The organism is Candidatus Formimonas warabiya (genome assembly GCF_002777255.1).
In the GTDB taxonomy this organism is placed as follows: domain Bacteria; phylum Bacillota; class Dehalobacteriia; order Dehalobacteriales; family Dehalobacteriaceae; genus Formimonas; species Formimonas warabiya.
The window spans coordinates 5,536,038-5,651,380 of record NZ_CP017634.1; the positions used below are offsets into that span (position 1 = coordinate 5,536,038).

General features: G+C 46.9%; 94 protein-coding genes, 2 tRNA genes, 1 other RNA gene and 2 pseudogenes (2 of these 99 cut by a window edge). 86 read left to right on the forward strand and 13 right to left on the reverse strand.

Annotated elements, in window-relative coordinates:
* Both DCMF_RS25030 and DCMF_RS25035 read left to right on the forward strand, forming a co-directional pair.
* Positions 1 to 257, forward strand: the final stretch of a protein-coding gene (locus DCMF_RS25030) for a TIM barrel protein (protein WP_214658890.1). Its footprint begins 730 nt before the window's first position; 257 of the gene's 987 nt are visible here — the last part of the coding sequence; its start codon lies beyond the left edge, outside the window; its stop codon occupies positions 255 to 257.
* Positions 258 to 450: 193 nt separating this feature from the next.
* Positions 451 to 690 (forward strand): FeoA family protein, encoded by a 240-nt coding sequence (locus DCMF_RS25035; protein WP_148136957.1) that lies wholly within the window; start codon positions 451 to 453, stop codon positions 688 to 690.
* A 334-nt stretch (positions 691 to 1,024) separates the two neighbouring features.
* Here the strand turns inward: DCMF_RS25035 and DCMF_RS25040 are convergent, their stop codons facing one another.
* Both DCMF_RS25040 and DCMF_RS25045 read right to left on the reverse strand, forming a co-directional pair.
* Positions 1,025 to 5,827 (reverse strand): S-layer homology domain-containing protein, encoded by a 4,803-nt coding sequence (locus tag DCMF_RS25040; RefSeq protein ID WP_148136958.1) that lies wholly within the window; start codon positions 5,825 to 5,827, stop codon positions 1,025 to 1,027.
* Between the two features lie 53 nt (positions 5,828 to 5,880).
* On the reverse strand, positions 5,881 to 10,404 hold the full coding sequence (locus DCMF_RS25045) for a S8 family serine peptidase (protein WP_214658891.1): 4,524 nt from the start codon (positions 10,402 to 10,404) through the stop codon (positions 5,881 to 5,883).
* A 1,030-nt stretch (positions 10,405 to 11,434) separates the two neighbouring features.
* Between DCMF_RS25045 and feoB the strand changes: the two genes are divergently transcribed.
* Positions 11,435 to 13,714, forward strand: a complete 2,280-nt coding sequence (feoB, locus tag DCMF_RS25050; RefSeq protein ID WP_148136960.1) for a ferrous iron transport protein B — start codon at positions 11,435 to 11,437, stop codon at positions 13,712 to 13,714.
* A gap of 46 nt (positions 13,715 to 13,760) precedes the next feature.
* Here feoB and DCMF_RS25055 read toward each other — a convergent pair whose 3' ends face one another.
* The gene (locus tag DCMF_RS25055; protein WP_148136961.1) at positions 13,761 to 15,878 is read right to left on the reverse strand and encodes a heavy metal translocating P-type ATPase; all 2,118 of its coding nucleotides are present in this window, start codon (positions 15,876 to 15,878) and stop codon (positions 13,761 to 13,763) included.
* Between the two features lie 35 nt (positions 15,879 to 15,913).
* Entirely contained in the window at positions 15,914 to 16,279 is a 366-nt protein-coding gene (locus tag DCMF_RS25060) for an ArsR/SmtB family transcription factor (RefSeq protein ID WP_148136962.1), read from the reverse strand.
* A 330-nt stretch (positions 16,280 to 16,609) separates the two neighbouring features.
* Between DCMF_RS25060 and cbiQ the strand changes: the two genes are divergently transcribed.
* From cbiQ to DCMF_RS25150, 18 genes are all read left to right on the forward strand, one after another.
* A complete protein-coding gene (cbiQ, locus tag DCMF_RS25065; RefSeq protein WP_236860369.1) occupies positions 16,610 to 17,554 on the forward strand; it encodes a cobalt ECF transporter T component CbiQ in 945 nt (314 codons plus the stop codon).
* Positions 17,547 to 18,350, forward strand: coding sequence for an energy-coupling factor ABC transporter ATP-binding protein (locus tag DCMF_RS25070; protein ID WP_148136964.1), 804 nt, complete (start codon positions 17,547 to 17,549; stop codon positions 18,348 to 18,350). The genes cbiQ and DCMF_RS25070 overlap by 8 nt, the downstream gene beginning before the upstream one ends.
* A gap of 283 nt (positions 18,351 to 18,633) precedes the next feature.
* A complete protein-coding gene (gene cbiM / locus DCMF_RS25075) occupies positions 18,634 to 19,680 on the forward strand; it encodes a cobalt transporter CbiM (RefSeq protein WP_148136965.1) in 1,047 nt (348 codons plus the stop codon).
* Between the two features lie 307 nt (positions 19,681 to 19,987).
* Positions 19,988 to 20,515, forward strand: a complete 528-nt coding sequence (locus DCMF_RS25080; RefSeq protein ID WP_148136966.1) for a cupin domain-containing protein — start codon at positions 19,988 to 19,990, stop codon at positions 20,513 to 20,515.
* 18 nt (positions 20,516 to 20,533) lie between these two features.
* The gene (locus DCMF_RS25085; RefSeq protein ID WP_214658892.1) at positions 20,534 to 21,097 is read left to right on the forward strand and encodes a cupin domain-containing protein; all 564 of its coding nucleotides are present in this window, start codon (positions 20,534 to 20,536) and stop codon (positions 21,095 to 21,097) included.
* A gap of 459 nt (positions 21,098 to 21,556) precedes the next feature.
* Positions 21,557 to 23,167 (forward strand): ABC transporter substrate-binding protein, encoded by a 1,611-nt coding sequence (locus DCMF_RS25090; protein WP_335582368.1) that lies wholly within the window; start codon positions 21,557 to 21,559, stop codon positions 23,165 to 23,167.
* A 16-nt stretch (positions 23,168 to 23,183) separates the two neighbouring features.
* Positions 23,184 to 24,188: an ABC transporter permease gene (locus DCMF_RS25095; RefSeq protein ID WP_214658893.1), complete on the forward strand. Its 1,005-nt coding sequence runs from the start codon at positions 23,184 to 23,186 to the stop codon at positions 24,186 to 24,188.
* Complete coding sequence (locus DCMF_RS25100; protein ID WP_148136968.1) at positions 24,185 to 25,057, forward strand: ABC transporter permease; 873 nt, start codon at positions 24,185 to 24,187, stop codon at positions 25,055 to 25,057. The genes DCMF_RS25095 and DCMF_RS25100 overlap by 4 nt, the downstream gene beginning before the upstream one ends.
* A 13-nt stretch (positions 25,058 to 25,070) precedes the next feature.
* Positions 25,071 to 26,003 carry an ABC transporter ATP-binding protein gene (locus DCMF_RS25105; RefSeq protein ID WP_214658894.1) on the forward strand — a complete coding sequence of 311 codons (933 nt, stop codon included), beginning with the start codon at positions 25,071 to 25,073 and terminating at the stop codon, positions 26,001 to 26,003.
* Positions 25,993 to 26,616 (forward strand): ABC transporter ATP-binding protein, encoded by a 624-nt coding sequence (locus DCMF_RS25110; protein ID WP_148136969.1) that lies wholly within the window; start codon positions 25,993 to 25,995, stop codon positions 26,614 to 26,616. Before DCMF_RS25105 ends, DCMF_RS25110 begins: the two co-directional genes overlap by 11 nt.
* Before the next feature lie 284 nt (positions 26,617 to 26,900).
* Entirely contained in the window at positions 26,901 to 27,845 is a 945-nt protein-coding gene (gene nikB / locus DCMF_RS25115; RefSeq protein ID WP_148136970.1) for a nickel ABC transporter permease, read from the forward strand.
* 28 nt (positions 27,846 to 27,873) lie between these two features.
* A complete protein-coding gene (gene nikC / locus DCMF_RS25120; RefSeq protein WP_335582369.1) occupies positions 27,874 to 28,692 on the forward strand; it encodes a nickel transporter permease in 819 nt (272 codons plus the stop codon).
* Positions 28,693 to 29,439, forward strand: a complete 747-nt coding sequence (locus DCMF_RS25125) for a class I SAM-dependent methyltransferase (protein WP_148136972.1) — start codon at positions 28,693 to 28,695, stop codon at positions 29,437 to 29,439.
* 50 nt (positions 29,440 to 29,489) lie between these two features.
* Positions 29,490 to 31,067, forward strand: a complete 1,578-nt coding sequence (locus DCMF_RS25130; protein WP_214658895.1) for an ABC transporter substrate-binding protein — start codon at positions 29,490 to 29,492, stop codon at positions 31,065 to 31,067.
* Positions 31,068 to 31,084: 17 nt separating this feature from the next.
* Positions 31,085 to 32,119, forward strand: coding sequence for an ABC transporter ATP-binding protein (locus DCMF_RS25135; RefSeq protein ID WP_214658896.1), 1,035 nt, complete (start codon positions 31,085 to 31,087; stop codon positions 32,117 to 32,119).
* Complete coding sequence (locus DCMF_RS25140; RefSeq protein ID WP_148136974.1) at positions 32,119 to 33,105, forward strand: oligopeptide/dipeptide ABC transporter ATP-binding protein; 987 nt, start codon at positions 32,119 to 32,121, stop codon at positions 33,103 to 33,105. The genes DCMF_RS25135 and DCMF_RS25140 overlap by 1 nt, the downstream gene beginning before the upstream one ends.
* Positions 33,106 to 33,142: 37 nt before the next feature.
* Positions 33,143 to 33,883 carry a class I SAM-dependent methyltransferase gene (locus tag DCMF_RS25145; protein WP_148136975.1) on the forward strand — a complete coding sequence of 247 codons (741 nt, stop codon included), beginning with the start codon at positions 33,143 to 33,145 and terminating at the stop codon, positions 33,881 to 33,883.
* 234 nt (positions 33,884 to 34,117) lie between these two features.
* Positions 34,118 to 34,732 carry a class I SAM-dependent methyltransferase gene (locus DCMF_RS25150; protein ID WP_148136976.1) on the forward strand — a complete coding sequence of 205 codons (615 nt, stop codon included), beginning with the start codon at positions 34,118 to 34,120 and terminating at the stop codon, positions 34,730 to 34,732.
* Here DCMF_RS25150 and ymfI read toward each other — a convergent pair.
* Positions 34,729 to 35,463 carry an elongation factor P 5-aminopentanone reductase gene (ymfI, locus tag DCMF_RS25155; RefSeq protein WP_148136977.1) on the reverse strand — a complete coding sequence of 245 codons (735 nt, stop codon included), beginning with the start codon at positions 35,461 to 35,463 and terminating at the stop codon, positions 34,729 to 34,731. The two genes, DCMF_RS25150 and ymfI, sit on opposite strands and share 4 nt — an antisense overlap.
* Positions 35,464 to 35,609: 146 nt before the next feature.
* On the opposite strand from ymfI, the gene DCMF_RS25160 reads away from it, so the two are divergent.
* A complete protein-coding gene (locus DCMF_RS25160; RefSeq protein ID WP_148138078.1) occupies positions 35,610 to 35,876 on the forward strand; it encodes a type II toxin-antitoxin system Phd/YefM family antitoxin in 267 nt (88 codons plus the stop codon).
* Positions 35,863 to 36,180: a type II toxin-antitoxin system RelE/ParE family toxin gene (locus DCMF_RS25165; RefSeq protein ID WP_148136978.1), complete on the forward strand. Its 318-nt coding sequence runs from the start codon at positions 35,863 to 35,865 to the stop codon at positions 36,178 to 36,180. Before DCMF_RS25160 ends, DCMF_RS25165 begins: the two co-directional genes overlap by 14 nt.
* Positions 36,181 to 36,297: 117 nt before the next feature.
* On the opposite strand, the gene DCMF_RS25170 is transcribed toward DCMF_RS25165, so the two are convergent.
* The gene (locus DCMF_RS25170; protein WP_148136979.1) at positions 36,298 to 39,165 is read right to left on the reverse strand and encodes a winged helix-turn-helix domain-containing protein; all 2,868 of its coding nucleotides are present in this window, start codon (positions 39,163 to 39,165) and stop codon (positions 36,298 to 36,300) included.
* An 872-nt stretch (positions 39,166 to 40,037) separates the two neighbouring features.
* Between DCMF_RS25170 and DCMF_RS25175 the strand changes: the two genes are divergently transcribed.
* From DCMF_RS25175 to DCMF_RS25205, 7 genes are all read left to right on the forward strand, one after another.
* On the forward strand, positions 40,038 to 40,493 hold the full coding sequence (locus tag DCMF_RS25175) for a tripartite tricarboxylate transporter TctB family protein (RefSeq protein ID WP_148136980.1): 456 nt from the start codon (positions 40,038 to 40,040) through the stop codon (positions 40,491 to 40,493).
* 13 nt (positions 40,494 to 40,506) lie between these two features.
* Entirely contained in the window at positions 40,507 to 42,024 is a 1,518-nt protein-coding gene (locus DCMF_RS25180; protein ID WP_148136981.1) for a tripartite tricarboxylate transporter permease, read from the forward strand.
* Positions 42,025 to 42,109: 85 nt separating this feature from the next.
* The gene (locus tag DCMF_RS25185) at positions 42,110 to 43,006 is read left to right on the forward strand and encodes a dihydrodipicolinate synthase family protein (protein WP_148136982.1); all 897 of its coding nucleotides are present in this window, start codon (positions 42,110 to 42,112) and stop codon (positions 43,004 to 43,006) included.
* A gap of 88 nt (positions 43,007 to 43,094) precedes the next feature.
* On the forward strand, positions 43,095 to 43,883 hold the full coding sequence (locus tag DCMF_RS25190) for an SDR family oxidoreductase (RefSeq protein ID WP_148136983.1): 789 nt from the start codon (positions 43,095 to 43,097) through the stop codon (positions 43,881 to 43,883).
* A gap of 76 nt (positions 43,884 to 43,959) precedes the next feature.
* Positions 43,960 to 45,228, forward strand: a complete 1,269-nt coding sequence (locus tag DCMF_RS25195; protein WP_214658897.1) for a nickel-dependent lactate racemase family protein — start codon at positions 43,960 to 43,962, stop codon at positions 45,226 to 45,228.
* A 33-nt stretch (positions 45,229 to 45,261) separates the two neighbouring features.
* On the forward strand, positions 45,262 to 46,248 hold the full coding sequence (locus DCMF_RS25200) for a tripartite tricarboxylate transporter substrate binding protein (RefSeq protein ID WP_148136985.1): 987 nt from the start codon (positions 45,262 to 45,264) through the stop codon (positions 46,246 to 46,248).
* A 61-nt stretch (positions 46,249 to 46,309) separates the two neighbouring features.
* Entirely contained in the window at positions 46,310 to 47,731 is a 1,422-nt protein-coding gene (locus DCMF_RS25205) for an MmgE/PrpD family protein (RefSeq protein ID WP_148136986.1), read from the forward strand.
* A 300-nt stretch (positions 47,732 to 48,031) separates the two neighbouring features.
* Here the strand turns inward: DCMF_RS25205 and DCMF_RS25210 are convergent, their stop codons facing one another.
* Positions 48,032 to 49,063 (reverse strand): IS30 family transposase, encoded by a 1,032-nt coding sequence (locus DCMF_RS25210; RefSeq protein ID WP_148136987.1) that lies wholly within the window; start codon positions 49,061 to 49,063, stop codon positions 48,032 to 48,034.
* Between the two features lie 199 nt (positions 49,064 to 49,262).
* On the opposite strand from DCMF_RS25210, the gene DCMF_RS25215 reads away from it, so the two are divergent.
* The 4 genes from DCMF_RS25215 (at position 49,263) to DCMF_RS25230 (ending at position 53,974) form a co-directional block, all read left to right on the forward strand.
* Entirely contained in the window at positions 49,263 to 49,982 is a 720-nt protein-coding gene (locus DCMF_RS25215) for a GntR family transcriptional regulator (RefSeq protein WP_148136988.1), read from the forward strand.
* A gap of 91 nt (positions 49,983 to 50,073) precedes the next feature.
* Complete coding sequence (locus DCMF_RS25220) at positions 50,074 to 51,306, forward strand: MFS transporter (RefSeq protein ID WP_148136989.1); 1,233 nt, start codon at positions 50,074 to 50,076, stop codon at positions 51,304 to 51,306.
* Positions 51,307 to 51,356: 50 nt separating this feature from the next.
* On the forward strand, positions 51,357 to 52,727 hold the full coding sequence (locus DCMF_RS25225) for an FAD-binding oxidoreductase (RefSeq protein ID WP_148136990.1): 1,371 nt from the start codon (positions 51,357 to 51,359) through the stop codon (positions 52,725 to 52,727).
* Positions 52,728 to 52,735: 8 nt separating this feature from the next.
* Positions 52,736 to 53,974 carry a (Fe-S)-binding protein gene (locus DCMF_RS25230; protein ID WP_148136991.1) on the forward strand — a complete coding sequence of 413 codons (1,239 nt, stop codon included), beginning with the start codon at positions 52,736 to 52,738 and terminating at the stop codon, positions 53,972 to 53,974.
* A gap of 76 nt (positions 53,975 to 54,050) precedes the next feature.
* Here DCMF_RS25230 and DCMF_RS25235 read toward each other — a convergent pair whose 3' ends face one another.
* A complete protein-coding gene (locus tag DCMF_RS25235; protein WP_148136992.1) occupies positions 54,051 to 54,437 on the reverse strand; it encodes a 4Fe-4S binding protein in 387 nt (128 codons plus the stop codon).
* Between the two features lie 319 nt (positions 54,438 to 54,756).
* On the opposite strand from DCMF_RS25235, the gene DCMF_RS25240 reads away from it, so the two are divergent.
* The 15 genes from DCMF_RS25240 (at position 54,757) to DCMF_RS25305 (ending at position 67,551) form a co-directional block, all read left to right on the forward strand.
* On the forward strand, positions 54,757 to 55,311 hold the full coding sequence (locus DCMF_RS25240; RefSeq protein ID WP_257790985.1) for an S-layer homology domain-containing protein: 555 nt from the start codon (positions 54,757 to 54,759) through the stop codon (positions 55,309 to 55,311).
* A 507-nt stretch (positions 55,312 to 55,818) separates the two neighbouring features.
* Positions 55,819 to 56,754 (forward strand): nickel ABC transporter permease, encoded by a 936-nt coding sequence (gene nikB, locus DCMF_RS25245; protein ID WP_148136994.1) that lies wholly within the window; start codon positions 55,819 to 55,821, stop codon positions 56,752 to 56,754.
* Positions 56,755 to 56,843: 89 nt separating this feature from the next.
* The gene (locus DCMF_RS25250) at positions 56,844 to 57,713 is read left to right on the forward strand and encodes an ABC transporter permease (RefSeq protein WP_236860123.1); all 870 of its coding nucleotides are present in this window, start codon (positions 56,844 to 56,846) and stop codon (positions 57,711 to 57,713) included.
* Positions 57,706 to 58,491, forward strand: coding sequence for an ABC transporter ATP-binding protein (locus DCMF_RS25255; protein WP_148136996.1), 786 nt, complete (start codon positions 57,706 to 57,708; stop codon positions 58,489 to 58,491). Before DCMF_RS25250 ends, DCMF_RS25255 begins: the two co-directional genes overlap by 8 nt.
* Positions 58,492 to 58,510: 19 nt before the next feature.
* The gene (locus DCMF_RS25260) at positions 58,511 to 59,455 is read left to right on the forward strand and encodes an oligopeptide/dipeptide ABC transporter ATP-binding protein (protein WP_148136997.1); all 945 of its coding nucleotides are present in this window, start codon (positions 58,511 to 58,513) and stop codon (positions 59,453 to 59,455) included.
* 25 nt (positions 59,456 to 59,480) lie between these two features.
* Entirely contained in the window at positions 59,481 to 61,106 is a 1,626-nt protein-coding gene (locus DCMF_RS25265) for a nickel ABC transporter substrate-binding protein (RefSeq protein ID WP_148136998.1), read from the forward strand.
* A gap of 70 nt (positions 61,107 to 61,176) precedes the next feature.
* A complete protein-coding gene (locus DCMF_RS25270; RefSeq protein WP_148136999.1) occupies positions 61,177 to 61,920 on the forward strand; it encodes a class I SAM-dependent methyltransferase in 744 nt (247 codons plus the stop codon).
* 80 nt (positions 61,921 to 62,000) lie between these two features.
* Positions 62,001 to 62,780, forward strand: coding sequence for an epoxyqueuosine reductase (locus tag DCMF_RS25275; protein WP_148137000.1), 780 nt, complete (start codon positions 62,001 to 62,003; stop codon positions 62,778 to 62,780).
* 413 nt (positions 62,781 to 63,193) lie between these two features.
* Entirely contained in the window at positions 63,194 to 63,529 is a 336-nt protein-coding gene (locus DCMF_RS25280; RefSeq protein WP_148137001.1) for a hypothetical protein, read from the forward strand.
* 216 nt (positions 63,530 to 63,745) lie between these two features.
* Positions 63,746 to 63,976 carry an ATP-binding cassette domain-containing protein gene (locus DCMF_RS30575; RefSeq protein ID WP_418219664.1) on the forward strand — a complete coding sequence of 77 codons (231 nt, stop codon included), beginning with the start codon at positions 63,746 to 63,748 and terminating at the stop codon, positions 63,974 to 63,976.
* Positions 63,910 to 64,296, forward strand: coding sequence for an oligopeptide/dipeptide ABC transporter ATP-binding protein (locus tag DCMF_RS25285; RefSeq protein ID WP_214658899.1), 387 nt, complete (start codon positions 63,910 to 63,912; stop codon positions 64,294 to 64,296). Before DCMF_RS30575 ends, DCMF_RS25285 begins: the two co-directional genes overlap by 67 nt.
* Before the next feature lie 46 nt (positions 64,297 to 64,342).
* On the forward strand, positions 64,343 to 65,095 hold the full coding sequence (locus tag DCMF_RS25290; protein WP_148137002.1) for a class I SAM-dependent methyltransferase: 753 nt from the start codon (positions 64,343 to 64,345) through the stop codon (positions 65,093 to 65,095).
* A 252-nt stretch (positions 65,096 to 65,347) separates the two neighbouring features.
* Positions 65,348 to 65,899 (forward strand): formylmethanofuran dehydrogenase subunit E family protein, encoded by a 552-nt coding sequence (locus DCMF_RS25295; protein ID WP_148137003.1) that lies wholly within the window; start codon positions 65,348 to 65,350, stop codon positions 65,897 to 65,899.
* A gap of 24 nt (positions 65,900 to 65,923) precedes the next feature.
* Positions 65,924 to 66,664, forward strand: coding sequence for a class I SAM-dependent methyltransferase (locus DCMF_RS25300; RefSeq protein WP_148137004.1), 741 nt, complete (start codon positions 65,924 to 65,926; stop codon positions 66,662 to 66,664).
* Between the two features lie 275 nt (positions 66,665 to 66,939).
* A complete protein-coding gene (locus DCMF_RS25305) occupies positions 66,940 to 67,551 on the forward strand; it encodes an FmdE family protein (RefSeq protein ID WP_148137005.1) in 612 nt (203 codons plus the stop codon).
* A 44-nt stretch (positions 67,552 to 67,595) separates the two neighbouring features.
* On the opposite strand, the gene DCMF_RS25310 is transcribed toward DCMF_RS25305, so the two are convergent.
* Positions 67,596 to 67,829 (reverse strand): hypothetical protein, encoded by a 234-nt coding sequence (locus tag DCMF_RS25310; protein WP_148137006.1) that lies wholly within the window; start codon positions 67,827 to 67,829, stop codon positions 67,596 to 67,598.
* A 462-nt stretch (positions 67,830 to 68,291) separates the two neighbouring features.
* On the opposite strand from DCMF_RS25310, the gene DCMF_RS25315 reads away from it, so the two are divergent.
* From DCMF_RS25315 to DCMF_RS25365, 9 genes and pseudogenes are all read left to right on the forward strand, one after another.
* Entirely contained in the window at positions 68,292 to 68,717 is a 426-nt protein-coding gene (locus DCMF_RS25315; protein ID WP_148137007.1) for a DUF3842 family protein, read from the forward strand.
* Positions 68,710 to 68,898: a CooT family nickel-binding protein gene (locus tag DCMF_RS25320; protein ID WP_148137008.1), complete on the forward strand. Its 189-nt coding sequence runs from the start codon at positions 68,710 to 68,712 to the stop codon at positions 68,896 to 68,898. The genes DCMF_RS25315 and DCMF_RS25320 overlap by 8 nt, the downstream gene beginning before the upstream one ends.
* A 217-nt stretch (positions 68,899 to 69,115) precedes the next feature.
* Complete coding sequence (locus tag DCMF_RS25325; RefSeq protein WP_214658900.1) at positions 69,116 to 69,466, forward strand: AbrB/MazE/SpoVT family DNA-binding domain-containing protein; 351 nt, start codon at positions 69,116 to 69,118, stop codon at positions 69,464 to 69,466.
* A 3-nt stretch (positions 69,467 to 69,469) separates the two neighbouring features.
* Positions 69,470 to 69,763: a type II toxin-antitoxin system RelE/ParE family toxin gene (locus DCMF_RS25330; RefSeq protein ID WP_148137010.1), complete on the forward strand. Its 294-nt coding sequence runs from the start codon at positions 69,470 to 69,472 to the stop codon at positions 69,761 to 69,763.
* 350 nt (positions 69,764 to 70,113) lie between these two features.
* Positions 70,114 to 71,556, forward strand: a pseudogene (gene mttB / locus DCMF_RS25335) ([trimethylamine--corrinoid protein] Co-methyltransferase).
* 40 nt (positions 71,557 to 71,596) lie between these two features.
* Positions 71,597 to 73,042 (forward strand): trimethylamine methyltransferase family protein, encoded by a 1,446-nt coding sequence (locus DCMF_RS25345; protein WP_214658901.1) that lies wholly within the window; start codon positions 71,597 to 71,599, stop codon positions 73,040 to 73,042.
* Positions 73,043 to 73,100: 58 nt separating this feature from the next.
* Positions 73,101 to 74,477 (forward strand): annotated as a pseudogene (gene mtbB / locus DCMF_RS25350) ([dimethylamine--corrinoid protein] Co-methyltransferase).
* Positions 74,478 to 74,516: 39 nt separating this feature from the next.
* The gene (locus DCMF_RS25360; RefSeq protein WP_148137016.1) at positions 74,517 to 75,164 is read left to right on the forward strand and encodes a cobalamin B12-binding domain-containing protein; all 648 of its coding nucleotides are present in this window, start codon (positions 74,517 to 74,519) and stop codon (positions 75,162 to 75,164) included.
* 206 nt (positions 75,165 to 75,370) lie between these two features.
* Entirely contained in the window at positions 75,371 to 76,816 is a 1,446-nt protein-coding gene (locus DCMF_RS25365; protein WP_148137017.1) for a sigma-54 interaction domain-containing protein, read from the forward strand.
* Here the strand turns inward: DCMF_RS25365 and DCMF_RS25370 are convergent.
* A complete protein-coding gene (locus tag DCMF_RS25370) occupies positions 76,813 to 78,063 on the reverse strand; it encodes a M20 family metallopeptidase (protein WP_214658902.1) in 1,251 nt (416 codons plus the stop codon). The genes DCMF_RS25365 and DCMF_RS25370 overlap by 4 nt on opposite strands.
* A gap of 459 nt (positions 78,064 to 78,522) precedes the next feature.
* Here DCMF_RS25370 and DCMF_RS25375 point away from each other — a divergent pair, with 459 nt between their 5' ends.
* The 18 genes from DCMF_RS25375 (at position 78,523) to rnpB (ending at position 95,701) form a co-directional block, all read left to right on the forward strand.
* Positions 78,523 to 80,118, forward strand: coding sequence for an ABC transporter substrate-binding protein (locus tag DCMF_RS25375; RefSeq protein WP_148137019.1), 1,596 nt, complete (start codon positions 78,523 to 78,525; stop codon positions 80,116 to 80,118).
* Positions 80,119 to 80,231: 113 nt separating this feature from the next.
* A complete protein-coding gene (locus DCMF_RS25380; protein ID WP_148137020.1) occupies positions 80,232 to 81,242 on the forward strand; it encodes an ABC transporter permease in 1,011 nt (336 codons plus the stop codon).
* Positions 81,243 to 81,261: 19 nt separating this feature from the next.
* Entirely contained in the window at positions 81,262 to 82,146 is an 885-nt protein-coding gene (locus tag DCMF_RS25385; RefSeq protein WP_214658903.1) for an ABC transporter permease, read from the forward strand.
* 10 nt (positions 82,147 to 82,156) lie between these two features.
* A complete protein-coding gene (locus DCMF_RS29895; protein WP_148137021.1) occupies positions 82,157 to 84,010 on the forward strand; it encodes a dipeptide ABC transporter ATP-binding protein in 1,854 nt (617 codons plus the stop codon).
* Between the two features lie 206 nt (positions 84,011 to 84,216).
* A complete protein-coding gene (locus tag DCMF_RS25395) occupies positions 84,217 to 85,128 on the forward strand; it encodes a metal ABC transporter substrate-binding protein (RefSeq protein ID WP_148137022.1) in 912 nt (303 codons plus the stop codon).
* A complete protein-coding gene (locus DCMF_RS25400) occupies positions 85,128 to 85,937 on the forward strand; it encodes a metal ABC transporter ATP-binding protein (protein WP_148137023.1) in 810 nt (269 codons plus the stop codon). Before DCMF_RS25395 ends, DCMF_RS25400 begins: the two co-directional genes overlap by 1 nt.
* Positions 85,934 to 86,776: a metal ABC transporter permease gene (locus DCMF_RS25405; protein WP_148137024.1), complete on the forward strand. Its 843-nt coding sequence runs from the start codon at positions 85,934 to 85,936 to the stop codon at positions 86,774 to 86,776. The genes DCMF_RS25400 and DCMF_RS25405 overlap by 4 nt, the downstream gene beginning before the upstream one ends.
* A 98-nt stretch (positions 86,777 to 86,874) precedes the next feature.
* Positions 86,875 to 87,312 (forward strand): Fur family transcriptional regulator, encoded by a 438-nt coding sequence (locus DCMF_RS25410; protein ID WP_148137025.1) that lies wholly within the window; start codon positions 86,875 to 86,877, stop codon positions 87,310 to 87,312.
* 121 nt (positions 87,313 to 87,433) lie between these two features.
* Positions 87,434 to 88,426, forward strand: coding sequence for a deoxyguanosinetriphosphate triphosphohydrolase (locus DCMF_RS25415; protein ID WP_148137026.1), 993 nt, complete (start codon positions 87,434 to 87,436; stop codon positions 88,424 to 88,426).
* A 302-nt stretch (positions 88,427 to 88,728) separates the two neighbouring features.
* Positions 88,729 to 89,160 (forward strand): YaiI/YqxD family protein, encoded by a 432-nt coding sequence (locus tag DCMF_RS25420; protein ID WP_214658904.1) that lies wholly within the window; start codon positions 88,729 to 88,731, stop codon positions 89,158 to 89,160.
* 112 nt (positions 89,161 to 89,272) lie between these two features.
* Positions 89,273 to 91,093, forward strand: coding sequence for a DNA primase (gene dnaG, locus DCMF_RS25425; protein ID WP_148137028.1), 1,821 nt, complete (start codon positions 89,273 to 89,275; stop codon positions 91,091 to 91,093).
* Between the two features lie 34 nt (positions 91,094 to 91,127).
* Positions 91,128 to 92,225 (forward strand): RNA polymerase sigma factor RpoD, encoded by a 1,098-nt coding sequence (gene rpoD, locus DCMF_RS25430; RefSeq protein WP_148137029.1) that lies wholly within the window; start codon positions 91,128 to 91,130, stop codon positions 92,223 to 92,225.
* A 92-nt stretch (positions 92,226 to 92,317) separates the two neighbouring features.
* Positions 92,318 to 92,392 (forward strand) — tRNA-Asn (locus DCMF_RS25435).
* Positions 92,393 to 92,400: 8 nt separating this feature from the next.
* A tRNA-Ile gene (locus DCMF_RS25440) sits at positions 92,401 to 92,475 on the forward strand.
* A 224-nt stretch (positions 92,476 to 92,699) separates the two neighbouring features.
* A complete protein-coding gene (locus DCMF_RS25445; RefSeq protein WP_148137030.1) occupies positions 92,700 to 93,392 on the forward strand; it encodes a tRNA (adenine(22)-N(1))-methyltransferase in 693 nt (230 codons plus the stop codon).
* Positions 93,383 to 94,501 (forward strand): Nif3-like dinuclear metal center hexameric protein, encoded by a 1,119-nt coding sequence (locus DCMF_RS25450; RefSeq protein ID WP_148137031.1) that lies wholly within the window; start codon positions 93,383 to 93,385, stop codon positions 94,499 to 94,501. Before DCMF_RS25445 ends, DCMF_RS25450 begins: the two co-directional genes overlap by 10 nt.
* 53 nt (positions 94,502 to 94,554) lie before the next feature.
* Positions 94,555 to 95,271 carry a zinc ribbon domain-containing protein gene (locus DCMF_RS25455; RefSeq protein ID WP_148137032.1) on the forward strand — a complete coding sequence of 239 codons (717 nt, stop codon included), beginning with the start codon at positions 94,555 to 94,557 and terminating at the stop codon, positions 95,269 to 95,271.
* A gap of 69 nt (positions 95,272 to 95,340) precedes the next feature.
* An RNA gene (gene rnpB / locus DCMF_RS25460) (RNase P RNA component class A) lies at positions 95,341 to 95,701 on the forward strand.
* Between the two features lie 94 nt (positions 95,702 to 95,795).
* On the opposite strand, the gene DCMF_RS25465 is transcribed toward rnpB, so the two are convergent.
* Together DCMF_RS25465 and DCMF_RS25470 are read right to left on the reverse strand one after the other, a co-directional pair.
* On the reverse strand, positions 95,796 to 96,878 hold the full coding sequence (locus DCMF_RS25465; protein ID WP_148137033.1) for a sensor histidine kinase: 1,083 nt from the start codon (positions 96,876 to 96,878) through the stop codon (positions 95,796 to 95,798).
* Positions 96,875 to 97,549 (reverse strand): response regulator transcription factor, encoded by a 675-nt coding sequence (locus tag DCMF_RS25470; protein WP_148137034.1) that lies wholly within the window; start codon positions 97,547 to 97,549, stop codon positions 96,875 to 96,877. The genes DCMF_RS25465 and DCMF_RS25470 overlap by 4 nt, the downstream gene beginning before the upstream one ends.
* 147 nt (positions 97,550 to 97,696) lie before the next feature.
* Here DCMF_RS25470 and DCMF_RS25475 point away from each other — a divergent pair, with 147 nt between their 5' ends.
* From DCMF_RS25475 to DCMF_RS25515, 9 genes are all read left to right on the forward strand, one after another.
* On the forward strand, positions 97,697 to 99,454 hold the full coding sequence (locus tag DCMF_RS25475; RefSeq protein WP_148137035.1) for an efflux RND transporter periplasmic adaptor subunit: 1,758 nt from the start codon (positions 97,697 to 97,699) through the stop codon (positions 99,452 to 99,454).
* On the forward strand, positions 99,451 to 100,188 hold the full coding sequence (locus DCMF_RS25480) for an ABC transporter ATP-binding protein (protein WP_148137036.1): 738 nt from the start codon (positions 99,451 to 99,453) through the stop codon (positions 100,186 to 100,188). Before DCMF_RS25475 ends, DCMF_RS25480 begins: the two co-directional genes overlap by 4 nt.
* Positions 100,185 to 101,378 carry an ABC transporter permease gene (locus tag DCMF_RS25485; protein WP_148137037.1) on the forward strand — a complete coding sequence of 398 codons (1,194 nt, stop codon included), beginning with the start codon at positions 100,185 to 100,187 and terminating at the stop codon, positions 101,376 to 101,378. The genes DCMF_RS25480 and DCMF_RS25485 overlap by 4 nt, the downstream gene beginning before the upstream one ends.
* A 112-nt stretch (positions 101,379 to 101,490) precedes the next feature.
* Positions 101,491 to 102,105: a TetR/AcrR family transcriptional regulator gene (locus tag DCMF_RS25490; RefSeq protein ID WP_148137038.1), complete on the forward strand. Its 615-nt coding sequence runs from the start codon at positions 101,491 to 101,493 to the stop codon at positions 102,103 to 102,105.
* 119 nt (positions 102,106 to 102,224) lie between these two features.
* On the forward strand, positions 102,225 to 103,325 hold the full coding sequence (locus tag DCMF_RS25495) for an efflux RND transporter periplasmic adaptor subunit (protein ID WP_148137039.1): 1,101 nt from the start codon (positions 102,225 to 102,227) through the stop codon (positions 103,323 to 103,325).
* Positions 103,325 to 106,414: an efflux RND transporter permease subunit gene (locus DCMF_RS25500; RefSeq protein WP_148137040.1), complete on the forward strand. Its 3,090-nt coding sequence runs from the start codon at positions 103,325 to 103,327 to the stop codon at positions 106,412 to 106,414. Before DCMF_RS25495 ends, DCMF_RS25500 begins: the two co-directional genes overlap by 1 nt.
* A gap of 428 nt (positions 106,415 to 106,842) precedes the next feature.
* Entirely contained in the window at positions 106,843 to 107,616 is a 774-nt protein-coding gene (locus DCMF_RS25505) for a hypothetical protein (protein ID WP_148137041.1), read from the forward strand.
* Between the two features lie 128 nt (positions 107,617 to 107,744).
* Positions 107,745 to 111,068 carry an S-layer homology domain-containing protein gene (locus tag DCMF_RS25510; protein WP_148137042.1) on the forward strand — a complete coding sequence of 1,108 codons (3,324 nt, stop codon included), beginning with the start codon at positions 107,745 to 107,747 and terminating at the stop codon, positions 111,066 to 111,068.
* A gap of 546 nt (positions 111,069 to 111,614) precedes the next feature.
* Positions 111,615 to 113,363: a TIGR03768 family metallophosphoesterase gene (locus DCMF_RS25515; RefSeq protein WP_148137043.1), complete on the forward strand. Its 1,749-nt coding sequence runs from the start codon at positions 111,615 to 111,617 to the stop codon at positions 113,361 to 113,363.
* Positions 113,364 to 113,584: 221 nt separating this feature from the next.
* Here the strand turns inward: DCMF_RS25515 and DCMF_RS25520 are convergent, their stop codons facing one another.
* Positions 113,585 to 114,847, reverse strand: coding sequence for an ArgE/DapE family deacylase (locus DCMF_RS25520; protein WP_148137044.1), 1,263 nt, complete (start codon positions 114,845 to 114,847; stop codon positions 113,585 to 113,587).
* Between the two features lie 411 nt (positions 114,848 to 115,258).
* Between DCMF_RS25520 and DCMF_RS25525 the strand changes: the two genes are divergently transcribed.
* A protein-coding gene (locus DCMF_RS25525) for a PucR family transcriptional regulator (protein ID WP_148137045.1) crosses the window boundary here: on the forward strand, positions 115,259 to 115,343 show its 5' end (the start). Its footprint extends 1,577 nt past the window's final position; 85 of the gene's 1,662 nt are visible here — the first part of the coding sequence; the start codon lies at positions 115,259 to 115,261; its stop codon lies beyond the right edge, outside the window.

Genomic DNA, 115,343 nt, shown 5'->3' on the forward strand with positions numbered 1-115,343 from the left:
GGGATTATTTACAGCAAGATCATTCGGGAAAGGCGGAAAAATTAGATCAAATAGAAAATATTTGGGACCGGTTTCTGGAAGCCCGGGACCATATTTTAAATATTGACGTCCATGTCCCTTTTGATGATCCGGCGATTCGGAAGGTGATCGACTTTATTCAGCCCCAATATGTGGTCTTTGAAGTAGAGCCAAAGGATGTTCAGCAATTTGCCCATTTTATCACGGCGCAAAATCAAGCCCTGGGCAGGATGCCATAACGAAAAATCAGGTGCTAGTATCGTCACTGTCATTCTGAACCGATCTGTTTAAAGAGGTGCCACACCCAGAAGGTGAGAAGGAAAGAATCTTCTCACTTTTTTATTTTTTTCATGCGCATTATAGCATGCAGCCACATATATTGGGTTTAGGAAAACAACTTAGCCGCCGCTAATAAGATGAGGGGGAGAATTTATGAGAGAGGCATTAATACGGTTAAATCAGTTACCCATAGGTAACCTGGCTAGAGTAAAGCAAATTACCATTAACGGTGATTTGAGGAGACGCATGCTTGATCTAGGGTTGATTATCAATACTCCGGTAGAGGCCATCCAAAAAAGCCCTTCCGGCGACCCAACCGCCTATTACATTCGCGGTGCCGTGATTGCCCTGCGGTCTGAATTGGCTTCAAATATATTGGTGGAAGCAATTTAAGGGGGGGAGAGCATTAAAATGGGTTCAACTTGATCTTTATGTTTGACCAGATACCCGGTTTCCCAGGAAGGCGGGGCTTTTATTTGTAAATTCGGGGACGGTTCTTGAATTGAATGGGGTCCGTTTTCCCGTTGATACCTCTTCTTTGTAATAGTACATATAGTTCATTCAATTCAAGAACCGTCCCCGAATTTACCTGAATTTACTTTACTTGCTTATAAAAAAATGAAACCGCATAAGCAGTTTCATTCTAGATTTTTCCAAAAGAGCCTATCAATGATTACTTGCTCTTGAAATCAATTCAAAACCGTTTCTGAATTGAATTGATAGGCGCTCAGCTTGCCAGCCTCTCCTTATGTACCGGATCACCAAAGTGCCCTATTACACCCTTTAAGCCAATGATTTCATTTGCTGCGTCCAGCTCGGCGATCCTGAACTCGGCGATGGCAACCCGAAAATAATCGTCCAAAGCTTCTATTTGGGTCATGTCATATCCTGAATTTTCCAGGCCCCTTATTTTTTCTTGCACCTCAGCATAATTACTTCTCAGCTCAGTAATTTCTTCCGCACCGATGATGGCATACGCCTTCTCTTTGGTATCCGGCAGTTTTTGTAGCGCTTCCCGTAATTGGCTTAATTGAAGGGAGATATTTTCTGTATCATCCATCACATTTTCTTGGTTGTCCGGTTCAGAGTCAGCGTCGCCTGGCAGATCTTCCAGCGCATCCAGTTCGGCGATCCTGGACTCGGCGATGGCAACCCGAAAATAATCGTCCAAAGCTTCTATTTGGGTCATATCATACCCTAGATTTTCTAGATCCCTTATTTTTTCTTGCACCTCAGCATAATTGCTTCTCAGCCCGGTAATTTCTTCCACACCGGTAATAGCATCCGCCTCCTCTTTGGTATCCGGCAGTTTCTGCAGCGCTTCCCTTAACCTGTCCAATTGAAGGGAGATATTTTCCGTATCATCCACCATATTTTCTTGATTGTCCGGCTGAACGGCACTTTCGCCTGACAAATTTTCCAACGCATCCAGATCGGCGATCCTAGCCTCGGCAATAGCAAGACGGAAATAATCCGCCAGTGCCTCTATTTCGCTATAAGGAACTCCCAACTCTACCAGTGTAGCTATTTGCGCTTTTACATCGGCATAAACCGCACGAAAGGCCGCAATTTGTTCAGGGGTGGTGATGGCATCGGCCAGCTCTTTTGTTTTGGGAAGCTTCATCAATCCTTGACTGTTTAAAATATTTAATTTATCAAATTCCGCCACCCGTTCTTTTGCCATATTTAGATTGGCATAATTCGGTAAAGATTCAATCTGTTCTTGACTTACCCCATAGCCCTTGAGCAACGTAATGATGCTTTCCGTGTTTTTTATATCGGCATCAAGACTGCTTCTTTTGCTTTTAGGAATGGCATTTTTTTCTTCTCTGTTTGCGGGATATCCATCAAGGACATATAATAATTCATTGAATTTGGCATTCCAAGTCGTGCAATCTTTGGAGGCGGCACTAAAGGCTTTATATGCCGTTTCTATTTCTTCTTTTGTGAGGGTATCATACCGTGCAATGATATCTTCCATCACCGCCACTTGTTCATTTAATTCGGGAAGCAGATTTGCCACATATACATCATTGAAATAAATAGATGTTTGCATGGAATTCTTGGCATAGGCAACTTTTTCTTCTAAGAAGTCCTTATTAATGTCAAACAATACGAAATTCACTTTATATTTGGGCAAAATGCTATCATAGAATTCTATATAGAAATTAATATTTTTAATATCCATTAAAGATATTGATTTATATTGTATCTTGGTTTGTGCCAGCAAAGCATTGCGAAAAAGCAGAATACCTGTAGGGGATACAATCGCCGTTGGACTAGTGGCTATTCTTGTTGATCCAACAGTGATATAGTTGGGATAAGAAGCGGGAATCTGAGCGTCATATTGATATTGCAGCAAACGGGCTCCTTTTAAGATGTCGGCCAGAAGGGCTTCAGGATCAATAATATGTACATTGATCTCGTTTGTCACAAAATTAATATCATTTATGTCCATAGAAACCGCAGCGCCGAGGGGAATATCGCCACCCAATTTATATTCGGGGATCAAGGCATATTTCATTTCCTCCAGTACTTGTAAACTTTTATTCATCGTGGCTAGCTTCTCGTAGGCAATATTCAGCCTGCCGCCGCTGACGAAATCTGCATCCGCGATGTCCTTGTTGCTAACACCGTATGTGACGGCAGCATTTTGCGCTGCCACGCATTGATTATATAAATTTTGCAGGAAAGTGACACTCGTTACTCTATTGACAGCTTCTACACTCTCCGGTAATGCCATGATTTTTTCGATATATAAATCAAGCTTTTCTTTTCCCAGGACACACTCCCTCATGGCATCATTTAAGCGGTTATATGCCAGCTGCAGTTCTTGTGCCGTGGGCCTCGATTGCGCTAAAACACCTTCGGCCTCTCTTTTTTTCTCTTCCATAAAACTATAAAAAGAGAGCGGGTAATCTTCTTGCTGCATTTGATCCGCCTGGGCGACGGCATTGCTAAGGGACCTTTGATCCACAGCAATATTGCATCTTAATGCCTTTTGAGCATTTTTGATTTTTTCATAGGCCTGGTCCAGCTGTTCCGGCGTAAGATTGGCGCTATCTACAATATTCTGGGCGTCATTTACGGCCGCGGCCAAATTCTCCATAGAACCTGAAGTATAATAGTCTTCCGGCAGCCGGCTAAAAGCTTTGATTTCTCTTGCCAGCATCCCTTTGTTGGCATGCTCCGCAGTAATATTGACACAATAGTTTTTTCCGTTATGGGTGGCAGAGAAGCTTGTGCCCACAACATCGTTCAGCCAGGTATCCGCAAGGGAATCTTTGCCGGCGAGTTTTACAAAAGCGTAGTTGATATTTCTTTTTCCCGCCACACTCATGATACCCATGCCAATATCCGACCCAACAGGTTCCGGGATGATATTGATATTGGCAATTTGCAAGGTGCTGGGGGTGAAAAGCACAGGCTGTCCATAAATAGGCAAAAATTCTCCCATATGATGGCCGTCAAAAATATCGCCGATTCGCGCATTTTTCACAACCTTCATGGTGATCACAGTGCCATCAATACTTAAATCCGCAAAGCGGCCTCCCCCTTCATCCTCATCCCGCAAAACGCCAAAGATATACTCCATTTCCCAAAGGAAACGATCAATCCGTTCGGTGGCAAAACCAAGACCCAGATAATTATAAAAACCGCCTACAGGTCCGGCATCGTTGATATCCCCTTTAATGTCCTCACGGGGATAGCCTTCTTTGACCAATTCGTCAATCAGCCCGTTTGCCTCTGCGACCATGCCCTTCAAGGCGGGAAGGTCGCTATCGGCGATTTTGTCTGCCTCTTCTTTGTCTGTGGGAAACTCAAGCAGGAGTTCCTGCAGCATTTCAACCTTTTTCCCCATGGTATAGTATTCTTTTGTTGCGGAGACACTTCCAATGGTTATTTTAGCCAGATAACTGTCTTCTGTAATATCGCTGAAAGTATGGCTGATCAAGCCGTTTTCCGCGGTCTCGGTATAGGTATATTTTGCTGTTTCACTGCCCATTGGATACAATTCAAATACTGCCTGGGCATTTTCTGCCGCATTTGCCACGGTGGCCCTGACGATCAGCTCTGTAGCCGAGCTTCCTTTGGAAACCGTCATTTCTTTGATCGTTACGGATACAACACCGCCGCCCGAATGTCCGCCGCCCGAGCTTCCCGTTGTCTTATCGGCAGTAATTGTTGTCCCACCTTTTTCACCGACTACTTCTTTCCCGTTAATAGTAGCTTTTACGCCTTCACTTAGTTCAAGCTTGGCCGGTTCCTTGCTGAAAGTTGTTCCGGAAGCGGCCGAGGATAATGTGGCAGAATTGATCGAGCCGCTTCCCGTTATGACAGCCGGGGCATTGATAACCGCGCTTTGGATCTTGTTATTATTCTCTATCGTTGTTCCCGGAATATTATCTGCAATTGTAAAATCTGAAATGCTCCCATCATTGATAACCCTGGTTTGCTCGCCTGCCACAATTAGGGTATCTACCGTACCTTTGATCGTAACCTGAATATCATTTCCACTAATATTAACCTTCTGATAGGCGCCGTCCAAAATGACATTCTCATCGGCAGACAATTGTTTTATCACGGTACCGTTTGAAGAGACAACGCGCACAGTATCTCCAACCTTTTCCACCAGCACCGTATTTTCTAAAATACAATTTTCAAAATGGATGGAATTAGCCCCGCCGCCCTGAATCCGGGTTTTCCCCGTGACGGTTACCTGATTAAACCAGACATCTCCTTCCCCAACCCCTTTGGCAATGACCAGATCTCCCTTAATGGTAATCCCTTTCAATGTAACGCCCGGTACATGAATGGAGACGTTGCCTTCCACAGTTTTTTTGCCATCAATTAACTCATAAATTCCTTCTTTTTCAATATTCGTCACACGGGCCCGGGTAAAGTCATTTAATTTTGCCAAAGTAACAACCGCTTCTGCCCGGGTAATTGGTTTGGCAGGGGCAAAAGTACCGTCAGGATAACCGTTCATCAAATTGTTTTTTACTACCGCCGCTACCGCATCTTTACACCAAACAGGGATCTTTTCCTGATCACGAAAAGAATTCAAAGCATCAGTACCGCCGGAAGACAACACTGCTAATTTGCCGATGATGGCGGCAACCTCCGCCCTGGTAATATTCTTTTCCGGGCGGATGGTTTGATCCTCATAGCCGCTTAGATAGCCGGCAGCAGCGGCTTTGGCGACATCATCATAATACCAGGCATCTTTTTTGACATCCTTAAAATGAATCTCTGTTTTTTGGCTAAGTTGCTGTGCTTTACTGACTAAAGCCATAAACTCCGCTCTGGTGATGTAATTATTGGGTTTGAAAGAGCCGTCCTGATACCCTGTAATCCATCCTTTTTCCATCCAGCTGTTAATTTGCGCCGCCGCCCAGTGGTTGGCCACATCCGATGCTCCTTTTTCCGCACTTGCCGTGCCCGTCATGGCAATAAAACCAAAAAGCATGATCAAGCAAAGCAGGTAGGGCATCCATTTTCTGGTTTTACTCGGTCTATTTTTTTTCATCTCTCAACTCTCCCTTATCATCAATTCTGAAAATCACCCCAAAATAAGGCGGTTTAATATGCTAGTTCCTCCAAAAACGCCTTAATTGCCACGGCGGCCTCTGCTCTCGTGGTATTCGCTTTTGGGGCGAATCTTTGATCAGAGTAGCCGTGCAAAATACCAATATTTTGCGCAGCATTAACGTCCTTTTTTGCCCAGTCGCTGATGCTGGCATCATCGGTAAACCTGGTTGCAGCCTCCTCATGAATAGCCTTTCCGCCATTTTTTTCATACACGCGCATCATGATAGAAGCCATTTCCTCTCTGGTTATCGGCGCATTGGGTACAAATGTGTCTTTTGTTTTACCATGCACTATAGCACTTGCATATGCTTTGGCAATATCCTCGGCATACCAGGCGTCAGAAGGTACATCCTGGAACACCGTACCTGCCCCATCATTTTCCAGATCAAAGGCTTTTACCAGCATGGATACAAATTCCGCCCGGGTCACTTTATTCTGAGGATAAAAATTGCCCTTGAAACCTGTTACAAAGCCCCGGTCTGCCATCCATTCAATGTCCATTTTAGCCCAACTGTTTTCGATATCTCCAAATACCGTTTTCTTTTCCATGATGATATATTGGGAAAAATGGGAAACTGAGAAAGTGAATTGTCCTAAACCAGTACTCTTGCCGCCCACATAGTCCCAACTCTTACTATCGCTACGATAGCAATAAGCGCCCAGTCTGGCCGGATTGGCTACTCTGTCGGCATCATAAGCAAGAGTTATCTCAATAGGACTGCTAAATTCTTTCATCAATGCGTTTCCATGATAAAAGTTAATTTCGTATGCTTTGCTGACAGAATTCTCCAAACCCAGGATCTCTTTTTTCTCCGGGTGTACCGTTATTCTTAGATTGTTGCCCTGTGTATCCAGAGCCTCTGCCGGAATGGAAAATACAAAATCATTGCCTTTAATGGTCCAAGCTATCTTCTTTGTGCTGGTTTCCTTTAAAATTTCCCCCGGTATTTCTATTACCCAATCCCTTGTATTTACTGAGGGAATAGAGGCATCGATCAATAGAGAATTATTTTTCACCGTATTTAATATTTTAGGTTGAACTTTTACGGTGGCACTGCAGGAGCCATCCGGATTATTTTCCAACTGGACAATTCTGTCCCCTGAATCCGCACTGTCTGCCCCGGAACCACCGCCAGAGCCCCCGCCGGAACCACCACCCGGATTTTCTCCCGGATCGTCACCAGGATCTTCTCCCGGATTTTCGCCTGGATTCTCACCCGGATCTTCAGGGGGACCATTATCTCCATTAATCACCAGGGTATAATTACCACCTGCCAGTGTTCCCGGCAAATACTCGCCAAAGTTAGATATCTTTAAAACATAGTCTCCTTCTTCCAAAGGTGTCGTCAAACTGTTGCCATTATAAAGGTTGTCATTAATCAAGACCTTCAACAATTGATTTTCCTGACCACTCTTCCGGTACAAATCCACGTGGCAATAGATATCGCATTTTACCCGAAAAACAAATGGTCCTTCTTTTTTGACCGTAAATTTAAAGGTATCCTCATCTTCAAAATAGTCTAGCGTACCCACCTTTTTTACATTTACCGCTATGGGATTATCTATGCCTGGATAGTCATCCTGAACATCTTCCTTTTTGATCATGGCCATCTGGATCAGCGCCGGCAAATTTTTCAAATCTAAAGAAGAAGCCCCGGCTGATGTCGCTTTCATACCTGCTACGTTATATACCCCATAACCGGAATAGATCGACGCCGGATCATGAATCTCATTGATGTATTCAATCTTTACGGAAGCGCCTGACGGGGCGGGAATGATATAGACCCAGTCCTTTATTTCACTAGTTGAGCCATCCTCTTGATAATTCTCTCTCATATTCATATAGCATCCGCCGTTGTTATTGGTAATCGCTATACCGACTCTGGACTGGGCGGGAAGATCCATTTTGACCTTTACCACAGGAGTTTCCACAATCCTCAGGGTACTTAAAATATCAGGTATATCCTGTCCTTTAATTCGAATATAGTACTCTCCTTCCGGCACACTTTCCGTTCCCCAGGCAAATGATTGATACATATTTCTATTGACATATTGTTTACTGCTTAATATCTTCCCACCGCTGTCCTCAAGGGGAGTCAGGTTTCCCACCCCGTCTTTTGTAAATATTTCCAGGCTTAGCAGCTCACTGGAGGTATTGACCGGGTCATCGCTGACGCTTAAAAACTGGAGGCTATAGCCCTTTTTGTTCTGACCGGCGGTATCAATCTTAAACCATCTGCTTTGTCCATAATGTTTAAAGGTGACATCACTGGCCTCTCCCCCCAGGACAAGGGGAGAAGCATGGGCGCCAATATCCTGCAGAAAATCCTCATCCCGGATCAAAGCAGCCACAATCTCGCCAGGTTCCGGAGAATTCACCGTGACCACAGGATTATGCTCATTACCCCCGATGGGCTCATTCATTAAGTAATAATCCAAGGTATAGTCCTCTAGCCAATCCGGCAGGATATAATTAAATTTATAGTCGCCATAGGGCAATTCAACGGTTGCGGTAAAAGTTTTCCCATCATCCGGTCTCACTTGTGCGTCGGCCGTACCCAGATAGTCGTACTTATTCCCCCCGGCAGTGTCCCTGCAATAGATATCGATGCCGATCTTTTCAGGAATCACCCCATGATCCGGAATGGTAATCACAAATTTTTGCCTAGCCAGACCCCCTACTTTTACAATCACCTTCTGTGACTGAAAATGGCTTTGCGTGCTTTCTACTTGCAACCCAATCTGGTCTCCCACAGAGTATTGGCTTAAATCAACGGGTACTTCTGCCCTTCCTCCGGAAAGTGTAAATGATTTTTTAATTTCATTCCCGTCTGCCGCCACATATCCTTGGCTTTCGGAATATCTTACCCGGCGGTATGTCAATGTCCCCTGGTCCTCGGCAGTGGTATCCGTGCTGCCAACCTCATTTTGGGCACGGATTTCTATCGTACTTTCCCCTTTGATCAAGGTCTTTCCGGGATCAAGGACAAACTGTTTAAATCTTACAGGCTGGGAATTTTTGATCCCATCATTATTTAAAATCTTCATTTGTACGGTGGAATCTTTTTGGATCCTTCCTTTTTCATCAAAATATTGATAATCCTGTGCACAAGTATTGTCGATTATTTCTTGGAACAACGTCCTCCCTTTCAGGCCCATGTCCTGTGCTTTCAGCAATGCCGCCATTCCGGTGACAAAAGGAGCGGCCATGGACGTCCCCATGAGATATTCATACCTGTCCGCTCTATTGTCATCCCGATAGGTACTGACAATATTCATCCCGGGGGCATGGACAATTCTTGCCGATAAATCCGGATTAAAGGAGGCAAAATCTGTTTCCACAAATTCTCCCTCCACACACTGAAAAGCCGATACGGCCAAAACACCTTCGCAGCCCCCGGGATAGAGAATATTTCTTTTATCATATTCATTGCCGGTGGAAGCAACGACCAATACATTCTTTGATACGGCATAATCAATAACCTCTTGCATAGCCCTGCTGTCTCCATCCGTGCCCATGCTGAGATTGATGATATCCGCCCCGTTATTTACCGCATAAAGTATGCCGTTTAATACATCAATCAGATTACCTTGTCCCTCGCTGTTTAAAACACGGATCGGCATAATCTTCGCGCCGCCTGCCACACCGGCAATCCCTTTGCCGTTATTGGCAATTCCGGCGGCAATCCCGGCCACATGAGTGCCATGTCCCTCACCATCCTCGGGATCCTGATCGTTGTTCACAAAATCATAGCCTGGGACGATCCTATCTTCCAGATCTTCATGATTTAACTGGACTCCGCTGTCTACAACAGCAATGGTCACATGGGAAAGGTTTTGCTGCACGATGTCTTTATCCCATTGTTCTAAGGCATCGACGGCATCTAGTCCCCACTGCAAATTCCCGCAATAATAGGGATCATTATACTCCAATGCACTTCCGCTCCCCAGAGCAAAGAAGCGCAGCATTGGTTCCGCGTACTCTACCGCCTCGGAGCTTTCAAGGGCAGAAATAACCGCATCTATTTTTTTCTTAGAAGAGATTTCTACGCCCAGATATGGAGAAGCCGTCGGTACATCCATCTTGACAACTTCAGCATCACAATTTTCCACTTGATAAACGATTTCGGAAACTGCTGATTCCCGGATTGCAGATAAACTTTTCAATCCCTTATTTTCTAATGGAACATTTTTGTACTTCACCAGTATCTGATCGGAAATGATGCTTTTTTCTCCTTGAATGCTTGGAACATCTTGAATAACAGGGGGTAAGGGATCCTCATTCTCCTCTATTTGGCTTTCATAGGGAAATCTTTCTTGTCCCAAATCAAAAGAATCCAAATTATACGGTTCCCACAGGCAAATGTTTTTTTGGGCAATCGCATCTTTTTTAATATTTACTGCTGTATCTGCATTAGCACCGGCTGGTAGCACAGAAGTCCATAGAAATACAAGTGCAATTAAAAAAGACATGCGTTTATTTAATCTTTTTAAATTTTTTTTTCTCTCCAACATAATCCTCCCCATTAAATTCCTTTCCTTGTTTAGACAAAAAATAAAATCCCTCACCTCTTTCTTTATTTAAGTTTTCCTCCTTTCTTTATTTTTGTTTATTCTTTTTGCACAGAACAAAAGTATTATGATACTTTTGTTCCCATAACAACGTTGTTTTTATGTTTTTCGCTTTAAAAACAAAAAACCATGAAAATAACGGGTATACAAAAATACCCTTACCTTCATGGTAATACGTTCTGCTATTCTTCAATTTTAGCAATGTAAACCTTCTTGATTTACATTTTAAACATTTCAACTTTACAACATAATATAATGTTAAGGATGATGGGCAGTTCTTCTGCTTCTATAGGCATTTTCAAATGCATTTTAGCCAATTTTTCAAAGCCTAAGCATATATCTCCTGGTTACACGCAGTTTTAAATTTTTCCAAAGAAAAGTTGGCAAAGTTCATCTGCCAACAAGCTTGCATTGCCATAAGTTCAGGCTAAGATTTATAAAAAATCATCCTTTATAGAAATAAAAATGGGATATCATTCCATTCATATTTCAATTCATTATAATTTAATTTGCTAGTTAGTGTCAAGTTATTGTAAATGTAAAAAGTTGATCCTCTCTAGGTGGTGTTGTCACAATCATTGAGATCAGTCTTTCTCTTCTTCATTTGACACAAAATGTTCAAATGACTGTGACAAAACTGACATAATTGCCAGATAGAATATAAACATGGAAATAAAATGAAACCACTGAGGAAAGGGAAAATTGTCATTGGCTTGAAGCATAAGACATTTCCAAAATCACAACTGCAGCAGCAGTTTTTACATAAATTTTTACTCTCTATTCTCCTCTCCCCTAGAACCGGAACTTGATCCGGTTTTTTCTTTTTTCCTGCCGGAACCCCCCGGGTGCTTGCGGGTAGAGAAGCCTAAAATTTATTCCTATATGATTAGCACTTAAAGCTTTAGCCACATATATTGGTTTTGGGAAATAATCTTAACCGCAACTAAAACAAATGGGAGAGGAGAGTTTTCAAATGGGTTTAACCAGTCAATCAACAGGAGTAAGTGTTTTAAACAACTCCTTTGATGTCAGGACCACCGGTAACGAACTGGTTATAGCACTGGGCGGAAATCCCAACGTGGGAAAGAGTACGGTTTTTAACAGTTTAACGGGACTTAACCAGCACACGGGAAACTGGCCGGGTAAAACCGTCATCAATGCCCAAGGCAGGTGCAGATTTAAGGAGCAGCAATTTACCCTCGTCGATATTCCAGGCACATATTCCCTGATGTCAAATTCTGTGGAGGAGGAGATTGCCAGAGATTTCGTCTGCTTCGGTAAACCGGATACGACCGTAGTGGTAACTGATGCTACCTGCCTGGAAAGAAATCTGAACCTGGTCCTGCAAATACTGGAAATTACCGATCGGGTTGTGGTATGTGTCAATCTCATGGATGAAGCGCACCGGAAAAAAATTAAAATTGATCTCACGGAGCTTTCAAGGCAACTGGGCGTACCGGTAATCGGCACCAGTGCCAGAAGCAAAAAGGGCCTCAATGGCCTCATGGATGCGGTCTATAGCGTAGCGCAAAAACAGCTTAAGACCACTCCCTTAGAAATCACTTATGACCCATTGATAGAACAGGCGGTTCAAATGATTGAGCCTGACGTAGCAAAGCTGGTCGGTAATGAAATAAACAGCCGCTGGGTGTCTCTGAAACTTCTGGATGGGGAAAAGTCCATTTTACGCTCTTTAGAGAATTATCTGGGGTTTCACCTGGCTACTTGGCGTAAGTCTCCCACTTCTTTAAGCGGGAGTTCAACGCCAAGTACGCCATGCATGTGCAGTTCTATAAATTCAGAGGGAGTAGAGTCTTCCTCTGAATTAAGAACTTGCTTCAATCCGGCAGTTGAAGAAACCCTTGCTGCTTCGCTGACAAGGGCAAAAGAGTTCTTACAGAAAAATAACATTGACTCAGACCGGTTTAGGGATCTGGTGGTATCCACGATTGTGCATAAAGCGGAAGAAATCTGCCGTGATAAGGTGGTTGTTTTTGAAGACCGGGGCTTTAACAAATGGGACCGCAAAATCGACAGCATCCTTACCTCCAGAGTTTTTGGCATCCCGATCATGGTATGCCTGCTGGGGATCGTGTTTTGGCTTACGATTGCCGGGGCCAATGTACCCTCGGAGATGATCGCTACCTTCCTGTTTTGGGTGGAAGGACATCTCACCGCGTTTTTTTTCAGTATCCATGCGCCGGCATGGCTGCACGGCCTTCTTGTCACGGGTGTGTACCGGACTTTAGCCTGGGTCGTTTCTGTCATGCTCCCGCCCATGGCGATTTTCTTCCCTATGTTTACCCTGTTGGAAGACTTAGGGTACCTGCCTCGTGTGGCATTTAACCTGGATGGTTTTTTCAAACGGGCATGTGCCCACGGAAAACAGGCGTTAACCATGTGCATGGGTTTCGGATGCAATGCGGCCGGTGTTATTGGCTGCCGGATTATTGATTCCCCCAGGGAACGACTTATCGCCACCATCACCAACAACTTTGTTCCTTGCAACGGCCGTTTCCCCACTCTGATTGCCGTATCATCAATCTTTTTAGGAGGGATAGTCTCTCAGCCTTATCGCTCTTTCGTATCTACATTCGCTATGGTGGCCGTCGTCTTGCTGGGCGTATTTATGACGCTGGTGATCTCTAAGATTCTCTCGAAAACGATCTTAAAAGGAATGCCCTCTTCTTTTACCCTGGAACTTCCTCCCTACAGAAAACCTCAGTTGGGACGGATTTTAGTCCGGTCCATTCTTGACAGGACCCTGTTTGTTTTAGCCCGGGCAGTTTGTGTGGCGGCGCCTGCCGGACTGGTGATCTGGGGTATGGCAAACATACAGGTAGGAGGAGTCACCCTTCTGGTCCACTGTGCCAATTTCCTTCAGCCCTTTGCCCAGCTCATTGGGCTGGACGGATATATCCTGATGGCATTTATCCTGGGCCTGCCGGCCAATGAAATTGTCGTGCCCATCATCATCATGAGTTACTTAGCTGCCGGTAGCATGCTGGAATTAGACAGTCTGGAGGAACTGAGAACCCTTCTGGTTTCACACGGCTGGACCTGGTTAACAGGGGTTTGCGTGATGCTGTTCTCTTTGATGCATTATCCCTGCGGCACGACGCTATGGACGATCAAAAAAGAAACCCAGAGTATGAAATGGGCCTTTGTTTCTTTCCTGGTGCCGACCATTACCGGGATCATCGTATGCTTTGTTGTGGCTCAACTAGTAAGGGGGTTAGGATTGGCTTTTTGATTTGTTTCAACCTGAAATTGGGTATTTTACGGGGTCAGGCTGGTATTTAAGCCTGACCCCGTATGGCCCGCATAGCGTTTAAAACGGCCAGCAGGGCTACGCCTACATCGGCAAAGACCGCTTCCCACATGGTGGCCAATCCGCCGGCGCCCAGAATCAGCACGATCCCTTTGATGCTTAAGGCGAGAATAATATTCTGCCAGACAATATTCCGGGTCTTCTTGGCTATTTTAATGGCTTCGGCCAGTTTGGACGGTTCATCGGTCATCAGGACGATGTCGGCAGCTTCGATGGCGGCGTCGGAACCCAGGCCGCCCATCGCGACGCCAATATCGGCTCGTGCCAGTACCGGTGCGTCGTTGATACCATCTCCCACAAATACCAGGTTGCCTCCTGACCGGCTTTTTCCCGTGAGATGCTCCAGTTGATGTACCTTTTGATCGGGAAGCAGTTCGGCATAGATTTCATCCAATGCTAATTCCTTTCCGATCTGCTCTCCTACTCTTTTACTGTCTCCCGTAAGCATGACAAGTTTTTTTACCCCCAGGTCTCTTAGGGCTTTCACCGCTTTTAGACTATCTGATTTGATCTCATCGGCGATGACAATATACCCGGCATATGCTCCGTCTACGGCCAGATGAACGATGGTGCCCGGAATTTCAGGGTCTTCATAGAGAATATTCTCCTGTTCCATGAGCCGGTCATTCCCGGCCAGAACAGCTCTGCCTTCCATGGTTACTTTGGTCCCATGGCCGGAAATTTCCTCATAGCCTGAAATCCTTCGGGCGTCGATTTCCCGGCCAAAAGCTCTTTGAATGGAAAGAGCGATGGGATGGTTGGAATAGCTTTCCGCATAGGCGGCGTATTCCAGAAGATCGGCGTTGGTGAGCTCACCTTTGTTCACCACCTGAGTGACCTGAAAGACTCCTTTGGTGAGCGTGCCGGTTTTATCAAATACGACCGTATCTACTTTGTTTAGGGCTTCCAGATAGTTTCCCCCTTTGATGAGGATGCCCCGCCTGGATGCGCCGCCGATGCCGCCGAAAAAGCCCAGAGGAATGGATACGACGAGAGCGCAGGGGCAGGATACCACCAGAAATACCAGCGCCCTGTTGATCCACTGGGTGAAGGACGCCCCTGGAATAAAGAGGGGAGGCAGGAAGGCCAGCAAGACGGCGGTACCCACCACGAAAGGGGTATAGTAACGGGCAAATTTGGTAATGAAATTTTCCGTAGGCGCTTTTTTGCTGCCTGCGTTTTGCACCATTTCCAGGATTTTGGCAACGGTGGAGTCACTGTATCTTTTTGTGACTTCCACAGTGAGGAGGCCGTTTTTGTTCACGGCACCGGATAGCACCAGGCTCCCTCTTTCCACATCCTGGGGGATTGATTCCCCGGTGAGGGAAGAGGTGTCCAGGGAGGAGGTACCTTCCCGGACCTGGCCGTCTAAAGGGACCTTTTCTCCCGGTTTGACCAGAATCAGGTCGCCAATACTTACCTCTTCGGGGGATACCTTGCGGATTTCGCTGCCTATTTTCAGGTTGGCATAGTCGGGGCGGATATCCATCAAAGCGGCGATGGACTGCCGGGACCGGTTAACAGCCAGATCCTGAAAGAATTCCCCGACTTGATAGAACAGCATCACGGCAGCCCCTTCCGGGTATTCGCCGATGGCAAAAGCACCCAGGGAAGCAAGGGACATGAGAAAATTTTCATCAAGAATCCGGCCCTGGGTGATATTTTTCCCGGCCTTCAGCAATATGTCGCCGCCAACAAGGAGAAAACTGACCAGATAAAGGGCAAATTCCCCCTGGCTTGGTAAAGAAAAAAGAATGGCCATGAGGAAGAAAAAAGCCCCAGTGCCGATGCGTATGATTTTTTTGACATTTGAAGGCTGGGCGGGCAGAAGATCTTCTTTCTGAGCCTCTCTCTTTTCCATTACTTTCACATGGGGCTCCAATTCTTTGACGATTTTATTGGTACCGGATAGGATGGCCTGGAGATCTGATCCTTCTCCTCCCTGGATGGTCAGGGTCTGAGTGGCAAAATTCAGGGAAGCGGAAGCAACTCCTGCCATATTGTTAACCTGTTGCTCAATTTTTAAGGCGCAGTGGGCGCAGTCCAAACCTTCCAAAATAAGTTCTTTTTTTAATCCGTTGATCATCTTTCATCCTCTCCCTGCTCTTTCTTGGTGCGATGTTATTTTTCGTTGATATGGGTTAAGCCCTGATCAAATATTTGTTTTACGTGTTCGTCATCCAGGGAATAATAGACGACTTTGCCCTCCTTCCGGTATTTGACCAGCCGGGCCTGTTTCAGGACCCGCAGCTGGTGGGAAATTGCTGAGTGGGTCATGCTTAAGAGAGCGGCAATATCGCACACACACATATCTGATTCGGCTAAAGCCCAGAGAATGCGAATCCTTGTGGTGTCGCCAAAGACTTTAAAAAGTTCGGCCAGGTCATAGAGGCTTTCTTCCGGAGGCATTTTTTTCTGTACGGAGGCAATAATGTCCTCGTGGATAACGGTGCAGTCGCACTTTTCGATACCGTATTTGTCAACCATTCTCATCTGGCTCCTTTCCTTTAAATATAAAACATACATATGAACAAATGATCATATATGATGATAATATTATACGCCCGGGCCAAAGAACCTGTCAATAAATATATGAAAAAATGTTCATATGTTTATTTTATTTTAAGTGTGAAACGGAAGAAGGAATATGGAAATCATCATGGAATATAATAAAAATAACGGTGTCAGGAAGGCACTTTTTGGGGCGAGATTGAAAAAGACAGTTTCATCGATTAAAATAAGGCCACGGAGGTCTAGCTTAATCAGCGAAGCGACTTCGTGGTTTTTTGTTGAGAGGGGATAAGGCCGGTGAAATCGATGGACCAGATTCCGGAGTGGTTGTTAAGTCAGAAAGAAATGGGCATGTGCCCTTGTGGCTGCATGGGAAAAAGAAAAAAAGTCAACTTCTTGGAAAAAACCATGGATGATATGGCCAATTTTGTGAAAGAGGTCATTTTTTCTGAAGAAGTAGCCTTGAGAAAAGGTTTTCTGCAAAGAATTGACCCCAGAATGAAAGTGATTACCATGCTTTTATTGATTTTAACGGCTGCATTTATGCACAACATATTTGTTTTGAGCATGCTATATTTGTTGAGCTGCGTTTTGGCCCTGTGTTCTGCGATCCCTCTTAAATTGTATTTAAAAAGGGTCTGGTTGGTCATCCCTTTGTTTACTGGAATTATGGTGCTCCCTTCTTTGTTTAACTATGTTCGTCCGGGAGACAGTTTGGTCACCTTGATTGATTTTGGTCATCAAGTGCATGTGGGGCCCTTTCTTTTTCCGGCAGAGCTGTCTATTACGAAACAAGGACTGGGGGGAGCGGCCTTGCTCATCATGCGTGTAGGCTTATCCGTTTCTTTGGCTGTCTTGCTGACCTTAACCACCAGGTGGACAAATCTCCTGAAAGCTTTAAGGGTGCTGGCTGTGCCGAAAATTTTTATCATGACGCTGGAAATGACCTATCGCTATATTTTTGTGTTGATCAATATTACTTCCGATCTGTTTATCGCCAGAAAGAGCCGAACCATCGGGAAAATCAGCACCCAGGAAGGGCGCAAGTTTGTCTCCCATACCATGGGCAGCCTATTTGGCAAAAGCTATGCGTTGAGCGAGGAAGTGTATAACGCCATGCTTTCTCGAGGCTTCACCGGCGAACCCAAAATTCTCTCTCGTTTTCGTTTGACCCTGTTGGATTTTCAATGGCTGGTCCTGGTTTTGATCTGTATCTTAGCAGCTTTTGGAGGTGAAATTGCCCTTGGATAGGAACATCATCATAGAGTTAAGGAATGTGTCTTTTCAATATTCTGAGGGAAACCCTGTGCTCAAAGATATCAACTTAGATATTTATCAGGGTGAGAAATTAGTGATTTTAGGCGCCAACGGATCGGGTAAATCTACGCTGCAAAAGATCCTCAATGGGTTGATCTTCCCGCAGAAAGGCAGTTACAAGGCCTTTGGGCAGCTTGTCACCCAAGAAACTTTAAATGATGCCCAGTTTTCCCAGGCCTTTCGGCAGCGCATGGGCTTTGTTTTTCAGAACTCGGATGCCCAGCTATTTTCGGCTAACGTGTGGGAGGAAGTGGCCTTTGGTCCTTTACAAATGAACTTGACCATCGATGAGGTGAAAAAGCGTACCCAGGAAGTGCTGAGTATGCTGGGGCTGGATCCTTTGCAGGACAGGCCGCCCTATAAGCTGAGCGGGGGAGAAAAGAAAAAGGTGGCCATTGCCTCAATTTTATCCATGAATCCGGAAATATTAATCCTTGATGAACCGACCAGCGGACTTGATCCCCGTACCCAGCGCTGGCTGATCAACCTGCTTGGGCAACTGAACCAAGGGGGAAAAACCATCATTACCTGCACCCACAACCTGGATATCGTGGAGGAAATTGCGGACAGGGTGATCGTCTTCAACGAGGAGCACCAAATTGTGGCGCACGGGGATCCCCAAGAGATTCTAGGGGATAAAAAATTGCTGCTTTCCGTGAACCTGATTGATGAATATTATCACCGTCATGCCCATGAATCGGAACACCGGCATTACCATAGCCATGAATGAAAAACCAGATGACAAAATATTAAACATAAGAATGACAAAAAATTCCTTGTCGATACCCAAAATATCAAGTATAATAAATTACGTTGATACCACGAAGGTATCAGGAGTCAATCGTTTTTTTAAAAACAAATAAATAAGAGTGGATAACGTACCAAGAAGGTTCGTTTCTTGAAGAACAAGAAGCCCTGAGGTACGTTTTTATTTTTTTTTTTGAGAGGAGGCCGGATGTTTTCTTGTAATCATTTTATCATTTATTAGTATGTAAAATTTGGGAGGGATCGATATGCATATTCCGGACGGATATTTAAGTCCGCAGACTTGTTTAACACTGGGCGCGGCAATGATTCCCGTATGGGCGACTGCTGCTACCAAACTAAAAAAGACCTTAAAGGAAAAACAGGTGCCCCTTTTGGCTATCGGAGCGGCATTTTCTTTTACCATTATGATGTATAACGTGCCGATCCCGGACGGCACAACGGCCCACGCCGTAGGCGCCACCTTAATGGCGATCACGTTGGGACCTTGGGCGGCAACAGTGGGTGTGACCATCGCACTTATTATTCAAGCTTTTTTCTTTGGGGATGGCGGGATTCTGGCCATCGGCGCAAACACTTTCAATATGGCATTTGTCATGCCCCTGGTGGGCTATTATATTTACCGTCTCATATCCGGCAATTCAGAGGTGACTTCAAGCCGGAGAGTTGTCGCGGCTGTGATTGCCGGATATGTGTCCATCAATATCGCCGCATTAGTGGCCGGTTTTGAATTTGGCATTCAACCGACCCTGTTTCATGCCGCCGACGGCACTCCCCTATACGCCCCTTATACCCTAGGTCAGGCTTTGCCCGCGATGGCTTTTGCCCATATGCTGATTGCCGGCCCCATCGAAGGGGTTGTGACCGGACTTGTCGTCAAATATTTGCAAAGTGCCAATCCCGGCTTATTGCAAATGTATCCTGTCCGGACCTCAACAGATGCTGCTCCAGGGACTGCTCCGAGTTATAAAAAATTGTGGTATGGCCTGATTGGATTGATGATCTTTGCTCCTCTGGGTTTGCTGGCTTCCGGAACAGCCTGGGGTGAATGGTCGGGGGAAGAAATGCAAGGTTTATTAGGGTTTATTCCTCAAGGGATGGCCAAATATGCGGATATCTGGACGGCGGCGTTGCCCGATTACTCCATCCCCGGTTTTGAGGGAACCTTTATGCAATCTGCGTTAGCCTATATTGTCTCAGCCATTGTGGGACTCCTCTTAATTCTGCTTATTACTTCGCTGATCGGCTGGTGGCAAAAAAGAAATGTGAAGAGTACGCAACCCGCCAGTAAGTAGTCGGCAGGTTGAAGGCCATTCTTAAATAAGTTCAAAAGCACGAATCGTAAATAAGGAAAAATAATTGAACCACGAAGGTTCTTTGTTCTGTGCAGGAATAATGGAGCCTTTGTGGTTTTTTATTGATGCTCTTGAAATCATCAAAAGGGAGCACATGTAACATGCTCGTAAAAAGGATGAAAGTGGCAAAAATTATGTATACATGGATACATGGATAAACAGAATAGTTTTATCAAGGCGGACCGGGTACATGTTATCACCCTCGGCACATGCCGAGAGGATATAAAACAATAAGGAGGAGATCGTTTTGTCGGAAAAAGTGTTGGAGGCTTGGGAAACAAAGGGAAGGGTTTATGTCAGAGGTCTTGACGGTGACTATGACCTAAAAGAAGAAAGGAGAAGAATCAGGGCGTTGCCAAGGGTACTTAAGACCAGTCAGATACCTTTTAAGGGTGGCCCGCGTATGTTCAATAAGGTGATTCTCGATCCTAAATACGGGGGAACACAGACCATCTATCTCCATATGAAGGTAATACTGCCGGGGACAGAATCACAGCTGCACGGTCACCAAAATGATGCTTTATTGTATATTCTCGATGGAAGCGGTTTCAGCACAGAGGATGGGGTCAGATACGATTGGAAGGCCGGGGATATGGTGATTGTTCAGGCGGGAGTGGTGCATCAGCATTTTTGTACCAGCGAGGTCCCGGCCCGGATCTTAATCATCAAGAGCAAATCATTAGCAATGTTCGCCAACCTGACTTTTCAGGGGTTGGTTACACCGGCAAATAAAGAATCCCTGCCGGGTTGGGAAGGCTATAAACCGGAAGATTAAAGGAAGGGAGAGATGACGATGAAAAAATATCAAGAGTTTGAAGCTTGGAAAAAAGGGGACGCAACCGCCACATACTATGAGGATAATCTTAAGTCCGCCCGTGGTGTGTCCAAAACGCGCGAAAAATTAATGGCAGTGATTCATCCCGAGGATATGCCTTGGGAAGAATGCTGTCAGGGTAAAATCAAGCATATGACCAATGACCAAATGGATGTGATCGCTAAAACAGTGAACACTTATATCCAAGAGATCCCTGCAGGCAGTAAATCCGGGAAACACCGCCATATGGCTGAGGAAGTAGTTATTGTTCTGGAAGGACGGGGTTATGACCTGCATTGGGATGTAGATATGGAACTGACACATCGCTATGAATGGGTTGCGGATAAAGAACCGAAAAGATTTGACTGGGAAGCCGGAGATATAGTTGTCATTCCTGTCAATACGGTGCATCAGCATTTTAATGCCGATCCGGATCATCCGGCAAGGATTATATCTGCGGTTAATACTGTTTACAAATTGCTGGATTATGATGATCTTGAGCAAATCGAGCCGGCACCGGAATATTCTCCGAATAAAGGTTGAGGAACGAATCATGCCGGACTTCATATGGTGGTTGGTTCCATTGTGCCGGACCCATTGCCGTAAGGCATTAAAACAAGATCAAGATATAAGGATAGAGCCTTCGGGCTCTTTTCTTTTTTGTTCTATGCCCGGCCCAAACATGTGCCAATGAATATACAAAAAATGTTCATATAGTAGTTTGAAGAATAAGGATAGACAGGCCTGATCCATAACCTGTATAATATAAAGTAATTGAGTTATGAAAACTCCCTGATTTTCTGATCATTTTGTTGAGTGCATTATTTTGCCGATCCCGTAAGAGAATCAATTGAACCACGAAGGTTCTTTATTCCGTGAAGGAATAGAAGAATTTTTGTGGTTTTTTTATTGCCATCTTTTACAGAAGGGGGTGAGAGATTTTTCCCTTAATTTTTCATCAAAGGAAAACAAAAAACGATAAAGGACGAGGAGGAATGATTGGTGTTAAAAAAACTTTTAATTTTGGTTTCGGTTTTGCTGGTTACTCTCGCGATGGCTTTTTCGGCCGGATGCGGCAGTGCCGATAAGGAAAACGACAATGCTGTCAGCGCACCAAAGGATGAATTGGTGGTGGCCATTGGCGGTGAATCGGAGGATGGTTTTGATCCCACCACCGGATGGGGAAGATATGGTTCCACGCTATTTCAAAGCAAATTGTTTACCAGAGACAAAGACCTCAATATTATCAACGACTTGGCCACTGCTTATACCGTCAGCGACGACGGCTTAACCTATCAGGTTGACCTGCGCCAGGATGTGAAATTTAGCGACGGGGTCCCCCTCACGGCGGCAGATGTGGTCTATACTTATGAAACGACGGCGAAAAACAGTTCCGCTTTTGACCTGACCAATATCCAAAGTGTTAAGGCCTTAAATGACTATGCCGTCCAGTTTGTTTTAAAGAACCCCCAGTCGACTTTTATCAGTATCATGGCGGAATTGGGCATTGTGCCCAAACATGCCCACAACAGTGAGTATGCCCAAAAGCCCATTGGTTCCGGACCCTTTAAATTTGTGCAATGGGATAAGGGGCAGCAACTGATTGCCGAAGTCAATCCGGACTATTACGGAGAAAAGCCCTTCTTTAAAAAGATTACCTTTTTATTCCTGACGGAAGAAGCCGCCTTTGCGGCTGCAAAAGCCGGCCAGGTGGACATTGCCGGGATTGTACCTTCCGTGGCGGACCAAGAGGTGGCGGGAATGAGGCTGGTCCCCCTGCCCAGTGTGGATAACCGGGGCATTCTGTTTCCCTATGTGAAATCAGGGGAGAAGACAGAAGACGGCGACCCCATTGGCAATGACGTTACTGCCGATCTGGCGATTAGAAAGGCAATCAACGTGGCCCTTGACCGCAAAGCTTTGGTCGACGGAGTTTTAAACGGATACGGCGCACCGGCTTACTCGGTTTGCGACCATCTCCCCTGGTGGAATCCGGATACGGTGCTCCAAGACGCCGATCTGGCCCAAGGGAAAGAAATTCTCGCCCAGGGAGGCTGGCAGGATAGCGACGGTGATGGCATTCTGGAGAAGAACGGCCTGAAAGCCACTTTTATCCTGGTCTATCCTTCCGGAGACCAGGTCCGGCAGTCGTTGGCCATCGCCGCGTCGGACCAAATCAAACCACTGGGCATCAATGTTGCCGTGGAAGGGAAGAGCTGGGATGAAATTGAGACCCTAATGTACAGCGATGCCATTCTTTTCGGCTGGGGCAGCCACGATCCCCTGGAGATGTACAACCTATTCAGCAGCAAATATCGGGGTGTGGACTACTATAACAGCGGGTATTATTCCAATGCCAAAGTCGACGAGTATTTAGACGCCGCCATGAATGCGAAAAGCGAGGCGGAAGCCAATGAATACTGGAAGAAAGCCCAATGGGACGGCACCACCGGTTTCAGTACCCAAGGGGATGCGCCCTGGGCCTGGCTGGTGAATCTGGACCATTTATATTTAGTCAGTGAAAAACTGGACATCGGTGCCCAAAAAGTGCATCCCCACGGGCATGGCTGGCCGATTACCGACACCATTACCAGCTGGCATTGGACCGAGTAAGTGGAAAGGACATATTATGGGCGCATTGGTGCAGATGAAACTGGTTAAATTTATCCTGGCTAAATTCGTGCGCATGGCAGCTTTGCTGATCGTCCTGTGCACCATTTCCTTTTTACTGGTGAGCCATTCCCCCATTGATCCGGTCCGGGCCTATATCGGGGCGGATATGCTGCGCGTGAGCCACGAGCAGCAGGAGAAAATTGCGGAATATTGGGGATTGAACAAACCTCCCCTGGAAAGGTTTATGCGCTGGGGACAGGCTGTCCTGCAGGGAAATTTAGGCACATCCATGATTTTCCGGCGCCCTGTGACAGAAGTAATCGGCGAACGTTTTTGGGCTTCCATCGCCCTGATGGGTTTTGCCTGGATTCTCTCCGGGGTGCTGGGGTTTCTCATGGGGGTTGTTGCCGGCATGTGCCGGGGCGGGTGGCTGGACCGGGCGATCAAATGGTATTGCCTCACCCTGGCCTCCATGCCCGCATTCTGGCTGGCCCTGTTATTGATGATGATCTTTTCCGTTTGGCTGGGCTGGTTTCCCGTCGGCCTTGGCGTGCCGGCCGGGGTGCTGGCTGAGAATGTGACCCTGGCGGAACGGATCCGGCACCTGGTGCTGCCGGCCTTGACCCTGAGTATTGTGGGGGTGGCCAATATTGCCCTCCATACCAGACAGAAGATGATTGATGTGCTGGAAAGCGAGTATGTTTTGTTTGCCCGGGCCAGAGGAGAACAGGGCTTTCCTTTGTTTGCCCGGCATGGCTTAAGAAATGTGGCCCTGCCGGCCATTACGCTGCAGTTTGCCTCTTTTAACGAATTATTCGGTGGCTCGGTCCTGGCCGAGCAGGTTTTTTCCTATCCCGGCCTGGGCCAGGCCACGGTTCAGGCAGGTCTCCGGGGCGACCTGCCTCTCCTTTTAGGATTGGTGATCTTTAGCGCCCTCTTTGTGTTTTTCGGCAACCTGGCGGCCGATATTATCTACCGGGTCGTGGATCCGAGAATTAGGGAAGGGGGGGATGGGGTATGAACCAGTCCGATCCGGCCCTGGTTATCCCCGGGCGCCAGCGCCTGATACCAAAGCTGAACCGGCGTCAACGCACTTTGGGCGCCATCCTGTTCAGTTTCCTAATCCTGGCCGGCATTATCCTGGCCAGCATCCTCTTAAGCAATGAAAGAATTGCCACCCATTTCGAGGCCAGGAACCTTGCCCCCTCCTGGACGCACCTTTTCGGCACGGATTGGCTGGGCCGGGATATGTTTACCCGCACCATGAAAGGGCTGTCCCTCAGTATCGGTATCGGCATGCTGGCCTCTACGGTGAGCGTCTGCGTAGCCCTGATCCTGGGCATGGCCTCCGCCACCATGGGGAAAACGGTCGATACGGCCATTACCTGGCTGGTGGATGTTTTTCTCGGCATCCCCCACCTGGTGGCTTTAATTCTCATTGCTTTTACCCTGGGTGGCGGGGCCAAAGGGGTGATTGTGGGCGTGGCGTGCACCCACTGGCCCAGCCTGACCCGGATCATCCGGGCGGAAGTGATGCAGCTCCGGGCGGCCCAATTTGTTCAGGTATCCCGGCACATGGGGAGAAGCCGGATCTGGATCGCGGCCAAACATATGCTGCCCCATATCCTGCCTCAGCTGCTGGTGGGCCTGGTGCTCTTATTTCCCCATGCCATCCTTCATGAGGCATCGATTACCTTTTTAGGCTTTGGGTTGTCGCCCCATAAACCGGCCATCGGCATTATCCTGTCGGAATCCATGAAATATCTCTCCACCGGAATGTGGTGGCTGGCCTTCTTTCCGGGACTTTCCCTCCTCGTGGTGGTCAGGATTTTCGATATCATCGGCGATAACCTGCGTTTAATGATAGACCCCCACCGGGGCCATGAATAAGGGATGAGGTGAAATGATGACTGTACCGGTCCTTGACGTAAATGATCTTTCTATTTCTTTTATCCAATATCAGGCCGGCATGCGGCAAAGAATGCTGCAGGTGATTTCCGACCTTAATGCTTCCATCCAGGGCGGAGAAATCCTGGCCGTGGTGGGCTCCAGCGGTTCCGGGAAGAGCCTTCTCGCCCATGCCATCCTGGGCATTCTTCCCAAGAATGCCTTTGTTTCCGGGTCGATCCTGTATCAGGGTCAATTGTTGTCTCCGGAGCGGCAGAAAAAGCTGCGGGGCCGGGAAATCGCCCTGGTGCCCCAGTCGGTGAATTACCTGGACCCGCTGATGCGGGTAGGCGCCCAGGTGCGCACGGCGGTGCGCAGGGGAAATCCCCCGGAAGAACAAAGAAAGGCCTTCCAAAGATATGGTTTGGCAGCACAGGTGGAAGGCCTGTTTCCCTTCCAGCTTTCCGGGGGCATGGCCAGGCGGGTGCTGGTGTCCACGGCGGTGGTGAGCGGGGCCAGGCTGATTATCGCGGATGAACCCACCCCCGGCCTGCACCCGGAAGTTGTGGCGGAGGCCCTGAATCATCTGCGCCAGCTGGCCGATGAGGGGTGCGCCGTGATGTTGATTACCCATGATATCGGCACTGCTTTGGCGGTGGCGGATCAGATTGCCGTTTTCTATGCGGGGACAACCGTAGAAGTAGCTCCGGCCGCAGATTTTCAGGGACAGGGGGAGACCCTGCGCCATCCTTATACCAAGGCCTTGTGGCGGTCTTTGCCCCAGAATGACTTTATCGCCATTCCCGGTTTTCAACCGTCGCCCTACTGCTTGCCCGCCGGATGTCTCTTTGCGCCGCGCTGCGTGATGAAAACCGACCGGTGCCTGACGGCAAAACCGGGCATGCGTGATTTGCGCGGGGGAAGGGTCAGGTGCGATCATGCTTCTTGAAGCAAAGAATCTGGGTTTTCATTATCCGAAAGGGCCATGGATCCTGCGCGGCCTGGATATTTCTCTGGCCTCGGGAGAAGTTGTGGGCATCAAGGGGCAAAGCGGGTGCGGAAAAACTACGCTGGCCCGGATGCTGGCGGGATATGAACAGCCCCAGGAAGGTTTCGTCAAATTAAACGGCGCTCCCTTGCCCAAGCAGGGATACAGTCCTGTCCAATTAATCTTTCAACATCCGGAAAAAGCGGTGAACTCCCGCTGGTATATGGAAAATACTCTCCGTGAGGGCTGGGCGCCGGATGAAAAAATCCTAAGGGAACTGGGCATTGAAGAGGAGTGGCTCTCCCGCTGGCCCAATGAGCTCTCCGGCGGTGAACTGCAAAGGTTCTGCGTCGCCAGAGCCCTCAGCACAGAAACTCAATTTCTCATTGCCGACGAAATGACCTCCATGCTGGATGGCATTACCCAGGCCCAAATCTGGCATGTGGTGCTGCAGATGGTGAAAGAAAGAAACATGGGGGTGATGGTGATCAGCCATGAAGAGCCTTTGATGGGGCGCGTCTGCAGCAGGGTGATCGATCTGGAAGGGGCGGCCCGGCAGGAAAATATGGGCTGAAAAAGAGTAAAAATTTAAACATTTGACAGAAATTCCACCTTGACCCGGGCAAAGCCCTTCGCTTATGATGAATAGAGAAATCAACTTCCTGCAGAAGCAGGGAAGCCCCGTTGACAGCGAGTAGTTTCATGATTTTATAGGGTTTCAAAGGACATTTTTACAGCGTGTAGTAACCATGAAGGTTAATGACAGGATGGATCCTGGCCATACTTCATGGTTTTTTTTATGCAAGCTCCCGGTGTGTTTTTAACCGATGCACCGGGATGTTAGGGAGAAAGAAAAGGATGATTTCATACGTACTGAAGCGGCTCATGAATTTAATGGTGGTTGCCTTAGGGGTCTCTCTTTTGACCTTTAGCTTAGGCTTTTTTGCCCCGGGAGACGCGGCGGAAATTAAACTGAAGCAAACGGGTATCGAGCCCAGCGCCCAGCTGGTGGCAAAGGTCCGGGAAGAGATGGGCTTAAATAAACCGATTTATCAGCAATACCTGCACTGGCTTGGTAACGCCCTCAGAGGAGATCTGGGCATTTCTTTCCGGAGCGGCACGCCTGTGGCCCGGGAGATGCTGGTCAAATTGCCGGCGACGGTGCAGTTAACGGGTACTTCTTTGCTGGTGCTGATCGGCATCGCCTTTCCCATGGGAATCCTGGCCGCGGTTTACAAAGGGACCTGGGTGGATCACCTGAGCAGGGCGGCTGCCCTCGTGGGGGCGTCCCTCCCTTCTTTCTGGTTCAGTTTACTTCTGATCTATTTTTTTGCCGTCAAGTGGTCCCTCCTCCCCGTAATGGGGCGGGGAACCCTGCTCCACCTGGTGCTGCCTTCCCTGGCCTTGGGCTTAGGGATGGCGTCCACCTATGCCCGGTTTTTACGGGCCAGCATTCTGGAGGTTTTGGGGCAGGAATTCATTATGGCGGCCCGGGCCAGGGGTTTAAGGGAGCGGCTGGTGATTGTCAAGGATGTTTTAAAGAACGCCCTGCTTTCCATTGTGACCCTGCTGGGTATGTCCATCGGCCATTTGCTGGGAGGAGCCGTGATCGTGGAAACGATTTTTGCCTGGCCCGGAGTGGGCAAGTATGCGGTGGATGCCATTTTTTTCCGGGATTATCCCGTGATCCAGGGGTATGTCTTGTGGATGGCTTTGATTTTTGTCGTGGCCAATCTGCTCGTGGACATTTCCTATCATTATATTGATCCGCGCATCCGGTTAAGAAGGGGGTCTTCCCATTAGGCTGTTAAAAAGTATCGGACAAGACAAATTGGCTTTATGCGGTTTTTTGCTGGTCCTGGTGCTGATTTTTGTGGGTGCCTTGGCCCCCTGGCTGGCGCCCCATGATCCCATTCACATTGATTTAAAACTCAGCCTGCACCCACCGGACCAGGACTATCCTTTCGGCACCGATCATTTGGGCCGGTGCATTCTGTCCCGGTTGATCTACGGCGTCCGCCTGTCCCTGGGCTTAGCTGTGCTGGTGGTGACGGTCATTTTTGGCGCAGGCCTTTTGGTGGGCGCCAGTGCCGGATATTTGGGCGGGAGCTGGGACCATGTTTTAATGCGCATCGTCGATATCCTCCTGGCTTTTCCCGGGTTGATTCTGGCCATCGGTATTGCCGGGTTTTTGGGACCTAGCCTGATCAATATCATGATGGCCCTGTCTCTGGTAAACTGGGTAGGCTATGCCCGGATTGCCCGGGGGCTGGTCCTCTCCCTCAAGGAAAAGGAATTTGTGGTAGCAGCCCGGGCCAGCGGCAGTTCCCCCGGCAAGATTATGCGCAAGCACATTCTGCCTAATATGATCTCTCCCTTGATTGTGCTGGCCACCCTGGACATGGGGGCGGTGATCCTGCAAATTTCCGGCATGTCTTTTTTAGGATTGGGCGCCCAGCCTCCTACGCCGGAGTGGGGGGCCATGCTCAGCGAGGGGCGTTCCTATATGCAGCTAGCGCCCTGGGTGATGGTTTATCCCGGGGGGGCCATTCTGCTGACGGTGATGGCCTTTAATCTTTTGGGCGACGGCCTGCGCGACGCCCTGGATCCCCGGTTTGGCAACGATATATGGAAAGAGAAGGTGATGTAAATGTTGGCAGAGCGAATCGAAAATTACTGGTCCGGCAGATCGGCCGGCTACAGTGCCTCCATCCGGAAAGAAATATCTTCTTTTCGCAGAGAGGCCTGGAAAAGCTTACTGGAAGAAATGGGCGGGGAGGGAAATGGGAAAAAGGCTTTGGATGTGGGCACCGGGCCCGGCTTTTTTGCCATTTTGCTGGCAGATCTGGGCTATGAGGTCACGGCCCTGGATGCGGCGGAAAATATGCTGGAGGAAGCCCGGGAAAATATTAAGCATGCCGGGTTTCGGGCAACCTTTTTCAAAGGGGATGCCCAAAAAGTTCCTTATCCGGAAAATACCTTTGATCTGATCGTGTCCCGGAATCTTACCTGGACCCTGCCCCAGCCTTTGGATACGTATCAGGAATGGTTCCGGCTCTTAAAGAAGGGAGGGAGAGTACTGGTATTTGACGCCAACTGGTATCTGCGTTTGACAGATGCCGGACTTCAGGCGGCCTATGAAGAGGAGATGAAACTGGCCCGGGCAAAGGGGTGTTTTAAAGAGATTAGTGAGGAGCAAATGAAAGAATGCGAGGAGATCGCGAAAAAACTTCCCCTCACCTATCAGAAAAGACCGGAATGGGATGTGCAGGCCTTTACTTCCTGCGGTTTTCCGGAGGTTTTCGTGCAAGAGCGGATTAATGAACGGATTTATAATGAAACGGAACAGGCAATTTATCAGGCGGAGCCCATGTTCGGCCTCTGTGCCGTGAAATAACGGGCCGGGGGAAATAGCAACAAAGGGACAGAATAGGAGGAGGTTAAAGAATGAAGAAACTGCGCGTAAAATTATTACTGATGATGGTGTTGGCCCTGGTACTGGTGATCGGCAGCACCGGCTGCGGATCCCCTCAGACCCAGGATGAGCAGGGAGAAGTCCCGGCGGCAACGGAAAAAGAGCAGGCGATCACGGTGGGGACCAGCTTTTTCCCCAGCAATCTGGATGCGGCCGAGGAGTGGAACGGCTGGTACACGGTGGAATACGGCTTAGGAGAGACGCCGGTGAAATTGAACAGTGCCATGGAGTTGGAGCCCTGGGTGGCGGAATCCTGGCAGCAGGTGGATGAGAATACCTGGGAAATCAAGATCAAAGACGGCGTCAAATTTCAGAATGGCAAGACGGTGGATGCGGCCGCGGTGAAAGCATCCTTTGCGCGCACCATCGCCATCAATCCCCGGGCCCAGGAACTTTTTAACATCGATACTATGGAGGCGACAGGAAACACCCTGGTGGTGAAGACCAAGACGCCCAATCCGGCTTTTATGTCCAGCCTGGTGGATCCCCTGGCCGTGGTGGCGGATGCGGCGGCAGCGGAAGAGATGGGCGATCAGTTTAAAACCGCTCCGGTCTTGACCGGTCCCTTCAAAGCGGTCAAATTTGAAAAAGACGTGGAAATCGCTGTGGAAAGAAACGAGGATTACTGGGGAGAAAAGGCTACCTTGCAGCGCGTTGTTTTTAAGCTGATTCCGGATGATAATACCAGAATTATGGCGATGCAATCGGGAGATATCGACGTGGTGGAAAATGTGCCCGTAGGCAGTCTGGATCTGTTCACCCAAAAGGATTCTTACCAGGTGCTTAGCGAATCCGGGGTGCGGGATCATATTCTGGTTTTCAACCTGGCCAAACCGGTTTTCCAAGATCCCGCGGTAAGAAAAGCGATTAATACGGCCATTGACCGCAATGCCCTTGCCCATGATTTGATGAAAGGAATGGCGGTGGCCGGGGTAGGCCCCTTTCCCTTGGTGACGCCTTTTGGGGGAGACAAGCTGACCGGCTACAGCTACGATGCGGCGGCAGCGGCCAAACTGCTGGATGATGCGGGCTGGGTTTTGAACAGCGAGGGGGTCCGGGCCAAAGGCAGTCAAAAACTGGACATCGTCATCAAGACCTACAGCAGCAGGCCGGAATTGCCCCAAATCGGCCAGGTATTGCAGTCCCAGCTGGCCCAAATCGGCATCAAAGTGTCGGTGGAAGTCGTGGAAAACATTGATGAATCTATGAGCAGCGGAAATTTTGACGCCGTGATTTACAGCATGAATACGGCAGTGACGGGAGATCCCCAGTATTTCCTGAATATTTTCTTTAAAACGGGGGCTGATTCCAATTACGGTAAATACAGCAACCCGGCCCTGGACAAGGTGATCGAGGAACTGGGCCGCACCTTTGAAACAGAGAAGCGGTACCAGCTGGCCCAAGAAGCCCAGCAAATCATCCTGGATGACGCGGCATTTGTCTTTTTGATCTATCCGAAAAGCAACCTGGTGGCCAAAAGCAATATTTCCGGCTTAAGTTTACATCCCTCTGATTTTTATTTTCTAAATACGCAGATTGAAGTGAACTAAGGGAAAGAAGGGAAAAAGTGCACGACCCTTGGAAAAACAGGAATACCCTCTTAAAGATGGAAAATGTGCAGGTGCAGTACAGGGGCGCAGGGGGGGCCAGCAAAATCATCCGCAATCTGGATTTAGCCCTGGAAAAGCACCAGACGTTAGGAATTGTAGGCGAAAGCGGCAGCGGGAAGACCACCCTGATCCGGGCTGTTCTGGGGCTGCTCCCCCCGGGAGGCGTGATCACCGGGGGCAGGATTCTCTTTCAGGGCCAGGATTTGTTAAAACTGTCCCGGGAAGAAAGGAGAAGAATCCGGGGGCGCCGCATCGGCATGATTTTTCAGGAACCCGGCGCCGCCTTAAACCCGGTGCGGAAGATCGGCGCCCAGTTTAGCGATGCTTTATGCGCCCACTTCCCCATGCCGAAACAAGAGGCCCGGCAAAGAGCCCTGGACATGCTGGCCAAAATGCTTTTGCCGGATCCGGAAAAGATCTTCACCTCCTATTCCTTTCAATTAAGCGGGGGGATGAAGCAAAGGGTAACCATTGCCCTGGCCCTTGCTCTGGAACCGGAGCTGCTCCTGGCGGATGAGCCCACCAGCGCCCTGGATGTGACGGTGCAGGCCCAGATGATCAAAGAAATGCAAAGGCTGCAGCAAGAGCTGAAAACAAGCATCATCCTTGTTTCTCATAATATGGGGGTGGTGGCCCAGATGGCAGACCGCATCGGCGTGATGTACGGGGGAGAATTGGTGGAATGGGGGCCCAAGGAAAGGGTGATTAACCACCCCGGCCATCCTTACACGAAAGCTTTACTGTCATCCATTCCCCGCCTGGATCAAAAAGAAAGGCTGCTCCCCTCCATCAGCGGGCAGCCCCCCCGCTTTGGGGAAATGCCCCGGGGATGCACCTTTTCCCCCCGCTGTCCGGAAGCGGTCAGTATCTGCGCCCCCCAATCCCCCGGCCGGTTTGTCGACGGTTGGGGGCACATGGTCTGTTGTACAAAAATCAAAAAGGGGATGGGGTGGACCTCATATCCCACATCGAAGGAGGCGGCAGGTATTTGATGGATCCCTCTACCCGCCCGCCCCTCTACCGGGTAAAAAAAATAAAAAAATATTACGGTACGGGGCCGTCCTTATTCCACCCCCACGCGCGCATCCTGCGCGCGGTAGATGAGGTTGACCTGGCCATTTATCCTCATGAAACGGTGGGTCTGGTGGGGGAGAGCGGGTGCGGAAAAAGTACCCTGGCCCGGCTCATGATGCATCTGGAGCCGGTTTCCGGAGGAACCATGGAGTATCTGGGCCGGGATATTACCCGGATCACGGACCGGGACCTCTTTCTCTTCCGGCGCCAGGTACAGATGATTTTTCAGGATGCCTGGGCCTCCTTAAATCCCCGGCAAAGAATCGGGGACATGATCAGGGAGCCTCTGGAAAATTACCGCCTCACGGGCAAAAAGCTGCTCTCCGCCCGGGTGGAGGAGCTGCTGGAACTGGTGGGTCTGGAAAAAGCCCATCTTTCCCGCTACCCCCATGAATTAAGCGGCGGGGAGAGGCAGCGGGTGACCATTGCCCGGGCCCTGGCGGTGGAGCCCCGTATCTTAATCTGTGACGAAGCCACGGCCAATCTGGACGTGTCCATTCAGGCCCAGATGGTTAATCTTTTGATCACCCTGCAGCAAAGGCTGGGCTTGTCTTACTTATTCATTTCCCATGATCTGGCCTTAGTGAAGCACCTGAGCGACCGTATTGCCGTGATGTATCTGGGCAAGATTGTGGAGATGCTGGATAGTTCTGCCCTGGTGGAGCGGGCCCGGCATCCTTATACCCAGTCTCTTTTGGCCGCGGTTCTTCCCATAGCGGGAGAGGAACCGCTCCGGTCACTGCCCGTGCTGAAAGGAGAGGCCTTTTATGATGCCGCCGCTGCCCAGGGGTGCGGTTTTTGCCCCCGGTGCAGCCAGGCCGGCGACCTGTGCTGGAAAATGACGCCCCGGCTTTGGGAGATGGAGGCAGGGCATTTTGTGGCCTGCCACCTGATCCAGGCCTGATCCGGGCAGGCAGCAATTTATGAGGAGGATGAGCAAAATGGAGATACAGAAACGGATTGAAAACTACTGGCAGGGAGAAGTTGCCCGCTACAGCGAGCACATCTGGAAGGAAATGAATAGTTTTAAAAAAAAGGCCTGGGAGACTTTGATCGATACCTACCGGCCCCAGGGTGAATCTCTGAAGGCCCTGGATATTGGTACCGGTCCCGGTTTTTTTGCCATGGTTTTATCCGGCATGGGGCACCGGGTGACGGGCATAGATTGTACCGGGGCCATGCTGGAAGAAGCGCAGCGCAATATGCAAACGGTGGGCCTGACCGGGGAATTTTATCTTAGGGATTCCCATGACCCCGGCTTTGAGCCGGAAACCTTTGATCTGGTTATCTGCCGGGATTTAACCTGGACCTTGCGGGATCCTCAAGCCGCCTACCGGGAATGGTACCGGGTTTTAAAACCTCAAGGCCGGCTTTTGATTTTTGATTCCAACTGGAATTTGCGCTTCCATGACCCCATCATGAAAAAACGGTACCAGGAGGATCAGGAGCGCGCTGTCCGGATGGGTATCGAGCCCACCTTTGAAGCGGAGGAAAGTCAGAATATTTCCCGGGAACTTTTTTTCAGCACCCGGTTCCGTCCCCAGTGGGATGCCTCGGCCCTGATGGAGATCGGTTTTAAAAGGCTGTGGTTTGATCTGGATATCTCTGAACAGGTATGGAATAAAGAGGAGAGAGTGCTTTATCGGTCCACACCGGTATTTTTAATCTGTGCGGAAAAGTAGGTCCTTGTATTTAGGTTTCCCTGGCGAGACAGATGCTGCCGCGTAGCATACTTCTTGCCCGGGTTTTTATAAGCCTCCCGCCGGCATGCGGAATATTCCTCAACTATGCACACTCACTTTGAGGGGTGTTCCTGACACACACGGGCGGGAGGCATTTACAAAACAAATGGGCTTCAGAACACTCCGGCTGGGCGGCGGCATGCTGCCCGTGTTTTTAGGAAAGGAGGATCACCGGTGAATCGGAAAGAATTTTTTAATGCCAAAGCGGCCCAGTGGGACACCCATTGTTGTCCTGATCAAGATATTATCAATCAAATCCTTGATTTGGTGGATATTCAGCCGGGAGATAGAATTCTCGATGTAGGTACGGGAACAGGGGTGCTGATTCCTTTTCTCCTGTCCCGAACCGGCCCTTCCGGAGAGATTGTCGGGGTAGACATAGCCGACAAAATGATTGAGGTAGCCCGGCAGAAATACCGCGATCCCCATGTAGATTTTCTCGTGGGAGATATTTTTCAACTGAATTTTTCGGCGGCCCCTTTTGACGTGATTATGTGCTATGCCGTCTTTCCCCATTTTGAAGAGCAGAAAACTGTGCCGGAAAGACTGGGGGCCTTTTTGCGACCCGGGGGAAAACTGGCTGTCTGCCATGCCATGAGCAGGGACAAAATCAATCAAGTGCATCAGAATGCCGCCTCGGCCGTATCAGGGGATTACCTGCCTGATGCAGAGACCATTAAAGGTTTTTATCTTGCTGCCGGCTATGACATGATGGGAGAGGCAGACAATGAAAAGATGTTTGTGCTGGTGGGCCGGAAAAATACCGGAACAAAGGACAGGACGGATTAGACGACAAATCCGCCCGTGACATTTAATACGTGGCCGGTAATAAAGCGGGCCTCCTCGGAGGCAAGATAAAAAATGGCGGAGGCCACATCCCTTGCCTGGCCCAGTTTCAGCAAAGGTGTTTGATTCTTTAACTCTTCCAGAGTAGTTTCATCATATCCGTTCATCATATCGGTTTGAATTACACCTGGGGCCACGCAGTTCACCCGGATGTTGGACGGTCCTACCTCCTTAGCCAGGGCTTTTGTTAAGCCGATAATGCCCGCTTTGGCTGCGGAATAGTGGACTTCGCAGGATCCCCCTGCCAAACCCCAGATGGAGGAAACATTGATGATCACGCCTTCTTTTTGGGGAATCATCTGTTTCAGCACACTCTGGGTGCAGTTGAAAACTCCCTTAAGGTTGGTGTTAAGCATGATGTCCCATTCTTCTTCCGTGATATCGGTAAACAATTTGCTCTCCGATATTCCGGCGTTATTGACCAGGACGTGGATTTTGCCGAATTTCTCCCGACAGAATTCCACCATCAAATCCACTTCTCTCCTTTTGGAAACATCAGCTTGAAAGCATGCCGCGGAATAACCCTGGTTTTTTAAGTTATTTACCAGTGCATGGGCCATTTCCTCTGAGTGCCGGTAATTGATCAGCACATGGTCACCGTGGCGGGCAAAAAGCTCAGCGGCAGCTTTGCCGATCCCCCGGGAAGCGCCGGTAATAATCACCGTTCGTTTCATGTTCTTTTCCTTTCTTCATTTAATAAGAGACATTTTTATTGTGATTATAGCATATCGAGCACTTTTTTTTAAATGAACCTTATTTATTGACTCTGTGATAAAATTAAGATAGAATTATGATAAGAAATATAGAGGAAGTGGTAATGATGATTCAAATCAGACCTGTTTCCGATTTAAGAAATAAGTTCCCCGAAATTGAAGATATTGTTGTTAAGGAAGGACAACCGGTATATTTAACGAAAAATGGCTATGGGGCTATGGTGGTGTTAAGTCTCGAAAAATATGCGGAATTAACCGATGAGATAGAACTTAAACTTGATGAAGCGGATAAAGAGGCGGATTTAACCGAGGTAAGATCTACCCACGATGAAGTTTTTTCGAGGGTGAGGGCAAGAATTAATGCTGGCCGGTAAATATGCGCTGAGATACATTCCCAGATTTGAACAAGACTTAAATGAAATTGTAGATTATATTGTATTTAAGCTTCATAATCCGGCCGGTGCCATTAATCTGATAAATAAAATGGAAAATGCCATCGTCGAAAGACTGAATTGTCCCTTATCTTTTGAGCCGTTTCAATCAAACAGAAAAAGGAAAAACCCTTATTATCGGATCTATGTGGACAATTTTACTGTCTACTATGTTGTGATAGGGAATGTAATGGAAATCAGAAGGGTACTCTACAGGGGCAGAGATGTAAGTAAAATTATAAAATGAAATCAGAATCAGCAAAACAGGAGGATGACACCTCCTGTTTTTTTGTCCGGTTTGATAAAGCTTATACAAAAATTGTCCCCCGCATATTTTCCCAGGGAAAATATGCTTCTTTTTGTTTTAGCTGTTCTTGATAAATTCCAGTGCTTTATGAAAGACCTCAGCGTATTTTATTCTTTTACCGACGGCCCAAAAGGCTTCAAAATCAGAAAGATATTCACCTTTGTACAGGGATAAAATTTTTTGCGCTGTCTCATGATGGGCGTGTTGTTTAAATTCTTGGGCGGCTGCTTCGAAAAGATCAACATCCGTAACGATTTCGTCCCGGCAAATGCTATAATGTTTTTCATGGTTGATAATAGGGTTCGGCACACCCAGACGAGCAAGATCTTTTTTTATGTGGGCAAGGTTTACGCCGATCAGCTTTTTGACATCATCTGAATTTGATTCATACCAAAGGGCCTCATAAATCTGTTTCTTCGTCACGCCTTCACTGCCGGCGTCAAGAAGAAAGGCGAACAGCTCACGTTCCTTCTTGGCGCGCATTTTTAAAGGCTCCTGCCGGTCCTGATAGGGGAAAACAGAAAAATCCCCCAGGGTTGTAATGTAGATCTTTTTTATTTTATACCCCGCAAATTCCATCATTTGTTTGGTAATATCAGGCTCTATCCCACGATTAAAAGCAAATTCGAGGATGGGGTCATAGGCTTTGCGCATCCGGAAATATTCATAGATGCCGTTTTCATCACAGAGCTGCAGAAAACGCCGGATCAAAGGGGCAGCTTCTTCATGATCCTTGTTGATCAGGGCAACCCTGGCCAAAAACCCGTAAGCCATTGTTGCAACCATCATGGTATTCGCCTGCTCTCCGATTTCAATGGAGCGCTTTGCGCATGCCGCGGCGCTGGAAAAATCGGCTATGGTTCCAAAATAATTATAGAGCCTGCCCAAAGCAATAGTCTTGAAATGGTCGCCTACCCGGGGAATATCTTCGTATATTTCGTTGATGATCTTTTCTTTTTCCCCGGTGGTAAACATAAGCCCGTATATATTGCGCTGCAGTTTTGTCCAATTTATGTGAAATTGGGATTTGCGGTAAAGGGGGGCATATTCATCCGCCAGGGTAAAGTATTTTATGGTCGTTTCAAAGGTTTGGCTGCTGCCGTTCATCCTATCTATACTGGTGTTCTGATAGTGTATTTCCGCCGCGAATAAATAGCCCAGCCACAATTCTTCATATCTTCCCGTGCTCCTAAGCTTTTGGATCTCGGCTGTTATGAGGGAGATGGCCTTGTCCCGTTCGCCCAGCATCTGATAGGCCTTTGCCACATAGATGTCAATACTGTGCATGTCCAGATACGGATGTTCATTCTCCGGAATCTCCAGAGATCTTTCATAGTAGTAGACAGAGTCCTTCATGCGGCCTGCAACATAGTGAATAACGCTCAGATACCTTTCGTACCATGCTTTTACCTTCACATTCCCTGCTTTGGCACAGGTTTCGATCATATAACAGGCAAGGGCATAGGCTTCCTTTATTTGTGAATTCCAGCATAAGTTGTAGATTTTTTCGATCACGACCGTGTAGGATCGTTCGAGAGCAGCATGGTCAAGCTTGGGGATCAGCTCGTCCAACAGCTTGTTTGATTCTTCGAAAGAGATAAAGTTCCGGAGTACTCTGGCTTTATGCACCATGGCTTCAATATAAAGCTCCTGATCAACCTCGTTTAACAAAGGGATGGCCCTATCCAGGCAGGCTTTGGCTCCGGTGAAGTTACCGATGCTGGATAAAAAGGCTCCCTTGGCAACCAACAGTTCCCGGCTTAAGGTGACGTCCGTATCTCCCAGTGCGTGAAACCATACCCGGAGTTCACTGAAGCTGCCCCTATTAATATAGTCTTTATAGCTGGTTAAAATAATTTGTTCCAGCATTTCTTTATTTTCACACCGGATGGCATATTCTGCCCCTTTGGCATACTGTTTTTTATCAAAGTAATAATCGACAGCCTGACGCTGCAAGGAAAGAGCCTGTGCGTTACCTGTGTATTCCAATAAATAATCTCTAAAAAGTGTGTGATAACGGTAGTATCCACTGCCTGTCTTGATTGTAAAAATATTACGAGCCACCAGACTTTCCAGGAGGAGTTTAGCATTTTTTTTGCCTGAAAGGGTATTCAGCATTTGCGGGTCCAATTCCTCAAAGCAGGCGGAAACCTTCAGAAAATCTACCATTTCAGAAGGCAGACGGCTGATGCATTCATGAAAAAGGTAGGAATACAATGCTTCATTGCCATAGGAAGGAAGATCGGCAATCGATACGCCATTTTCCAAAAGCACCTTAAAGGAGCCGACGGCCAGAGGCCAGCCTTCTGTGAGATGGTAGATATACTCGTCGTCAAAGCCTAGAATTTGAATGGTCTCGTTTCTTGTAAAAGCAAGATCCTTTTGCGCAAGCTCTAAAATATCGCCTCTGACACGCAAAGGTACAAGCTCCTGCCACGGGGTTTCCCGGCTGCTCAGGCAAATCCGGATATTTTCCGGCTTGTACCTTAGGATGCAGGCAATCAGTTTTCTAATCTGCTGGTTTTCTATGGTATGAAGATCATCTAAAATAATCACTAAATCCTTTCTGCATTCAATGCTGCACAGGAAGGCATTGGCAAGAATGGTGATAAAGTTATTCTTTTCTTCAAAAGGGAGATATTCGGAAGCAGCAAAGTCGTAATCGGGAAAGGCCTGGCCCAGGGCTTCACTTAAAATATTTAGGAAGGTAAAAACATCGCTTTCACCATCAAGGGTGATCCAGACAGTATTTCCCATGGCACTGGCAGCCTGTGCCAGCAGGGTGGTCTTGCCATAGCCTGCTCCCCCATGAATATAGGCAATCTTTTTTTGACTACCGAGAATAGCAGCGATCAACTCCGTGCGCACGATTTCTCCTGCTCCTGCTTTTGGAATTGTAAGCCGCACACGTGATACATGGATCATATGTCATACCTCACAAATTATGTTAGCGATTGTATTATAACATAATACAGCTAACATAATGAGAAATATATACAAATACTAGAAAAATATTGAAGAATTCATTTTTGTTAGCGATTTTGTTAGTAAGGGATATTTTATTATATTATTTAGAGATACTATGTAAATATTTTCATTTGGATTGAATATTTCAGAAGAAGGTGAGCTTGCGTGACTGATGATCATGATTCCAAAAGATCTTTGAATAAAGAGAAGTCAAATTGTTCTGACGAAAAGGATAGTCCTTGCTGTAACTGCGGTGTGCTTGAGGAACAATTTCCCGTTATGGGAAAATGCTATTGTAAAAGTGACGACATATGGGGTGCGGTTTACAATAAGCACTGTGCTCATTGCAGTATCTGGTCCTCTCTGCCCAATAGGACAAGCCTTATAGTGACATATATATTTGAATGCCCCGTCTTTGGATATGGAAAACGGATCAAAGAATAGAGGTATAAAAAGGGCGGCTATTCATCAAATAAGAGGAAAAAACGAATAGATTAAGCTAAGCAATATACGAAGGTTGATCGGTTTTGAAGCCGCTCCTTCGTATTTTTTTCGGCAAAAGAGCTGTCCCGGCTTGGGAGGGACGAAGGAGTCGAAAAATGCAGAAAAAAGTTCAAAAAAATATTTTAGGAGGAGGAAAAAAATGAAAAAGAGAGAATATATATCATAAATGTTATAAATGTTATAAATGTTACATAATGATATAAAAGGGGGAAAGAAAAAATAATTGTTTGGGGGGGAATTAAAAGGATCAAAATAGGCCTTAAACGGGCCGGAGATTTCTGTGAATAAGAGTTTTCAGACGAAATTTTTCGTAAGGGCGTGTGTATATGAGGCGAGCGAACATAATAACGGCAGTTTTTTTACTTGTGGGCAGTGTTTATGTGATTTGGCAGTCCGTGCAAATGGACTATATGGTTGACAAGGTTCCCGGACCTGGTTTTGTACCGTTCTGGTGTGGATTTTTTACAGGAGTTTTGTCGGCTTTGCTGCTTTTTACCAGCATCTTTAGCAGGGAAAAGAGTTCTGAAAAAAACCTATTTGACAAAAAGATTTATAAAAATATGGCATCGGTAATAGGAGCTTCGGCCTTAGCCATGTTCCTGGTGAATTATTTAGGCATGCTGGTGTGTATCGGTTTATTAACAGGTTTTCTGTCCTGGGCTTTTGGCAACAAAAATCTAAGCACCTGTGTCATGATCACGGTGTTTACACCGTTGGGATTCTGGCTTCTTTTTGAAAAGGCGTTGGAAATAACGCTTCCACATGGGTTACTGGGATTTTAGGGGGGGACAATCGTTGGATATACTGAGCAATCTTCTGAACGGGTTATGGATCGCCATCAGCCCCGCAAATCTGATCTTTTGTTTTATTGGAGCGGTGGCGGGGTTGTTGATCGGAGCTTTGCCCGGTTTAGGCCCTTCAGCCGGGTTAACGATTATTTTGCCCATTACTTTTGGCTTAGATCCTATTCAAGGAATCATCCTTTTGGCAGGTATTTATTACGGTGCCATGTATGGCGGTTCGATCACATCGATTCTCCTTGGTTTACCGGGAGATCCTGCCTCCGTGATGACTGTGGCGGATGGGTATCCCCTGGCCAAGCAAGGTCGAGGTGGACCGGCCCTGGGGATAACGGCGATCGGATCATTTGTGGGGGGAACAATTTGTGTGATACTTTTTACTTTCTTGGGACCCCTCTTGGCTAAGATCGCCTTAAGTTTTGGGCCGCCGGAATACTTTTCCTTAATGTTTTTAGGCCTGACGCTGGTGTCCAACTTTACGGATAAATCGGTAATTAAGGGATTTCTATCAGCTCTAGTGGGACTTTTTATCTCCGTCATCGGATTAGATATGGTAACGGGACTGTCCCGCTTTACCTTTGGCTCCATTGAGCTTTTTGATGGGATTGATTTTGTTGTGGTGGCTCTAGGGCTATACGGTATGACGGAGATCCTGATTGCGCTGGAGGATGATCGGACCTCTTTTAAATTCAACAGAAAGGAGCTGCACTGGCGAAAATTATTCCCGAATGCCCAGGATTGGGCCGTATCTAAATGGCACATTATCAGAAGTACCTTTATCGGCTTTTTTATGGGCATCTTGCCCGGATCCGGTGCCACCATCTGTACTTTTATTGCTTATGCCGCGGCGAAAAATTCGGCTCCTCCGGAAAGGAAACCGTTATTTGGAAAAGGCGCTATCGAAGGGGTAGCGGCACCGGAGACGGCCAATAATGCTTCTTCCATTGCAGCTTTTGTGCCTCTATTGACACTTGGCGTACCGGGCACGGCCAGTGCTGCCGTGATTATGGGCGCACTGCTGATGTTTGGCCTGGAGCCGGGCCCTCTCATGTGGGATAAAAATCCTGATTTTATCTGGGGGCTGATTGGCAGCATGTATATTGGAAATGCCATGCTTTTGATCCTATCGACGGTATGCATTCCCTTTTTTGTCAGGATGCTGGAGGTGCCGTTTCCTATCTTAAACGCGGTGGTGATGGCTTTTATCCTGGTCGGTTCTTACAGTTTGGGTTACAGCATGTTTGATGTGGCCCTGACCATCCTATTCGGCTTATTAGGGTATCTCATGAAAAAGCTGGACTTTCCCGCACCGCCCATGATACTTGCCCTGATTCTCGGTAATATGCTGGAAATCTCCCTGCGCCAAACGATGATTATTACGGAAGGAAATCTGGGCGTTATTTTTACGCGGCCCATATCCGGGGTGATCATGACGGCGGCCCTATGCTCCATCGCCTGGACGGTTTTTAAATCTTTTAAAAAAGGGATAAAAGGCCAAAGCCAGTTGGCTTAAACCTTACGAGAAATGGAAAGATCCGAAGGCCGGAAAAATTTAAAGGACCTGGTTCTTTAATAAAAATAATGAGGAGGAGACAAAAATGAACAAGAAAGAAAAGTATCCGTGGATGAAAGGGATTCAAACCATTCTGACCACCCCCTTGCATCAAGATCAAAGCGTGGATTTGGAGGGCTTGAAAAAGAATGTTGATTTTGGGGCAAAATCAAAAGTCCATGCTTTAATTGCTTTGGGGACCCAGGGTGAATTCTATGCCTTTGATACTCAGGAGAGGAAAGACATCATCAAAGCAACCGTAGAAGCGAATAAGGGGAGAAAGCCTGTCATTGCCGGGACATCCGACAGCGGCACCCTCCCCGCTCTTCACATGACGAAATATGCCAAAGAAGTAGGGGCTGATGCGGTAATCGTCACTCCTCCCTATTATAGTGCGGTTACCCTAAACGATGTATACAGACATTTTGAGGTTTTAAATGAAGTGGGCATTCCCATGGTCGTTTATAATGCCCCGGCCCGTCAGGGATACAATCTTACGCCGGATTTTTTACAAAAACTTTGTGATTTGGAAAACATGGTCGCGATCAAGCAAGCTACCCAGAATATCGTGGAACATGAAAAAACCCTGGCTTTGATCGGAGATTCGGTCGCGGTATTCGGCGGCTCCGAAGCATTTATTTATCCCATTCTTACTTTGGGCTGCGTAGGCTCTTCTACAACCGCTGCCACCTGTTTCCCCCAGATCTTTGTAGATATTTATGATGCCGTTGAGGCAGGCAACTTTGAACAGGCGAAAAAATTATATGATTCTCTTGAACCGTTCCGAAGAATATGTGAAAAACTGGGCCATGCCGCCGTAGTGAAATATGCTTCGGAAAAAATCGGCTTAGCAGGCGGCCCCATGAGACTGCCTCTGCCTACGCCTAGTAAGGAACAATTGAAAGCAGTTGATCCCATTCTCACCCAATGCGGCTTGCTTTAGCACCTGGCTCGCTTCCCTAAATTATAGATTTTGGGGAAGCGGTGGCCCATGGGGGATTATCTTTACGAAAAGAAAAGGAGTTGTTGTTATGGATTTAGGGTTAAAGGGCAAATCTGTTCTCGTCATGGCATCCAGTGCCGGCTTGGGCAAAGCGGCCGCTTTAGAGTTTTGTGCCGAAGGGGCCCATGTGATGCTGTTCAGTCCCTTCCCGGAGGAGCTCAGAGAAGCGCAGAAGGAGATCAAAGAAGCCACAGGAAACGAGCCGGCCTATACGGTGGGAGATTTGAGAAAATATGAGGATATCAAAGCCGTCGTTAAAAATACCGCAGAAAGATTTGGTACGGTCCATGTTTTGGTCAATAATGCCGGCGGACCGCCGGCGGGCGTTTTTGATACCTTTGATGACGCGGCCTGGCAGGACGCGTATGACCTTACCTTATTAAGCTATATCCGAGCGATCAGAGAAGTGCTTCCCTATATGCGGCAGGCTGGGGAAGGGAGGATTTTGAACTTTGCCTCATCCTCGGTGAAACAGGTATTGGATAATTTGATTCTCTCCAATACATTCAGAATGGGTGTTTTAGGATTGACAAAGACCCTGTCCCAGGAATTAGGGAAAGATCATATTCTCATCAATGTAATCGGGCCGGGAAGAATCGGCACTGCCCGGATCGATTATATGGATCGAGTGCGGGCGGAAAAAGCGGGTCTGACTGTGGACCAGATCAAAGCAAGCACCTGCAAAACCATCCCATTGGGGCGATACGGTTTCCCGGAAGAGCACGCCAGGTTGGCGGTGTACTTATGTTCTCAAGCCAATACCTTTATTACCGGGCAAACCATATTGGTAGACGGAGGCATGGTGAAGGCGTATTAATTTCCTTTTTCTCAGGATGGAGAGGGGCGGCCCCTCTCTCCTGACGGATAAACAAATTAAAAGGAGCGCGAAGATTTTGCATCTACAGATTCCTTTTGCCAAGGGTTTTCAGGAACTTGACATCGATGAACAGAATTTAATCATGCTTGCGGAGCCGCCTTTAAAAATGGAGGCAGCAGCGGATGAAGGGGAAGAGTTAAAAAGAGGTTTTGCTCATCCGATCGGTACACCCCGTCTCCGGGAGCTGGCCCGAAAAGGCCAGAAAGTTGCCATTGCGGTCAGTGACTACACCCGGTCTACCCCCACAAAGAGAATCCTGCCTTTCGTATTGGGTGAGCTCTTTAGCCAGGAGATTTCAGATGACGATATCACGATTATTTTTGCCGGCGGCAATCATCGCCAGACCAACGAACAAGAAGCAAAGGCTATTTTGGGCGAGTACTACGACCGGTTCCAGATCAGGGTGAACGAAGCGGATAATGATGATGTTTTAAAATATGTGGGCACCACCAGTACCGGAATAGAGGTGGAAGCCAACAAATATTTTGTTGACGCTGATTTAAAGATATCTCTCGGCACAGTTGAGCCCCACCACAGTGCCGGTTATTCGGGCGGTGCAAAAAATTTGCTCCCCGGTGTATGCAGCCGGAAAACGATTAATCAGCATCATGAATTATCCCGGCATCCCCTGGCCATGAATGGGAAAATTGAGGGAAACCCCTTTAAGGAACAGATCGATGAGGCCGGAAGGATGATTGGCTGTGACTTTTTAGTCAATGTATCTTTGACGGAGGATATGAGGATTAATCAGGTCTTTACGGGAGATTTAATTCAGGCGCACAGAACAGGGGCCGCCCATTGTGCAAAGTTCGTAATGGTTGACGTTCCGGTTGCGCCGGATATTGTCGTGGTGTCTTTAGGGGGAAGTCCCCGGGATGCCAACCTTTATCAGGCGGAAGGAAAAGGGTTGAACCGGGTGAAGGATATCGTCAAGGAAGGCGGGGTGATTATTTTAGTCGCCGACTGTTATGAAGGCATCGGTCATGCCAAGATGGAGGAATACCTGAAAATGGGTTCTCCCCAAAAGATTGTGGATTATTTTGGACAGGCGGAATTTAGCGTACCGGGCAATAAGGCCTGGCGGGTAGGTAAAATGCTTTTACGCAACCATGTTTTTCTCGTTACCTCAACTTTCACGGATGATGTTTTACCTCTTCTGCCCCTGAAGAATTTTCGTTCTCTCCAGGATGCCTTTGATCAGGCCATGGCCATGAAAGGAGCTGATGCGCAAGTATTGGTTGTACCCCGCTCAGTGACTACTGTATTAAAAAACTCCAAAATGTAAGTGGGAAAAAAATATTTTGGGAGGCAAGGATCCATGTTTAAGGGAAAAAGTTTACAAATCCTTTTTTTAACAGTTGCGCTGGTGATGTTACTTGTAGTTTCCGCTGGTTGCGGCCAAAAGGCAGCTGAAGATCCGGCGGCAAATTACCCGGAAAAACCCATTGAATTCCTTTGCGGCTGGGCTCCCGGCGGTGGTTCCGACCAGGTCGCGCGCGCATTTGCGCCGCTAGTTGAGCAAGAACTCGGTCAGGCGGTAACCGTGGTCAACAAAGAAGGAGGTTCCGGAGCCACTTCTTATGTCGAATTGTCCAAGGCCAAGCCGGACGGCTATACCATTGCTTTAGCCACTTCCACAATTATGACCCATAAATTATTGGGCAATCTGGAGGTAGGACCCGACGATTTTGAGATTGTATGCGGCATCAACTATGATCCGGGCGGTTTGAGCGTAAAAGCGGATGCCAAGTGGAATAATCTGGAGGAGTTTTTCGCTTACTGCAAGGAAAACCCGGGAAAAGTTACCTTGGCTGCTTCCAGCCCCGGTTCCATTACCAGGCTTCAGGCCGAAGCCATTGAACAGAATGTAGGGATCAAGTTTAACATGGTGCCGAATCCCGGCGGTGCCGGCCCTGGCCTGGTACAATTGGCAGGCGGCCATGTTGATGCCGCGATGGGGACGCCGCTGGAGTCAAATGCCCTCGTCAACGGGGGAAAAATTAAAATGCTGGGCGTCCTGAGTGATGAGCGGGTTGAAGCATGTCAGGATGTGCCTACGTTTAAAGAACAGGGTTATGACATCTCTTTGGCAACATCAAGGGTGATCCTGGCGCCCAAGGGGACACCTAAACCCATTATCGATAAATTGGCCCAGGCTTTCTCCAAAGCGGTGGAAAGCGAAGAAGTTAAAACTTTTGTGAAGAATACCGGGGCCGGCTCTATGAACCTGAACCCGGAACAGGCCCGGGAGTATCTTACCGAACAAACGAAGATGTTCGAGGAAATTATTAATGCCGGTAAGTAAATAGAAAAAAATACAGGGAAGAGAATTTCTCTTCCCTGTGCAACAACTTGTGGAGGAGAATATGGGTGTTTCTGAAAGGAAGGGTATTACCGGGATTCTGGCAGATTTTTGCGGCAAAATACAAATGCAGGATATTCCCCGGGATGTAATCGAAAGAGCCAAGTGCTGCCTTTTAGATTATTTGGGGGCGGCAATTGTGGGCAGCACTACTGCAACCGGTAAAATAGGTCTTAATCTTGTCCGGATTTTGCATCAGGAAGGAGGACCCCAACAGGCCACTTTAATCGGTCAGGGGATAAAAACCAGCTGTGCCTTGGCGGCTCTGGCCAACGGCATGTCCGGCCATGCTGTGGAGATGGATGATGCCGCCCGGTATGCTACAGGACTGCATCCTGGAACTACGATCATACCGGCTTGCCTGGCGATGAGCGAATATTTAGGGGCCCGGGGAGAAGAATTTTTGCTCTCCCTCATTTTAGGATATGAGGTGGCGGGACGGGTGGGAACGGCCATTAATCCCTCCCACCGTTATAAAGGCTTTCATTCCACCGGCACGGTGGCAAGTTTCGGCTCTGCCGCGGCAGTTGCCCGGCTCCTTCATTTGGATACTTTGCATACCTGCTATGCCCTCGGCATTGCCGGTTCTCAGGCGGGCGGGCTATTTGAGTTCCTGAAAGAAAATGCGACGGTAAAACACCTGCATGCGGGGAGATCGGCCCAAAATGGTGTCATGGCAGGACTTCTGGTAAATAACGGCATGACCGGGCCCACCACCATTCTTGAGGGGGATGATGGGTTCTGCAGAGCCTATGCCGATCAGGCAGACTGGGATTACATGGTGGACAGCTTAGGCCGGCGATTTGAAATGAATCATATTTATTTTAAAATTTATCCTGCCTGCGGGCACGCTTTTTCCGCGATTGAAGGGGCCCTGGCGATTCATGCCAAGCATAAAACGGATTTAAGAGAGATAAAAAAGATTCAGGTTAGCACCTATCGGGTGGCGGCGGTCCTGAACAGACAGAACCCGGCCACGATCCAGGAAGCAAAGTTTAGTATCCCTTTTTTGGTTTCTTTGGCCTTAAATAAGGGGGAAGTTTCCTTAAGAACATTATCTGAGAAAAACATCAATGATCGCGAGATTCAATTTTTAGCATCGAAGGTCGAAATGATTGATGATGCAGAAATCACCGGCACTTATCCTAAACTGAGAACTGCCGTCCTCAAAGTTCAGTTTCATGATGGCCCGGAGATCTGTGAAAGAGTAGATTTGCCAAGAGGGATGCCGGAAAGGCCTTTGACGGTAACGGATCTAAAAAATAAGTTTTTTGCCTCTACCGCTGCTTTATGGTCTGAGGAGAGGGCGAGAGATCTGATGAACCAGGTTTTCCACATTGATCAGGAACCAAATATAAACAGGCTGGCCCAGATAATACAGATGGGGACAAAGCAGCATGCAGAATTGAGGGATTTGAGCCTTTGATCAATTATGTGCGTAATTTAAGGGGGATCATTAAACTGGAGCATCTATGCAAGGGAATGTAAAGAATTAAATCTTGAATTGCAATATTAAATGCAACATGTTTTGAAACCGCATGAAATTTGGAAGTAATTACCTCTTGTTGTCAAGGGCGAAGCGAAGCGGAGTTCATTTTACCCTTGACAAGCTAACTTTAATATCCTTTTGATAACGGTCTGTATAACAGACCGTCTGCCCTCCGGCGAGGACAGGGGTTTGGGGACAGAGTCCCCAAGGTTCTCCTGAAGTATCTTTAGTTTGTAATTATAATAGTATCTTCTGAACTTCATGAATAAAGATTTCTTCGGGCGTTCGGTATCCAAGGATCTTTCTGGGTAGATTATTACACCAGTTTTGTACCCGCTCTATTTGAGATAGTGTTAGATCCTTAATGGCTTTTCCCTTTGGAATAAATCTTCTTATAAGGCCATTATGACGTTCGTTAGTGCCTCGTTCCCAGGCAGAATACGGATGCGCATAATAAACATCAATTCCATGATTATTTAAATTGGAAAACTCGGAGCCATTGTCTGCGGTAATACTCTTAAACAAGTGTGTGAATAACGATCCAAACTTTATTTTTAATTCTTTTATTACATTGTCTACCGCTTCGCTGCACTTTGATGCCAATGGCATGATCAGATGTTGACGTGATTTTCTTTCCGTAAGGGTTAATAGTGACTGATCCCCAGATCGTTTACCGATGACAGTATCGATTTCCCAGTGCCCGAATTCTTTTCGGTCGTCAACTATTTTAGGTCGGTTACCGATACTTTCACCGAGGATGCGCTTATTGACTCGATTGACCGACTTCTTAGGTTTTCGACGTGTTTTAAGTAGCAAATCCATATTACAAAGTTTGAGCAAGCGCTGATCAATGTAATTGTAAAGCGTTTTCGTACACACCATTTCAGATTTATCCAAAGACAACCTGGCTTTGCCTACAACAGCGTCTGGTGACCATTTGTCTTTTAAAATCTTTTGTTCAGCATAAAGAAGAAAGGAGTCTACTTGAAGAACTTTAGATTTTTTGCCGCAGCTCAATCGATTCTTTTCATAGGCTGCCTGACCTGTTTCAGGGAAATAGGTCACGTAACTGGTTAGATCCGTTCTTCTTTGGATAGTAGTTCCTCGATTGATTTCTCTTAAAATTGTACTGCGATGTCGCCCTAATTTTTTAGCAATAGCATTTTTAGTATGACCTTCTTTAAGCAGTGCAAAGATACTACCTCGTTCATAAGTGGAAAGATGTTTAAAATTACGTGCGGATGTGTTATTCTTCTCCTTAAGAGCCATAACTGAAACCTCCGTATGTGATTGCTTAGACACCAATATCATACTCGGTTTCTTGCTATGGCTCTATTGTTTTACATGTTGCATTTCATTTTACAATGAATCTAAAGAATTAAATGTTAAAATTTTGAAAAAAGATCTTGACAAGAGCAAAAGCTATGGATAACCTATTTCCAGAATCTTAAGAAATGGTTGTGATAAGGTGATTGGAAGCAAAAATACCCCATTATACAAGGAATGCGCAAACATTTTACGGAAACAGATTTTAGAAGGAAAATGGGAAGAGGGAGATTGTCTGCCCTCAGAAAAAGAATTTTCCGCGGAATTTGGCGTTTCCAGAATTACCATTCGACAGTGCATGAAATTGCTGGAAGAGGAAGGTCTGATCATTAGACAGGCGGGCAGAGGAACCTTTATTCCGGAAAAACCAATTGAACAGGGCCTAGCGGGTTTCCATAACTTTGCCAAAAACACGAGCAAAGAAGGGCACAAAGCAGGATTTGTCATCGAAAATATTCAGATCAGTTTACCCAGCAAACACACGGCAAAGGCGTTAAATGTGAACGAGAATGAACAGGTGTATAAAATAGAAAGAATTAAGTTAAGAGACGACAGGCCTCTGATGCATGAAAGGATTTATTTGCCCCGAAAACTGATTCCCGGTCTCGGACTGGATGAATTGTCCCAGGAATGGCTGAGCGATCTGCTTGCCAAAAATAATATTCACATTACGCGCGTCAAGTATTCCATCGAGCCTTTTTTAATCGACGACTATGAGGCGAAAAAATTATTGGTTCATTCCGGATTATTGGGGCTTTTAATAGACCGGGTGAGCTGGGCCGGTGATGAAGTGGTCATGTTTACCCGGTCCATCGTCAGAACGGATCTGGTAAAATATACCATTGAGACTTCAAAGAATTGAAGACTTATGAATAGGGGGAGTAAATGTCTTTTTGGCGATCAGGACCGGGAAGGTTGTCTAAGGGAAATCAGATTCCCAAAGGAAGGCTTCAATGAAGGAATATTGGAAACGCAATCTTGTCCTGGTAGTTCTGGGGCAATTTATTATCAGAGTTGCTCAAACCTTTGTTTTTCCCTATTTACCCCTTTTTATCGCCGAGCTTGGTGTGGACAACACCAAGCAAATCGCTTTGTGGGCAGGGACCATTGCATCGGCCAATTTCTTAGGGCAATCCATTTTTTCACCTCTCTGGGGATCCGTGGCGGACCGGTATGGGAAAAAAATGATGCTGATCCGTTCGGTGATAGCTGTAGGCTTTTTTACGATCCTGATTAGTTTTGTGACAGCCCCGGTGCAACTTCTCGCGCTTAGATTTTTGTTAGGTTGTTTTAGCGGGTACAATGCGGCCGCGATCACCTTTATTGCCTCGGAAACTCCGGAAAAAGAATTGGGTTATGGGCTGGGATGGCTTCAAACAGGCCAGCAAGCAGGTCTGTTGATCGGCCCTGCGATTGGCGGGGTGCTCACTCACTTTTGGGGCTTCCGGGTAAGTTGTCTAAGTGCCGGTTTAATCACATTGGCTATCTGCATCCCCTTGTTCTATACAAGAGAAACCCCAACGGCAGCCATTGGGAAAGATGTTAAAAAAAAGATAAGAGAATCCTTTCCCCGGATCAGGGTGTGGGGAAAGTTAGGCTCATTCTGTACCTTGTTGTTTTTTGTGATCATGATTACCCAGTTTGCCAATAAAAGCATTGAACCCCAATTGGCCACATACGTATCGAAAATTTACCGGGGAAGCAGCCTGGAATTAATGGTGGCAGGGGTGTTTATGGCCACGGCCATCTCCCATGTCGTCTTGGCCCCCCTTTTAGGCCGGTATGGGGACCGGAATAATCATTACCGGGTCTTGTTCTGGTGTTTGATCGGGGCAGGTTTCACAACCTTGGGGCAGGTGCTGGTAAAAAATATTTGGCAATTGATCCTATTGCGCTTTGTACTGGGCGGCTTTTTAGCCGGGATTCTTCCCTCTGCCAATGCTTTAATCGGCACGAATACGCCGCACCAGCACCGGGGCACCTTGTTCGGATTGTTGGCCAGCGTGAATGCTCTGGGGAATTTTGCCGGCCCTATTTGCGGCGGCGCGATTATTTCTTTATGGGACATTGACAGGGGTTTTTTTGCCGTGTTTGCCATTACCGGAATCTTGTTTTTGGCGGCAAGTTTTTTTGTCAGCAGATTGACCCATGCTCCTGAAATAAGGGGGATCGGTTCAGCTCATTGATAGATGAAAGCAAAATAATTTGAGATATTTTGGCGATAGGGGATGAGGGAGTGGAATCTGATGCTTTACAGAAGATAAAAAATATTGTAGGCCATGATCATGTTTTGACGAGTCTGGAGGAAAGGATCTGCTATTCTTATGATGGGACCTTTCAAAGAGGGATTCCTGACGCAGTGGTTTTTCCTGCCCATACCAAAGAAGTTGCTGATCTGCTCAAGCTGGCCAACCTGGACGGATTTCCTGTCTTCCCCCGGGGAGCAGGGACAGGACTGAGCGGGGGGTCGATTCCCCTTTGCTCAGGGATTGCTTTAGTCTTAACGCGCATGGATAAAATAAAGGAGATTAATCCGGAAGACATGCTGGCAGTGGCCGAACCAGGTGTTGTGACGGGCCAATTCCATCAGGAAGTAGAAAAAATGGGCCTGTTTTACCCGCCCGATCCCGCCAGTTTGAAAACATGTACCCTGGGCGGGAATGTGGCGGAGAATGCCGGGGGACCCAGGGCTTTTAAGTATGGGGTAACCAAAGACTATGTGCTGGGCTTGGAAGTGGTGACCCCCCTGGGTGAAGTGATGCATACCGGAGGCCGCACCGTGAAGAATGTGACCGGGTATGATTTAACCCGACTGCTTACGGGAAGTGAAGGGACCTTAGGAATAGTCACCGAGATTACAGTGCGGCTGCTGCCCAAGCCCAAAGAAATAAGAACTGCCCTGGTGGTGTTTGATGAATTGGAAGATGCGGCAACTACCGTCACTGCAATCATCCGGCAGGGGGTAATTCCGGCCACCTTGGAGGTAATGGACGGGGTTACCATCAAATGTGTGGAAAATTATCACCATCTGGGCCTGCCCCTTGATGCGGAGGCGGTTTTATTGATTGAAGTGGATGGTGGGAAGAACCAGGTGGAAGAAGATATCAAAGAGATTGAAGCAATCTGCCGGGAGCACGGATGCCGGACAATCCAGGTGGCCTCTTTGGCGGAGGAGCGGGAAAAACTTTGGAAAGCCAGGAGGGCGGTTTCCTCGGCGATTGTCCAGTTGAGCCCGACCAAAATCTCAGAGGATGCCACCGTACCAAGGAGCAAAATTCCGGAAATGGTGCGGCGGCTGCGCAAAATTGGGGAGAAATACCGGCTTCCCTTGCCTGTATTCGGCCATGCGGGAGACGGCAATCTGCATCCGAATATTTTAGCGGATAAGAACAATAAAGAACAAATGGAACAGGTAGAGAAAGCGGTAGGCGAAATATTTCAAACAGCTTTAGAACTGAAGGGAACCTTGTCAGGAGAACATGGCATTGGGATCATGAAAAAGGCTTATCTCCAGTGGGAGCTTGGCAGTGCCGGACTGGAATACTTAAGATCGATCAAACGTGCGGTTGACCCCAATAATATTCTCAATCCCGGAAAGGTATTTTAGGTGACGCCATGGAGGAAAACTATTTAAAAAACTTGGACAAGTGCAGCAGGTGCGGCGGCTGCCAGGCCTATTGCCCTCTTTTCTCGGAACTGGGCAGAGAACCTTATGTAGCCCGGGGAAAGGTGGAACTTTTAGATCACTTGCGTGCCGGAAAAGTAATTTGGACTGACAAACTGGCCGATATTTTTTCCACCTGCCTGCTCTGCGGCGCCTGTGCGGAGAACTGCCCCAACGGGGTGGCAGGGGACAAGCTGGTGATGATGGCAAGGAAAGATTTAGTCACTGATCGGGGTCTCCCCATCATCAAGAAAAATATTTTTCAGCACCTATTAAGGTATAACGGACGATTAAATATGGCGGGGAAGTGCCTCTATTTATACCAGAAAACAGGCGTGCAGAAGCTTGTGCGGTCAAGCCGGGCGCTCCATGTGCTGCCGATGGATTTGGCAAAAATCGAGACGCTGCTGCCGGCCGTTGCCGGTACGCCTTTTCGCCAAAAGGTGCCCTATCGGACTGCAGTGGCGGGTTCCCGGTTAAAGGTGGCTTATTTTACGGGATGCGTCACAAACCTGATCAACCCTCATGTGGGGCAGAGCATTTTAAAAATCATGGAGGCAAATGGGGTGGAAGTGATTATTCCCGAACAGTTCTGCTGCGGGGTGCCTGCTTTTGCCAGCGGCGACTTTACTACGGGCAGGATTTTGGGTGAACAAAATATCCAAGCGTTCAGCCATGAGAAGGTGGATTATATTATCTGTGATTGTGCCAGCTGTTTGTCCACCTGGCTAGATTATCCGGAGCTGTTGGAAAGTGAGGAAGCCGCAAAACTTACCGGCAAGCTCATGGATGTGAACCGTTTTATTGTGGAAGTGCTGGACCTCAAGCTAGTACCCCGGGAGATGGGGGTCAAGGTAACTTATCATGACCCTTGCCACTTGAAAAGGACGGAGAACGGCAGGCAGGCACCCCGAGAATTGCTCAGGCGGCTCAGTCCGGCCTACGAGTATGTAGAGATGGGAGCGGCGGACCGGTGCTGCGGTTCCGCAGGTTCTTTTAATCTGAGTCATTATCGTTTATCCCAGAGGGTGGCCGCAAAAAAGGTAGAATCTATTCTGGAAAGCGGAGCAGAGGTGGTAGCGTCCGCCTGCCCATCCTGTATCATGCAGTTGTCCCATGCTTTAAAAAATGCCCAGAGCAATGTGAGAGTCAAGCACCTGGTAGAGCTTGCGGCAGAGTGCTTGGAATAGAAAAACTGAGTAAAACCACGAAGGTTGAGCGGCAGAGCTGTCTCTTCGTGGTTTTTTAGGGAAACGGTGATTTTGTTTATGCTTCACTAATGACCAATACGTCGACAGGACAGGCCTTCACACAGATACCGCAAGCTATGCATTTGCTGGGTGTTGGACGGTCATTGGCCATAACCACGACAGCATAGGGACAAGCCTGAACACATTTACCACAGGAAACGCATTTTTTCTTGTTAATCATGTAGACGCCCTTGGGATTTTGCGTAATAGCTTCAACCTCGCAAACTTCCGCGCATTTGCCGCATTGAGTGCAGACAAAGGTTTTCAGGGTATCACCTTCGTATCCGACCCGAATAGCTGTTTTGCGCATATCATACGTTTTGTAGTAAGCTTCTGAACAGGAAACTTCACAGGCCAAACAGGACATACAGGCATCTTGGTCTCTTACTTCCAATCTTTTCATTATGAGATCCTCTCTTTCTCAGTTCATTTTATTTCTCATTATTTTTCTATACACCCATTTTAGCGCGAAAAAGAGAAAACTGCATCAGTTTTCTTATTTCCTCTTTTTGGCCGTACTCTAAGCCCACTGTTTTGCGTGTATTCCATCGAATTTCTCCTCGTCTCTGCGCTTGTCCGGGCTCTTCTGAAAAGGCGCCTTTCAGAACGCCGGCTTTATCAAATCGGACGGTTCGGTCATTCCGCGCAGCTGGTACGAAGGCCGCAAAGCCTACGCAAAAGTATACAGGACCGGGACATACGATGCCACGGTTACCAGCCCTATAGCTTTTACCGATACGGCGGGTAAGTGGATGGATTCGGCGGTCCGTTATATGGCGGCGCGCGGCGTGGTTAACGGGATGGGCGGTGAGATGTTCGGACCCCAGCGGTCCATGACCCGGGCCGAGTTCCTGACCATGCTCATGCGGGTGCTGAACCCCGAACCCCAGGACGCAGGGATGGTGCAGCAGTTTGGTGATGTCCCCGAGAACGCGTATTACTACGATGCCGTGCTGAAAGCCAAGGCCCTTGGTATCGTCACAGGCGTGAACGGCAACCAATTCAATCCCGACGCGACGATCACACGGCAGGATATGTTTGTGATGGCATACAACGCGATGGAAAAGATGAATATGCTGCCCGATGGATACACACAGCAGTTCGTGGAGTTTGACGACTGGTCGATTGTGGCCGGATACGCGCAAGCCCCTCTGCAAAACCTGGCGAAGCTGAAGCTTGTAGACGGCAGCGACGGGAATGTCAACCCGGTACATACCGCGTCGCGGGCTGAGGCAGCACAGTTTTTGTACAATGTGCTGAAGTGGGACGCGAAGTAAAAGGGGTATATCAAATCCTATTTTCTGAAAAAATAAAGATGGCAAAATTGCTGACATTATGCAAGATTTCTCACCTTGACATCTATTGCTTGCTAGTTTAATATAAAAAAGAAATTTAATGCTCTGCAGAAGCAGGGAAGTGCAAGATGTTTTAAAGGACAATCTATAGCAGTTTTTTTAACCATGAAGGTTAATGGCGGGATGAACCCGATCCGTTTCTTCATGGTTTTTTTATTTCCTTAGCTAGATTTTAAGGATTCCGGTTTCCTTGGCAGGACCGGAGATTTAGACTTCCTTCTTTATATTCTGGCAGGAGCACGGCATACCTCTTGCCAGGCATTTTTCCACAAGGGACGATATCCCTTCATCATAAATAGAATAAAAAAACTGGGCGAAACCACAAAGGTTGATCGGCATGGACGATGCTCTTTCGTGGTTTTTCAGGGATAGGGACCTTACATGGAAAATATTTATAAAAGGTGTTAACGTCTGGAAAGCGAGAAGAGGATGAAAAAATTTAAATTCATTTTGAAACGGTTGCTTCAAATAATTCCTATGCTGATTATTGTCACAATTTTAGCCTTTGCCTTAAGCAATATGTCTTCAGGGGATGTGGCGGAGATTACCATCCGCAGCCAAGGATTGGAGGTTACGGAAAAGAACATTGCCGCAGTTAGGGAAGAGTTAGGCCTCAATGCGCCCCTTCAGATCCAGTATCTTAACTGGCTGAAAAAAGCTACGGAGCTTGATTTTGGCATATCCTTTCAAACAAAAAAACCCGTTGCCGATGAGATCCTCTCCAGATTCCCGGCAACCCTTAAGTTGGCAATTGCCGCAACGATTATCTCCATTCTTTTCGCCATCCCTATCGCCCTTATTTCCGCCCGATATAAGGATTCCCTGGTCGACCACTTTTTTCGGATTATCTCTACTGTCGGCGCGGCCATGCCGGATTTTTGGCTGGGCCTGATGCTTTTATATCTTTTTGCCGTTCAATTCGATTTGGTGCCGGTTGTTTCCGGAAGCAAACTTCAAAATATTTTTCTGCCCGCATTTACCCTGAGCGTAAACTACGGCGCTACCTATATCAGAGTTCTGAGAAACAATCTCATCGAAATCAATAATTATGACTTTATGAGAGCGGCACGGGCAAGAGGCCTGAGCCAAAATGCCGTATTGCTGAAGCATGGATTAAAAAACGCCGTGCTTCCCTGTCTCACCCTGATCGGGGTAAACTTCGGCAGGCTTTTAGCGGGCCAGTTCGCGGTGGAGACCATTTTCTCCTGGAACGGCATTGGGAAATTTGCGGTGGATAGTATTAAGCTTAAGGATTTGCCCGTAATTCAAGGATATATCGTCATTGTCGCGGTCACCTATATTGTGATCAATCTTTTACTGGATATTTTGTACCTTTATATCGACCCGAAGATACAACTTGAATAAAATCCCCTTTCGTGCTTGTTGAATATGCCTCAATCAGAATGCGACAAAGGAGAACCGTTCTCTGTCGCAGAGGAGGAATGGTCGTCATTTTGCAAAGAAACGTGCTGGTAAAATTAAAAAAACAAAAATCAGCCCTGCTGGGATTAGCCATCATCATCATTTTTGTATGTGCCGGTATTTTTGCCCCCGTCGTGGCCCCCCACGACCCTTATGCGGTGGACCTCACCCAAAAATTGCTCAAGCCTTGCGGGGAATTCCCCCTGGGCACAGACCAGCTGGGCCGATGTATTCTGTCCAGACTGATTTATGGGGTCAGGACCAGCCTCGTCACGGCAATGATTGCCACGGCCCTGATCTTGGCGCTGGGCGTTCCTCTCGGCATGATTGCCGGCTATGTGGGCGGATGGCTGGATAATTTTATCATGCGTCTGGCCGATATCGCGTCCACCTTTCCCTCCACTCTTTTGGCCTTAGCGGTTGTGGGCGTGTGGGGGCCCAGCATCGTCAATATTATGTTTGTGTTTGTGGTTCTTTGGTGGGCGCCTTTTGCCCGAATCGTGCGCAGCATGGTGATTAAACTGAAAGAAAAAGAGTTTGTCCTGGCGGCCATTGCTTCCGGCAGCAGCCGGACCTCCATCATCCTCCGGCATATCACTTTAAATGCAATTTCTCCCATTATCGTCCTGGCCACCCTGAGGATTGCCGCCGTGATTATGCACGTGGCCGGGTTCTCCTTCATCGGGCTGGGTGCCCAGCCCCCAACGGCGGATTGGGGCGTGATGCTGAGCGACAGCCGGCAGTATTTAACATCACAGCCGCTGATGCTGCTTTGGCCCGGGCTGGCCATCACCCTTGCCGTGCTGGCCTTCAATCTCTTTGGGGAAGGGTTAAACGATGCCCTGATCCCATCTTCCGGCGATATGGCGGTAGTAAAGGAGGGTGACGGGCAAAATGGCTGAGCAGCCGGTCCTATCGATCCGCAATCTGAAAACTTACTTTTATTTGGAAGAACAAATTGTAAAAGCCGTAGACGGGGTCAGCCTGGATGTATACAAAGGCAGAATCACCGCCCTTGTAGGCGGTTCCGGCAGCGGAAAGTCCGTGATGTCCTTATCCATCTTTAATTTGGTGGATCAGCCGGGAAAGATTATCGGGGGAGAAATATGGCTTAACGGCGTGAATCTTAGAACGCTGAGCGAAAAACAGCTTTTGAAAATAAGAGGCAAAGAGATCGCCATGATCTTTCAAGATCCCACCAGTTCTCTGAATCCTGTGCTAAAGGTAAAAAAGCATCTTGCCGAGGTCATCCGCACCCATCAGAAAGGGATCGGCAAGAAAGAGGCGCTCCGGATGTTCCGGGATGTGCTTTCCCGCGTGGGCTTGAAAAATACGGATCAGATCCTGGAAAGCTATCCTTTTGAGCTTAGCGGCGGCATGTGCCAAAGGGTGATGGTGGCCATGGGACTGCTGGCCCAGGCCCATGTGCTGATCGCAGACGAGCCCACCTCGTCCCTGGATTTAACCACCCAGGCCGCCATACTGGAAGAATTAACCCGTTTAAAAAAGGAAGGGATGGCAATTGTTTTGATCACCCATGATTTAGGCGTGGTGGCGCAAATGGCGGATGATGTTTATGTGATCAAAGACGGCAAGATCGTAGACAGCGGCACAGTTTATCAGGTGTTTGAAGCGCCAAAGCATGACTATACAAGATCTCTCCTGGAGGCAATTTTTTAAAAGAAAAATGGGTGAAAACATGAATCTATTTGAAATAAAAGGCCTTTATAAATGCTATCAAAAAAAAGCAAAGCCAAAGGTGTATGCCGTTTATAATGTAAACTTAAACATTAAAAAAGGGGAAGTTCTTGGCCTGGTCGGCGAGTCGGGCTGCGGGAAAACTACTTTGGGGAAAATGCTTTTAAAGCTGGAGCAGCCGACCAGGGGAAGAATCCTTTTTCATGAGCAGGATATCACAGATTATTCCTTTCCTCAAATGCGGAAAATCAGAAACAACATGCAGATGACCTTTCAGGGCAGTGCCAATGCGTTTAACCCCTATTTTACGGTGGAGCAAATCATCGGTGAACCCCTGCACAATTACAGCACCGAGTCCCAAGGGGAGCAAGAGAAAAAAATCGTGGACATGCTGGAGAAAGTTGGGCTGAGCAAAACCTATCTGACCAGATACAGCCACGAAATGTCCGGCGGCCAGAGGCAAAGAGTCGGCATCGCCAGGGCTTTGATCCTGCATCCGGAATTTGTCGTATGCGACGAAGCGGTTTCCAGCATTGACTATGCCTTGAAAAACCAGATTTTAACCCTACTCACCGGCTTGAAGGAGCAATTTGGCCTGACCTATTTATTTATTTCCCATGATATCTCCGCTGTGAACAAGATCTGTGACCGGGTGGTGGTGATGTATCTGGGAAATATTGTGGAAATCATCCCGAGGATCAATGACAAAGCAGAGCACCCCTATACCAAAGCGCTTCTTGCGGCAACCCTGATCCCTGACCCGAAAAAAAGGAGAAAAAACACGATATTGTTTCGGGAAGGGGAAGAACTAAAAATACCGGAGAAAGGATGTGTTTTCCAAAATCGCTGCCTGTATACGCAAGAAATTTGTAAAACCGAACAACCAGCCTTAATGTCGAAGCATGACAGGCATGATGTTGCCTGCCATCTTTGCCATGGCCATTGAATTAAATTTTTTGGGAGGGAAAAAAATGAGGAAAAAGTCTTTTATAACCATGATGGCATTTTTAATTTGTGCCTCTTTAATCCTTGCCGGCTGCAGCAAAAGCAATTCCCCGGTAAGCAATCCGGAAGAAGAGAAAGAAAAGGAAGTTGTGGTGGCGATCTATCGGGACGGGGCGATGGAGGAATTGGATGCCGCCACCTATAACGGTCCCCACTTCTTATACAAGATGATCTATGAGGGTTTTGTGGAAGACGGGGGAAACGGACAGATCCTGCCCCGGCTGGCCACAAGCTGGGATATTTCTCAGGACGGCAAAACATATACCTTTAAGCTCCGTAAAGGGGTAAAATTCTCCGACGGCACCGATTTCAATGCGGACGCTGTGATCTTTAACCTGAAAAGATGGGTCAACAACGACCGCCATTCCGTCCTGACATCGGTCAATGTAGAGAGCATGGAAGCGGTTGATAACGATACGGTAAAAATTGTCTTTAAAAACGGGGCCTATCCCATATTGACCGAGCTGACCTATCCCAGGCCGGTGCGCTTCTTAAGCCCTGCTTCCATCACGGAGGTTCCCGGGGATGTGATGGGCAAATTCACCAAGCCCGTGGGTACCGGACCATGGATGCTGGAATCCTATACGAAGGATCAGGAATTTACCCTGGTGCCTAACCCGTATTACTGGGGGGAAAAACCGAAGGTGGATCGCATCACATTTAAGGTAATAACGGACGGACAAGCGAGAGTTTTAGCGCTGCAAAGCGGCGAGGTGGATATTCTGGGCGGGGACCTGATCGGAAAAATTCCCATGGAGAGCTTTTTAGAGCTAAAAAACTCCGGCGCCTTTGAAACATTTACCAAAGGGACCATGTGCTCCCATTTTATTGCCTTCAACCAGGATGTGGCGGCATTCCAAGATAAAAATGTCCGTTTGGCCATGAACTATGCCATCAACAAAAAGAGCATTGCAGAAAATTTGTTCGACAACTTGGGTTTAGAAGCCAATGGTTTGTATCAAACAGGGGTTCCTTATACTACGCCGGAAAACAATTACGGGTTTTCCAATGATAAGGAGAAAGCGAAACAATTACTTGAAGGGGCCGGATACACAGATACCAATGGCGACGGCATCCGCGAAAAAGACGGGAAAAATCTGGAGTTTAACTTTATGTTGTCCACGGAAGAATTCCCTGAATGGAAGCCGCTGGCGGAGTTCGTGCAATCTGAATTTGCCGCTGTGGGCATCAAAGTGAATCTCAACATTTTGGATAAAAACGGCTACGAAGACGCCACCATGAATACAAAGGCATTTGACATTGTGCTGATGAGAACCTCTTCGGATTCCTGGGTGCCCCACGGTTCCCTGCTGGAGATGTTTACAATTCTCTCTACCAGCAATGCCGCAAAGGTATGGTATGACGAAGGGCTGTACAACAACATTATCAAAACATTAAACACCGTTGACGAAACAGAAAGGCAAAAGAATTACGATACGGTATTCAAATTTATCAGCGAAGAAGCCCTCACCATTCCCATCTATTATCCCATCACTTCTTTTGCTGTCAACACGGATAAAATAGCAGGATTTGAAATCGGCGTGAATAACTATGCGCCCATCGAATGGCAGAAGCTGGATGTAAAAGAATAAATTTTTAAAGACAGATACGCTGCCGTTTTTGCGGCGTATCTGTCTTATCAAAGAATCAGAGGTGAAATTGGTGAATCCGGAACAGAAACTGATTAAGAATTGGACGGAGGGTTCCAACAATTACAGCAATTTAATAAAAGCAGAGTTAAACTGTTTTAAAAAGCAGGCCTGGACGGAGATTATTCTGGAAAATGCCGGCAAAAGCACCCCTATGAATATTCTTGATGTAGGCACCGGACCGGGTTTTTTTGCCATCATCATGTCCCAGGCCGGGCATCAGGTGACGGCCATTGATTGTACCGAGGCAATGATCCATGAAGCACGGGCAAATGCGGAAAATGCCGGCATCGCTGCCGACTTTCGCGTATCCGACGCACAAAATCTGGCCTTTGACGATGAGAGCTTTGACCTGATTATCAACAGAAACGTAACCTGGACCCTCATCGATGCTCCCCAAGCATACCAGGAATGGCAAAGAGTTTTAAAGCCCGACGGGAAGATTATCATCTTTGATGCCAACTGGAACCTAAGATTATTCGATGAAGCAGTGATGAAAAAATATGAGCAGGACCAAAAGGAATATGAAAGATTGTTTGGCGAAGCGCCTCCTTCCTACACGGCCGACATGATCGATTACCGAAAAAGTATGCCCATGTGTCAAAGGCGCAGGCCCCAGTGGGATTTGACCATGCTGATAGAGCTTGGTTATAAAAAAATTTTCTGTGACCTGGATATCGGAGACCGGGTTTACGACAAGAAGGAGAAGGTGAAATATCGCTCCAGTCCCATGTTTATGCTGGTGATAGAGAAATAAAAAATGTGAGGTTAAACATCATTGGTGAATATGGGCTGCTGTTTGCTGTGGGTGCGGTAAAATAAGGAAGGGAAATTTTGATGGAATATGATCATGCATTGAAAAAAGATGTGCTCTCCCTGGCCCGGAGGCTGGGGGCTGATTTAGCAGGGATCGGAGAAATGGGCGGTGTCCGGGAGTATATCCGGCAAAACTACGGGGGTGCCCTGGAGGGCTATCCCGGAGCGGTATCCCTCGCTGTTTTTTTCCCTCCGGAGATCATCAATCTATTGACGGAGGGTCCCCAGCAAATTTACTCCCATTATTATGAGGTGCTGAACAGACTGCTGGATACCATCGCTTTAAGCGTAGCCAATCACCTGTACAAAAAGGGATACCGGGTTTTTCCCGTGCCCGCTTCCCAGCAATTGATTCATGACAGGTATAAGGGCATATTTTCCCACAAACTGGCGGCATCTTTGGCGGGGCTGGGATGGATCGGCAAGTCCTGCTGCTTGATTAATGAAAAAGTGGGACCCCGCCTGCGCCTAGCCACCATCCTGACCGACGCCCCTCTGGCCCCCGATGGCGGCATCGCCAACCGGTGCGGCACATGCAGAGCTTGCGTAGATGCTTGCCCCCCGGGGGCGATTTTAGGAAAATCCTTTAAATTGGAAGAGGATATTGGCTTCAGGTTCCAGGCGGAACGCTGCGACAACTATTTTACGGAAGTGAAAGAGCGACACGGATTGGGGCACTGCGGCAAATGTTTGGCTGTATGCCCCTGGGGAAAAGTCCCTCCCAAGAGAGAATATCAGGAAATCAGCAGGGATGCGCCGGAAAAAGGTGAAAAAATTGCTGACTTTGCGCAAGATTTTTAACCTTGACGTAAATGAATCCTTCGTTTATGATTAATATGGAAGTTGGATCCCTGCTGAAGCAGGGAAGCACAAAATGACAACAGCAACAGGATGGGTAGTTCTTTTTTCGGCTTCAAAGAATAAATCTATCATTATCAATAACCATGAAGGTTAATGACGGGATGAATCCTGGTTAAACTTCATGGTTCTTTTATTTTTCTTCATGATTTTAAGTTTCCGGTTTCCTTGGCAGGGCCGGAGGTTAAACTTCCTTCTTTCATACTGGCAGGAGCACGGCATACCTCTTGCCAGGCGTTTTACAACAACGGGCGGTGTCCTTTATTAATAAATAGGATCGGAAAACTGAATAAAACAGCGAAAGATGATTGGTACAGAAGCCTGTCTCGTCGTAGTTTTCTCGGGGTTACGGAAAAATGACAAAATTATTGACACTGTGCAAGAATTCTACCCTTGACAGATACGACCTGTTCGTTTACTATGAGAAAGAAATTAACGCTCTGCAGAAGCAGGGAAGTGCAAGACAGTATAAGCAACGAGGCTTTAAAGGACAAATTAATGGGCAGGAAATAACCATGAAGGTTAGTGACGGGATGAATCCTGATCAAACTTCATGGTTCTTTTATTTTCTTCATGATTTTAAGTTTCCGGTTTCCTTGGCAGGACCGGAGGTTAGACTTCCTTCTTTCATGCTGGCAGGAGCACGGCATACCTCTTGCCAGACGTTTTACAACAACGGGCGGTGTCCCTGATTTATAAATAGGCATAGGAAAACCGAACAAAACCACGAAGGCTGACCGGTGGGGCCGTCCCTAAGTGGTTTTTTTGCAGGGAGATGGTGACCTTGTTCGGGAGGTGGAAGAGGCAGATTTTAGTGGGTCATAGAGTCCAAGAATATGAGGATATTTGCAGCATCCCTTTGTTTATCTACGCCCGAGCCAGGGGACTGAAGGAAGGATGGAAAAAAGCTGCCCCGCCAATTTAGCTGCGGCCAACTGCAGCGGGTGTGCATTGCCCGGTCGTTGGCGGTGATGCCGAAACTGGTGGTGCTGGATGAACCTACCAGCAGTTTGGATGTGTCCGTGCAGGCCCAAATCCTAAATCTTTTAGGTACCTGGAAAAACAGTTTCATTTGTCCTATTTCTTTATTTCCCATGACATCGAGACGGTATATTACCTGGCCGACGCTCTGGCTGTGATGTATTTTGGCTCTGTGGTGGAATATATCGAAGATATTCCCTTATTTGAACAGCTCCAGCACCCGTATACGAAAAAGCCTTTCTCTTCCGTGCTTACCTGCGATTCGAGAAAAAGCAAGGGATTCGGTGTTGATTTTGAAGAACCGAAAGGAAATCAAAATACAGCCCGGGGGTGTGCCTTTGCACCCAGATGCCGGGATGCCTGGGAGCTTTGCTTCCGGGAAAAGCCTGCCCTGAAAGAGGCAGGTTCCCAGCACCATATTGCTTGTCATCAACTTTATCAGACATTTCCCCTTTATCAAGCAGGAGGGCAAAGGTAAACACAGCTATCTGATTGAAAGCGTGTTTTCAAAAGGAGGGTCAAAAATGGATTTACAGGAACGGATCGAAAATTATTGGAGCCAATCGGCAGAAAACTTTAGTGAAGGGATCCGGAAAGAATTACAGGGATCGGCGAAGAATGCCTGGCTAGAATTGATCCAGTCTAATGCTGCTCTGGGGGTGTCCTTGAAAGTTCTGGACATCGGCACGGGACCAGGCTTTTTTGCCATCCTGCTTTCTTTATTGGGGCACCGGGTCACCGCCATTGATTGTACGGAAAGCATGCTGGAGGAGGCTAGAAACAATGCGGAAAAAGCCGGGTTTCAGGCTGAGTTTGCCAGAATGGACTGCCACCGGCTTGCTTATGCGGATAAATCCTTTGATTTAATTATCTGCCGCAACCTGGTCTGGACCTTGCGGGATCCGGAAGAGGCCTACCGGGAATGGTACCGGGTGTTGAAGTCTTTCGGCAAACTCTTGATTTTTGATGCCAACTGGTACCTGCGCCTGTTCGATGCAGAGATCAGGAGAGAATACGAGGAGGACAGAAAACGGGCCCGGGACATGGGCATTGAAGATCCTCATGATAAAGCCGACCTGGACGAAAGCGACCCCATCGCCCGGCAGCTGTTCCTCAGTGATAAGCGGCGCTCCCAATGGGATGTGCCGGCTTTGATTAACTGCGGGTTTAAAAAAATATTTGTGGATGTGGACATCAGCGACCAGGTCTGGACCCCGGAAAAAAAGATCTTATACCGGTCTACGCCCATGTTTATGGTAGGAGCGGAAAAAGCATGAAGATGAGATTGAGATTGTTCCTTGAAAAAGAAGGGCTATTATAGCCGGTTCATTGCCGCCCAGCAGCGGGAATCAGGGACATCCTATGATCAAAAGGCAGTGGGCGCAGGTTGATGTCTTCCCGGTACAAGTCTAAATTCAAGAATAAACAATGAGGCCATGAAGGTCTTGGCTTATTCAGGCAGGGCTTTCCTGTTTTAGGTCACGAGTTTTTTGAGCCAATTGTCATCATCAATAAGGAGGAAAAGAAAAATGGCTTTAGTAGAATCTCTCACGATCGGAACAGTATTGGTTTCTCAGGAATTAATGGGGTTGGTGAACTATCACGGACATCTCTGTCCGGAACTGGCGATCGGGTACCGGGTGAGCAGAATTGCCATGAATAGTCTTCATATTACCCGGGAGAACTCTTTGGATTTTATTGCCGGGGCGGCTAATTCGTCCAGCGCCGTGGATGCTATTCAGTATCTGACCGGCTGCACCATCGGCAAACAGAATTTTTTTATTGAAGATGTAGGAAAGCATGTGTATTTTTTTGTCAAAAAGCCTTTAGATGCGCCAAACAATAAAGGATTGTTCATTAAAATGAAGACTCCTGTGTACTATCCCAGATTAACAGACTGCGTAATGGATCAAAATGTGGAGATCAATTCCCTGACCCGGGAACAGATCTTAAAATACCGGGCCGTGATCGATCAGGCGATTGGAAAAATACTGCACCGCGCCGACAACAGCCTTTTTGACATTCATTTTGCAGATTTTGGGAAAGAATTTTTTTACCGTGACACAAGATGGTTTAATTAATCGAAAAGGGAGGGTTAAAACAGGATGCAGTGCCGTATTGAAAACTATTGGCAGGGGGAAGCCGCCCGGTACAGCGAACATATCTGGCGGGAGCTGGATAGCTTTAAAAAGGAAGCCTGGGAGACTTTGATCAAGGAATATCTGCCTCAAGAAAATCCCTTAAAGGTCCTGGATGTGGGTACCGGACCCGGTTTTTTTGCCTTGCTTTTGTCCGGGATGGGGCACCGGGTGACGGCGATTGATTGTTCATCAAATATGTTAAAAGAAGCGAAAATGAATATCCAAAATGCCGGTTTTCATGTGGAATTATTAAAAATGGACTCCCATGCCCTTACCTTCCCCAGCAATACCTTTGATGTGCTGATCTGTCGGAATGTGACCTGGATTTTACAGGATCCCTGGGCCGCCTATCTGGAGTGGCACCGGGTGCTGAAGCCAAAGGGGAGGCTCTTTATTTTTGACGCCAATTGGAACTTGCGCTTCCATGACCCGATCATGCAGAAAAGGTATGAGGAAGACCAGGAGCGGGCCAGGCAGCTGGGTATTAAACGAGTAGGTCATGTGGATCCGGAGGAAGGGGACAAAATCGCCCGGGAACTTTTTTTCAGCAAGCATCTCCGTCCCCAGTGGGATGCGGAAGCGTTGATCAATATCGGTTTTCCCCGGCTTTGGATCGATGCTGATATTTCAGAGAGGATCTGGGATAAGGAAGAGAATATCCTGTACAGATCTACCCCTATGTTTTTGATTTGCGCAGAAAAGTAATCCATCGCGGCCCTTTTCAAGGCGGAGCGCTCAGGTTTTTGCTTGCACTTTATCACCGACTTACGGGAACACAACAAGAAAGTTGAATTTTTGCAATATATTCAACTTGTGTAAGGGATTCTAATAGGGTAGACTAAAAATGTGAAATAAAGCACAAATAAAAAGCGCATACTAAAATAGGATAACAGGCCATGAAGGCTTTTCGCCGTTAGAAAACGGTATTCTTCAGGCCTGTTCTTTTTTCTGCAAAATTAAAATTTGAGGAGGAATCGTTTATGTGTCAACAACTGACCCCGTGGGAAGAATGTATCGCCTTTCACGGCCATGTGTGTCCGGGATTGATCATCGGTTATAAGATGGCCGAAATCGCACTGAGGGAGCTGGGCGTCAGCAGGGCTCAAGATGAAGAACTGGTGGCAATCGTAGAGAACGACGCCTGCGGCATAGACGCCGTACAAGTAATGACCGGGTGCACCATGGGCAAAGGAAATCTGATTTACCGGGATTTGGGGAAACAGGTGTATACGATCGGAAACAGAAAGACGGAAGAAGCGGTACGGATTGCAGTAAAACCGGGTATCATGGAGCCGGATCCTGAATACCGGTGTTTGATGGACAAGCTTGAGCAAGGTGGGGAAACTTCAGAAGAATACGATGCCATTCAGCACAAGCATCAGGAGAAAGTACACTACATTCTGCACCTGCCTGACGATCAGTTTTGTAAAGTGGAGAAAGTCCAGCTTGCTTTTCCTGAGAAAGCGCGCATCTTTGCCAGCATTGTCTGTGCCGAGTGCGGGGAGGGAACCATGGAGCCCCGGGTAAGAGTGAAGAACGGTAAGATGGTGTGTCTGGAATGCGCGGGCGCTGATTATACCAGAGGGTGGTAAGCATCTATGTCATATCTGCACTAAAAAAGGGCTGGCGCCCTTCTTTAGTGCAGGGACATGTCTTTTAACTCGGACAGCATTTGTTCCCCGTCATGGATATGTTGCTGCAAGTGGTTGATCCGGTTCTGGTCACCTGTTTTTTGCAGTTCCTGAAGTTCCAGCCTGTGGGCATCCAGGGACCCTTGGAGATCGGTAAAGAGATTAATGGCCTCATGAAAATTGAGGTTGCCTTGACTTTTGAGCTGGTCAAAGCGGTTTTTAATACTAGAGCAGCTCATTTTTCACCCTCCTTTCCAGTTGTTTCACCTGTTATTATTTATCAGGATACCGGTGAATATACATCCAAGCTGAAAAGACTAACAGGCATAGGCGGGTCCGGACCCCATAAAATGGAGACCTGTACATGTTGATACACATTGACTTTTTAACCCCAATAATTTATAATAATATTTAGACAATTTCTTACTGAAGTAAGATGTGCTTTTTCGATTTGACAGCAACTATCGTATGGCGATCATATAAGTGAATAGGACAACAAATTAACCATGAAGGTTAGCAGCGGGTAGAAATCCGGTTAGCTTTTCATGGTTTTTTATTTGATTTCAGTATAACCGTTTCCTTGGAGGAACGGAGTTTTAGACTTCCTTCTTTCAATACTGGCAAGGGCACGGCATACCTCTTGCCAGCACATGAAAATGCGGTTTACTACCGATAAAAATAAATAAGTAGGAGAAACCTGGATGCGGATAGCAGTGATAGACGGACAGGGAGGCGGAATTGGAAAGAATATTGTGGATAAGCTGAGAAAATTTCTTCCTGAAGAGGTGGAAATTATTGCTTTGGGTACAAATGCTTTAGCCACAAACAACATGTTAAAGGCGGGAGCCAACGACGGGGCGACGGGGGAAAATGCCATTTCTTTCATGGTGGACAAGGTTGATGTCATCATCGGCTCAGTGGCGATATTAGGGGTCAATGCCATGCTGGGGGAACTGACACCCCGGATGGCGGAAGCGGTTGCTAACTCGAAAGCCAAAAAACTGTTATTACCGATCAACCGGATCGGCATAGAAATTGTGGGGGTTGTAAGCGAACCACTGCCTCATCAAATTGATAAGCTGATTTATGCGATAAAAAAAATGTGGAGGGATGAATACCATGTGTGAAGCCAATGCTTACTTGAGACACGATAAAGAAGACGAACTGCTTATGGAAAGTGTGGATAAGGTAATCCCGGAAGAAGGCCAGTTGCTCCTGGAGAATATTTTCGGTGTGAAGAAGATTGTGAAGGGGATCATCAAAGAGTTGTCCCTGGTCGATCATAAAATCATCATTGAAAGAAACTAAACGATTACAACCCCCTTGCAAATAAGAGAGAAGCAGACTTGATGCTGCTTCTTTTTTATTTGTAATCTATTTCTGGAAACTTAATATATTGCGTATAGCAGGATACCTGCTATAATAGAAAACAAAGAAACAAAGAAAATCGGAAGTATACTTCTTGGATTTGGGGGAATATAATATGTTAGAAACCCTTGAAAAGACCTATCGGAGGCCTAATGCAATGAATGAGAGAAAAAGAATAACCGTTTCTCAAAAACGTCAGATCACGATTCCCAAAAAATTTTTTCAGATGCTTGGAATCTCCGATGAAGTAGAATGCTTCATTAAAAATAACTCACTTATTATCAAACCGGTTCATCGAGAGTATTCCGGAGAGTTTGCCGAGGAAATCCTGCAGGATCTGATTTCACAAGGATTATCCGGTCAAGAGCTTTTAGAAAAGTTTAGGGAAATAAATAAAAAGGTCCGTCCAGCTGTCGAGGCACTGATTGCCGAAGCTGATAGGGCTGCTTCTGAACTTATTGGTAACGGAGATGACCAAGTAAAAGATATTTTCAGCTCGGAGGAATAAAATATGTACCGTATTACATTTCTTCCTCCTGCAGAAAAATATTTTAAAAAAATTAAGGACCAAAATCTTAAACGAAAATTTGAGGTTGCCATTAAAGAATTACGAAATGATCCCTTTATTGGTGAAGCTAAGTCAGGAGATCTTGCCGGAATCTATGGTTATGATGTTTATTATGGAAAAACCAATTATGAAATCGCCTATCGTATCGTAGAGGATGAAAATGGTGACATTATGGTTGTAATTATGGCCGGTTCCCGTGAAAATTTTTGGACTACCATAAAAAAATATATCCGTTAGTAAAAATTTTTTAGCACAAGCCAAAAAATGAGGTTTTACACTACATATTTATGACAAAATAGAAAGGCCGCTATCTCGCTTATATCAAGGGATTGCGGTCATCTTTTTGTCGGTCTGGTGTAAAAGTCAGTTTTTTTGCGCCCAAGTTAATTCAATCCTTAGGCCATTTGACGAAAATTTGTCGATCGACAAATTTTATTCAGGGCAGGAAGAAGGAAAGAAAGATCACGGACGGAAAATCGCCCGGTGCAGACAAGAAGAACGGAGTTTTCCTAAATTGCACGAGTTGGCATAAAAATTGAAAGAGAAGGTGTACAGAGAAACTTACGAATAGAATATGAGGTGTTAGGATGTATCAAGAAGAGGTATTGGGCTACAGTATCCTGCGCGAACAGGACCTGGCGGCGATTCATCAAGGGACCCTGGACGTTCTGGCAGAGACCGGATTAAAAGTCTTCTCTGAGAAAGCCCGGGAGATCTATTCCGGTGCAGGATGCATCGTTGATGATCAGAACATGATCGTCAAAATCTCTCCCCACATTGTCAACGATGCCATTGACTCCGCGCCGGGAAGAATTCTCCTAGCCGCCCGGGATCCGAAACACGATATTATTTTGGAAGGCAAAAAAGTGGTTTTTAAGAATTTTGCCACCGGCGTAAAAGTGTTGGATCCCGATACCTTGGACTATCGCCCTTCGACCAAGGCGGATCTGGGCAATATTGCCCGGTTTTGCGATTCCCTGGAGGAAGTAGATTTTTTTACCCTGGCGGTTTCCGCCCAGGATGTGCACCCAAAGGTGCGGGATCTTCATGAAGGGGAAGTAGTGCTGAACAATACGGCTAAGCATTTTAGCCATGATACCCAAAGTATCAAAAGCACCAAACGCTTTTTGGAAATGGCGGCCACTATTGCGGGCGGCATGGATCAACTACGGGAACGGCCCATCGTTTCCCTGGGCACTTGTCCCGTCAGCCCCCTGGTCCTGAATGCGGAATGTACGGATTTGATCATAGAGGCGGCCCAAGCAGGGATCCCCATGAATGTTTTGTCCATGGGTCTGGCGGGGGGAACCACCCCGGTGACCATGGCCGGCACATTGGTGGTGACGAATGCGGAAGTTTTAGGCGGAATCATTCTCGCCCAACTGGTAAACAAGGGTACGCCCATGATGTATGGTACCTCCAATACGATCATGGACCTGATCTATACTACCTCTCCCGTGGGGGCCCCGGAACACGCCATGTTCAGTGCGGCAGTAGGACAACTGGGACATTATTACAATATACCGACGGATGTGGGCGGAACCTAGTGTGACAGTAAAATATCGGACATTCAGGCCGGCCATGAGAAAACCCTCACTGCCCTGCTGCCGGCTTTGACCGGAAGCAATATTCTCTATGGCATGGGGCTGCTGGAAAGCGGCATCGCCTTCTGTTATGCCCAAATGCTGGTGGACCGGGAATTCGTGCGCATGGTCAAAAAAGTAATGCAGGGAATTGCCGTACATAAAGATACGCTCGCCCTTGAGGTAATTAAAGCGGTAGGTGCCGGCGGAAATTACCTCATGGAAGAGCATACTCTGAAATATATGCGCCAGGAGCAGTCCCGGGCCAAACTCATTGATCGCCGGACGAGAAAAGGCTGGGAAGAAACCGGGGGACAGGATATGATTACGCGAGCCCGGAGTGAGGCGCGGCAGATCCTGGCCGGCTATCGTCCCATGCCCTTGGACCCGAAGGTGGCAGCGCGACTGCGCCAAATTGTCCAGGAAGCTGAAGATGAACTCAAATAACAAAGTTTACCGTGCAACAGGAGGAAAGAGAGGGAAAAATATGATCAAGTCCATTCAGGGGAGAACCCCCTGGGAGTTTATGACTCGGAAGGATGTGGAGCGGATCCATGAAACCAGCTTGGACATCTTAAGCAAAACCGGCATCGTCATGCCCCTGGAAAACCGGAGATTGGCCCAGCTTCAGGAGTATGGGGTCAAAGTTGACCGGGACAAAAACCGTTTGTATTTTCCGGCCCAAGTCGTGGAAAGCGCGTTAAAAAAAGCTCCGACCAGTTATGTGCTTTGTGCCCGGAACCCGGATTACGATTTGCCTTTGGACGGTGCCCACGGGTATCTCAGTACGGATGGGAGTGCCACCCAGATTGTTGATCTCACCAGCGGGGCAATCCGCAAGTCCACCAAAAACGATTTGAGGGAGATTACCCGCATTGCAGACCATCTGCCGGAGATTTCCTTTCTTTGGCCCAGTGTCAGCGCCCAGGACTGTCTGCCCAAAGTGCAGCCCCTTCATGAATTAGAGGCGGTATTGGCAAATACGGAAAAACATGTGCAGGCCATGACCGCGGTAGAGCCTCTTCATGCCCGGGGTACGGTGGATATCGCCGTTCTTTTGGCCGGAGGGAAGGAGTCGTTAAAGCAAAGGCCCATCATTTCCAATTTTCAGTGCAGCCTCAGTCCCCTTTCCTATGACGGCAAGGCCTTGGAAGCGGCCTTAATTTTTGCCGAGGCGGGGGTGCCTGTCGGCTTTGTGACGATGCAAATCGGCTGTTCCACGGCCCCCGCCACCTTGGCAGGCAATTTAGCCCTGGGGAATGCGGAAATCCTCGCCGGAATTACCCTGGTGGAGCTGTGCTATCCAGGAACCCCTACCTTTTACGGATGCTGTGCCACGATGATGGAACTGAAACGGGGAGGCGTTACCTGCGGCGGACCGGAGGATCTTTTGCTCCAGTCCCTAGCCGCCCAAATGGCCCGGTATTACCGGATCCCCGCCAGTATCGGCACCTTTTGCACAAGCTCCAAGTCCAATGACTGGCAGGCAGGGATGGAAAACGGCTTCTCCAGTATGGTGAGCGTATTCTCCCAAGCCGATCTGATGTCGGGAGCCGGTCTGATCTGTGCCGCGAAAGTCTTTTCCATCGAGCAAATGATCTTGGATTGTGCGACTTACGATATTCTCTGGCATGTGGCCAAGGGCATTGAGGTGAATGAAGAAACCCTTGCCTATCCGGTGATCCAGAAAGTAGGGCCCCGAAACCATTTTATGACGGAAGAGCATACCCTGCATCATCTGGACCAGGTGTGGATGTCCGCCATGATCAACAGGGATTCTTATTTTGACTGGGAACAAAGCGGGAAGCCGTCGCCCCAAAATCTGGCCCGGAAAAAGGCCCGGGAAATCCTCTCAGGCCCCGGGCCGGATCCGGGAAAATACGCGGACGAGATCCAGAAAATCATTGCCAGTTACGAAAACACAAAGGAATGATTGAAGGGCAGGACGATCAGAATACCCAGAGGTAAAACCCATAGAGGAGGGAAAGAATATGGTTTTCACAAGACTTGGTGACGGCACGATGATCGAAGCTGAGATCAGCGAAATCAGGGCAGACTTGGAAGCCGGCACCCAGGATGCGGCGGCACGGGCAGAAATTGCCCCTCTGTCGGCGGATGACCTGGCAAGATTATGCGATATTGTGTGCCGGCCCGGAAAGGTCGTGGGTGTGGAAAAAGGCAATGAAATCATTATGACGGGGGACTCGCCGTCCATTGGCTCTGTGCCCCGGGGCTTTCCCGTCAATAGAATCCAGATGCTCCAGACCTATGAAAGGGTCTGCGGCATGGATACGGCAGAAGCAGGGTTTATTGACTACAGCTATAAGGCCATCAAAACCGTGGCATCTGAAGAAAGATCCTGGGTAGAGCAGGCCTCCCATATCTTGACGATTCCCTTGTTTTACGGGGCGATGCCGGATTTAGGCCGGTACAGCCGGCCCGACGGCCCGGTGCCCAACTGGGCGGAACTGCTTCCCCAGGGCAAAATTGCCCAGGCCCGGGCTGCCCAGGAAGAGGCCATTGAACTGTGTGTGGAGGACTTAGTCTATGTGGCCAGCGAAATGTATGAAGGAGGCGCCCAGGGAATTGATTTTGATACCAGCGGGGCGGCGGGGGACGCCGATTTTTATGCGGCCTTGAAAGCCACCGAAATCTTGAAAAAAAAGTATCCCGAGATGTGTATTGAAATGGGCATGGCCGGAGAATTTGTCCTGGGCATGCATAGTGAGCTGCGCTATGACGGCGTGCGTCTGGCCGGACTGTATCCCCATGATCAGGTGAAGCTGGCCCAAAAAGCGGGCGTGACCATCTTTGGCCCGGTGGTCAATAATGTGTGCAACAAGTCTTTTTCCTATAATCTGGCCCGGGCGGTAACCTTCTGCAAAGCATGCGCGGATGCTTCCGGCATCCCGGTCCATCCCAATGTAGGACTGGGCGTAGGCGGCGTCACTACGGTGGAGGTACTTCCTGTAGATGTGGTGAGCCGGGTATCCGTGGCGATGGCGGAGGTGGCAAAGGCCGACGGGTTGTAGGTAGGTTCCGGTGATTTCTGCGGTATGGTTGCTACACATACCTTAGCATCGGGCATGGGCGGACTGCGCACTGCCGGAGATCTGGTGGCGCGCATGCAAATGACCCGGGGCATGCGTATTGGCGAAGCGAAAAAATATGTTGCCGATCAGCTCCATGTTTCGGTAAAGGAGTTAAGCGATGAAATCATCATGAATGAAGTAAGAGACGATTTAAATATCGGCAGGGTGGTCTCCCCCCATGGCAAGGCCCGGGGGATCCAAGCCCAGATGAATATCGGCAAGATTTTAGGAATCGAAATTAATTCTGTGAAAAGGTTTTTAGAAAAAATCGACTAGTACGGGAATAAAAAGAAGCAGGGAAGAGGAGGAAGGGGCATGGAGATCTTTGAGTTAGCGGGGAAATCTATTGTGGACATGGATGGGGCAAAAGCGGCAGAAATTGCGGGGAAAGGATTGGCAGAGGGCATCCCGCCTTATGACTTGATGACAAAAGGGTTTATCCCGGGAATTGTAAAGGTGGGGGAGCTTTTTGAAAGAGGAAAAATCTTTTTGCCGGAATTGGTGCGCAGTTCGGAGGCCATGGAAAAGGTATCCGGACTGATGAATGCGTCTCTTTCCGCAGGAAATGCCGTTAAAGTAGGCACGGCCGTGATCGGTACGGTCAAAGGAGACGTTCACGACATCGGCAAATCCATCGTGGTATCCCTGTTTCAGGCCAACGGTTTAGCCGTTTGCGACTTGGGCCGGGACGTCCCCACCCATAAATTTATTGAAAAGGCCTTGGAAATAAATGCGGATATCATTGGCACCAGCGCCCTGCTCACTACGACGATGCAGGGCCAGAAGGAATTGGAGGATCTGCTCCGCAAAGAAGGGCTCAGAGAAAAATTCATTACCGTCGTGGGCGGAGCGCCCATTACGGAACGGTGGGCCAGAAGGATCGGCGCCGACGCTTACGCGGAAAATGCCATTGACGGCGTCAATAAGGTGCTGAGCCTTTTGGAGCAGAGGAAAAGCAAATGATTTAACAAAATATCTCAAGGGAAACCGGGAGCGCAGGCTCCCCCTTTTATATTTAGATATAACAAAAAGATCCGGCTGACGGCCGGAACATGCAAGCCCCAAAGGTGATCTGTTTCAAGAAATTTACGATCCCGCTGAAAAGGTGACTGTACCAAATTTTGAAAAAGAGGTATATTTATATCATCTAGATGGTCTGGGGGGGTATTATGAATCTTGATGACTCTTTAAAAAATGAATACTCTGTTTTTAAAGAAATTCTTGACAAAGTAGATGTGGGGATTATGATTATCGATTCTAAAGGCATCATCATCTATTACAATGAAGTCGCCGGCAAAATAGACGGGTTAAAGGCGGCGGATGTGATTGGAAAGCACGTATCGGAGGTTTATCCTCAAATCCAGGAAAGCACATTGTTACAGGTGCAGAAAACGAAGAAGCCGATTATCGATCAACCTCAGACCTATAAAACCTGGCATGGGAAAACCGTAAACATTCTTTGCTCCACCTTTCCCCTCACCTATCAGAAAAGAATCGTCGGTGCTGTGGATATTTCCCGTGATATTACTCAAATCAAGGAATTGTCCGAGCAAAACGTGGCGTTGAAGGAAGAATTGCTCAAGACGCATAAAATTGGAAGAAAAAAGACAAGCTCCGGCGCCCCCTATACCTTCGACGACATTATCACCAATGACCCTGTGCTGAATCACATGAAAAAGATTGGGCGCCGCATCTCCGGATCCGATTCCCCCGTTTTGATCTATGGGGAAACCGGCACGGGAAAAGAATTGTTTGCCCAATCCATCCATAATCACGGGTATAAAAAGGGCCCTTTCATCGCCCAAAACTGCGCGGCCCTGCCAGGGTCGCTGCTGGAGAGCATCTTGTTCGGCACGGTAAAAGGCAGTTTTACCGGCTCTGAGGACCGCCAGGGGTTAATCGAACTGGCCGATGAAGGCACTCTTTTTCTTGATGAAATCAACTCCATTCCCTTAGACCTTCAGGCCAAGCTGCTGCGCTTTTTGCAGGAAGGGACCTTTCGACGTGTGGGAGATTTAAGATTACGCAGCGTAAATGTGCGCGTCATCGCCTGTACCAACATGGAGCCGGAAGAGGCGGTAAAACAGAAACAGCTGAGAAGTGATTTGTTTTATCGCCTCAATGCCATTTACCTGGAGCTTCCTCCCCTGCGGGAGAGAAAATCGGATGTCCCGCTTCTGGTAGATTATTTTGTTTCTATCTTTAATCAGAAACTGGGACTTCATATCACCGGTGTGGCGGCCAACGTTTTGCAGATCCTGGAGAACTATTTCTGGCCCGGCAACGTGCGGGAGTTGGAACACTGCATTGAACACGCCATGAATGTGGGCCTGGGCCAAGAGATTACCCTTTCAGATCTTCCCTCTAATATCCTGAAAAGCAGTGCGGCAAATCCTATTTCTCTTTTGGATATGCTTCCGGATGCCCAGAAAAATCAGACTTTAAACCAATGTTTAGATGAAGTAGAGAAAAAATTAATTTTACGAACGCTGAAAAACTGTCAGGGAAACATTAGCAGGGCTTCGGAGATCCTGGGCGTGCCCCGTCAAACCTTGCATTACAGGTTAAAGGTATTAGGAATTCCCACCCATCGGGCCTTTCAGGACCAGGGTTAAAGCTTTTTTCTGGAACAGAAGGAAGCTGCCAGCAAGGAATAGGCAAGAGCCCCGGGAACAACCTGGGCTACTTCCAAATATTCTTTGGCGGTATGGGCACTGGTGAAATCTCCCGGTCCCAGGATGATGGTAGGGATCTGCCCATAGGTGCTGAGCAGGCCTCCATCGGTCCAAGCCGGAAAGGGCACCAATTCCGACTTTTTTCCTGTGGCGGATCTCAGGGCCTGCTGGGCGATGTGTACCAAGGGGTGGTGGGGATCGATTTCCAATGGTTCACACACAAAGGGGTATTTCAGGCCGGGGAGAGCAGACATGGACCGTAAATAGCCTGTAAAGTTTTCATCTTCCTGGTGCAGGCAGGTGAGAATCCGCTGATACTCGTTTACCACGTCCGGATATTTCTCACCGGGCACCCAGCGCCGGTCAATTTGCAGGAAACACTCGTGGGCCACGGTACTGGGCTGGGTTCCCCCTTTAATGACGCCCAGGTTCATGGAGGAACATCCGATCACCGGATGGGTCCTCTTTTCAATTTGAGGAATTAAGTCCCGGTTCAAGCGGTTGATAAAAGTGACAGCATGGGAAATGGCATTGATGCCCTTTTCCTGGGCGCCACCGTGCACGGCCTTTCCCGGAAAATAGAATTCCAGCCACTCCAGGCCTCTGTGCCCCACGCCGATATGCAGGTTGGTGGGCTCTCCCACTACCGCTCCGTCAGGAGACAAGCCATTGTACAAGAGATCCATGGTGCCCTGGCAATCTGTTTCTTCGCCCACGACACCGGCAAAGATGAGATCACCGCTTAAGGCCAGGGAGCATTCTTTAATTAATGCCATGGCATAGATCATGCAGGCAAGAGGTCCTTTCATATCAACGACTCCCCGTCCCACTACCTTTCCATTTTCCCTCTTCAGTTCAAAAGGATCCGGCATATCATAGGGGGGAACCGTATCTAAATGCCCGGTTAAAAGCAGGGAATAGCCCTGGCCCTTTCCCGGGATGCGGGCGATCACGTTATGCCGGCCGTCTATCACATGGCTCAAATCGGACTCGATTCCTTTTTCCTTAAAAAATTGATGGATATAGCGGGCAGCCTGGGTTTCCTGTTCATGAACACCCGGATGGCTGGGAATGCTAACCAGATCCCCAATTATTTTGATGATTTCCTCTGCGCAAATATTTTCCCGGAAACCTTTTGCCATCTCCTCTAATGGAATCGTTGTCCCGAGCGTATTTTTTTCTTTCATTTCTTTGCCTCCCATCAGGCTGTTTTTTCGGCTTAAGAAATTATTATAGCAATTTTTATACCACAATTGCTATTTCTTATGAACTCCTGGATTCAAAAGAACAGTAAATAAACAAAGGCACACTTTTTGTCGCGGGCTTACTTTTTCGCCCAGGCAAAAGACAAAAAATTGTCTTTTGCCAATTAATAATCAGAAAAAATGAAGCAAAAGACATCTCCTTATCGCCACAAATGATGTTAAATGTAACCGATGTGTAAAGAAAAGGCGATTCAAATTTGCTGGCACAATAATTGCTAAAAATAAAGATATAGAAAAGATGCGAAATATGATTCTAAGCAACTGATCATGCAAACTTATTTCTGATGAAAAATCCTATCGCGCAGGTATGGAGGAGGTGGAAAGGGGAACGGGTTATTTTTGGTAAAATTTAAAAATTGAGAAGTAAGGGGGAGGAGAATAATGATGAGAAGAAAAATAGGGGTAATTGTTGCCGGTGCACTTCTGGCCTTGTCTTTATCCGTTTCCGGCTGCGGGACGCAGAAAGAAGAGGCCCCGCAAACAGAAAAGGCGCCCAGCATTGCCCATGTGGCCCTCTATATGGCGCCCGTCACGGACTGGGATCCGGCCATCGCCGCCAATACGGAAAACCAGGTTTTTTTAAACACCTATGAAACCTTGCTGAAATATGAGTCGGAGACGGACAGCTTTAAACCGGTTTTGGCAACGGAGTATACGAAATCGGCAGACGGCCTGGTCTGGACATTTAAGCTCAGACAAGGGGTAAAATTTCATGACGGCACGGACTTTAACGCCGATGCCGTGAAATTCTCCATCGACCGTACCATGCGCATGAAAAAAGGAGCCTCTTATATTTGGAGCGTGGTAAAAGAAATTAAGGTTATTGATGCTGATACCGTGCAATTTACCCTGACGGAACCGGCGCCTTTGGATATTATCGCCTCCAGCAGTCAGGCCGCATTAATTTATTCCCCTACCGCGGTGGGCCAGGATGATCAAAAGGGGACGGACTGGTTTACCCAGGGCAATATCTGCGGCACCGGCCCGTACATGCTGCAAAGCCAGGTTGCGGGCAACGGGGTGGTTTTGACCAGGTTCGAGGATTACTGGGGCGGCTGGTCAGGAAACCATTTTGATAAAGTCGTGTTCAAGCTGGTCGGCGAGAATTCCTCCCGGCGGCAGTTGATCGAAAGCGGAGAAGCCGACGTGGCCACCAATCTATTGCCGGACGACCTGATTGCCCTGCAATCCAACCCCAATGTTCAGGTTGTGATCAGCGATGCTTATAAAAGTGTCACCGCCTTTTTGAATACCCAAAAGGAACCTTTGAAAAATAAATTGGTGCGTCAGGCCATCGCATTTTCTTTTCCTTATGATGGATATGTGAAGTATGTGAAGCTGGGCCAGTTCGGCAGTATTGGCGTAGATCCCCTTCTGCCCAAAGGTCTCTGGGGGGCCCTTGATCAGAATCCCTACACCTATGACCTGGAAAAAGCAAAAGACCTGCTGGAAGAGGCGGGCTATGCCGAAGGCGAACTGAAAATCAGCGTCACCAATCTGGCGGGAACCGATGACCGCAAGAAAACATTGGAACTGTGGAAATCCGAACTGGCAAAAATCGGCGTCACCCTGGATATCCAGAATATGCAGTCCGACGCCATGCTGGCCCTGGCCAGGCGTCCTAATGCCGATGAACGGCAGGATATCATTGTTCTGGGCAACTGGCCGGATATCATTAGCCCTATGTCTTATTACGCCTCCCAGGTGAAATCATCCGGGTCATGGAGCTTTTCCTACTTCACCAGCCCGGAAATCGATCAGGAAATAGATGCTGCCAATGCCATGAGCGGGATTGACCGGGCCAAAGCGGAGGAAATGTTCCAGGCCATCGGCAAGAAAGTGGCGGAAGAATGTATTACGATTAATTTTGGAGACGACAAGAGCGTGATGGTATTGAATAAGAACTTTAAGGGCTTTAAACCCAATTCCGGGTATGAATCGGTCGTGTTCATGTACGATTGCTACCGGGAAGAGTGAGAGGGCCGGATCCGGGTGCGGGCAGGTGCGCCGGAGGAGCCCGGATCAAAGGAGCAGAGCCGGAATTTCGATACCGGCTCTGCTGCTTCAATCACTAGAGTAAGGAGAGGCCTATGAAAAAATATATTATGCGCAGATTGCTGCTCAGCCTGATCGTTTTACTCGGGGTTGTGTTCATTACTTTTACCATTACCCGTATTTTACCTGCCGACCCGGCGTTAAAGTGGGCCGGTGTCCGGGCCACGCCGGAACAAATCGCTGCCGCCAGAATAGAACTGGGCCTGGATCAACCGGTCTATGTGCAGTTCGGCAAGTATTTGGGGGATTTGGTGCAAGGGGATCTGGGCTATTCATACCGCACCAAAAGGTCTGTCACCGATGAACTTCTGGAGGCGATCCCGGCCACCGTAGAATTGGTAGCGGTAGCCATGTTTGTCGCCGTCATTTTGGGCATTTTTTTCGGCATCGCTTCCACAAAATACAAGAATCGATGGATTGATCACCTGGTCCGGCTTTTCTCCATCGGCGCAGTCTCTCTCCCGCCCTTCTGGGTCGCCCTGGCTTTGCAGCTCATCTTCTACGGCTTATTAAAAATCCTTCCTTTAGGCGGGCGGGTGAGCACGGATCTGGCCATCCTGTATCCCATGCCCCATGTAACCGGCTTGCTGATTCTGGACAGCCTGCTCACCGGGAATTTTATGTTTTTGAAAGATGCTCTTTGGCACATGATTTTGCCCATCATACCGGTAGCCATGTATCCCATCGGCATGGTGGCCCGGCTGACCCGGTCCAGTATGCTGGAAATCATGGGCGAAGACTATATTAAGGCAGCCCGGTCTTACGGGATTAGAGAAAGGTTTATTTTGTGGGTATATGCCCTGAAAAATACCCTGGGGGCGACGGTAACGGTGGTGGCCCTTTCCATTGGCTATGCCCTGGTCAACACCTTTTTGGTGGAATCCATTTTTAGCTGGCCGGGTATCGGCAAATATGTGGCCGACGCCATCCTGTCCTTGGATTATCCGGCCATTATGGGGGTGACCTTGTTTTCCGCCGTGGCTTATTTAATTTTGAACCTGATTGCCGATTTAGTGATTGCCCTTGATCCCAGGATCAGGATTTAAGGAAAGGGAGGTGAAAGTGATGATCATTGCTTCAAAAGAGATCAAAACCCAGATCAAGGAAATGAGGCTTTCTTTTTATCTCCTGAATCGCAATATTCTGGCCAGAATAGCTCTGATAATCCTGGGGCTGCTGGTGGTGATGGCCATTTTTGCCCCGGTGCTGGCCCCCTATCCGGAAGATGCTACCGGAGCCACCCACCCGGAAATCAGTCTGGCCCCTGTCTCCGGGGCCCACTGGTTCGGTACGGATGAGTTGGGCCGGGATATTTTAAGCAAAATTATTTACGGAGTGAGAATTTCTCTCTTTTCCGCTTTTATCACCATTTTTTTCGCCGTGTTGCTGGGCGCTTTTTTAGGCGCCATTGCCGGGGCCAAAGGAGGTTGGCTGGACGAGCTGATTATGCGTGTCACGGATACCTTTCTCAGTTTTCCTCCCCTATTGCTGGCCATTGCCATTGCCGCGCTGCTGGGGCCCTCCCTGATCAACGCCCAGATCGCCATTGTTGCTTCCTGGTGGCCCTGGTACACTAGATTGATGCGGGGCCAGGCCATTTCCGTAAAAGAAAAACAGTTTGTCAAAGCCGCAGAGGCTATCGGTACCAAGCAAATGACCATTGTTTTCCGGCATATTGTGCCCAATTGCATTTCCCCCCTGGTGGTTCAGGCTTCCATGGATATGGGAGGGGTGATCCTGACCATTGCCGCCCTCAGCTTCCTGGGCTTGGGTGCTCAACCGCCTACTCCGGAATGGGGTCTGATGGTGAGCACGAGCAAAAATTATTTTTTGAATGCCTGGTGGTACAGCCTGTTTCCGGGCATGGCCATCTTTATCACCGTGTTGTCCTTCAATCTGATTGGCGATGGATTAAGGGAAGTCTTTGATCCCAAGACGAGAAAGAATTAGGGGGCCCGAAATGAGTAAATATTTGGAGATTCGAAACCTGATCGTTCAGTACAAGACCTTTGAAGGGGCAAAAACTGTTTTACATATTGACGAAATCGGCATTGAAAGAGGAAAGTGTTTTGGGATCGTAGGGGAAAGCGGGGCCGGCAAGACGGTGCTGGCCTTGACGATGCAAAGATTGTTGGCCACACCCCCGGGCAAGGTGGTATCCGGAGAAATTTGGCTGGATGGGGAAAACATTCTCACCAAATCAGAAAAAGAAATGGCAAGAATCAGGGGCGGAAAAATTTCCATGATTTTTCAGGATCCCATGTCTGCCTTAAATCCTGTTTTTACGGTAGGCTACCAGATGAGAAAGATCTTGGCGGCACGCCAAAAGATGGGGAAAAAAGAAGCGGAGCGCAAAGTCCTGGACATGATCCGGACTGTGAAACTGCCCGACGCGGAAAGCATGATGAAAAAGTATCCCCACGAGCTGAGCGGGGGGCAAAGGCAGAGAATCATCATCGGCATGGCCTTACTCTGTGGGGCGGAGCTGATTATTGCCGATGAGCCGACAAGAAACTTGGACGTGACGATCCAGGCGGGTATTTTGAAACTGATCCACGAGCTTCAGTTGAAATATCATGTGGCGATCCTGTTTATTGCCAATAATTTGGGCCTGGTTTCCACCGTTTGTGATGAAATGGCCGTGCTCCGGGAGGGGGAAATTGTGGAAAGGGGCAAGCCGGAAGATATTTTAACCCAGCCCCAGCATGACTACACAAAATTGTTAATCAAGTCGGTCACGCCCCAAAAGGCCCAGAATCCCGAGAGTGATCAAGGGGAGGAAGGTGAAAACGGGTTTGCCTCCAATATTCTGGAAGTGCATGCTTTAAAAAAATATTTTCCCGTAAAAAATCAGTTTATGACCAGGAAGGATTTATGGGTGAAAGCAGTGGATGCCGTTGACTTTACCGTAAAAAAAGGGGAGGTTCTCGGCATCGTGGGCGAGTCCGGCTGCGGCAAATCAACCCTGGTGAATACCTTATTATTTCTCCATGCACCGACGGCAGGAACAGTCTTTTTTGATGGGAAAGAGATTTTTAAAATGAAAGGGGAAGCTTTGCGCACCGCCCGGAAAGATGTGCAGATCGTTTTTCAAGATCCTTTTTGGTCCCTGAACCCCAGGTGGCTGGTGAAGGATATCGTAGGGGAACCATTAAAAGTGCACAAAAATTTATCGAGCGAAGCATACTTGGCAGCCGTGCAGGACATCGTGGAAATGGTGGGGCTGCCCAGAGATGCGGTGTACAAATATCCTCATGAGTTTAGCGGGGGACAGCGCCAAAGGATTGCTATCGCCAGGGCCCTTTCCGTGGGCCCAAAACTGGTGGTTCTGGATGAGCCCACTTCTGCCATCGATGTGCTTTCTCAGTCCCAGGTTTTGGCTCTTTTAGATCAATTGAAAGAAAGATTAAAATTAACCTATATCATTATTTCCCACGACCTGGGCGTTGTTAACTACATGGCAAGTAAAATTATTGTGATGTATCTGGGCAAAATTGTCGAATACGGGCCGGCGGCAGAGATTTTCCACAGCCCGAAACATCCCTATACCAAGGCCCTCTTTCATGCCATTCCCGGTCTGGAAACCCGCAGTGTGGATGATTTAGCGGCTATTGCGGGTGAGGTTCCCAGCGCCATTAACCCTCCCGGGGGGTGCAGGTTTCACCCGCGCTGTGAAAGCTGTATGGAAATATGCCGGAGACAGGATCCTCTGATGCAGATGGTGGAGAACAGGCAAGTGGCGTGTTTTCTGTACCATCCCCCGATCAACCTTTTTAAGGAGGATGCCCTGGGAAGAAAAGTTGCCGTTCTTTAAAACGGATCATCTTTGGGACAGTTCAGAGAACTCTTAAATAAACTGGACCTGCTGTGGATGAATCAACCCTCGATCAGTTGCGTGTCGAAGGGTTGATTTTTTTATTTTTTGGAATAATATTGTTATATTTTGGCTAGTATGATATGATGATATTTACAAATGCAAATGATTCTTATTTAAATTAGAATAAAAAGAGGTGGGAAGGCTTGAAATTAAAGATTTTTTTAATTTCCCTATGTCTGGTGACCTTGCTTTCTGTGGCATGCGGGGGCAAAAAGGAGGGCACACCTGTCCAGGCGGAATCCGGCGGGCAGGCAGGTCCGGTAAAAATAGTAACCTCCTTTTACCCCATATATATTATGACCCTCAACATTACCCAGGGGATTCCAGGGGTAGAAGTGGTGAACATGACCCAGTCCATTACCGGTTGTCTCCACGATTACCAGTTGGCGCCCAGTGATATGAAAAAACTGCAGGATGCCCAAATTATGGTGGTCAACGGGGCCGGGATGGAGTCCTTTTTAGATGAAGTGATCAGCCAGGAGCAGGATTTAAAGATTGTGGATGCTAGTAAAGGAATTGAGCTGCTGAAAAATGAAAGCGACGGGGAAGCCAATCCCCATCTTTGGGTCAGTGTGTCGGGTGCGGCAGCACAGGTGAAGAATATCGGGGCACAGCTGGCTGCTTTTGATCCGGATCATGCCGCTGGTTATCAGGCCAATACTGCCGCTTATCTAGAAAAATTAGAGAATTTGGGGAAAGAAATGCATACGGCATTGGATCCGGTGAAAAACCGGAATATTGTTACCTTCCATGAGGCTTTTCCCTATTTTGCCAAGGAGTTTAACCTTGATATCGTCGCCATTATTGAACGGGAACCGGGGTCGGAACCCAGTGCCGGCGAATTGTCGGAAACGATCGATACGGTAAAAAAAGCCGGTGTTGCCGCCCTTTTTGCCGAGCCCCAATATCCTGCAGCCGCCGCCGATACCATTGCCCGGGAAACGGGAGCCAGGGTCTTTACGTTGGATCCTTGTGTGACAGGGCCTTTGGAGGCAGATAGTTATCTCAAAACCATGGAAGAAAATTTAGCAGTCTTACAGGAGGCGCTAAAGTAATGCCGAACGCCATGAAACCCCTTGAGGGAATCAATTGTGGATGGTGCTGCACGAAAATCCAAAATTTATCCGTGATACGGGGGGGCAGAAGCATTATCCACGATATCAACCTGCACATTCACTGCGGAGAATTGACGGCCGTGATCGGACCGAACGGAGCAGGGAAAAGCACTTTTCTGAAAGCGCTGATTGGGGAAGTTCCCTATCAGGGGAATATCTCTTTTTTGGAGGGTGACGGGAAAAGAAGTGGAAAACCGCTGGTAGGGTATGTTCCTCAGCGCTGGGAATTTGACCCGGGTTCTCCCGTGAGTGTCCAAGACTTATTTTCCGCCCGACATAGAGGATGGCCGGTCTGGCTGTTCCGTTCTCAAAAGAAACGGGAAGAAACCCTCGCCAGCTTGGCCAGGGTGCAGGCCGGGCATTTGATTGACCGGAAATTAGGTGAACTGTCCGGGGGAGAGATTCAGCGGGTGCTTCTGGCCCTGGCTATGGAGCCTATTCCTGACCTGCTTCTGCTGGATGAACCGGTGTCCGGAGTGGATTTTAACGGCAGGGAGTTATTTTACCGGATGGTATCGGATTTAAGGCGCCAATATGATCTGTCCATTATCATGGTCTCCCACGACTTGGAATTGATGAAGCATTTTGCGGACCGGATTGTATTTTTGGAAAAGACCATCCTTTGTGAGGGAAGTCCGGAGCAGGTGCTAAAGGATGAAAAGGTATTGCATGTTTTTGGGACCTTGGAGAAAGAACCCATCGTCAAGGACTATTATATTTCCAGCACCCAAGAAGGGAGTGCGGTATGATGGAAATTTGGTATGGGCTGGCCGGACGGCTGCTCCCCTTCTCCTGGGCAGAACGGGAGTTTATGCTCAATGCCCTCTTGGCGGTGCTCTTGGTGACACCCCTTTTTGGCATGCTGGGCACCATGGTTGTCAATAACAGAATGGCGTTTTTTTCCGATACCATCGGTCATTCCGCCCTTACCGGGATTGCCATTGGCGTGATTATGGGTTTATACCGGCCCTTATGGTCCATGGTAATTTTTGCCGTACTGATGGCGGTGGCTGTTTCCATTGTCAAAGAATATACTACCACATCTACGGATACGGTAATCGGGGTATTTTCTGCGACGGCCGTCGCTTTGGGGATTGTGATTTTGTCCCGGGGCGGGGGATTCAATAAGTATTCCGTATATTTAATCGGTAATTTGCTCAGCATATCTCCCGGAGAGTTGGGATTGATCATCCTGGTCTTTATCATCTTTATCGGTTTCTGGGTTGCTTTTTTTAACCCCTTAATGTTTGTAAGCATTCATCCTTCTTTGGCCCGGAGCCGGGGCATCAATGTGCGGCTGGTGGAGATGCTTTTTGCGGTGATGCTGGCGGTGATTGTCACCATCTCTATTCAATGGGTAGGGATCATGATCATTAATTCTCTGCTGGTTCTTCCCGCAGCGGCAGCACGAAACCTGTCCGGAAATATGCGCCAATATCATTTTTTTTCCGTGGCCATTGCGGTAGCCAGCGGCATCATCGGCTTAATTCTATCCTATTACTGGGATACGGCCTCCGGGGCCACCATTGTTTTAGTTACGGCCTGCTGCTATTTGGCCAGTATCCTGAAAAAGCATGTCTACGGGTAAGGGACCGGTTAGTCAAAATATGAAATATTTTGATACAAAAGGATCATTTAAAGGTATAATAAAGATGCCAGGACGAACACTCTAAGGAGAGAAAAGAATTGGACAGAGTTGAGATACTTTCTGCAGAATTGCAGACCCGGGGACAGAAGCTCACAAAACAGCGTTTGGCGATCATCAGAGTGCTCAATGAATCAGAGCTGCCTTTAACAGCAGAGGAGATATTTCTGCGCGTGAAGGAGGGCAACGAGAATACCAGCCTTGCCACCGTGTATCGCAACTTAAAAAACTTGGTGTCGGCAGGATTGGTGGTTAAATCCGGCTTGCTGGACGATAAAGTTCAATACCGGCTTCAGAGCGCACCTCATTCTCATAATTTGGTCTGTTTGGGCTGTCATAAGGTGATTCAGCTTTCTCAATGTCCTTTGGATTGTTTAACGGAAACCATCGGGCAAAAAGAAGGGTTTACCGTTACGGAGCACCGGATGGAACTCTATGGTTATTGTACCGACTGCGGTAAAAAAACGGCAGAAAGCTAAAAAAATAGCCTCATTTATAAGTTTGGGGACCAGGCAGGCCCCCTTTTTTTATTATCAGGCAGGAACTTGTGTGCTAGGCACGTATATTTATAGATGACTGTTTTTTTTGAGGTGATATTTCATGCTAATTCGTGAACATTCCGAAAAGTGGGAAGCCGATCATCTTTCGGAGTTTGCTGCCCAAAGCCGGCATACGCGGGGCCGCCAGGTTTATGAGGAAGAGTGTGAGGTAAGAACGTGTTATCAAAGAGACCGGGACCGCATTATTCATTCGAAAGCCTTCCGGCGCTTAAAATTAAAAACCCAGGTGTTTATTGCTCCGGAGGGCGATCATTTTCGCACCCGTTTAACCCATACCTTAGAGGTGGCCCAGATTGCCCGGACTGTGGCCCGGGCTTTGCGCTTAAATGAAGATCTCACGGAAGCCATTGCTTTGGGGCATGATCTGGGGCATACTCCCTTTGGCCATGCCGGAGAGGAGGCCTTGGATGAAATGATGGCAGGCGGGTTCCGCCATAACTACCAGAGTTTACGAGTGGTAGAGAAAATTGAAGGGGGAAAAGGCTTAAACCTTACCTGGGAAGTGCGGGACGGCATCCTTCATCATACCGGGCCCATGAAGCCGGCTACATTAGAGGGGCAGGTTGTCAAAATATGTGACCGGATTGCATATATTAACCATGATATTGATGATGCCCTGCGGGGAAGCATTATTACAAGAAGTGAACTTCCTTTGGAATGCTTGAAGGTTTTGGGATCCCGGCACAGCCAGCGTATCAATACCATGGTAAAGGATTTGATCCAATCCAGCATGGGACAGCCGGGCATCAGAATGAGTCCGGAAATTCAAGAAGCGATGGATGAATTACGTAAGTTTCTTTTCAAGCGGGTGTATATCGGCTCCCGGGCCAAATCAGAAGAAACCAAAGCCAAAGAAATGCTGAAGATGTTATATCAGTATTATTTAGATCATCATGACGAACTCCCGGGTGAATATAATTTTGGCGATGAGATTGGCCTTCAGGTGTGCGACTATGTGGCGGGGATGACGGACCGGTATGCCATTGCCCAATTTACCAGGATCTTTGTGCCGGACGGATTTCGCAATGAATAATGCAGAAAGGAAGGATGATAAATCTCTTCGTTGGTCAGACTATCCGGATAGTGACAAACTATCCGGCAGGATTTATCTCCTTCCTGTCATTATTTTACCCAGGTCTTGATGTCTTATACAGGTGAAGGGAATATTTTTTTTAGATTTTGCGCCCCTTTTATTGATGCAAGCGGAGCAAAGCCAGGTATATATTTCCAGGGGAAGGGAAATAATAAAAACACTTTTTCTTCTTCGATATTTGTCGAGAGAGCAGGAATTATCACAAATACAACGAATTAGTAGTACTTCGGGAGAGGATTTTTTTGAAAATACTGGTAGACGCCGATGCTTGCCCGGTGAAGGATGTGATTATTTCTGTCGGGCGTGAGAAAAATATACCGGTAGAGCTGATTGCTTCATTTAACCACCACATGGACGGGGAGCCGGGAGTATGCGTGATCACAACCGACGCCGGTCCTGACTCGGCAGACTTGGTGATCGCCAACCGGGTCATGGCCCATGATATTGTGGTCACCCAGGATTATGGCTTAGCGGCCTTAGTCTTGGGCAGAAAAGGCCGGGCTTTGTCTCCCCGAGGACTGATTTATTCGGAAAAGAATATTGATGGATTATTGATGCAAAGACATTTTTCCGCCAAGGTAAGGAGAAGCGGGGGCAGGACAAAAGGGCCCCCTGTTTTTTCGAGTGAAGACCGGGAAAACTTCAAAAAGGCATTGTTGAAGTTGCTGGAATAGTTGCACAATTTTATCCTTGCTTCAAAAAAGAAGGAATCAAAGGAAAAATGGCGAAACAACAATAATATATCTAAAGATTATCTCACTGTAATCGGATAGGGTGGTGCAGACTATGAGCTTTGTGCCGCCGGAAATTATTGACGAAATTCGGACAAAAACAGATATCGTAGAGATAATTTCCGAATATGTTAGTTTGAAAAGACAGGGCAAGAATTATGTGGGGCTTTGTCCCTTTCATTTGGAGGATACTCCCTCTTTTTCAGTATCCCCGGATAAGCAGATCTTTTACTGTTTCGGTTGCCATAAGGGCGGTAGTGTGATTAATTTTATCATGGAGCAGGAAAACCTGACCCTTCCGGAGGCGGCGGAGAAATTAGCCGATAAGGTTGGGGTCGTGATACCGTCGGGGCACGTGAGTGAACAGGAATTTACCAGGCAGTCGCAAAAACGCAGGCTGATTGAAATGCATGAGCTTGCGGCCCATTTCTTTCACCAGAGGCTGAACAATCCTCTAGAAGGAAAACCGGCCCGGGATTATTTGGATAAACGGGGCATCACCAGGGATGTGATGGGGAGTTTCCAGTTAGGATATGCCCCCAAATCCTGGGACAGTTTGGTGAAACATCTCTTGCAAAAAGGTTTCACGGAAACGGAGATGGAAAAAGCCGGTTTAGCCGCACGAAGTTCTAAAGGAACTTTTTATGATAAATTTCGGGACCGCTTGATGTTTCCTATTTGGGATTTTCGGGGCAAGGTCATCGCTTTTGGGGGCCGGGTGATGGGTGATGAGCTACCCAAGTATTTGAATTCCTCCGAAACCCCTATTTTTAATAAATCGCAAAACCTATACGGGCTGAACATCGCGGCGGCATGGATCAGACAGCAGGATGAAGCTGTGATCATGGAAGGATATATGGACGTAATCGCTGCCCATCAATTTGGCATTAAAAATGCGGTGGCTTCTTTGGGAACCTCCTTTACCACCGACCAAGGCAAACTGCTCAAACGCTATTCCTCAAATGTTTTGATTGCCTATGATGCCGATACGGCCGGAGCAAAGGCGACATCCCGGGGTTTGGATATTTTGCAGAATATCGGCTTTCGGGTCCGCGTACTGCAATTGCCCAATGGCTTGGACCCGGACGAATTCTTACACAAATATAACTATATGGCTTGGGTCCAATTGGCGCAAAACAAGGCCTTAAGTTTACTGGAATATAAACTTCAGGCTGCGACAGCCAAATATAATATTAAGTCCATCGAAGGGAAAGCAGATGTGGTTAAAGAACTGCTTCCCGACTTAGCAAAAATAAAAAGCCAGGTAGAGAAAGATCAGTATGTAAAGCTTTTGGCCAGGACTTTGGGAATTTCTGAAGATACCATTTATGCGGACTTGCGCAGAATAACCGGGAATATAGAAAAAACGGATAATTTTAACATTGTAAAGCATACTAACAATACTCAGGTCCAAGTAAGAAATGTTTTCCCGGAAAACCGGCGCCATGCCTCTGCGATTGCGGAAAGAAATTTATGCCGGTTGATGATCGAAGACCGGAAGATCTTTGATCAGGTGGAGCATGCTTTGGGTTTGGACTTTCCTGAGGAGGCCAGACTGACAGAAATATTGCACGCTGTGAAACAAATGTCCGGAGAATTTGATTGGCTGCCGGCTACATTGATTGAACGTCTTGAGGTTTCACCTTTAAAACAATTTTTGTCCCAATTGTTTATGGAAGATTACCCTGGGGATAATAAAGATGTATTCGTCCGGGATTATATAAAAACCATTAAGCTGCACCGGATGAAAAAAAGAATCCAAGAGATTCACAACATGATCCAAAGTCAGGATCAGCAAAGTATGACCGGTGAAACGATGCAACTGCTTCAGGAGTATACCATGCTTCAGCAGCAAGTACAGCAGTTAAAACGGTAAGATTTGATCATTACCTTGTGGAAGGGGGGAAAAAATGAAGCCGGATCAAAGTAAAATTGACGCCGTAAAAAAACTTGTAGAAACGGGAAGACAGCGAGGAGTCCTTACTTATCACGAAATTATGGATACGCTCAGTGAAATTGACTTGTCTCCCGATCAGATGGATGAGATTTATGAACAGCTTGGCCAAATGGGCATAGAAGTTATTTCCGGATCCGGTGAGCTGGAAACATTAGAGCATCCTGATGAGATGACATCTTCCCCCGAAGGAATTGATATTGATTTGTCCATTCCTGAAGGAGTGGCGATTGATGATCCAGTCCGGATGTATTTAAAAGAAATCGGACGGGTGCCTTTGCTTTCTGCTGAGGAAGAAATAGAATTAGCCAAAAGAATGGAAGAAGGCGACGAGGAAGCAAAAAGGCGGTTAGCGGAAGCCAATCTGCGTTTGGTGGTAAGTATTGCCAAGCGCTATGTGGGTCGGGGTATGCTTTTTTTGGATTTAATCCAGGAAGGTAATTTAGGACTTATTAAAGCAGTAGAAAAATTTGATTACCAAAAAGGGTTTAAGTTCAGCACCTATGCTACCTGGTGGATCCGTCAGGCCATTACCCGGGCCATTGCCGATCAGGCCCGTACGATCAGAATTCCGGTTCACATGGTGGAGACGATTAATAAATTAATTCGGGTTTCCCGGCAATTGCTGCAGGAATTGGGACGTGAACCCCTTCCTGAAGAAGTAGCCCGCGAGATGGACATTCCGGTGGAGCGGGTGCGGGAAATTATGAAAATTGCTCAAGAGCCGGTATCTTTGGAGACTCCTATTGGGGAAGAGGAAGACAGCCACTTAGGAGATTTTATCGAAGACGAGGATGCGCCGGCACCGGCGGAGGCAGCATCATTTATGCTGTTGAAGGAACAGCTGGAGGAAGTTTTAGAGACCCTTACCTCCCGTGAGAAAAAAGTTCTGCAGTTGCGTTTCGGATTAGAAGACGGCCGGTCCCGGACCCTGGAAGAAGTAGGACAGGTATTTGGGGTGACCAGGGAACGGATTCGGCAAATTGAGGCGAAGGCCCTGCGAAAATTGCGTCATCCGAGCCGAAGCAAGAAATTAAAGGATTATCTGGAATAAAGGGCTGGTTCGGTATGCCCGAAAAATTGGCAGCTAAAATTTGTTGACCTGCATCCAGTTTTTTAGTATAATGACTATTGCATCACGGGCATTCCTCGATAGCTCAATGGTAGAGCACCCGGCTGTTAACCGGGTGGTTGTTGGTTCGAGTCCAACTCGGGGAGCCATTTTTATTGGGCCTATAGCTCAGCGGTAGAGCCACCGGCTCATAACCGGTCGGTCCCTGGTTCGATCCCAGGTGGGCCCACCAATTTAACGGAAAGACGGCAAGAATCAGACCATCTGCTTCTTGCTTTTTTATTATTTTCATTTCTTTAAGCAGGATTATTATTCCAGAATTGCGAATACTATTAAAAGTTCAAAGCGCTTTTTGGAGTTCCAGGATCCGGTTTTCGGTGAGCAGTATTTTTTCCCGGTACCCGGTAACCGATTCCCGGTACCCGTAAATTCAGGTATGTGTGGTGATTTTTTTCGGTGCAAATCAAATTGTCTCAAAGACTGGCTGCTGTGGCGGCGAGGGTTCCGGAAGGAACAGTGGTGGCGGATATTGGAACCGACCATGGCTACCTTCCTGCCTACCTGGTGATGAATGGCATCTCTCCGGGAGCAATCGCTGCCGATGCGGCGGAGCAGCCTTTGGCGGCGGCTGCCCAGCTCATTGATTTACTTGGGATTCATCGCAAAGTGGATACCCGCTTAGGCGATGGGCTTCAGGTTTTGGCTCCGGGGGAAGCGGAAACGGTTTGTATGGCCGGAATGGGATCGACCACCATGATCAACATATTGGAACAGGCCCCTCATGTGCTGACCCAGGTGAGACGCCTGATCCTTCAACCCATGCAGGGTATCCCCCGGATGAGAATCTGGTTGGCCAAGCACGGTTGGAGGATCATTGATGAAGAATTAGTTTTTGAAGAGAATACATTTTATGAAATTATTGCTGCAGAACCGGGGATCATGGCTCTATCTGCCGAAGAAGCGGAAGTGGGACCGGTGCTTTTGCTGAGAAGCCATCCTTTATTAAAGAGATATCTGGGAGAAAAGATCACCGCTTTAGAAAAAATTGATGCCTCCCTCTGTAAGAGTAAGAGTGAGGAAACCGCGTCCAAGAAAAGAGAAATTGGGGAAAAGATCAACATGCTGAAAAGGGTGATGGAATGCCTGTAACAGTTGGACAGGTAATTAAAATGATGGATGAACTTGCTCCCCCGGGTTTGGCGGAAGACTGGGATAACGTGGGCTTGCAGGTGGGTGATGTAAACCAGCAGGCAGGGAGAATTCTTGTGGCTCTGGATGTTGATGAAAGAGTAATAGAGGAAGCCGTTGCCTTGAAGGCAGATTTGATTGTTTCCCATCATCCCTTGATTTTTCAGCCCGTAAAAAATCTCTCTTTCCATCACCCCCTGGGCAAATTGGTGCGCCAATTAATCAAGCATGATCTATCCCTATTTTCCGCCCATACCAATCTGGATAGTGCCCAAGGGGGGATCAACGATGTACTGGCGGAGCTGTTTCAACTCCACCACATAGAAGTGTTGGCCCCTGCACAGGAAGAAAAGTTTTTTAAGCTGGTAGTCTTTGTCCCGGCAGGCTACTTGGATCAGGTACGTCAGGCCATCTGTGCGGCAGGGGCAGGCTGGATCGGTAATTATTCCCACTGTACATTTTCTGTGCTGGGGCAAGGCACATTTTTACCTTTGGAGGGAACAAATCCTTTTCTGGGCGAACCGGGAAAGCTTGAGAGGGCAGATGAATACCGCCTGGAAACCATCGTTCCGGAACACAGATTAAATTCGGTACGGAGAGCGATGATCAAAAGCCATCCCTACGAGGAAGTGGCATATGATGTGTATCCCACGGCTTTGGAAAAAACAAAGCAAGGACTAGGGCGCATCGGTGATCTCTCCGAGCCCATGGAACTGAGCTGGTTGACCCGGAAGGTGAAAGAGGTTCTGGCTGTGGATGTGGTAAAAGTAATTGGCCACCCGGAACAAAGAATCTCCAGAATAGCCCTTTGCGGCGGGGCGGGGATGTCTTTCCTTCATCAGGCGAAGAAAAAGGGAGCCCAGTGTTTTATTACCGGTGACCTGAAGTATCATGAGGGGCAGAATGCGGTTGCCATGGGTATGGCGGTCATTGATGCCGGACATTATGCCACGGAAGTAGTGATTGTTTCCCGATTGGTCTCTCGCTTAAAAAAGACTTTCACGACCCGAAACTGGGAGATTGACGTCGTGGAAAGCAAAGTAAATACCAACCCTTGGTCTTATTATTAGGATAGGTGTATCACCTGTCCTATTTGTTTGTATTTCAAGAAGGAGGGCATGCTATGTCTATTGAACTCCTGTATCGTCTTCAGGAGCTGGAAATCAAGGAAGGTGAAGTCAGGCAGCTCATCAAAACGCTTCCTCAGTTTAAAGAGCTCAAGCTTTTAAAAGAAAAATTTTCCCTCACTCAAAAGAAACTGGAAGAAAAAAGAGCATTTCATCAAGACCTATCCCGGAGACTAAAAAAGACGGAAGACCGGATTGGCGTGATGGAGGTCAAGCTGAAAGAATTGGATAAGTTGCTTTATGCGGGGTCCATCAATAACCCGAAAGAACTGGAGAGCCTGGAGCACCAGATGAAGGCTCTCAAGGATCAGATCTCCCAAATCAGCGATGAAATTATCAAGCTCATGGAAGAAAAAGAACAAATAGACAGGGAATTAACCCAAATCGAAAAAGAGATGCAGGTCCAGTATCAGGATTTTAATAAGCTGAAACTCCAGTATAACCGGAAAAAAATCAATTTGGAGCAGGATCTGGCAGGCATTGTGGAGGATCAGGAAAAGGTTTCCGCCTTGATTGATGAAAAGTGGATGAGTTGGTATCGGGAAAAAAGAGACAAGTTTTCCGGTACCCCTGTGGGCAGAATTATGGAGAATCATGCCTGCAGCGGGTGCAGAACGGCTCTTCCTGTCATCATTGTGAAAGAGGCCCGGGCAAATCCCGGCTATGTATTCTGTGAAAAATGCGGTAGGATGCTGTTCGCCTCCAGTATTTGACAAAGATCATCTCTTGCATTTTTCTTCAGGGAATGATACAATAACACTCCAGGTTAATAGAAGGGCAATTGAGTAAATTGAGTGATCGCGGGCAGAGTACCGAAAGGTTCTGTCTGAGGAAAGTCCGAGCTCCATCGGGCAGGGTGCTGGCTAACGGCCAGTGAGGGTGACCTTAAGGAAAGTGCCACAGACATGCAGACCGCCTAAGACGGCATGTGCCGGACGGCAAGGATGGAACGGTGCGGTAAGAGCGCACCAGCAGCCAGGTGACTGGCTGGCTAGGTAAACCCCACCTGGAGCAAGACCGAATAGGGGAACAATGGGGCGGCCCGTCCTGTTCCCGGGTAAGGTTGCTAGAGGTGTCAGGCAACTGGCATCCCAGAGAGATGATCACTTTCAACAAAACTCGGCTTATAGATTTGCTCAATTGCCCTTTTATCTGATTAACCGGGTTATTTGGAGTCTGATGGGTCCTATTAGGGGCCCATAATTTTTTTATCCAAGAATGGGTGATTCCAGGTGAATCACTTATTCTTTATGTGGATTAATCTATCTATTTCTCTCCAATTTAGGGGAAGTTGCACAGTAAATTCGGTTCCAACACCGAGTTCGCTTTTACAAGTGATGCTGCCTCCATGCAATGCGACGATCTTTTGCGCCAATGTCAGTCCCAAGCCGTTGCCTATGGTGGCATGGGAAGTATCCGACTGATAGAATTTATCGAATATGCGTGATAGGTTATCGTTGCTGATTCCACAGCCGCTGTCGCGCAAGAAGAACTCTGCGTAGTTATCAATCCGTTTTAATACAATGCTGATCGTTCCGCTTTCTGGGGTAAATTTTATCGCATTGTCGAGAAGATTCAGCCAAACCTGATTCAGCAGTTCTTCGTTGCCGACATAGGATATATCCTGAATATCAATGGATAATAAAATCTTTTTTTGTTCCCATTTTGATTCGAGTACGAGGATACAGCGCCGTACCTGCTCACTGAGGTCAAAGGAGTGCTTTTCAGAAAGAATGGTTTGATTTTCTACTTTGGACAGATTTAGTACGTTTGTAGCAAGCGATGCCAGCCTACTGGATTCACTGATGACGATATCAAGGTATTCATTTCTTTCTTCCGCAGTCAGATCCTCGTATTTAAGCATCTGGGCAAAACCTTTGATAGATACAATAGGTGTTTTAAATTCATGAGAAAAATTGTTGATAAAGTCAGTGCGCAACAGCTCAATCCCGCCAAGCTCCACCGCCATGCGATTGAAACTCTCGCCTAGTTTCCTGAATTCCAAGGGATGGGTGATGTTAAGCCGTGTGGAGAATTCACCGTTTGCAAGTTTATTGGTGGCCGAAATCACTTCTCGTATGGGTTTCAACGAGAAACGTCCCATAACAAGGGAAACTATGGTACCAACAATGGTGCTTGATATCAGCAGAATAAGTACTGGAACAAAGGGTCCATAATGACCAAATCTATTTGGATGCCCTGATGCGATCACTAAAAAGCTGATGGCGGCCACAATCAGCGCCGTTATTAGAAAAATAAAGAATACGACAAGGGAAAACAGTAAGGACAAGCCTATCCGCTCGCGAAGTTCGGATTTCATAATTTCTTCACCGCCTTGTAGCCAAGTCCACGCACCGAAACTAGTTCGAATTCAGGGTAATCATCAAAGCGCTTGCGCAGTCGATTAATATGAACATTGACGGTGGTGTCCGTACTCTCGGATTCCATACCCCATATCTCATCCATAAGCTGGATACGGGTGAAAATTCGATCGGGGTAAGACAGAAGTTTATAAAGCAGATAAAATTCTTTTTGCGGAAGGGTCTGCTTATCCTTTCCCCGTGTAACGGTTAGAGCATTATAATCAAGGATCACCTCTCCGATGACGAGCCTGTGTTCATTCACAATTTGAGATCGTCTAAGCAGTGCTTTTATGCGCAGAAGCATTTCTTCGGTATCAACGGGCTTTGTCATGTAGTCGTCTGTGCCTACAAGAAAGCCCTTCTTTTTGTCAACCGGGAGTTGCTTTGCCGTAGTCATGAGGATTGGCGTCATGTAACCGCTTTCGCGCAGTTCTTTTGTAAATTCGTAGCCGTCCATGCCAGGCATCATAATATCTAAAACGATCAGGTCAATATGTTGCGTATCCATGGCATCAAGTGCCGTAATCCCGTTCTCGGCGGTATACACGGAGTACCCGTCTCTTTTTAATACGGCCTCCATCAGCTTTCTGGTGTTTTTGTCATCCTCTACGACTAATATGTTGAACATTAGCTATCGCCTCCGTAGGTATAGTATACGCCGAAAGATAAAGTGAAAGTAAATTTTTCAGTTTATTTTGGGTTAATAATCGGATTGTAAGATAAATTCGTTACATGAGAAATATGCTAACGAAGCATCAAGGAAAGGATGATATAGATGACATCAAAGCAACCAGAAAAAGAAAATGAGGATTTTCCTGGAATAGCCCCAAAACCGGTTGCGCACCAAGCAGATTCGGCACAATATGAAATTGAACCAGATAATTATCAATTTCCTGATATGGAAAATATTGACAGAGGGGCAAGAAGAAAAAAAACAATTATCATTACTGGGGTAGTCCTTTTACTAATAATGTCAGTCTTTGTAGTTACAAAAATTATGCATGGAAATAAAGATTTAGCATCAAATAGCAATTTTACAACCTATGAGGTTAAGCGGAGGAACATTACAGTTACCCTTAGCGGAAGTGGAACGCTTCAGCCTGCCGACTCTTATACTATTAAATCTCTGGTGGACGGAGATATCATCCGTTCCCCATTTGAGGAAGGACAGGTTGTCAAAAAGGATACATTGCTCTATAAAGTGGATAGTTCTGATGTGTCCACCAGCATTGAACAAGCGGAGAATTCTTTAGCCCAGAGCCGGAATAACTATAACTATAAACTTAAAAGTCGGGATGATTTGAATATAAAATCCACCACAGATGGTACTATTACCGAATTTGACGTAGAAACTGGCGACACAGTAAAATCAGGGCAAACCATTGCCGTAATCCGTAACATTAATGTTATGAGTATTACTTTGCCTTTCGTATCCTCATTTGCCGCCGATTTTCAGATTGGTCAAAGTGCCTCTGTTTTGTTGAATGATATAGGTGTAACCCTGAATGGCAAAATATCGAAAATCGGCGTAGAAAAAGCCGTTGCCGAGAATGCAATTGTCAGAGATGTGACAATTGACGTTGTGAATCCAGGCGCATTATCCAGTTCTCAAACCGCATCAGCCACGGTTGGGGACATAGCAAGCATCGATGAAGGTACTTTTAATTATAAGGATGAGGCAACGATAACCGCTGACGTTTCCGGCAAGGTCGCAGAAATAAAGGCAAGAGAAGGAGACAAGGTTGTAAAAAACCAGGTGATTGTCGTCGTGTCAAGCGATACTATGGCTGAGGATATTGACAATGCTGCCAGCTCTCTTAAGGATACGGAGCTTTCATTACAAAACGCGAGGAATAAACTGGATAATTATTCTATAACCTCCCCTATTGCAGGAACTATTGTAGAAAAGAATTGTAAAGAAGGGGATACCCTGGAAGCCGGGGATACCCTTTGCACAATATTTGACCTTTCGTATCTCAAGCTTGTCCTGAATGTTGACGAACTGGATATCGGTAAGGTTAAAACAGGACAGACTGTAAAAATTACGGCAAACAACGCTGAGGGCACGGAGTATAACGGAATTGTTACGAAGGTAAATATAAATGGAACTACGGTAAATGGAGTTACTTCTTATCCTGTGACGATAAGAATTGATCATGCCGCTGATTTACTGCCAGGTATGAATGTGGACGCAAAAATCCAGGTGGAATCCCTGGAAAATGTTCTTTCCATTCCGGCCGGAGTTGTGGCGAGAAACGGACAGGTACTTGTGAAAACAGGCGAATCGGCTTCGGGTACAAATAAGGCCGATGCCAAAATACCCGCCGGCTACGCATATAAAAAAGTCAATTTAGGAGGCAGTAATGAGGAATATATTGAAATTGTGGATGGTTTAAAGGAAGGCGATATTGTTGCCGAAATAAAAGAATCTTCCACTTCGTCTCAAATGTTCGGAGCTCCCCCAGGAGGTCCGGAAGGATCGCCTCCTCAGGGTGGTGTATCTGCTCAAGAAAACGGGGGTGCTGCCAATTGACACCTTTGATAGAATTTAGAAACCTCTGCAAATTATATATCATGGGAGATAGTATTGTTCGTGCCGTTGATGGCATTTCAATGAAAATATGCAAGGGAGAATTTGTTGCCATCGTCGGGCAGTCTGGTTCCGGGAAATCAACATGTATGAACATCATCGGCTGCCTTGATGTTCCAACATCAGGCCAGTATTTACTGGGTTCGAAGGATGTGGGCAAAATGAATGACGATGCCCTTGCAGAAATCCGTAACAAAATGGTGGGATTTATATTCCAACAGTACAATCTTTTGCCCAAATTGACGGCGCAGGAAAATGTAGAAGTGCCGATGATGTATGCCGGCGTTCCTAAAAAAATTCGTCATGCGCGTTCCAAAATTGTGCTGGAACGCGTTGGCCTGTTAAACAAAATGAAGCACCTACCCAACCAACTTTCCGGCGGACAGCAGCAGCGTGTTTCCATTGCCCGCGCGCTGGCCGGAAATCCGTCTGTTATTCTTGCGGATGAACCCACCGGAGCATTGGACTCAAAAACAGGCCGTGAGGTGATGCAATTTCTCAAGGACTTACACAAGGATGGAAATACCGTCGTATTGATTACGCATGATAATGCTATTGCGGCCCAAGCGGATAGAATTATACGCCTTGAGGACGGAAAGATAGTTTACGACGGTCCCTCCTCAGGAGTAAAGGATTCCGTGGCCACAGCAGATAATGAGGAGGCCGAAACAGCATGAACTTTGCTGAGACTTTTCAATTGGCAATAAAAAACATTCTCTCAAGCAAGGTGCGTTCCCTGTTGACCATGCTGGGTATCATTATAGGTGTTGCCGCTGTTATTGTTATTGTTGGAATGGGCAATGGCATGGAGAATTATATGACTTCGCAATTCCAGAGTATGGGTACAAATCTGCTCACGGTAAATATTATGGGAACAGGTTCTTCACATAACATCTCAGTAGATGATATGTATGCTCTGGCAGAGAAGAATCCCCAATATCTGACGGATGTTTCACCGACGGTTACGGTAAAAGGAAGTGTTAAAATCGGTAGCGAAACCCTGGATAAAACAAGTGTCACAGGTGTGGGCGAAACCTATGATGCCATGAAACAATATGATATTCAAGAAGGACGCTTCATCCAGTATGTTGATATTTTGAATCGCAACAAGGTTTGTGCTGTGGGCAGCTATATAGCCGATGACTGGTTCAACGGAAATGCTGTGGGAAAAAGCCTGAAGATCAATGGAAACACCTTCACGATTGTCGGGGTGATGGCGGAGGAATCTGAAAGTGAAGAAGGCGGAACCGATGATACGGTATATTTACCTTACACTACAGCAGCTATATTAGCATCAACTGGAACAATATCCAGCTATACCTTTGAGATGACATCCGAGGACAATGTATCGGACACAAAAGCCATTATCGAAGATGCCCTGTATGATGTTTACAGAACAGATGATGCTTATTCGATCATAAGTATGTCCGAGATGATGGATATGATGAGCAGTATGATCAATATCGTGGTAACAGTTTTGGCGGCAATTGCAGCAATATCTCTTGCAGTCGGCGGCATCGGTATCATGAATATTATGCTCGTATCCGTTTCAGAACGCACAAGAGAAATAGGTATCCGAAAGTCTTTGGGAGCCAAGCAGCGTTTCATTATGCGCCAGTTTGTCATTGAGGCCGCTACTACAAGCGCTTTGGGAGGGATGGCAGGTATAGGCTTTGGTTATATTCTTTCCTTCATTGCCACTGGAGTCATTGCCAAAATGCTTTCCACCGGTATCCAGGTTACACCTTCCCTGGCTTCTGTTCTGGAAGCGTTTACCGTCTCAGTAGCCATAGGTATCATCTTTGGATATCTTCCCGCTAAGAAGGCGGCTCGACTGAACCCTATTGACGCGCTTCATCATGAATAGTGAAGTGTGCCATAAAATAACTTTCATGTAGACAGAAAAAAATACCAATAGTATAATAAAATTAAATAATCGTTTAATTGAAATCTGTTTATTTAAAAAGGAGAAGAGTTTTTTGACGAAAGAAATACTTCATGAAAAATCAGCAGCACAACATATTATGGATACTGCTGGTCCTCTATTTGCCATAAGGGGTTATACCGGAGTATCCGTAAAAGAACTGGCCAAGGCGGCGGGAGTCAATAATGCCCTTATTTCTTATTATTTTGGAGGTAAAAAAGAATTATACGCAAAAATTCTATCAACTCAATTAGAAGTTCTGGAGTCTGTTATAAGCGAGATCAAACAGGGGAACCTTTCTCCAATAAAAGAGATCCATTTTTTTGCAGAGCGGATCATTATCATGCACAAAAGATATCCATATTTGATTCGACTCGTTATGAGTGAAATTATCAACCCAACAGACTGTTATGAGAGCATTGTAAAAAAAGAAATTGAAAAGATGAATTTTTTTCTCAGAACTTGCATACAAAGAGGAATAGATGGGGGAGATTTTAAGCCAGATATTGACCCTGCAGTTGTTGCCATTAATTTAGTCGGCATGATTGATTTTTATTTTATGGCCGGACCTCTCAGTCAGGAATTATTGACTAGAAAAGACAACCAGGTCGAAGGCTACATCAAACAGTCGATTGATAATTATCTACAAGGCATTATGAGCACGAAGTAATTATTTTTTTCAACAATTTTAAATAAATGTTTAATTAAAAAAGACTAAGATTTTTTTGCAAAAAATATAAGTATTTTTTATATATTTAAATAAATGTTTAATTAAGGAGAGGGTCTAAAATGAATTTTTGGAGAAGGATACAATTTTTACTTGTGCTGGGGCTAGTTGTGGTTTGCCTTTCAACGTTGGTAGTAATAAGGATCAATTCAAAAACAGAAAAGATGGTGTTACCCCCTCCCCTTGTAAAAACACTCCATATTACCGCAGCCGATAAAGACTCGGAATATTCCTATTCCGGGGAGGTTCGATCGCGTTATGAAAGCATATTGGCATTTCAAGTAGGAGGCAAGATTATCAAGAAAAATGTGGAAGTGGGCGACACGGTAAAGCAGGGAACGGTTTTAATGGAACTGGATGCCAGAGATATAGAACAGGCAGTAAAGAATTCGGCAAATTTGGTATCATCTGCTGAGTCAAAGTATAAACTTGCCCAAGATAATTTAAAGCGGATCGAACAACTTTATCAGGACCAAGTTATAACCCAGGCGGATTATGATACCTATGAAAATTCATATGAAACGTCAAAAGCAGCTTTGGAGCAGGCAAACGCATTGTATACGCAAAGTATTAATCAACTGGGGTATTGTAAATTGCATGCAGATAAATCTGGCGTTATTGGTAGCATTGACGCCGAGGAAGGGCAGATTGTCGCGGCTGGGCAGAAGATAGTTACTCTTGTACAGAATAAAGAATTAGAAGTGGAAATTAATGTGCCTGAGAACAGAATTGTCAAAGTAAAAAAAGCGAAAGAAATTACAGTAGGTTTTTGGGCTTTGCCAGATGTCAAAATCAAAGGGGTCCTGGGGGAGGTTTCTCCCCTAGCCGATACGTCGTCCCGTACCTACAAAGTTAGAATAGGACTGGTAGATCCCTCGCCAAATATTCAACTCGGGATGTCTTCGACTGTTTGGATCAATGAGAATGATCATTCGAATGAAAGAATATGGATCCCTCTTGGGGCAGTTTATCAGCAAGGGTCATCCCCTGCCGTCTGGATTGTGAAAGAAAACGCGGTCAGCTTAAAAAACATCACAATAGGAGACTTCAGCGGCGACCAGGTAGCTGTAAGCACCGGATTAAAAGAGGGAGACGTGATTGTAACTGCCGGTGTGAATCGTCTGCGCGAGGGTCAGGACGTTAGGGTCGGAGGTGAAAATTAGTGAATCGGTTTAATCTGACTGAATGGTGTCTTAACCGCAAACAACTGGTGTATTTTTTTGCGGCTATCATAATTATGGCAGGAGTTTTCGTTTATCCCCGTCTCGGCAGAATGGAGGACCCGGAGTTTACCATCCGTGAAATGTATCTGACTGTAGCCTGGCCGGGGGCGACGGCAAGTCAGGTCGAACAGCAGATTACCGATAAATTAGAAAGAAAACTGCAGGACATTCCCAATAAGGATTATATAAAAAGCTATTCCATGCCGGGAAAGGCAATCATCTTTATTGACTTAAAAGATGAAGTTGCTCCGGAAAATATTAGAGATAGCTGGGTCGAAGTACGTAATGTAATTACCGATGTGAAAAACACCTTGCCCTCCAATATTCAGGGTCCTATTTTTAATGACCGTTATGATGATGTGTTCGGGTGTATTTATGCATTGACAGCCGATGGCTATACATATGAAGAAATGCGGGAAGAAGCAGAGAATATACGAAGAACACTATTAGATGTAAAAGATGTTAAAAAAGTGGAGTTGATTGGTGTTCAAGCGGAAAAGATATATATTCAGATCGAAAACACGAAAATGGCAAAGCTGGGCATCAGCCCAAGTACCCTCTACAGTACCTTGGGGGCGCAGAATGCTGTTGTACCCGCAGGGATGATTGATACTTCTGCGGATAACGTCTATCTTCGCGTCAGCGGTACATTTGATGATGTCGACAAAATCTCTGAATTACCGATCAAAGCGGGAAATCAAACCTTCCGCTTGGGAGATATCGCTAAAATTACCCGCAGTTATTCAGACCCGGCTGATCCCAAAATGTTTTATAATGGAGAACCTGCGATAGGAATTGCCGTATCGATGGAAAAAGGCGGAAATGTGATAAATCTGGGTAAAAACCTTGATCAGGCATTACTGCAAATTAGAAAGGATTTACCTCTAGGCCTGACTATCGATCAGGTTGCAAGTCAACCCGCTGCCGTTCAAGACTCAATTAATGATTTCTTAGAAACATTTATTCTGGCGTTGGCTATCGTACTGTTAATAAGTTTTCTAAGCCTGGGATTGCGGACGGGAGTTGTGGTAGCCCTATCCATTCCTCTGGTTATTGCGGGCGTGTTCTGTGGGATGTATTTCCTGGGGATCCCCCTTCACAAGGTTTCACTGGGGGCTTTAATTATTGCTCTTGGCTTACTTGTCGATGATGCGATTATCGCGATCGAGATGATGTCGGTAAAACTAGAGCAAGGCTGGGATCGATTTAAGGCCGGATGTTTTGCCTATACTTCAACAGCTTTTCCCATGCTTACAGGAACCCTGATCACCTGCGCGGGATTTACTCCCATCGGCTTTTCAAAAGGACCGGCATCTGAGTATACGGGAAGTGTGTTCAGTGTTGTAACCATCGCATTACTTTTGTCATGGGTCGTGTCGGTCTGTGTTGTTCCCGTGCTGGGATATCATATTATCAAAATAAAGCATACCAAGGAAGAAGACTATGATATCTATGATACCAAGTTTTATCATACATTCAGGAGCATCTTAAACTGGTGCTTAAATCACAGAAAGGTTGTCATCATAGCAACAATAATTGCCTTTTGCCTTTCCGGTTTTTCACTCAAAAATTTTGTTCAGAAAGAATTTTTTCCGGCAGCAACACGACCGGAACTATTAGTCGATATGGTTTTACCCCAGGGGGCTTCTATCGCGGCTACCGAAAAAGAGGCCACTAGATTATCGGAGTATTTAAAAAAAGACAAGGACATTATCAATTATTCCTTTTATGTGGGAAGGGGGGCTCCCCGCTTTGCCTTATCTGTCGAACCCCTTATGCAGAATACCAACTGTGCCCAATTTGTCATCTTGACGGAGGATATTGCAGCCAGAGAAAGAGTAAGTAAAAATATCAATCAATTGTTTAACAACGGGTTTGAAAATGTACAGAGCCACATAAAGGTTATCCAAAATGGGCCTCCGAGCAACTATCCTGTGATGCTTCGTGTTACTGGGTACGATCATGATAAAGTACGTCAAATTGCGGAAAAAGTTAGAGATACTATGGCTGCTGAACCAAACCTGTTTAATATTAATTTTGACTGGTTTGAAAAAACGAAAGAGATGTCTGTTGAGGTGGACCAGGATAAAGCCAGAATCCTTGGCATAGACAGCCAGCAGATTTCCGCGACTCTTCAGGGACAACTGTCCGGCACTAAAGTTTCAGAATTTAGACAAAATGACAAAACTGTAGATATTTTAGTAAAAATGGATTCGGCTGATAGTCACGACCTTGCTTTTGTAAAGAATTTGAATATTCCATTGCCGAACGGAAAATTTATTCCTCTGGATCAAATCGCCAGAATCACTTATGGCGCGGAAGATGGTCTGATCGGAAGAAGAGACCTAAAACCGACCATCACGGTGCAGGCTGAAGTGCTCCCGGGTACAACCGGAAACGATGCGGCCACGAAAATATACAATCAGCTTGAAGCCTTAAGAAAAAGTCTTCCTTTCGGGTACAGCATCGATATCGGGGGCGCTCTGGAAAGGAGCCAGAAGGGTTTTGCACAAGTTCTTAAGATCGTTCCTTTTATGGTGTTTCTCATTGTCGTATTATTGATGTTTCAGTTGCAAAACATGAAGAGAATGGTAATCACGTTGCTGACAGCACCACTTGGCATAATCGGAGTTTCTCCGGTATTACTCCTATTTAAAAGTCCCATGGGTTTTGTTGTTCAATTGGGTATTTTAGCATTGGCGGGCATTATCATAAGAAACTCCGTTATTTTAATTGACCAAATCGACAGACATATAAAAAAGGGAGAGTCCATACGGGACGCCGTTATTGATTCGGCCATCCTAAGATTTCGGCCTATCATGCTAACTGCCATAGCTGCTATCATGGGAATGATCCCGTTAACAAAGAATTCATTTTGGGGGCCGATGGCTGTAGCCCTGAGTGGCGGTTTATTTGTTGCGACTATATTAACCCTGCTTGTACTCCCTGTGATTTACACTGCCTGGTATGGAGTTGAAAAGTCTAATATCCCGGTGGTCAAGATACCGAATGGTCAAATTTCGGATTAGCGGAATATCTGCCCTTTTTACCCTAGTTATAGGGTTACTTGGAGTCTTATGGGTCCTATTGGGGAACCCATAATTTTTTGTCTAAATATGAAGGAAAGGTTATTAATTTTTGATAGGAACCTTGGATATTTAGACCAGGGTTCCTTTGTTTTTTAGATAACTTTTTGGATTAAAAAAATAGATCAGCCGACTGAAGTGAGATAGTTCACTTTAGCCGGCTTTTCTTTTGGTTAAATCCGATTTATGGAAAACAATGAAAATATTTCAATATTGAGGAGGAAAATGGATATTCATGAAGAAAATAACAAAATATTACAATTAAGAAAGAAAATAACACATATAATACGTAATTATAAGATTATCTGTGCTGTGTGTGTTTGAATAAATAATCATATTTTTAAGTTGAATCGGAAGGCAGGCTTTAGAATATGGCCAATAAATTACAAAATAGAACCGGGGTATATCTGTTCTTTTTTCTTTTCTTTTGTATCATATTTTTGATTCTGCGGCAATATGCCGCCGCAAGCACGCATTTATGGCCGCTTGCAGCAGTCCACTTTGACGAGCCTTCTGCGGAAACTCCTACCTTTAAGATGACTGAGGAAGACTTCATTAATGAACAGGATGCTTTGAAGCTCCGCGTCACATTGGCGCATGATAAGCTTTTGGCCTCTTTGCCGGATGCACAGCAGATTTTATTAAAGAATGCTCAATCCGCGTGGCAAAGTTATTATGAAAAATACGCGGGAGTGTTAAAAAATCAGCTCGATGAACCCGTTAAGGTATTTTACGGCATCGAGGGTCAGGAGCGTAAAACTAATATTTATAAGGATATCGTGCTCGCTATTCTGGAACAGCGGGCAACAGATTTGGAGAGTTGGGTTCAGGGACGCTATGTTTATTTAGACCCGGGCGAAGTTAAAGAGACGCAGGAAATGCTTAATGAGGAAAAACGTTTATTATATGCTGATTTTTTGTTAAACAACTCCACCATGGATCGGATTTTCATTGATCCGATGCAAGAAGTCCAAAATTACTGGTATGCTTTCTTACAAAGTAATACACGATTTATCGAAGACGTATTAAAAAACAGCGCATCAGTAAAAATTGCGGAAGAATTGTTGCAGGTCCGGAGGATGCATGACTTAACGCTTCTTCACATAGAAGGCAGCGCGTTTTTTCATCGGGAACGAGAAGAATAGCCTTTGTTGGTATCGCTTAGATTTTAGGAGGTGATATTTGCCAAAGAAGATTGCCACGTGTAGGCTGCGTTTTAGCAGAGATTTGGGGTTTTGTTTCGAAAAAAAAGTAGGGGGGAACGAAACGTACCATGAAGAAAATTGCATTCATTATCTCGGTTGTAGTCTTGGTTTTGATTTTGGGCATGGGCACTGTTTTTGCTGCTAACGATTTTCTTCCCGATGCTGATGACCTGTCGGTTATCCGTATCGTCTATGAGGATGGCGGAACGATCTATCAGGGTGCCCGGGTAACCCTTTTTTCAGATTATTATCTGCCCCGTGCTCTGGGAGACGGCGAAAAGGTTCTCTTCCAGTGGTATGAGAACGATGAAGATTCGGTTGCTGATGGTACTGAGATAGACCATCAAATGGGCAACAACTTTATTGTCGATACATCCAGAACCGGCACATATTATTACTACTATGTTATCACATACCAAATAGACGGAGTTGTTGAGGAAACCGTCACCAGCGATACAATTTGCGTTACTGTGGAAGAAAAAGAGGCAGGGGAGAACCCTCTCTCCACGCTGCTGACACCCGCTGAAGCATCCGGCTGGACAGAAACTACTTCCAGTGCGGATCTCGTAGATTTCTATGAAACAGTTGCAGAGAACAGCGATGATCGCGTCAAGATGTTTAACATGGGCGACACTTATAAGGGCAGGGAGATGCCTTTGGTTATTATGAGCTATCCGGAAGCGCCCGAAAGCCCGGATGAAGTGGACCCGGATAAAGCTGTTGTGCTGGTGAACTGCAATATCCACTCCGGTGAAGTGGAAGGCAAAGAAGCCATGATGATATTTGCCAGGGAAGCGGCTCTGGGTGAGCATGATGATCTTTTGGAAGACCTTGTCATTCTGCTCATACCTAATTTTAATGCCGACGGCAATGACAACCTGGACAAAAGACGCATAAGCACCCAGTATACTCCCAAAATGGTTGGCACCCGCTTCACTGGTGCTGCCCTTAACCCATATATTGAAAGTGTGGGAGCTACTTATAGCGATAACTCTGAGACCCATAATTTTTATAATATAAACAGGGACATGACTAAGCTGGACACGGTAGAAGCCCGTGCAGCGGTTAATGTCATGAATGAATGGGATCCGGTGATCTTTATTGACGCGCATGCTACAAACGGTTCGTATATGCGGCATGCAATTACTTATAACTGGGGCCTGCATCCCAATACCGACCCGGATTTGATGGCATATAACCGGGATGTCTTCTGCAAAAATGCAATTGGGGAAGATTCATATTTATTCGAGGAACAAGGCAAGGTTGCGGTTCCGTATGGGAATTTTTCTTCAAATAACGTAACTAGCCCGTGGACAACCTTTGAAGATTATCCCCGGTATACCACCAACTATGCCGGCTTGCGCAACAGATTAGCGCTTTTGTTGGAGGTATATTCCCATGACCCGTTTCCTGTGCGCGTGGACACCCAATATGCCTGTATTTACGGTTCTTTGCTCGCCGTTCAAGAGGACAAGGATCATATCAAGGACTTGATCGCTCAGGCTGATGCGCGCTCTTTAGCCCGCGCTGTTAACGGCTCTGCTCCCGAAGATAAAGTCGCCTTGAATTCAACTCTGACGTTTTTAGACAATATCACGGTGCTGGGTTATGAGGCCGACCCAGACACGAATAGGGTCATTTCGTTCAATATGATAGATGACGAGGGTGACCGCTGCGGCACTTTATTTGCTGGCCCGGAAGAATATGAAGTGCCTTATAACGGTCAGTTTGTTCCTTCCGGTGAAGAAAATATGGGCGCCTACTATCTGATTGACAGCGATTGCGCAGAAGCCATCCAACTGCTGGATTACCACGGCATCAAATATTCGCGTCTAAGTAAACCTTTGACGATTGCTGCCGGTGGTTTCCAATGGTATGATGTAACAAAAAGAAATCAGAGTGCGGCACCAACCACATCAGGTACCCTGAGGAATTTTTATGAAGGGCATTTAATGAACGCGTTCTCAGGTTCCTGGAAAAATTCTACGGCCCCGCAGATATTCCCGCCAGGGACTTACGTTGTCTCCACAGCCCAGAGCCGCGGCTCCCTGGCAGCCTTGCTGCTGGAACCTGCTTGTGTTGACGGTGCGGTAAGCTGGAATTTCTTTGACGATCATTTTAATGTTAATAATTCTGATATGGTGCGTTCTAACTACCCCTGCACAACTTCTGATTCAGCCCCTCTTACTATCGGCATGCCTATTTTCAAGGTTGCTACTTATGATGAAGCTGAAAAACCGACCATAACCACACAGCCACAGGACCAATCAGTTCGCATCAATGCCGACCTAACCCTTTCTGTTGCAGCAAATGTAACGGACGGCGGTAATTTAAGCTACCAGTGGTATAAAAATAGCACTAGATCGACCGAAGGCGGTGAAGCAATAGACGGCGCGACAAATGATGCCTATTCTCCGCCCACTTCGTCCAGCGGCACAGATTATTACTATGTTGTCGTTACTAATACAAACACTAACCATATTGTGAGTACAGCACAAACCGTAAGCGATATTGCTACAGTGACAGTCAGACGTGCCAGCAGCGGTGGCGGCAGCAGCAGCCCTACCAATTACAATATTACCACCGAAACCGTAAAGAACGGCAAGATTAAAGTGGATAATACAAAAGCAACGGCCGGCAGCAAGGTACACTTCACCGTTACAGCAGATACAGGCTATGAAATAGAGAGTGTAACAGTAACAGATAAAGACGGTGAAGAGGTCGATGTGACAAAAAACAGCGATGGTACTTATAGTTTCACGATGCCCAGCAGTGCTATCACTGTAAGTGCAGTATTTAAAGAAACTGCAGCGCAAGTACCAATGGAACCAGAAGATGTGATGTCTTTTGATGATGTTGGTTCAGGTGATTGGTACAATCAACCGGCCCAATTTGTCTTCTCGAAGAAACTGTTCACGGGCACCACTGAGACCACATTTAGCCCCAATGTGCCTATGACCCGCGGTATGCTGGCAACGGTCTTATGGCGGCTGGCTAATAAACCGGATGTCGGCAAAGTCAGCGTTTTTAATGATGTCAGCACCGGTGCCTATTACGAAAAGGCAGCTGTTTGGGCGGCAGACAATGGTATAGTCTCCGGATATAGTGCTGTGCAATTTGCCCCCGCTGACAATGCAACCCGTGAGCAAATGGCGGTGATCTTATATAACTATGCAAAATACATGGGTTATGATGTAACTGTCACGGCTAGCCTGGATAACTTCATTGACTACGGAAATACATCCTCCTGGGCAACCGAAGCCATGAAATGGGCGGTCGCTGTAGGATTAATAAGTGGCAAAGGGAACGGCATGCTCGATCCAACAGGGAATGTTACCCGGGCTGAAGTTGCAGTGATCCTGATGCGGTTTGTCGAAAATGTGGTAAAGTAATTAATCAAGATTTGTATTAAGCATATTCCCATTGGTAAAAAATTTCTTGTTTACGAAGGACCAAGCAGGGGCAGGTTGGAATATATGCCTGCCCCTGGCTTTCCTCTATATATGTGATGACAATGACAAATGTAGGGTAGCGGAGTGGCGGAACCGGCAGACGCGCACGTTTGCGGGGGAGATACTACATGGTAAGTTTTGAGGAACTATGGTAAATACCATGGTTTTTTTGTTTTTGTAAAACAAAATTTGAATCGTGGCAATAAAAAAATGGGGCAATAGTTAGTCGAATATTCTAAAAGCTAGTAATATATGGGCAAGTTTTTAATGATTTCTTCAATAGCATACCAGTAAAGTATAAATAGTTTCGACAAATATTGACAGTAGATTTTATCTATGAAATAATTGGAAAAGCTAAATAATAGGTCTTTTAATTCTGAACAAGAAAAACTGGTATTTGTAAAAAATTCGCAGGCTTTTCCTTGTAGAAATGACAAAGCCATGGAGATAAAAAGTGAACCAAACAACTAACAGGGAGGGTATAAAATGTTAAAGAAATTTAAAATAGTTAATGATCTGGTTAATAGGACATTTAGGAACAAAAAGATATGTTTAATGCTTCTCGTGATTGTCTTAATATCATTGTCGGGATATTCAAAAAAGGTCGAAGCCGATGACAAAGGTCTGAATGAGCTTAAAGGATATCCGATTGCGTCAGATGTTTTTACGACACATCAAAAGACGGTGATACCTGACGTAACCCGTTGGGCTTTTAATAAGATATTTCCTTATGAGGTCTCAAAATATAAGAAATACGGCTATGGCACCTGGCACTATGGCCCTGGTATCCAGACAATAAAGCGACTGGACTTAATGCCTAGTTCATATACCGGTGCAACTGCAAAAAATACTGCCGGACTTTTGAATTTCTTTACTGTGACTGATATTCATATTACTGATGAGGAAACGCCGGCACAGGCAATTGCCGCAGGCTACAAAGGACAAAATTCATCCGCATATTCTCCTGTTATTATGTATTCAACTCAAGTACTAGATGCAGCTGTCCAGACGATAAACGCCATTCACAAAAAAACTCCTTTTGATTTTGGAATCTTTCTAGGTGATGCCATCAACAATATGCAGTATAACGAATTGAGATGGTATATTGATGTTCTTGATGGCAAAGAGATAAATCCGGACTCAGGAGTCAAGGATGACCCTGTCCCAGGTCCATATAATGATTACCAGGATAAATTCAAGGCGGCAGGCCTAGATAAGACCATTCCCTGGTATCAGACTCTCGGCAATCATGATCAATTACATATGGGCGTCGGCCCGCTGGATGATTACCTTCGCAAGGTTTATGTCGGTGAGGAGATCCTCAACGTTGGAGATATATTTAACGATCCTCTCGGCATGGATAGCCGTGGCACCTATATGGGTTCGATTGACGGTCGGACACGTTACGGTGATGTTATAGGTGTAGGACCTGTCAAGGACTTCAAAACCCCGCCAAGGGTTCTTGCCGCCGATCCAAACCGTTGTCCGCTCACTAGAAATGAGTGGATGAGTGAATTTCTTAAAACAGCTTCAAAACCGGTGGGGCACGGTTTTACGGAGGCCAATATTGACAAAGGTTTTGCATGTTATAGCTTTGAACCGAAGTCAAATATACCCATTAAGGTTATTGTGCTTGATGATAATCAAATGGAGCCTGATTTCGATATTCATGAGCAGGGGTCTCTTGACGAGGAACGTTTTAACTGGCTCGTCAGTGAGCTCGATGAGGGTCAGACGGAAGGTAAGCTTATGATTATCTCTTCGCACATACCGATATATCTTATAGGCGTAAAAGGTCATTCTCCTGTAACCAAGGAGAGATTGATTTCCAAACTGAATACCTATCCAAACCTCATGATGTGGTTATCGGGACATTATCATCAAAATACAGTTACCGCATATAAATCACCTGACGCCAGCCGTCCTGAACTCGGATTCTGGCTGGTTGAAACTTCATCATTAAGAGACTTTCCACAGCAGTTCCGAACTTTCGATATTGTCCGAAACAGCGACAATACTGTATCAATTTTTACGACCAACGTTGATACAGCAGTCAAAAACGGGTCGCTGGCTGCGATATCGCGTTCTTATTCAATCGCGACTCAACAGCTAGTTAAGAATAACCTAAATTATTTGCCATCTGGTTCGTATAATGCAGAGCTTGTTAAACAATTAAGTCCTGATATGCAGGATAAGCTGCGGAAATACGGAACACCTGTATCAAGTAAATTCTAGTTCAGGGACAGTTTTTATTTTTGTGTCGGAGTGGCGGAACTGGCAGACACGCACGTTTGAGGGGCGTGTGGGCAACCATATGGGTTCAAGTTCCGTCTCCCCCAAATTTAACACGAAGAACCGTTGGCAAAATTGGCGGTTCTTTTTATTGAATCCTGCAAATGACTATGACGTGAAGAACCCCGAGAACCTGATGGTTACGGGGCTTTAAAAGGTATGGTTCAATCGAATTGGCACCATTCTAAAATGGTATAGGCTAAAATCTTTGTACTCTGAATGAGATCATTTATGTTGACCCACTCGTTATTGGCGTGCATTTGTTCGGTCATTCCCGGCCCAAAAATGACTGTGGGGGTATTACCGTACTGGTTCATAAAACGAATGTCTGCGGCTCCTTCGCGACCAGTTATAACAGGCTCTTTTTCCATAACTTTGAGAAAATTCCGGCTGAGAGTCTGAACTATGGGGCTGTCTACAGGGATTTCGGATGGTTCGGCAAAGTATCCGGTAAAGATAATCTCAGGAGGATGCTCTTTCAGCCAGGGGTCGCTGGAAACCTTATTGCGGATAAATTCGACGAACTCTGCCTTGACCGCCGCCGAATTCTCTCCGGGAATGGTAGCCATCGATCCTTTCAAAAGGCAGCTGTCCGGGAAGGCACTATGGTAAGAGCCACTTTCGAATACACCCACCATGCAAGGGATGGCGCCTAGAATATCCGGATACAAGGGATGACTTAACCGTTTTACCCTTATCCGTTCGAACTCAGCCACTGCCTGTGTAACTATGTAACCCTTCTCAATTGCGTTAACTCCCTCCCAGCGGCGTTGAATACCAGCAGCCATACCTTGAACCTTGATCTCAAACCAAATGCGTCCGATGGAGCCAGGCTGGACCCGCATGCTGGAAGTTTCACAACAAATTCCGCCATCAGCCTTGTACCCTCTCATTACACAGGCCAGGGTACCATTGCCTGAAAGTTCCTCATCCACCGTGTATTCCAAGATAACGTCTCCCCGAAGCCGGATCCCGGATTCCACAACCGCCTTGACCGCTATTGTCATGGCCGCAAGTCCCGACTTCATGTCCGATGCTCCACGTCCATAAAGACAGCCATCCACAATATCGCCGGACCAGCTGCCATGCTCCCAGCTTTCCTGTGCTCCTGCAGGAATTACGTCCACGTGTCCGTTGAAGAGCAGAGACTTCCCTCCCCCTGATCCCTTAAGGACTCCAACTACGTTAGGCCGGCCTGCATATCCACGTGAAACTTCCACAAAAGCGGGATGTTGCCTTAAAGCATCCAGGGATGGCTCAAAAATATCAACCTGAAGACCCATTTTTTCCAGGTGGTCGGAAATCAACTGTTGTATGGGTCCTTCCTCTCCGGTTACGCTTGGAACACGAATTAGATCCTGGAGAAAGTGCACGACGGTTGTCCGATTTTCTTCGATCCATTTATTTATGCGTTGATTTTTGTCCATAAGTTAGTATCCCCTTCCAAAATACTTATTAGACTTTATTTTTCGCTCAAAAAGCAATTGGCCCCTTTGTACCAATGATACAATTTATAACGCTTTTTTTAATACATTTTTACTTTAAGGCGTGTCCGTTGGATATGGATGAGCGGTAGCTCTACCTATTTGTACCAAAATAACAAAAGAAACCGCAAAAAAATGTACCAGTATAACAAAGGGGTTTAATCAATCATGTCAAAATTCAAAAAATTAGAGATGATGCAATATTTTTATTGAAGAAGAGAGGGTAATAAAGATGATTTATGCACTAACTTTTATACCTGCGTAGTTAAAAAAGAATTGGGGAATTGTCTGAGAGTTTCTGTTTAATAATCGGGTAGCATTAATAGTGGAAATAATAAATATAGGGTGGTATACATGGGATTAACGGTACGACAAGCATTGAAAATTGGAAAATTGAAAGATGCAGTGGTGGTTGCCGGGTACCAGGGTTTAGATAATC

Bases quoted from the DNA above. Each gene is read 5' to 3' on its own strand.
- DCMF_RS25035 (WP_148136957.1), top strand. From the start codon at position 451: ATGAGAGAGGCATTAATACGGTTAAATCAGTTACCCATAGGTAACCTG.
- DCMF_RS25040 (WP_148136958.1), bottom strand. From the start codon at position 5,827: ATGAAAAAAAATAGACCGAGTAAAACCAGAAAATGGATGCCCTACCTG.
- DCMF_RS25045 (WP_214658891.1), bottom strand. From the start codon at position 10,404: ATGTTGGAGAGAAAAAAAAATTTAAAAAGATTAAATAAACGCATGTCT.
- feoB (WP_148136960.1), top strand. From the start codon at position 11,435: ATGGGTTTAACCAGTCAATCAACAGGAGTAAGTGTTTTAAACAACTCC.
- DCMF_RS25055 (WP_148136961.1), bottom strand. From the start codon at position 15,878: ATGATCAACGGATTAAAAAAAGAACTTATTTTGGAAGGTTTGGACTGC.
- DCMF_RS25060 (WP_148136962.1), bottom strand. From the start codon at position 16,279: ATGGTTGACAAATACGGTATCGAAAAGTGCGACTGCACCGTTATCCAC.
- cbiQ (WP_236860369.1), top strand. From the start codon at position 16,610: ATGGACCAGATTCCGGAGTGGTTGTTAAGTCAGAAAGAAATGGGCATG.
- cbiM (WP_148136965.1), top strand. From the start codon at position 18,634: ATGCATATTCCGGACGGATATTTAAGTCCGCAGACTTGTTTAACACTG.
- DCMF_RS25085 (WP_214658892.1), top strand. From the start codon at position 20,534: ATGAAAAAATATCAAGAGTTTGAAGCTTGGAAAAAAGGGGACGCAACC.
- DCMF_RS25095 (WP_214658893.1), top strand. From the start codon at position 23,184: ATGGGCGCATTGGTGCAGATGAAACTGGTTAAATTTATCCTGGCTAAA.
- DCMF_RS25100 (WP_148136968.1), top strand. From the start codon at position 24,185: ATGAACCAGTCCGATCCGGCCCTGGTTATCCCCGGGCGCCAGCGCCTG.
- DCMF_RS25105 (WP_214658894.1), top strand. From the start codon at position 25,071: ATGATGACTGTACCGGTCCTTGACGTAAATGATCTTTCTATTTCTTTT.
- DCMF_RS25110 (WP_148136969.1), top strand. From the start codon at position 25,993: ATGCTTCTTGAAGCAAAGAATCTGGGTTTTCATTATCCGAAAGGGCCA.
- nikB (WP_148136970.1), top strand. From the start codon at position 26,901: ATGATTTCATACGTACTGAAGCGGCTCATGAATTTAATGGTGGTTGCC.
- DCMF_RS25125 (WP_148136972.1), top strand. From the start codon at position 28,693: ATGTTGGCAGAGCGAATCGAAAATTACTGGTCCGGCAGATCGGCCGGC.
- DCMF_RS25130 (WP_214658895.1), top strand. From the start codon at position 29,490: ATGAAGAAACTGCGCGTAAAATTATTACTGATGATGGTGTTGGCCCTG.
- DCMF_RS25140 (WP_148136974.1), top strand. From the start codon at position 32,119: ATGGATCCCTCTACCCGCCCGCCCCTCTACCGGGTAAAAAAAATAAAA.
- DCMF_RS25145 (WP_148136975.1), top strand. From the start codon at position 33,143: ATGGAGATACAGAAACGGATTGAAAACTACTGGCAGGGAGAAGTTGCC.
- ymfI (WP_148136977.1), bottom strand. From the start codon at position 35,463: ATGAAACGAACGGTGATTATTACCGGCGCTTCCCGGGGGATCGGCAAA.
- DCMF_RS25160 (WP_148138078.1), top strand. From the start codon at position 35,610: ATGATTCAAATCAGACCTGTTTCCGATTTAAGAAATAAGTTCCCCGAA.
- DCMF_RS25165 (WP_148136978.1), top strand. From the start codon at position 35,863: ATGCTGGCCGGTAAATATGCGCTGAGATACATTCCCAGATTTGAACAA.
- DCMF_RS25170 (WP_148136979.1), bottom strand. From the start codon at position 39,165: ATGATCCATGTATCACGTGTGCGGCTTACAATTCCAAAAGCAGGAGCA.
- DCMF_RS25175 (WP_148136980.1), top strand. From the start codon at position 40,038: ATGAGGCGAGCGAACATAATAACGGCAGTTTTTTTACTTGTGGGCAGT.
- DCMF_RS25185 (WP_148136982.1), top strand. From the start codon at position 42,110: ATGAACAAGAAAGAAAAGTATCCGTGGATGAAAGGGATTCAAACCATT.
- DCMF_RS25190 (WP_148136983.1), top strand. From the start codon at position 43,095: ATGGATTTAGGGTTAAAGGGCAAATCTGTTCTCGTCATGGCATCCAGT.
- DCMF_RS25200 (WP_148136985.1), top strand. From the start codon at position 45,262: ATGTTTAAGGGAAAAAGTTTACAAATCCTTTTTTTAACAGTTGCGCTG.
- DCMF_RS25205 (WP_148136986.1), top strand. From the start codon at position 46,310: ATGGGTGTTTCTGAAAGGAAGGGTATTACCGGGATTCTGGCAGATTTT.
- DCMF_RS25210 (WP_148136987.1), bottom strand. From the start codon at position 49,063: ATGGCTCTTAAGGAGAAGAATAACACATCCGCACGTAATTTTAAACAT.
- DCMF_RS25220 (WP_148136989.1), top strand. From the start codon at position 50,074: ATGAAGGAATATTGGAAACGCAATCTTGTCCTGGTAGTTCTGGGGCAA.
- DCMF_RS25230 (WP_148136991.1), top strand. From the start codon at position 52,736: ATGGAGGAAAACTATTTAAAAAACTTGGACAAGTGCAGCAGGTGCGGC.
- DCMF_RS25235 (WP_148136992.1), bottom strand. From the start codon at position 54,437: ATGAAAAGATTGGAAGTAAGAGACCAAGATGCCTGTATGTCCTGTTTG.
- nikB (WP_148136994.1), top strand. From the start codon at position 55,819: ATGAAAAAATTTAAATTCATTTTGAAACGGTTGCTTCAAATAATTCCT.
- DCMF_RS25255 (WP_148136996.1), top strand. From the start codon at position 57,706: ATGGCTGAGCAGCCGGTCCTATCGATCCGCAATCTGAAAACTTACTTT.
- DCMF_RS25260 (WP_148136997.1), top strand. From the start codon at position 58,511: ATGAATCTATTTGAAATAAAAGGCCTTTATAAATGCTATCAAAAAAAA.
- DCMF_RS25265 (WP_148136998.1), top strand. From the start codon at position 59,481: ATGAGGAAAAAGTCTTTTATAACCATGATGGCATTTTTAATTTGTGCC.
- DCMF_RS25275 (WP_148137000.1), top strand. From the start codon at position 62,001: ATGGAATATGATCATGCATTGAAAAAAGATGTGCTCTCCCTGGCCCGG.
- DCMF_RS25280 (WP_148137001.1), top strand. From the start codon at position 63,194: ATGACAAAATTATTGACACTGTGCAAGAATTCTACCCTTGACAGATAC.
- DCMF_RS25290 (WP_148137002.1), top strand. From the start codon at position 64,343: ATGGATTTACAGGAACGGATCGAAAATTATTGGAGCCAATCGGCAGAA.
- DCMF_RS25295 (WP_148137003.1), top strand. From the start codon at position 65,348: ATGGCTTTAGTAGAATCTCTCACGATCGGAACAGTATTGGTTTCTCAG.
- DCMF_RS25300 (WP_148137004.1), top strand. From the start codon at position 65,924: ATGCAGTGCCGTATTGAAAACTATTGGCAGGGGGAAGCCGCCCGGTAC.
- DCMF_RS25305 (WP_148137005.1), top strand. From the start codon at position 66,940: ATGTGTCAACAACTGACCCCGTGGGAAGAATGTATCGCCTTTCACGGC.
- DCMF_RS25310 (WP_148137006.1), bottom strand. From the start codon at position 67,829: ATGAGCTGCTCTAGTATTAAAAACCGCTTTGACCAGCTCAAAAGTCAA.
- DCMF_RS25315 (WP_148137007.1), top strand. From the start codon at position 68,292: ATGCGGATAGCAGTGATAGACGGACAGGGAGGCGGAATTGGAAAGAAT.
- DCMF_RS25320 (WP_148137008.1), top strand. From the start codon at position 68,710: ATGTGTGAAGCCAATGCTTACTTGAGACACGATAAAGAAGACGAACTG.
- DCMF_RS25325 (WP_214658900.1), top strand. From the start codon at position 69,116: ATGAATGAGAGAAAAAGAATAACCGTTTCTCAAAAACGTCAGATCACG.
- DCMF_RS25330 (WP_148137010.1), top strand. From the start codon at position 69,470: ATGTACCGTATTACATTTCTTCCTCCTGCAGAAAAATATTTTAAAAAA.
- DCMF_RS25345 (WP_214658901.1), top strand. From the start codon at position 71,597: ATGATCAAGTCCATTCAGGGGAGAACCCCCTGGGAGTTTATGACTCGG.
- DCMF_RS25360 (WP_148137016.1), top strand. From the start codon at position 74,517: ATGGAGATCTTTGAGTTAGCGGGGAAATCTATTGTGGACATGGATGGG.
- DCMF_RS25365 (WP_148137017.1), top strand. From the start codon at position 75,371: ATGAATCTTGATGACTCTTTAAAAAATGAATACTCTGTTTTTAAAGAA.
- DCMF_RS25370 (WP_214658902.1), bottom strand. From the start codon at position 78,063: ATGAAAGAAAAAAATACGCTCGGGACAACGATTCCATTAGAGGAGATG.
- DCMF_RS25375 (WP_148137019.1), top strand. From the start codon at position 78,523: ATGATGAGAAGAAAAATAGGGGTAATTGTTGCCGGTGCACTTCTGGCC.
- DCMF_RS25380 (WP_148137020.1), top strand. From the start codon at position 80,232: ATGAAAAAATATATTATGCGCAGATTGCTGCTCAGCCTGATCGTTTTA.
- DCMF_RS25385 (WP_214658903.1), top strand. From the start codon at position 81,262: ATGATCATTGCTTCAAAAGAGATCAAAACCCAGATCAAGGAAATGAGG.
- DCMF_RS29895 (WP_148137021.1), top strand. From the start codon at position 82,157: ATGAGTAAATATTTGGAGATTCGAAACCTGATCGTTCAGTACAAGACC.
- DCMF_RS25400 (WP_148137023.1), top strand. From the start codon at position 85,128: ATGCCGAACGCCATGAAACCCCTTGAGGGAATCAATTGTGGATGGTGC.
- DCMF_RS25405 (WP_148137024.1), top strand. From the start codon at position 85,934: ATGATGGAAATTTGGTATGGGCTGGCCGGACGGCTGCTCCCCTTCTCC.
- DCMF_RS25415 (WP_148137026.1), top strand. From the start codon at position 87,434: ATGCTAATTCGTGAACATTCCGAAAAGTGGGAAGCCGATCATCTTTCG.
- dnaG (WP_148137028.1), top strand. From the start codon at position 89,273: ATGAGCTTTGTGCCGCCGGAAATTATTGACGAAATTCGGACAAAAACA.
- rpoD (WP_148137029.1), top strand. From the start codon at position 91,128: ATGAAGCCGGATCAAAGTAAAATTGACGCCGTAAAAAAACTTGTAGAA.
- DCMF_RS25450 (WP_148137031.1), top strand. From the start codon at position 93,383: ATGCCTGTAACAGTTGGACAGGTAATTAAAATGATGGATGAACTTGCT.
- DCMF_RS25455 (WP_148137032.1), top strand. From the start codon at position 94,555: ATGTCTATTGAACTCCTGTATCGTCTTCAGGAGCTGGAAATCAAGGAA.
- DCMF_RS25465 (WP_148137033.1), bottom strand. From the start codon at position 96,878: ATGAAATCCGAACTTCGCGAGCGGATAGGCTTGTCCTTACTGTTTTCC.
- DCMF_RS25470 (WP_148137034.1), bottom strand. From the start codon at position 97,549: ATGTTCAACATATTAGTCGTAGAGGATGACAAAAACACCAGAAAGCTG.
- DCMF_RS25475 (WP_148137035.1), top strand. From the start codon at position 97,697: ATGACATCAAAGCAACCAGAAAAAGAAAATGAGGATTTTCCTGGAATA.
- DCMF_RS25485 (WP_148137037.1), top strand. From the start codon at position 100,185: ATGAACTTTGCTGAGACTTTTCAATTGGCAATAAAAAACATTCTCTCA.
- DCMF_RS25495 (WP_148137039.1), top strand. From the start codon at position 102,225: ATGAATTTTTGGAGAAGGATACAATTTTTACTTGTGCTGGGGCTAGTT.
- DCMF_RS25505 (WP_148137041.1), top strand. From the start codon at position 106,843: ATGGCCAATAAATTACAAAATAGAACCGGGGTATATCTGTTCTTTTTT.
- DCMF_RS25510 (WP_148137042.1), top strand. From the start codon at position 107,745: ATGAAGAAAATTGCATTCATTATCTCGGTTGTAGTCTTGGTTTTGATT.
- DCMF_RS25515 (WP_148137043.1), top strand. From the start codon at position 111,615: ATGTTAAAGAAATTTAAAATAGTTAATGATCTGGTTAATAGGACATTT.
- DCMF_RS25520 (WP_148137044.1), bottom strand. From the start codon at position 114,847: ATGGACAAAAATCAACGCATAAATAAATGGATCGAAGAAAATCGGACA.